The sequence below is a fragment of the Streptomyces sp. 351MFTsu5.1 genome, from assembly GCF_000383655.1.
Lineage (GTDB): Bacteria > Actinomycetota > Actinomycetes > Streptomycetales > Streptomycetaceae > Streptomyces > Streptomyces griseorubiginosus.
In genome coordinates this window covers 57,672-172,152 of record NZ_KB911788.1, presented here as the reverse complement: position 1 = coordinate 172,152, position 114,481 = coordinate 57,672, and the positions used below count along the sequence as shown (strand labels likewise).

The window sequence follows — 114,481 nt, the reverse complement described above, 5'->3', positions numbered from 1 at the left end:
GTAGGGGCCTCCGTGTTCTTCTGCACCAGCTGGATGAGCACGTTCTGCAACGGCATCATCGACTGGTCACTGAGATAGATCGACGCGTTGAACCACGCGCTCCAGTACCCCACCGCGTAGAACAGCGAGATGACGGCCAGCACGGCCCGGGACAGCGGCATGATGATGGTCAGCAGGATCCGCAGGTCCCCGGCGCCGTCGATGCGCGCGGACTCGGTGAGTTCGGGCGAGATGCCCATGAAGAAGGCCCGCAGGACCAGGATGTTGAAGACGCTGACCGCACTCGGCAGGATCAGCGACAGATAGGTGTCCGTCAGGCCCAGCGACTGCACCAGCAGATACGTCGGGATGAGGCCGGCGCCGAAGAACATCGTCGCCATCATGGTCACCAGGAAGAACCGGTGCCCCACGCTCCCCGGCCGCGACAGACCGTAGGCGGCGAGCACCGACACCGTCATCGAGAACAGGGTGCCGAAGAGCGTGACGCCGACCGACACCATGATCGCCCGGCTGACCTGGCCGCCGCTGAGCAGCTCGGTGTAGTTGACGAAGGTGATGCCCTGGGGGATCACCACGAGCCCGCCGACCCGGTCGATCACCGGTTTCGGGGAGAGGCTGGTGACGATCACGATCCACAGCGGACCGAGCACGCCCAGGCAGCACAGGAGGAGGAACCCGCTCTTGGCGGTGAGTCCGGCCTTGCTGGGCTCCTCCTCCCACACCGGCCGGGGCGGCGCCTTGAGGCTGCGGACGAGCTGTGTGTTGAGGCTCATTTCTGGTACACCCCCTGCTCGCCCAGCAGGTGCGCGAACTTGTTCGCGGACAGGACGAGACACAGTCCGATGAGTCCCTTGACGAGGCCGACCGCGGCCGCGTAGCTGAAGTCGCCGTTCTGGATACCCATGTTCCACACGTAGGTGTCGAGGACCTCGCTGGCGCCGGCCCCGACCGCGTACCGCTGGAGCAGGAACTGCTCGAAGCCGACGCTGAGCGCGTCACCGACCCTGAGGACCAGCAGGAGCGCGATCACCGGGCGCAGCGCGGGCAGCGTCACGTGCCACATGCGGCGCCAGCGCCCGGCGCCGTCCATGGCGGCGGCCTCGTACAGGTCGGTGCTGACGGCGGCCAGCGCGGCGAGGAAGACGATGATCCCCCAGCCGGCGTCCTTCCAGACCGCCTGCGCGGTGACCAGGTACTTGAACAGGCTCGCGTTGGTCATGAGGTCGAAGCCGCTCCAGCCGTGGTCCTCCAGCGTCTGGGCGATGATGCCCGCGCCGCCGAAGATCTGCTGGAAGACGGTGACCACGAGGACCCACGAGAAGAAGTGCGGCAGATACATGATCGCCTGGGCCACGGCCCGCACCCGGGGCCTGATCACGCTGTTGATGAGCAGCGCGAGGGCGATCGGGATCGGGAAGAACAGCACCAGCTGGAGGACGAACAGCACGATGGTGTTCTTCGTGGCGCCCCAGAACAGCGGGTCGTCGATCATCCGTGAGAACTGTTCGACCCCCACCCAGGGGCTGTGGAAGATCGCGGTGATGCCGTTGCTGGAGACGTACGGGTCGTAGTCCTGGAAGGCGACGACGTTGCCGAGCAGCGGGACGTAGTTGAAGATCAGGAGGAGGAGCATGACCGGCAGGGTCATGAGGATGAGCGTGCGGTCGCGGCGCAGCCTGACCTTGAGGGGAACCTTCTCTGCCCCGCGGCGCGCCTTGCCCGCCCGGCCCGCCCTGCGCGGCGCCCGCGCTCTGGTCACCGCGGCGGTGACCGCGGCCGTCGGTTCCTCCACGGCCGCGGGCGGACGCGTCCCGTCCGGCCTGCTCCCGGCGGTGAGGGACATCAGTTGCCGCTGCCGTTCTTGTCGATGAGCTCCTTGTACCAGTCGCGCAGCTTGTCGCCGCCGGAGGACTTCCAGGTGGAGATGGCCTGTTGTACGTCGGACAGCTTCTTGTTGCCGCGTACATAGTCGAGCTCCAGCTGCTCGAACTGGCTGGAGAGGTTCGCCCAGCGGGTCGGCTCGACGATGTTCATGCCGTACGTGGACGTCTTCTTCATGAAGGCGCCCATCCGCTGCTGCCACTCGACCTGCTTGCGGGCGACCTCGGGGAAGTCGGGGTGGGCGAAGTAGGCAGCCGGAGCGGCCAGCATCACCCAGGCGTTGAGCACCTCGGAGTTGCCGAGGTCGTTCTTGACCGGGACGCCGTCCTTGACGGTGTAGTGGGTGCCTTCGACTCCGTAGTCGACGAGCATCCGTTCCTTGGTGCCGTAGGGCGCGGCCGAGAAGTTCGCGGCCGCCAGCGCGTTCTCGATCGTGGTCCTGGAGGCGCCCTTGCGGATCATCGACCAGATCGTGGCGGGCTGGGAGGCCCACAGCGTCGGGTCGCCGCCGTCCGCGCCGTACAGGTCGATGGCGTCGATCTGGAGGTCCGGGTTGGACTGGGCCTGCTCGGAGACCTTTCCGTACCAGTCGGCGATGTTCGTGTTGTAGACCAGGATCTGCCCGGCGGTGAACCGCTGGCCCTGATCGCCTGTGCGCGCCTTGTCGTCGGGGTGGACCACGCCCGCGTCGAACAGCTTGCGGACCCACTCCAGGGCCTCGAGGTACTCGGGCGCCTCATGGCGGTAGGTCAGCTTGCCGTCGTCCCCGATGTTCCAGCCGAGCGTCCCGGCGGGGCGGACGCCGAAGTTGCTCCACGCGGACCAGGTCATGTCTCCGCAGGCCCACACCTTGGCCTTGGCGCTGGTGGCCTCCTTGGCCCAGCTCAGGAACTCGTCGGGCGACTTGGGTACCGAGTACCCCTTCTTGTCGAAGACGTCCTTGCGGTACAGGGGAGCGATCCCGGGCGCGGTGGCGGCCGGCATCGGGATGCCCCGCAGCGCACCGCCGAAGATGCCCATGCGCCAGGCGTCGGAGGGGATCGCGGCCAGGTTCGGGTACTTCTTGACCTTGTCGCCCGCCAGGTAGGGGCTGAGGTCCATGAACTTGGCGCTGACCGCGTTGGCGATCTTGCCGACGAGTTCCCAGCCCGGCACGACCACCATGTCGGGTATGGAGCTGGAGGCGAGGACCGCGCCGAGCTTCTCGCCGTAGGTGTTGCCGTCCTGGTTCTGCCAGGTGATCTTGGTGCCCGCGGCGGCGTCGAGCGCGGTGTAGTAGGCGCAGCCGGCCTTCGGCGGGGAGCCCCAGAACGGGGACATGATCTTGAAGGGGGCGCCGGTGCCGAGCTTCGTCGGGACCGAGGTCGTCAGGCCCGCGAGATCGACCTTGCCGGTGTAGCCGGCGGCCGAGCCGTTCTTCGACGGGAGGTCCGGCGTGGCGACGGTGCTGGCGACGTAGGCCGGGAGCATCTTGTCCGCGGCCTTGCCCGACGTGGTCCCCTCCTTCGAGCCGCTGTCCGAACCACCGCAGGCGGCGAGCAGCGGCATCCCCCCGGCCACCGCGGCGGTGGCGACCGCGGTCGAGGCGAGGAAGCTTCTCCGGCTGGGCCCCGAGGAGGCGGCGGAGGAGGAAGCGGCATTCGGCGTCATTGCGTCAACCCTTCATGGCGCACCAGGACACCCGGCGGAAAGCCGTCGGCTGCGGTGTCTCGAGGAGAACTGGCTGAGCTGAAGCGCTGCGTCGATCGCTGCGAAATCCGTAGTCGAAGCGCTTCGATGTTGCTGTGAGGTTAAGTGAACCCCCCGGGGTGCACAAGGGTCGTTCCCAAGATTCCTCCGTGGTACGGGAGGTGACCTTTTCTCATGCACCGCTTGAAGTGACGGTGTCGATCCCTTGACACCCGCCCAGGTGTCGAACCAGCATCGAAGCGCTTCGAAAGCATCGAACCGATCCATCGCAAGGGGATCCCCACGTGACCGCACACCCGCCGCCCACCTCGCCCTTTCGCGACCCCCAGCTGCCGTTCGCGAAGCGCATCGACGACCTGACGGCACGGCTGACCCTCGCCGAGAAGATCGGCTTCCTGCACCAGTTCGCCCCGGCCGTGGAACGGCTCGGCATCGGCGCGTTCCGCACCGGCCAGGAGGCGCTGCACGGCGTCGCGTGGATGGGCCCGGCGACGGTCTTCCCCCAGGCGGTGGGCCTCGGCGCGACCTGGAACACCGACCTCGTACGGCGGGTCGGCGAGGCGGTGTCGAAGGAGGTCCGCGCCATGCGGGCCCGCGACGACCGCGTCGGCCTCAACGTGTGGGCCCCGACGGTGAACCTGCTCCGCCATCCGCTGTGGGGCCGTAACGAGGAGGGCTACTCGGAGGACCCGAAGCTCACCTCGGCCATCGCCACCGCCTACACCCGGGGCCTGCGCGGCGACCACCCCACGTACTGGCGGACGGCCCCGGTGCTCAAGCACTGGCTGGCGCACAACAACGAGACCGACCGGTCCACCACCTCCAGCTCGGTGCGCCCGCGGGTGCTGCACGAGTACGACCTGCGGGCCTTCCGCGAGGCCGTCGAGGCGGGCGCGGTGGCCGGGGTGATGCCGGCGTACAACCTGGTCAACGGCCGCCCGAACCACGTCGGCCCGTATCTGCGCGAGCAACTGCGCACCTGGACGGACGAGGACCTGCTGGTCTGCTCGGACGCGGGGGCGCCCTCCAACCTGGTCGACTCCGAGCACTACTTCGACACCCACGAGGAAGCCACGGCCGCCTCCCTGAAGGCGGGCGTCGACAGCTTCACCGATCACGGCACGGACAGCTCGCAGATGGTCGGCCGGATCGAGCGGGCTTATGAGCAGGGCCTGTTGACCGAGGCCGACATCGACACCGCGGTCCGCCGCCAGCTGTCGGTGCGCTTCCGGCTCGGCGAGTTCGACCCGCAGGACGACCCGTACGCCGACACCGAGGAGTTCGACACCCCGGCACACCGCGCGCTCGCCCAGGAGGCCGCCGAGCAGGCGATCGTCCTGCTCAGGAACGACGGCGTGCTCCCGCTCGCCCCCGGCTCCCGGATCGCGGTGGTCGGGCTGCTCGCCGACGAGTGCAAGCTCGACTGGTACAGCGGCACGCTCCTGCACCGCTCCACTCCGCTGGAGGGGCTGTACGAGCGGTTCGGCGCCGAGCAAGTGGCGTTCGCGGAGGGCGTGGACCGGGTGCGCCTGAAGACCTCCGCCGGGACGTTTCTGCATGTCCCGGCCTCCGACACCGCCGGGGACGAGGTGCGCGGTGCCGGGGGCGCCCTGGACCCGGCGCTGCTCACGGGCCGTACGGATCTGCCGCCGCTGACCACCGACGCGACCGGCACCGAGTTCGCGCTGACCGACTGGGACGAGGGCGTGCTGACGCTGCGCGCCCCCGACGGCCGCTATCTCTCCGTCGCCGAGGACGGCTACCTGCGCGCCTCCGCCGACCAGCCCGGGGGCTGGGTCGTCCAGGAGACCTTCCGCCTGGAAGCGCACGCCGGCGGTCACCTCCTCAGGCATCTCGGCACGGGCCGCCATGTCACGGTCGCCGCGGACGGAGTGAAGGTTGCCGACGGGAACGACGAGAACGGCACGACCGCGGAGACCTTCGAGCTGATCATCGCCGAACGCGGCGAGGACGCAGTGACCCGCGTCACATCCGACGCGGACGTGGTCGTGGTCGTCGCGGGCAACGACCCGCACATCAACGGCCGCGAGACCGAGGACCGCGCCTCCCTCAGGCTCCCCCCGCACCAGGAGCGGCTGCTGCGGGCGGCCCGCGCCGCGAACCCCCGCACGGTGCTCGCCCTGGTCTCGTCCTACCCCTACGCGCTCGACACGTCCGGCCTGGCAGCGGCCCTGTGGACGGCCCATGGCGGCCAGGCGGCCGGCACCGCGCTGGCCCGCGTCCTGGCCGGTGACGTCTCCCCCGCGGGACGCCTCCCGCAGACCTGGTACGAGAGCGACGCCGACCTGCCCGACCTCCTCGACTACGACGTCATCGGCAGTCGCCAGACCTACCTCTACTTCGAGGGCTCCCCCCTGTTCCCGTTCGGCCACGGGCTCTCCTACGCGTCCTTCTCCTACGACGACCTGACGACCCGGATCAAGGACGGCACGGTCCATGTGTCGTTCGCTGTCACGAACACGGGTGAGGTCACCGCCGACGAGGTCGCCCAGCTCTACGCCCGCGCGGTGGATCCGGCCCTGCCCCGCCCACGCCGCGAACTCGTGGCGCACCGGCGGGTGACGCTCGCCCCCGGCACCCGGCAGGAGCTGGCCTTCGAAGTGCCGTTGCGTGCCTTCGAGTTCTGGGACGTGGCGCGGGGCGGATGGCGGCTGGAGCCGGGCCCCTACGAGCTGTTCGCCGGCGCCTCCAGCGAGGACGTCCGGCTGCGGACGACGGTCCTGCTCGACGGCGAGCCCGGCGCACCGCGAGCCGTCCTCCAACAGGGCCTGGAAGGCGCCGACTTCGACGAGCAGAGCGGTGTGGAGATCGTCGACCGGACGCGGTCCGCGGGTGACGCGGTGACGGCGGCCGGGGGCCGTACCGGCGAACTGGTCTACCGGGGCTGCGACTTCGGCACCGGCGCGACCGAGGTGACGGCCCTGCTCTCCGGCACGGGATCGGTCGAACTGTCACTGGACGGGGGCGCGGTGCTCGCCGTGCTGGAGACCGCGGAGTCCGGTTCAGGGCCGTACGACTACACGACCCTCGGCGCCGCGATCGCCGCCGAGGGCGTGCGCAACGTGCGAGTGAGGCTGCGCGGCCCGCTGCGGCTCGCGCGGGTCGACTTCTCCGGTTGAGGGTCCGGACGAGTCGGCACACAAGAAGGGGCCCGGCACCGGAAGGCATCGGTGCCGGGCCCCTTCGGGGCGGCGGGTCAGCGTCGCTGCCGCAACTCTACATGAAAATGGTTCCCATTTGCCAGAGGGGTCCTCGGAGCGCAGGGGGCCCTTGCAGCGCCAAGCGGGTCCTCAGAGCGCCAGGCCGGTCAGCACCAGCACCCGCTCGTAGGTGTAGTCGTCCATCGCGAACTTCACGCCCTCGCGGCCGACACCGGACTGCTTGGCACCGCCGTACGGCATCTGGTCGGCCCGGTAGGAGGGGACGTCGCCGATGACGACACCGCCGACCTCGAGCGCCCGGTGGGCGCGGAAGGCGGCCTGGACGTCATGGGTGAACACGCCCGCCTGGAGGCCGTACTTGGAGGCGTTGACGGCGGCGAAGGCCGCGTCCTCGCCGTCCGCCTTCTGCACCGTGAGGACGGGTCCGAAGACCTCCTCGCAGGAGATCGTGGTGTCGGCCGGGACATCGGTGAGGACGGTCGGCGCGTAGGAGGCGCCGTCGCGGTCGCCGCCGGTGAGCAGGGTGGCGCCGGCCTCGACGGCCTCCTTCACCCACGACTCGACGCGCCTCGCGGCGTCCTCGCTGACCAGCGGGCCGACGTCGGTCTTGTCGTCGGAGGGGTCACCGGTGACCTGGGCCTCGACGGCGGCGACGATCCGCGGGAGCAGCCGGTCGTACACCGAGGCGTCGGCGATGACCCGCTGCACCGAGATGCAGGACTGGCCGCCCTGGTAGTTGGAGAAGGTCGCGATACGGGTCGCGGCCCAGTCCAGGTCCGCGTCGGAGGCGTAGTCGCCGAGCACGACCGCGGCGCCGTTGCCGCCCAGCTCCAGCGTGCAGTGCTTGCGCGGCACCGAGTCCATGATCGCGTAACCGACCTTCTCGGACCCGGTGAAGGAGATCACCGGCAGCCGCTCGTCCTGGACGAGGGCGGGCATCCGGTCGTTCGGAACCGGCAGGACGCTCCAGGAACCGGCGGGCAGCTCGGTCTCGGCCAGCAGCTCGCCGATCAGGAGGCCGGAGAGCGGGGTGGCCGGGGCGGGCTTGAGGATGATCGGCACGCCGGCCGCTATCGCCGGGGCGATCTTGTGGGCGCAGAGGTTGAGCGGGAAGTTGAAGGGCGCGATGCCGAGCACGACGCCCTTCGGGAAGCGCCGGGTCAGCGCGAGCCGGCCCTGACCGCCGAGATCGGTGTCGAGACGCTGTGCCTCGCCGCCGTTGAACCGCCGGGCCTCCTCGGCCGCGAACCGGAACACCGACACCGCGCGGCCGACCTCGCCGCGGGCCCACTTGACCGGCTTGCCGTTCTCGGCGGAGATCAGCTGCGCGATCTCCTCGGTGCGCTCGACGAGCCGGCGGCTCACGTGGTCGAGGGCGGCGGCGCGGACGTGGGCGGGGGTGGCGGCGAACTCGTCCCGTACGGCGTACGCGGCGGCCACGGCTTCCTCGGTCTGCGCGTCGCTCGGCACACTCACCGTGCCGACCAGCCGGCCGTCCCACGGGGAGGTGACGTCGAAGGTGTCCTCGCCGGTGGCCTGACGGCCGGCGAGCCAGAAGGCGGTGGTGGAAGTCATGCCTCCACCGTAGGGCCGGGAGGCCGGAATCAGATTTGTCCGGGGTGGAGCAGTGACGGGGATCCGCACTCCAGCCCGGCCTACTCCGTCGTGGTCGCCACTCCGGCCCGGCCTACTCCGTCGTGGTCGCCTTCAGTGCCAGCCACAGCTCCATGCGGACGTCCGGATCGTCCAGGGAGCGGCCCAGGATCTCCTCGACCCGGCGCATCCGGTAGCGCAGGGTGTGCCGGTGGACGCCCAGGTCGGCGGCGGCCGCGTCCCACTGCCCGTGCCGGGAGAGCCAGGCCCGCAGGGAGGCGATCAGGTCGCCGCGGCCGGTCGCGTCGTGTTCGTACAGGGGCCGCAGCAGGCTGTCCGCGAACGCCCTGACCGCGTCGTCGGCGAGCAGCGGCAGCACGGACCCGGAGGCCAGCTGCTCGTGCTCGGCGTAGAGCCGGCCCCGCCGCCGGGCGACCGACAGCGCCTGTTCGGCCTGCTTGTATCCCGCGGCGGCGGCGATCGGCCCGACCGGCGCGGAGACCCCGATCACCAGCTCGTCCTCGTCGCGGACCGCGACGGGCCGGCCCTGGGCCCCGGCGCCGCCCTGCGCGGGCTGTTCGCGTGCCGCGCCGGCCCGCGAGGCCTCCAGCTCCGCCGCGTGGTCCGCGCAGGCGGCCACCGCGGCACCGCCGTCCGCGGCCAGCACGACCAGTCGCCGGCCTTCGCCGTCCGCCTCGGGCACGACCAGCACGGCCTCCCCCGCCCGCGCGGCGGCCGACTCCACGATCTCGGTGAGCGCCGCCAGCGGATCGCCGTTCGGGCCGCCGAGGGCCGCCGGGCCCGTCGCGGTGGCCTTGGCGTCCAGGTGCGCGTGCGAGTCGACGGACATCCGCACCGCCGCCGGTTCGGCGACGACCAGCCGGAAGGGTGCGTCCAGGAGCCCGCCGTAGAGGTCGCCCGCGACCGTGCGCGCGTGCTGCGGCTCCCCCGCGAGCAGCATCCGCAGGACGGCGGCGCCGATCCGCTGCTCGGCGGCGTGCAGGGAGCGGGAGCGCTCGGTGGTGAGGGTGAGCAGGGCGATCGCCGAGTGCACCGCGTACCGCTCGGCGGTGCCGGGGGCGGCGGCCGTGCCGACGGCCAGCGCGGCACGCGGCCGGCGCCCGGTGCCGAGGGTGTGCAGTTCCACCCGGTCCTCGTCCTCGGGGCCCGCGACCACGGAGGAGGCGGGTGCGGGCCGCTCCCGCAGCCGTTCCACGTCGGCGGTGATCCGCGCGGCCCGGCGGCCCGCCCACTCCGGGGCGGTGGCGACGACGGCGCCCGAGGCGTCGTAGAGCGCCGTCCAGCCGTTCACCTGGGAGGCGAGGGCGGCGAGCAGCCCCTCCGGCCCGTCGGTCAGGGCCTGCCGGGTGAGTTCGCGCTGGGCGGCGAAGCCCGCGGTGACGGAACGGTACTGGTCGGCCGCGATCGCCGCGGAGACCGCCTTGCTGATGGCGAGGAAGGGGGTGCGGCGCGGCACTTCGAGCAGCGGCAGCCCCTCGTCGCGGGCGGCGTCGACGAGGGCGGCGGGGATGTCCTCGTAGTTCACGCCGACGGCGAACCCCAGTCCGACGACCCCCGCCCCCGCCAGCCGCTTCACGTACCGCCGCATGGCCTCCGGGTCCTCCGCGTCCAGCTTCAGCGCGGTGATCAGCAGCAGCTCGCCGCCCTCCATGTAGGGCACGGGATCGGCGAGCTCGCTGACGTGCGCCCAGCGGACGGGGACGTCCAGCCGGTCCTCGCCCGCGCGCACGGTCAGCTTGAGCGCGGAGTGGTGGACGAGCGAGGCGAGGGTGGGAGGCATGCGGCCTGGGACCTTCGGAGAGGTGTGAGCTCGGGTGCTCGGGTATGAGAGGCGTGATCTTTTGGCCGCCGTGTATGAACGGCCTGTGAGAAGTCTGCCTCACTGTACGGTCCTCAGGTCACCTCATCCCCGCAGATCCACCAGCAGCGGCGGCGCGTGTTCCCCCTTCACGCTGGTCAGGGACAGCACCGCGTGCCCCGGCGGCACCCCGTGCGCGAGCTCGGACGCGGACCAGCGCTCCCGCTCGACCTGCCGTACGGTCACCGCCCGGGCGGTCGGAGCCTTGCCGGTGATCACCTGGCGCACCGCGTGCAGCACCTTGCCGGCCGGGGTCTCCGCGATGATCTGCCGGTCGGTGACGTCCCGGGCCTCGATCCACTCCTTGCCCCACACCTCGGCGAAGTCCTGCCCGTCCCACGGGGTGAGCCCCGACAGCGCCATCCGGCACCCGGTGGCTCCGAGGAGGGGGCCGCGCAGGGGCCGGGGCACGTCGTCGAGGGTCCGCAGGGTGAGGACGACGCCCGCGTTGCCGGACCGCAGCCGCTGGATGCCGCGCACGGCCTCCGGCGTCACGACCCCGGTGGCGTCGTCGAGGACGAGACAGGCGAACAGCGACCGGTCCTCGCGCACCGCGACACTCGCCGTGAACTGCGCGAGCACCAGCCGCGCCAGCATCCGTGAGGCGTCGGCGTGCCCGCGCTGGGGCAGGTCGATCCGCACCCGCACCGGATGGTCCAGGGCCTTCAGCGAGAACGGCCGCGACTGGCCCGACGTGTCGAAGAACGCGGCGAAGGCGGGCCGGTCGAGCAGCGCCACCCGGTCCGCGAGAATCCCGCCCACATCCCCCGGATGCCCCATCTGCCGCTCCCGCGCGTCCAGTTCACGCAGCAGCGACTCCTGCCCGGCGGCCTGGAGCCCCGTGCGCAGCGCGGCCAGCGGCGCGGGCGCGCCGTCGAGCAGCTGCCGCAGCTCCGGTACGGAGGGGAAGCGGCCGTGCACCGCGCGGAACGGTCCGAGCAGCTGGGCGAGGACGGTGGTGGAGCGCCGGGTGTCGCCGCCCTGGTGCGGCTCGGCGAGATCCCCCACGAGTGCTTCCGCGAGCACGGCGGCGGCCTCGTCGGGGTCGGTGGTGCCCCCGTAGAGGTCGAGGTCGTACACCGACTCCGGATTCCCGATCTGTACGACGACGTCGTAGGCGTCGGCCGGTCCGAGCCCCGCGCCCGCCGCACCGACCACCACGACGGCGGCCCGCCCGGCGAGGGCGTGCAGGCACAGCGACTCGACGAGCGGCCTGACGACGGTCCCGGTCTTCCCGGACCCGGCCGGTCCGACGGCGACCAGCGAGGTGCCGAGCAGTTCGGGGTCGAGGCCGAGCCCGGTGCCCCGGTAGGCGTACGGGTTGCGCGCGTCGTCCGCGGTGGTCCCGAGCCGCACCTGCCCGGTCAGCAGGTCGTGCCGGGCGATCCGGCCGGGCAGGTCGCGGGCGCCGGAGGGGTGCACGCAGGCGGCGGCGCCGTCCTTCAGAACGGTGCCGGTGAAGGTGGCGAGACTGAACCGCCCGGTGCGGACGCCCTGCCAGGCCCGCAGGATCCGGGCATGATCCACATCCCGCATCACCCCGGCCCGAGCCTCAGCAGCAAGCCGCTCCGCGGCATCGACGGCACCGGCGGCACGGAGCTGGGGCCACTCGACGGGGTCCTCGGCCGGAGCGGGGGCGGCCGGCTGCTGCGGCAGTGTGCGGCGCAGCCTCGGGGTGACGAAACGGCGCCATACCTCGCCCCAGCGGCCCAGCTTGCCCACCGCCACCATGATCACCAGGGCGATCAGCAGCTCGTATCCCTTGTAAAGGACGAAATTCCAGGTCTCGTTGCTGGTGTAGCGCCAGGAGTCGGGGACCAGCAGCTTGAACGGCAGCGCCCACCAGGCGCCCAGATAGCCGTTCTGGAGCAGCGACCAGACGAGCCAGCCGACCAGGAACGCGATCAGCGCTCCGGTCAGCAGCTGGCGGCCGGGTACCTCGTCGGGCTCCTCGGCCGGGCGGGGCCGGTACCCGAACCGCCACACCCCCGGCACCGCCTCCGGCCTGGGCGTCCGCAGCCAGGTCAGGAAGGCCGAGCCGTCCTGGGGCCGTGCCGAAGGCGCTTCCGTGGGCATCGGCGGCATCACGGAGCGTGCTCGTGGCACAGGATTCGCATGCGTACCCCGCGCGTCCTGCGTCCCGTCGCTGTCCATCGCCCCTGCTCCCTGACCAGCCGTTCCGTCCACCGTCAGCGGTCAATCTAACGCGGCCGCAAGGGGAGTTCACCGATTGCGCGGCCGAGGCGTCACACCGCCGCGGAAACCGGCTATGTCCACCACGGACAACAGACCGCTCGGACAACGCCCACATGGAGCATGCCCACCCCCCACCGCCCGCCCTAGCCTGCGAGAAGAGAAGGTAAGCGTCGGCAACACCCCAGGAGCCCCTCATGACCGCACTTCCGCAGGAGCGCCGCCTCGTCACCCCCATCCCCGGCCCCAAGTCGCAGGAGCTCCAGGCCCGCCGCCTCGCCGCGGTCGCACAGGGCGTGGGGTCCGTGCTGCCCGTGTTCACGGCGCGCGCGGGCGGCGGGATCATCGAGGACGTCGACGGGAACCGGCTCATCGACTTCGGTTCCGGCATCGCCGTGACCAGCGTCGGCGCCTCCGCCGAGGCCGTCGTCCGCAGGGCGGCCGCCCAGCTCGCCGACTTCACCCACACCTGTTTCATGGTCACCCCCTACGAGGGCTACGTGGAGGTCGCCGAGGCCCTCGCCGAGCTCACCCCGGGTGACCACGAGAAGAAGAGCGCCCTGTTCAACTCCGGCGCCGAGGCCGTCGAGAACGCCGTCAAGATCGCGCGGGCGTACACCAAGCGCCAGGCCGTCGTCGTCTTCGACCACGGCTACCACGGCCGCACCAACCTCACCATGGCGCTGACCGCGAAGAACATGCCGTACAAGCACGGCTTCGGACCCTTCGCGCCCGAGGTGTACCGCGTCCCCGTCGCCTACGGCTACCGCTGGCCGACCGGCCCCGACAACGCCGGTCCCGAGGCCGCCGCGCAGGCCGTCGACCAGATCACCAAGCAGGTCGGCCCGGAGAACGTCGCCGCGATCATCATCGAGCCGGTCCTCGGCGAGGGCGGCTTCATCGAGCCCGCCAAGGGCTTCCTGCCGGCGATCAGCGAGTTCGCCAAGGCCAACGGCATCGTCTTCGTCGCCGACGAGATCCAGTCCGGCTTCTGCCGCACCGGCCAGTGGTTCGCCTGCGAGGACGAGGGCATCGTCCCGGACCTGATCACCACCGCCAAGGGCATCGCCGGCGGTCTTCCGCTGGCCGCCGTCACCGGCCGCGCGGAGATCATGGACGCGGCGCACGCGGGCGGCCTCGGCGGCACCTACGGCGGCAACCCGGTGGCCTGCGCCGGTGCGCTCGGCGCCATCGAGACCATGAAGGAACTCGACCTCAACGCGCGGGCGAAGGCGATCGAGGCCACCATGAAGGCCCGTCTGACCGCCATGGCCGAGAAGTTCGACGTCATCGGCGACATCCGCGGCCGCGGCGCCATGATCGCCATCGAGCTGGTCAAGGACCGTACGACCAAGGAGCCGAACCCGGAGACGACGGCCGCGCTCGCCAAGGCCTGCCACCAGGAGGGCCTGCTGGTCCTGACCTGCGGCACCTACGGCAACGTGCTGCGCTTCCTGCCCCCGCTGGTCATCGGCGAGGACCTGCTGAACGAGGGCCTCGACATCATCGAACAGGCCTTCACCCGGGTCTGACGGCACAGCCGGGACCCAGCGGGATTCCGGGGCTGAGGTGGCGAGGGTCAGAGGGTGTGAAGAAGTGGTGCGAGGTGACGGTGAGGGCGGGATTCGGCCTGTCGTACGCCGTCGCCCTGCCGTAGGTTCTACCCAGATGAGAGATACACCCCGCCCACAGGGGACTGTGGGCGACGCCAGGCCGGGGCCTCCCCAGCTTCGACCTGGTCGTGCCCTCGCGCACACTGCTGGAGCCTCTGGCTCCGGATCTCCTCACCGATCGGACAGTCGCCCGCCCCAAACCCCCCGGGGCGGCCGACGACCCGATCTGATCGGCCGCCCCGGAACCACCCCCCCTGTTCCGGGGCGGCCGGCCTTCCTCATCCTCCTTCTCGGCATTCCGGCCCTCCTCTTCGCCCTGGTCACCTGGCAGGTCGTCGAGGACGGGCCGCTTCTGCGTGTCGACGAACGGGTCAGCCGCGCACTGATCCACCCGGACCGCGCCTCGGCGCTCCTGGCCGACCTCGGCAACATCGGCGTCGCGGTGCCGGTCCTGGTGGCCGCGATCCTCTTCTCGGCCTGGCGTGGCCGCCGTGCCGCCACGGACCGCTGGTGGTTCCCGCCCGTCGCTGCGGCCGTCCTCATGGCCCTGGTCCCGGCCCTGATCGTGCCGCTCAAGGAACTCACGGACCGCCCGGGCACCCCGGTCGTGCCGCCCGCGACCGGCTACTTCCCCTCCGGGCACACCGCCACCGCGGCCATCGCCTACGGCGCCGCGACCCTCATGGTCCTCCCGTGGCTCCGCACGCCCCGCTCCCGCCGAGCCCTGGTCCTCGGCTGCACCCTCCTCGTCCTCGCCGTCTCCTTCGGCCTGGTCCGCCACGGCTTCCACTGGCCCCTGGACGTGGTGGCCAGCTGGTGTCTGTCGGCGGTGCTGCTTCAGCTACTGGCGATGGCTCTCAGGCGCTACGGTCAGGGTCCGACACAGGACGAGAGCGCATAGCCGGTCGCGAGACGGGGCCGGGACCGGGGGAAAGCACCATGCCCGACGAGCAGCACCAGGTGACGGTCACCTTCGAGAACCACGACTTCGCACTGACCCCGTCACCGGGCGAGGTCGTCCTCCCCCTGTACGGCCGCAAGATCCACCACGATCCCCGGTGCGGCCATCTCACCGACGGCGACAGGCTGCCCCGCTTCCCGGACCCCGACCGACTGCTGTGGCGGCGGCTCATCGACTCGGCACCGTCGCACGACACGGGGGGCCGCACCGCGTTCGCCCGATCTGTCGGCCTTCTCGGCGGCTCCGGGCAACCCCTCACCAGCGCATGCAGCTGCGTACTGCGCCCCATCTCGCCTCACCAGGCCGCGACGATGCGGCCGTGGCCCCTGGACGAAGCGGTTCGCGCCTTCGCCGGCGACCGCTTCGCGGAGGAACTGCGCGCGATGAAGGGGGCGGCCGAGGACGTACGCCGTGCCTTCCCCTGGGAGGACTGGCCGACCCTGCCGCTGGAGCGGTACGCCCTCGGGCAGGGGGACAGCGCCAACACTCGGCCGTACTGCTATCAGCTGGAGTTCGGCAGCAAGGCACTCGGCAGCATCGCCGGTGGCTCCTCGACCAAGCACCTCATCTACCAGCGCAGCCAGGACGGTTCCTGGTGGCACGACTCGCGCTACGCCGACGAGCAGGAGGCCTGGCAGGCCGTACGGTCCGGGATCGTCGCGGCCGTGACCGCCGCCCGCGAGGGCCGGATCGCCGACATCGACACCATCGACGCGGTGCGTTCGGGCCCCGCCCTGGTCGCCAAGACGCTGCGGATCTACGCGCCGGAGACCTCCCTCGCGGTCTACGGCCACGACGTCGTACGGCACTTCGTCCACCATCTCACCGGCGAGCCCGTGCCCAAACTGGACCGTTTCGCCCTCCACGCCCGGCTAAAGGAGGTCATCGACGCCGAGGAACGGTTCGTGGGCTGGCCGTACGACCTGGTGGTGCTGTTCCTGTACTGGTGGACCAACCCGGTCCGGACGCAGCAGATTGTGAAGATCGCGCCCGGCGCGAACGGCTCGCTGTGGGACGAGTGCCGGGACGGTGGCTACATTGCGGTCGGCTGGGACGAGGTGGCGGACCTGCGCTCGTTCGCCGACAAGGACGAGTTCCTGGCGGCGTTCATAACCGCCTACACGGACGAGTACAACGGCTACCAGTCGAAGATCTCCGCGAAGGCCAACGAGGTCTGGAAACTCCAGAGTCTGAGGCCCGGCGACTTTGTCGTCGCCAACAAGGGGACGAGCGAGATCCTCGGTGTGGGCCGGGTGGCGGGTGACGGCTACACGTGGCGGGAGGACCGGGCGCAGTACCGGCACACGGTCGAGGTCGAATGGGACGACAGCTTCGCGGGACGGCTGGAGGAACCCGAGCGGTCATGGGCGACCGTCACCGTCAAGGACGTCTCGGCCCAGGTGTGGAGCAGGATCCGGCGGGCCAAGTCGGCGGCACCCTCCGTCGAGGACGATCCGGTCTCCGATCCCGTCGAGGCCGCGCGCCCTCTGGACGCCGGGCTGGCCCCGCTCGCCGAGGCGCTCGACCGGCGGGGCCAGGCGGTGTTGTACGGGCCGCCGGGCACGGGCAAGACCTACACCGCCCTGCGTTTCGCGGTCCGTTGGCTCGGTGAGCTCTGCAGCGACCTGCCGGAGGTGGACCCGTACGCGGAGCCCGGCGCCCGGGCCTTCCGGCGCACGCTGGACGCGTTGACCGCGGCGGGCCGGCTGACCACGGTCACCTTCCACCCCGGCTACGGCTACGAGGACTTCGTGGAGGGCTTCCGTCCGGTGAAGGGCGGGCCCGGCGGTCTGATGCTGGACCGGGTCGACGGGGTGTTCAAGCGGGTGTGCCAGGCAGCCGCCACCGACCCTGGCCACCCTTACCTGGTCGTCGTCGACGAACTGAACCGCGGCAACCTGCCGAAGATCTTCGGCGAGTTGATCACCCTGCTGGAGAAGGACAAGCGGGGCTGCCAGGTACTGCTGCCGCTCAGCCAGGAGCAGTTCACCGTGCCGGACAACGTGTACCTGGTCGGCACCATGAACACGGCCGACCGCTCCATCCGGATGCTGGACGCTGCCGTCCGCCGTCGCTTCGCCTTCCTGGAGCAGCTCCCCGACTCGGCGCCCCTCCAAGGGTGCCATGTGGAACAGTTGCACCTCGCCGACCTGCTCGATGCGCTGAACCAGCGCATACGGACCCATCTCGACCGCGAGAAGCAGATCGGGCAGGCCTTCTTCCTGCCGAACGGAGCCCCGGTCGACACCGTGTCCGGGCTGGCCGCGATCGTCCGTGACGAGATCCTGCCCCTCCTCCAGGAGTACGCCTACGACGACTACTCCCTGCTCGCCGTCTTCCTCGGCGAAACGCTGGTCGATCTGGAGGCGCACACCGTGCGGGATCTCAGCGACGAGGGGCTGGTCACCGCCCTCTACACCGAACTCCAGGTCAAAGCGGGGGCGGTGGAGTAGCTCCGTGGCGACACTGCGGGGAAGCGGACCGCGCCGGATCGATCTGCGGGAGTACGAGACCAGGGTCGTCGAGGGGATCCGGCTCGGCCCGGCCGACCATGCCCTGTGCGCGAGCGAGCAGCTCGCATCGCGCCTCGCCGTCCGGGAACTCGCGGGCGGGAGGCTGGAGGTGACCGCGGGCCCCTCTGTCGGGGTGATCCGGTTCGACGCCTGCGAGATCCGGATCCTGCCCAAGTACCTCGGCGGCGAACTCGACGTGCTGCGCATGCTGGAGTACGCGGCGGGCCGTGGGATCCCGCCGCTCGACGCCACGCGGACGGTGCGCGAGGGCGCCCCGCATCTGCGGGACCTGGTCGCCCTTCTGCTCACCGAGGAGTGCGAACGTCTGCTGTCCCGCGGAGTGCGCCAGGACTACGTCACCACCGAGGACGACCTTCCGGCCGTACGCGGCCGAATCCTGCCGGACCGTCAACTCATGCGGCACTACGGTCGGCTGGACCGGCTCGCCTGCCGTTTCGACGAACACGACACCGACATCCTCGACAACCGTCTCTGCGCCGCCGCGGTCGATCTCGCGGCACGCACGGCCGGAAGTCCTGCCGTACGTGCAAGGGCCCGCCGCGCGGCGACCAGCTTCGCGCGAGTCGCACCCACCCGGCTGGGTGACCTCCGGTCCGCGCTGGCCGGACTCGACTACCACCGGCACAACACCCACTACCGCAGCGCCCACCGCTGGGCGGCCCTGCTGCTGTCCGGCGGCGGTGTCGCCGACCTCCTGGCGCCGGGTCCGCTCGCCTCGCGGGCCTTCCTCGTGGACATGAACGTCCTGTTCGAGGCGTTCCTCACGCGTCTGCTGCGCGAGGCGGCCACCGGCACCGGACTCACCGTGCGCGACCAGGCCCGGCACCGGGGAGTGCTGTACGACGAGCGAACGGAACGTCCCTACGGGGAGGTCCGCCCGGACGTGCTCGTCACCGGGACCGTCGACGGCGAGCCGCTCTGCCGTCCGGTCGACGTGAAGTACAAGCTCTACGACAGCAGGAAGCTGAGCCCCTCCGACCTCTACCAGGCGTTCCTGTACGCGCACGCGCTGGCCCGGCAGCCCTCCGGCGGCCCGCCGACGTGCGTGCTCATCCACCCCGGGAGCGTCTCGGCGACACGGGGGAACATCGCCGTACGCCGCTGGGACGGCACCACGTCCGCCCGGGTGCGCTCCGTGTCCCTGCATCTTCCTTCGGTGCTCGGCGCCCTGGAGGACGCCGAGCGGGCCTCGACGCTCGCGACGGTGTGGTCGGCGGTTCTGGAGTGACTGTCACCATGTCGGTCATGGCGGTGTGAAAGTCGGCACCGCGTGGTGGGAGCCCGGACAGGGTGCGCGTGTCAGCCTGGACGGTCACGTCTGGGCACACTGGGCGTGGTCGCTGCCGGCGGGGGACGCCCGCAGCGCCGCACTCCCACTGCGCACAGGACCGTACGGTCCGCGTCGGCCGCACGGGCGGCCGACGACAGCGCGGTGGTGCGTCGGATCAGCCGTCGTTCTCCGTCGCCAGGCCCGCCGCCGCCTCGTGCATCGCCAGTTCGAGCAGTGCCGGGTCGGTGAGGGTTCCCGAGCCGTCCGGCGGGACCAGCCAGCGCACGCCGGCGCCGGCCACCCGGCCCGGATACGGCACCACGATCCAGGTACCGGCGCCCGCCGTGCGGATGCCGGTGCCCAGCCAGCGGGCCGCGGTCCCCGGCGGCACGAAGAAGCCCATGCGCGCGTCGCCGAAGTCGACGAGCACCGGGCCGAGCTGGTCGAGGATGCGGGTGAGGACGTCGAGCGTGGGATAGCCGAGCTCGCCCGGCAGGATCAGGACGTCCCAGGCCTTGCCTGCTGGCAGCAGGGCCACCCCGAGGGGGTTGCGCTCCCACTCCCAGCGGCAGGCCTCGGGATCCGGTGCGACGGATGCCAGCCACTCGACCGCCGTCTTCGCCCCAGTCATGAGAAGACCTCCCTGTCTCTCGTCGACGCTGTTCGCGTCACGAGGGAGAGGAAGGTCCCCTGGCAGGCATTACGCGGGTTCTGACCACCCGTTGGAGTGAATCAGATCACATACGATCGTTCAGCTGTCGAATCCCAGGCCGAGCTTGTCCATCGTCCTGAGCCACAGATTGCGCCGGCCCCCGTGCGAGTCGGCGCGGGCCAGCGACCACTTGGTCAGCGCGATGCCGGTCCAGGCGAAGGGCTCCGGCGGGAAGGGCAGCGGCTTCTTGCGGACCATCGCCAGCGAGGTCCGCTCGGTGCGCTCCCCGGCCAGCAGATCCAGCATCACGTCGGCGCCGAACCGGGTCGCGCCGACACCGAGGCCCGTGTAGCCGGCCGCGTAGGCGACCCTGCCCTGGTGGGCGGTGCCGTAGAACGCGGAGAACCGCGAGCAGGTGTCGATCGCGCCGCCCCACGCGTGGGTGAAGCGCACTCCCTCCAGCTGCGGGAAGCAGGTGAAGAAGTGCCCGGCGAGCTTGGCGTACGTCTCGGGCCGGTCGTCGTACTCGGCGCGCACCCGGCCGCCGTAGGAGTAGACGGCGTCGTAACCGCCCCACAGGATCCGGTTGTCGGCGGAGAGCCGGAAGTAGTGGAACTGGTTCGCCGAGTCCCCGAGCCCCTGCCGGTTCTTCCAGCCGACCGCCGCGAGCTGCTCCTCGCTCAGCGGCTCGGTCATCAGCGCGTAGTCGTAGACCGGCACGGTGTACGCCCGTACCCGCTTGACCAGGTTCGGGAAGATGTTGGTGCCGAGGGCCACCTTGCGCGCCCTGACGGTCCCGTACGGAGTGCGTACGGCCATGCCGGCGCCGTACGACTTCAGATCCAGGGCCGGCGTGTTCTCGTAGACCCGGACGCCGAGTCCCAGACACGCCCGCTTCAGGCCCCAGACCAGCTTGGCCGGGTTGAGCATGGCCACGCCCCGGCGGTCCCACAGCCCCGCCTCGAAGGTGGGCGAGGCGACCTGTTCGCGCGCGGCGTCCGCGTCCAGGAAGTCGATGCCGTCGGCGAGGCCCTTCTCCCGGAGCTCCTCGTACCAGTCGCGCAGCTCCCACGCCTGGTACGTCTCCGTCGCCACGTCGATCTCGCCGGTGCGCTCGAACTCGCAGTCCAGGTCGTGCCGGGCGACTGCCTTCTCGATCTCGTCGAGGTTGCGGGCGCCCAGCTCCTGGAGCTTCACGATCTCGTCCGGCCAGCGGGTCAGCCCGTTGGGCAGACCGTGCGTGAGGGAGGCCGCACAGAAGCCGCCGTTGCGACCGGAGGCGGCCCAGCCCACCTCACGGCCTTCCAGCAGGACGACGTCCCGCTGCGGATCGCGTTCCTTCGCGTTGAGCGCGGTCCACAGCCCGCTGTACCCACCGCCGACGACCAGCAGGTCGCAGGTCTCGGCGCCGGTGAGGGCGGGCTCGGGGTGCGGCCTGCCGGGGTCGTCCAGCCAGTACGGGACCGGCTGGGCTTCGGAGAGTGCCTTCGTCCAACGGCTCATGGCGCTCGGGGCCATGATGTCAACTCCCTACAGGGGGCTCGTGAAAAGGGCTTACGCCTTTTGCTTGTTACGGCGGTTGCTGATGACCATCGAGGTGAGCACCAGGAGTACGGCGACCAGGAACATGGCCGTACCGATCACATTGATCTGCACCGGGGTTCCACGCTGCGCCGAACCCCAGACGAACATGGGGAAGGTGACGGTCGAGCCCGCGTTGAAGTTGGTGATGATGAAATCGTCGAAGGAGAGCGCGAAGGACAGCAACGCGCCCGCGGCGATTCCGGGGGCCGCGATGGGCAGGGTCACCCGGAGGAAGGTCTGGACGGGACTCGCGTACAGATCCCGGGCTGCCTCCTCCAGGCGCGGGTCCATCGACATCACGCGCGCTTTGACAGCGACGACGACAAAGCTGAGGCAGAACATGATGTGGGCGATCAGGATCGTCCAGAAACCCAGCTGTGCGCCCAGGTTGAGGAAGAGGGTGAGCAGCGAGGCCGCCATGACGACCTCGGGCATCGCCATCGGCAGGAAGATCAGCGAGTTCACGGTGCCCCGCGCGCGGAACCGGTACCGGACCAGCGCGAAGGCGATCATGCTGCCGAGGACGGTCGCGCCGACCGTCGCCCAGAAGGCGATCTGGAGGCTGATCGACAGCGAGCCGCACATGCCGGCGACGCCGCAGGGGTCCTTCCAGGCGTCCGTGGAGAACTGCTGCCACTGGTAGTTGAAGCGGCCCTTCGGTTTGTTGAAGGAGAACACCGTGACGACGATGTTCGGCAACAGGAGATATCCGAGGGTCAGCAGTCCCGCGATGACGACGAAATGGCGCTTGAGCCAGTTGACGAGGGCCATTTAAACCAGATCCTCCGTCCCGGACTTGCGGATGTAGAAGGTGACCATGAGGAGAATCGCGGCCATGAGGATGAAGGAGAGGGCTGCGGCCGTCGGATAGTCCAGAATCCGCAGGAACTGGGTCTGGATGACGTTTCCGATCATGCGTGTGTCGGTCGAGCCGAGGAGTTCGGCGTTCACGTAGTCACCGGCCGCCGGGATGAAGGTCAGCAGCGTCCCGGACACCACGCCCGGCATCGACAGCGGGAAGGTCACCCTGCGGAAGGTGGTGACCGGCTTGGCGTACAGGTCGCCGGCCGCCTCGTGGAGCCGTCCGTCGATGCGCTCCAGGGAGGTGTAGAGCGGCAGGATCATGAACGGCAGGAAGTTGTACGTCAGACCGCACACCACCGCGAGCGGCGTGGCAAGGACACGGTCGCCGGCGGTCCAGCCGAGCCAGTCGGTGACGTCCAGGACGTGCAGCGTGTTGAGGACGCCGACGACCGGGCCGCCGTCCGCGAGGATCGTCTTCCAGGCGAGGGTGCGGATCAGGAAGCTGGTGAAGAACGGCGCGATCACCAGGATCATGATCAGGTTCCGCCAGCGGCCCGCGCGGAACGCGATCAGGTACGCCAGCGGGTATCCCAGCACCAGACAGAGGATCGTCGCTGCACCGGCGTACAGGATCGACCGCAGGAACTGCGGCCAGTACTCGGACAGCGCGTCCCAGTAGGTGGCGAAGTGCCAGGTGACCTTGTAGCCCTCCTCCAGGGAGCCCGTCTGCACGGACGTGGAGGCCTGGTAGATCATCGGCAGCGCGAAGAAGACCAGCAGCCAGAGGATGCCGGGCAGCAGCAGCCAGTACGGCGTGAAGCGGCCCCTTCTGCGGGGCGGCTTCTTCTCCGGCGCGGTCGGCGAGAGAGGCGGGGGCGCCTCGGTGAGCGTCGCCATCAGACCGTCGCCTCTTCCTGGATGCCGGCGTCGATGTCCTGGGCCGCGTCCAGACCGAAGGTGTGGGCCGGGTTCCAGTGCAGGACGACCTCGGCGCCGGGCACCAGGCGGGCGTCGCGGTCGATGTTCTGGGCGTAGACCTCGAACTCGGGACAGACGGGGCTGTCGATGACGTACAGCGTGGAGACGCCGATGAAGGAGGAGTCGGCGATCGTCCCGGTGATGCGGTTGCGGCCCTCGGGGATCTCCCCGGCCTGGTCCGCGTGGGTGAGGGAGATCTTCTCGGGCCGGACACCGACGAGCACCTTGCCGCCGGTCGCCGCGGGCCCGGAGTAGCGCGCCTCGGGCAGGACCAGCTTGCCGCCGCCGGCCTTCAGGACGATCTCGCCGCCGCTCTTCGAGTCGACCTCGGCCTCGATGAGGTTGGAGGTGCCGAGGAAGTTGGCGACGAAGGTGGTCTGCGGGTTCTCGTACAGGTCGGTCGGCGAGCCGAGCTGCTCGACGCGGCCCGCGTTCATCACGGCGACCGTGTCGGCCATGGTCATGGCCTCCTCCTGGTCGTGCGTGACGTGCACGAAGGTGATGCCGACCTCGGTCTGGATGCGCTTGAGCTCCAGCTGCATCTGACGGCGCAGTTTGAGGTCGAGGGCGCCGAGCGGTTCGTCGAGGAGAAGCACCTTGGGCGTGTTGATCAGCGCCCGCGCCACCGCGACCCGCTGTTGCTGGCCACCCGACAGCTGGTGCGGCTTCTTGCGGGCCTGCTCACCCAGCTGCACGAGCTCCAGCATGTCCTCGACCTGCTTCTTCACCGACTTGATGCCGCGCCGGCGCAGACCGAAGGCGACGTTCTCGAAGATGTCGAGGTGCGGGAAGAGGGCGTACGACTGGAAGACGGTGTTCACCGGCCGCTTGTAGGGAGGCAGCCGGGTGACCTCCTGGTCGCCGAGGTGCACGGTGCCCGTGGTGGGCTCCTCCAGACCGGCGATCATGCGCAGGGTGGTCGTCTTGCCGCAGCCGGAGGCGCCGAGCAGGGCGAAGAAGGAGCCCTGGGGCACGGTCAGGTCCAGCGGGTGCACGGCGGTGAAGCCGTTGTCGTACGTCTTGCTGATACCGGAGAGGCGGACGTCGCCGCTGGTGTCCTTGGTCATCTTCGTCACGCCCCTGTGAGCTTCGCGAACTTCTGCTGGTAGGCCGTCTCTTCCTTCGAGCTCAGTGCGCGGAAGGCGTGGGACTTTGCCTGCATGGCCTTGTCGGGGACGATCAGCGGGTTGCTCGCCGCCGTCTTGTCGATCCTGGACAGATAGGGCACCACTCCCGCGACCGGGCTGACGTAGTTGACGTAGGCGGCGAGTTCGGCGGCCGGTTCGGGCTCGTAGTAGTAGTCGATGAGCCGCTCTGCGTTCGTCTTGTGCCGGGCCTTGTTGGGGATCAGCATGTTGTCGGTCGACGTCATGTAGCCGCTGTCGGGGATGACGTAGCCGACGTCCGGGTTGTCCGCCTGCAGCTGGACGATGTCGCCACCCCAGGCCACGCATGCGGCGAAGTCGCCCTTGGTGAGGTCGGACGTGTAGTCGTTGCCGGTGAAGCGACGGATCTGTCCCTTGTCGACGGCCTTCTGGAGCCGGGCGATGACGGCGTCGTAGTCGTCGTCGGTGAACTTCGCCGGGTCCTTGCCCATGTCCAGCATGGTCATGCCGACGGTGTCACGCATCTCGGTCAGGAAGCCGACACGGCCCTTGAGCTTGGGATTGTCGAGGAGGTCGGAGATCGACTTCACCTCGACGCCGTCGAGGGCCTTCTTGTTGTAGGCGACGACGGTCGAGATGCCCTGCCACACGTACGAGTAGGCGCGGCCCGGGTCCCAGTCGGGGCTGCGGAACTGGTCCGAGAGGTTGGCGAAGGCGTGCGGCAGGTTCGACGCGTCCAGCTTCTGGACGTAGCCGAGCCGGATCATGCGGGCGGCCAGCCAGTCGGTGAGGACGATCAGGTCGCGGCCGGTGTCCTGGCCCGCGGCGAGCTGCGGCTGGATCTTGCCGAAGAACTCGTCGTTGTCGTTGATGTCCTCGGTGTACTTGACCGTGATGCCGGTCCGCTTGCGGAACGCGTCCAGCGTGGGGTGGTGCTTCTCGCTGTCGTCCACGTCGATGTACTCGGGCCAGTTGGAGAAGTTGACCTCCTTCTCCTTGGCCGAGTGGTCGTCGGCGGACTGGCCGCCCTGTGTCTTGCCGGCCGCGGGGATGCCGCAGGCGCTCAGTGCGCCGAGGCCACCGACGGTGAGCGCGCCGCCCGCGGAGGCGCGCAACAGGGACCGGCGGGTCATCGCCGCCCGGCCGTTGCGAAGGCTGCGCCGCATCGCGGCCGCCACGGCCGGCGACAGGCGGTCGGGCTCGTACTGCTCCATGCGCTGGTGCCCTTTCGGGAAGGTGGGCGGCCGCTGGTCGGGCGGCCTGAACGATGGCTATCGGTCCCCGAAGATCGTGCGGTGCCAGTCCTTCGCGGCCACCGCGGTGTTGTCGAACATGACGTGCTTGATCTGCGTGTACTCCTCGAACGAGTACGAGGACATGTCCTTGCCGAAGCCGGACGCCTTGTACCCGCCGTGCGGCATCTCGCTGATGATCGGGATGTGGTCGTTGACCCACACGCACCCGGCCTTGATCTCCCGCGTGGCGCGGTTCGCCCGGTAGACGTCCCGGCTCCAGGCGGAGGCGGCGAGCCCGTACGGCGTGTCGTTGGCGAGCCTGATGCCCTCGTCATCAGTATCGAACGGCAGCACCACGAGCACCGGCCCGAAGATCTCGGACTGGACGATCTCGCTGTCCTGGGCGGCGTCGGCGACGAGGGTGGGCTTGTAGTAGGCACCCTTGGCGAGCTCTCCCCCGGGCACCTCCCCGCCGGTCACCACGCGCGCGTAGCCACGCGCACGGTCGACGAACCCGGCGACCCGGTCCCGCTGGACGTGTGAGATCAGCGGCCCGAGATCGGTACCGGCGGCGAACGGGTCGCCGAGCCGGACGGTTTCCATGAGGGCGGCGGTCCGCTCCACGAACGCCTCGTACAGCGGTCGCTGCACGTACGCGCGCGTGGCGGCCGTGCAGTCCTGCCCGGTGTTGATGAGCGCGCCGGCGACGGCCCCGTGGACGGCGGCCTCCGGATCGGCGTCGTCGAACACGACGAAGGGAGCCTTGCCGCCCAGCTCCAGATGCAGCCGCTTGACGGTGGCGGTGGCGATCTCGGCGACCCGCTTGCCGACCGCGGTCGACCCGGTGAAGGAGGTCATGGCCACGTCGGGATGGCCGACGAGACGCTCCCCGGCCTCCTTCCCGGTCCCGGTGACGATGTTGACGACCCCGGCGGGGATCCCGGCGTCGACGGCGGCCTGCGCGAAGAGCAGGGACGTGAGCGGAGTGATCTCGGCGGGCTTCAGGACGATCGTGTTGCCCGCCGCGATGGCCGGAAGGATCTTCCAGGCGGCCATCTGGAGCGGATAGTTCCAGGGCGCGATGGACCCGACGACCCCGATGGCCTCACGCCGCACGTACGACGTGTGGTCCCCGGAGTACTCCCCCGCGGACTGCCCCTGAAGATGCCGTGCGGCACCGGCGAAGAAGGAGGTGTTGTCGATGGTCCCCGGGACGTCGAACTCCCGGGTCAGCTTCAGCGGCTTCCCGCACTGGAGGGACTCCGCGCGGGCGAAGTCCTCGGCCCGGTCGGCGAGCACGGCGGCGAACCGGTGCAGGGCGTCGGACCGCTCACCGGGAGTGGCGCCCGCCCAGCCCGGGAAGGCCGCCCGGGCCGCGGCGACGGCGGCATCCACATCCGCCGCGCCCGCCAGTTCATAGCTGAGGACCTCCTCCCCGCTCGCGGGGTCGACGACCGCGTGCGTCCGCCCGGAGGTCCCCCTGGTGAGACGCCCGCCGATGAACTGCGCGCCCTCGGCGAAGCGCTCCTGGGCCGCGAACCGGTCCGGGGTGGCACTGCCCGGCTTGTGCATGTCGCTCTCCTCCGCCGTGACCCCTCGGCTCCCGAGGGTGGGTGGCGTAGCTCCAGCTCGATTTGAGTGCCGATCCTGACAGAGCAATGACACTCCTACAAGTGATTCCGTTGTTGCCTTTCGGTTACGCGACGGAATCTGTCGACCAGGTGTCGAGTCGCCCCCGAAAAGGCAGGACGGAGTGTCAGTGGTGCCTGTCAGACTCGCGTGCATGGGGAAGATCACGGGGAAGATCGACACGCAGGACGCCCTGGTCAAGCAGGTCCGAGCAGGCGCACACATCAAGTATCTGCACTTCTGGGGACACCGCCCGCGTCCGGACGGCCGCGTCGGCGCGAGCTGCCTGAGCCAGTGGTGGCCGTCACCGTTCGTGGTGGCCGGAGTGACCTATGCGACCGCCGAGCACTGGATGATGGCGGGCAAGGCGCGGCTTTTCGAGGACCGGGAAGCGGAAACGCGGGTGCTGTCCGCCGGGCACCCGGCCGAGGCCAAGAAGGCGGGCCGTCTGGTGCGCGGCTTCGACGAGCAGGTCTGGCAGCGGGAGCGCTTCGGGATCGTCGTCGAGGGCAGCGTCCACAAGTTCGCGGCCCACGACGACCTGCGCGCGTTCCTCCTGGGCACCGGCGACCGGGTGCTGGTGGAGGCCAGCCCGGTCGACCGCGTCTGGGGCATCGGCCTCGCCGCGGACGACGAGGCGGCCGGCGACCCCGAGCGCTGGCGCGGCCCGAACCTGCTGGGCTTCGCGCTGATGGAGGCGCGGGAGCGCCTCAGAGACGCCTGATCGGACGTCAGTGCTGCTGGGCCGCCGCGGCGGCGGGCAGGGAGCCGTCGTAGTAGTCGGGCTCGTCGTCGGAGTTGACGGCGGCCACGATGACGAAGGCCATGAAGACGAGCACGATCAGACCGAGGATCGTCCCGATGATCCCGGTGATGAAACCGGCCTGCGCCTGTCCCCGGTTGGTGGCCTCACCACGCTCGGCCCGCTTGCGTCCCTTGATGCCGAAGACGATGGCGAGGACACCGAGCGCGAGCGAGAGGATGCCGTAGAAGCAGAACAGGGCGCAGGACAGGATGCCCAGCACCATCGCGGCGACACCCATCCCGTTCTGCGGGGGCACGGGCGGGGCCCAGCCGTAGCCCTGCGGGGCTTGCGGGGCCTGCGGATAGCCGGGGTATCCGTATCCGGCCCCGGCACCGGGACCGCCGGGCGCGATGGGAGGCGGCGGCACGAAACCGGGCCCACCGGGTCCCTGCTCGGGGGCGGGGTAGCCGTAACCGGGGGTGGGGGCCGCGGGGGCGGGGGGCGGAAAGCCGTACCCGTCACTGGGCACCGACGTCACGGTGTTCTGATCGTGCACGGAGGGCGGCGGCGGGCTCTTCTCCAACGAGGGCCCACTCTCGGGCGCGGCCCACGGGTCCCGCCCACCCTCCCCACCCGACTGCATTCCGTCCGTCATGCCCATGTCCCCCTAGGTCGTTCGTACGCCCATGCTACCCGGCAGGCCGGCCGGGGTGGGCTTGAGCAGGGGGGATGCGGGGTTCGGTTGTCCGGCGGGTGCGGGTCCGTCGTGGCTGGTCGCGCAGTTCCCCGCGCCCCCGCTGCGCTGGGCTTGGGCCGGGCGCCTAGGGGGGTGCCGGGTTCACTTGTCGGGCGGGTGCGGGTGCGTCGTGGCTTGTCGCGCAGTTCCCCGCGCCCCTGAGGAGTTGCAGTCCACGTGCGCTACGACGGCACCGTTCGCCGCGTACGGCGTGAAGGGGACGGGGTGGGGGGTGTCCGCCCGCAGCGGCCGGCGTCCGGAACCGGGCCCCTGATCGAGAGACCGAGCCGCCGGACCGAGGACGGACACCCCCCACCCCGGCACCGACCCACAACGCACCCGCACGCGCTACACAAGCCCCCACCGAACCGCAACGGGCCGCCGCAGGCATCCAGGGGCGCGGGGAACTGCGCAAAACGCCCGCCCCCACCCACCCCGCAGACAACCAACCACCCACAACCCCCACCCCACCCCCCGTCCTACGATGACCCCACAGATCAGCCGATCAGGGAAGGCCCGCATGCCGACGACACCCGACACCAACCCCCACCCCCTCTCCGCCTTCATCGCCGAACTGCCGAAGGCCGAACTACACGTCCACCACGTCGGCTCCGCCTCCCCCCGCATCGTCTCCGAACTCGCCGCCCGCCACCCCGACTCCAAGGTCCCCACCGACCCCGAAGCCCTCGTCGACTACTTCACCTTCACGGACTTCGCCCACTTCATCGACGTCTACCTCAGCGTCGTCGACCTGATCCGCACCCCCGAGGACGTCCGGCTCCTGACCTTCGAGGTCGCCAGGGATCTCGCCCGCCAGCAGGTCCGCTACGCGGAGCTCACCGTCACCCCGTTCTCCTCCACCCGCCGCGGCATCGACGAGCGCGCGTTCATGGAGGCGATCGAGGACGCCCGCAAGGCGGCGGAGTCCGAGTTCGGCACGGTCCTGCGCTGGTGCTTCGACATCCCCGGCGAGGCCGGCCTGGAGGCCGCCGAGGAGACGACCCGGCTCGCCACCGACGACCGCCTCCGCCCGGAGGGCCTCGTGAGCTTCGGGCTCGGCGGCCCCGAGATCGGCGTCCCCCGCCCCCAGTTCAAGCCGTACTTCGACCGGGCCATCGCCGCCGGCCTGCACTCCGTCCCGCACGCCGGCGAGACGACCGGCCCGGAGACGGTGTGGGACGCCCTCACCCACCTCCGCGCCGAGCGCATCGGCCACGGCACCAGCTCCGCCCAGGACCCGAAGCTCCTCGCGCACCTGGCCGAGCACCGCATCCCGCTGGAGGTGTGCCCCACCTCCAACATCGCCACCCGGGCCGTCCGCACCCTCGACGAGCACCCGATCAAGGAGTTCGTGCGGGCCGGGGTCGTCGTCACGATCAACTCCGACGACCCGCCGATGTTCGGGACCGACCTCAACAGCGAGTACGCCGTGGCGGCGAGGCTCCTGGACCTCGACGAACGCGGCCTGGCGGAACTCGCGAAGAACGCCGTCGACGCGTCCTTCCTGGACGAACCCGGCAAGGCGAGGATCAAGGACGAGATCGACAGCCGCACCGCCTCCTGGCTCGCCCCCTGAGCCCACCGCAGCGAACCAACCGCAACGAACCAACCGCAGCGAACCCACCACAATGGGCCCATGCAGAAGCTGACGGCCGTGGCACACCGCGGCGCCCCCTACCGCGTCCGTGAGAACACGATCGACTCCCTGCGTACCGCGCTCGACCTGGGCGCGGACGCGGTGGAGGTCGACGTACGGCTCACCAGGGACGGCGTGCCGGTCCTCCTCCACGACCACACGCTGAAACGGCTGTGGGAGCACGACCGTCCGCTGCTGTCCCTGTCCGCGGACGAGGTGCGCGGGCTGACCGACGGCCGGGTGCCGACGCTCGCGGAGGCGCTGCGGGCCACCGAGGGCGACCGCCTGATGCTGGACCTGCCCGGCACCCGCGAGGTGCGGGTCGCCCGCCGCATCGTCGACGTGGTCCGGGAGGAGGGCGCCCAGGACCGCGTCTACTACTGTGCCGACGCCGGCGCCATGCTCGCCGTCCGCGAGGCCGACCCGTCCGCGGAGATCGCGCTCACCTGGACGAGCCTCGCACCCCCGCGCCCCGCCCTGCTGAACGCGGTCAAGCCCCGCTGGCTCAACTACCGCTTCGGCCTCATGGACCGGGACCTCGCCGAACGCATCCACACGGACGGGTATCTGATCTCCGTGTGGACGCCGGACACCCGCCGCTCGATGCGCCGGCTCGCCGAGATGGGCGTCGACTCGATCACGACCAACCGCGTGGACCTGCTCTGCGCCCTGCGGGCGGCCGACACCGCGGGGTAGCACCCCTGAGCCCGGCAGTGAAGGCGCCCCGGCCTCCGCCTCCGCGACAGCAGTTCTTCTCCCCTAGGGGGTTTCTCCGGGCAACTCCCTTGCAGGAAGCGCGAGTTGCTCAGGGTTCCACCAGGGTCGAGGCCCTCCTCCGTGAGGATCCCGCTCTCTCGACGGCCCCGCAGGATGATCACACAGCCATCCACACCCCCAGGAGCCGACCCGTGCCCGACTTCCGTCGCAGAAGCCTCCTCTCCGGCGCCCTCGCCGCACCCCTGGCCGTCGCCCTGCCCGCCTCCCCGGCGGCCGCTCGCACCGCCTCCGGGCCGGACGCCGAGGCGTTACGCGCCGCGATCGCCGGGCTTCCGGACGCGGACGCCACCGCCGCCCTGGTGCGGGTCGGCGGCCGGGACGGCAGATGGCGGGGCAGTGCGGGCGTGCACGACCTGGAGAGCGGGCGGCCCGCCGACCCCGACGCCCGCTTCCGGGCCGGGTCGACGACGAAGGTGGTGACGGCGGCGACGGTACTGCGGCTGGCCGCCGAGGGGCGGATCGACCTGGAGGGGCCGGTCCAGGACTGTCTGCCCGGTCTCCTGGGCAGCCGGTTCCGGCCGGTCACCGTCCGGCAGTTGCTGAACCACACCAGCGGCATCCCGGCGGGCGACGGTCTCGGCACCACCTTCGAGGAGGTGTACGCCCGCCGCTTCGAGACGCTCGACCCGCAGCGGGTGGCCGCGTCCGCGGGCGCCAAGGAGCCGGAGTTCTGCCCGGGTAGGCGGCAGCACTACCTCAACATCAACTACACGTTCCTCGGTCTGCTGATCGAGCGGGTGACGGGGCGGTCGTACGCCTCGGAGGCCGCCCGGCTGGTGCTGGCGCCGGCCGGGATGCGGGACACGTACTTCCCGGGCACCGACCCGCGCATCCTCGGTCCGCACAACCGGGGCTACCAGGCGGTGCGGAGGGCAGACGGAACCACGGAACTCCTGGACGTCACGGAATGGAACCAGGCGGACCGGTTCGCGGCCGGGGACATGATCTCCACGACCGCGGACCTGGAGCGCCTGCTCACCGGTCTCTTCCGGGGCCGGATCGTCCCGCGGCCGTTGATGAAGGAGCTGTTCGCGGTCCCGGCGGACATCACGGGGGCGAGTTACAGCGCGGGCGGCCTCCAGCGCTTCGAGTCCGGCGGGACCGTGTACTGGGTCAAGACCGGTGGCCGGTACGGCTACAACTCGGCGATCGCCGGCACCTGCGACCTGCGCCGCACGACCGTCTACTCGGTCAACTCCACCGACGCGAAGAGCGAGGACGCGAACCCGGTCGTCGGCCGGATCGTCGCGGCCGCGCTCAGGTAGCGGGCACGGCCCGGACGCCGGGCGGGGTGAGCGCCTCCAACTGCTTGATCTTCCTCCGTACGACATACAGCGGGACCACTCCGAGCACCCCGAACGCCATGTCGAGCACGCTCCACCAGAACGGGATGCCCCGGATCGGTCCGCAGATCAGGGCGAGCGGGATGATCCCCGCGCAGGCGATCATCCCGAACTCGACGACCCAGATGTTGCGGACCGGGTCGCGGTAGGGGCCGTAGAAGGCGACCGCGATGACCAGGTGGGCGAAGGCCAGCCAGTCCGTGCCGTAGAGGAGGAAGGGATAGTCGGCGTCGGCGGTGTCGAGTCCGTGCCGGACCCGGGTGATCCAGTCCGTCAGGGCGTCCGGCGCGGGCAGGTGCCGCAGCACGTCCTCGGTCCACCGCAGTTCGTGGACCAGCGGGAACGCGGTGACCCCGCTGAGCACCAGGCAGACGACGAAGACCACCAGCCATGCGCGGATGCCCCTGAGTTGGGCGGCTCTGTCACTCATGGCAGCAGCGTACGCCTGGAATTGAACATGTTCAAAACATTGAGTGTCGCTACCTGGGCGCTCTCACAACCCCACGATCGCGTTCCACCGCTTGGCGAACCCGACCCGCTCCTTCGACGTGATGTCCCGCGCGATCACCAGCCGTTCGCGCATCTCCGCGTCGGGGAAGATCAGGGGGTTCTCGGCGAGCGCGGCCGTGTCCTCGTCCTTCGACGCGGCCAGGACCTCCCGCGCGGCCGGGACGGGGCAGACGTAGTTGACCCAGGCGGCGAGTTCGGCGGCGACCTCGGGCTCGTAGTAGTAGTCGATCAGCCGCTCGGCGTTGGTCTTGTGAAGGGCCCGGTCCGGGATCATCAGGGAGTCCGACCACAGCTCCGCGCCCTCCTCGGGGACGACGAAGCGGATGTCGGGGTTGTCCGCCCGGAGCTGGATCACGTCCCCGGAGTAGGCCTGGCAGGCCAGGACGTCGCCGGTGACGAGGTCCTTGGTGTAGTCGTTGCCGGTGAAGCGGCGGATCCGGCCGCCCCTGACGTACGTCTCGACCTGGTCGCAGACCTCGTGGAAGTCGTCCGCCGTCCACCGGGTGATGTCGACGCCGTTGCCCTGCATGAGCAGCGCGAAGGCCTCGTCGAGACCGGAGAGCAGGGTCACCCGGCCCTTGAGGTCGCTCGCCCAGAGGTCCTTCACGTGCCGGATCTCGCGGCCCAGCTTCCTGCGGTTGTACGCGATGCCGGTGATCCCCGACTGCCAGGGCACGGTGTACCTGCGGCCCGGGTCGAAGGCGGGTGAACGCAGCAGCGGGTCAAGGTACTTCGCGACGTTCGGCTGCCGCGCCCGGTCCATCTCCTGCACCCAGCCCAGCCGGACGAACCGCGCGCACATCCAGTCGCTGACGACGACGAGGTCGCGCCCGGTCTGCTGGTGGTTCATCAGGGCGGGGCTGATCTTGCCGAAGAACTCGTCGTTGTCGTTGATCTCCTCGACGTAGTCGACGGCGATCCCGGTGCGTTTGCCGAAGGCGTCCAGCGTCGGCCGCTTCGTCGAGTCGGAGTCGTCCGTGTCGATGTAGAGCGGCCAGTTCGCCCAGGTCAGCCGCTTGTCGGCGGCGGAGCGATCGGGGACGGCCCGATCGCCCGCCGACACGTACGCAGCGGGCACACCGCAGCCGGCGAGCCCGCCCAGCACGGCCCCGCCACCGAGGGCGCGCAGCAGGGTCCGACGGGAGAGCGGAGACGTCCGCGGTGCGAGGGGCATTGCGGCAGCATGCCGCCCCGCACCGCGCACCGACAATCGACGCAGCGTCAAGCGGAGCGGTGCGCGACGGACACCTTGTCAAACCTCAAGGCACCGGATCAGCTGCCCCACCCAGGGGCGCGGGGAACCGCGCGACCGACCCCCACGCACCCGCAGCCGAACAAGCACCCGCCCGCCCCGAAGACCTACGCGTCCAACGACGTCATCACATGCTTGATCCGCGTGTAGTCCTCGAACCCGTACCCCGACAGGTCCTTGCCGTAGCCCGACTTCTTGAACCCGCCGTGCGGCATCTCCGCGACCAGCGGGATGTGCGTGTTGATCCACACGCACCCGAAGTCCAGCCTCTTCGACATCCGCATCGCACGGCCGTGGTCCTTGGTCCACACCGAGGACGCGAGCGCGTACTCGACCCCGTTGGCCCAGGACACGGCCTGCTCCTCGTCGGAGAAGGACTGCACGGTGATGACCGGCCCGAACACCTCGTTCTGGATGATCTCGTCGTCCTGCTTCAGCCCCGACACCACGGTCGGCGCGTAGAAGTACCCCTTGTCACCGACCTGGTGACCGCCCGCCTCGACCTTCGCGTGCGCGGGCAGCCGGTCGATGAAGCCGGAAACCTGCTTGAGCTGGTTCGGGTTGTTGAGGGGACCGAACAGCACGTCCTCGTCGTCCGGCTGCCCCGTCTTCGTCTCGGACGCGGCCTTCGCCAGCGCGGCCACGAACTCGTCGTGGATCGAGGACTGCACCAGCACGCGCGTGGCCGCCGTACAGTCCTGACCGGCGTTGAAGAAGCCCGCGACGGAGATGTCCTCGACGGCCTTGGCGATGTCGGTGTCCTCGAAGACGACGACCGGCGCCTTGCCGCCCAGCTCCAGGTGCACCCGCTTCAGGTCCCTGGACGCGGACTCGGCGACCGACATGCCGGCCCGCACGGACCCGGTGATGGAGGCCATCGCCGGGGTCGGGTGCTCGACCATCAGCCGGCCGGTGTCCCGGTCACCGGTGATGACGTTGAAGACGCCCTTGGGCAGGATCGAGCCGATGATCTCGGCGATGAGGACGGTCGACGCCGGCGTCGTGTCCGACGGCTTCAGCACGACCGTGTTGCCCGCGGCGATCGCCGGCGCGAACTTCCACACGGCCATCATCATCGGGTAGTTCCAGGGCGCGACCTGCGCGCAGACGCCCACCGGCTCGCGGCGCACGATCGAGGTCAGGCCCTCCATGTACTCACCGGCGGACCGGCCCTCCAGCATCCGCGCCGCACCGGCGAAGAAGCGGATCTGGTCGACCATCGGCGGGATCTCCTCGGACCGCGTGAGCCCGATCGGCTTGCCGGTGTTCTCCACCTCGGCCGCGATGAGCTCCTCGGCCCGCTCCTCGAACGCGTCGGCGATCTTCAGCAGGGCCTTCTGCCGCTCGGCGGGCGTCTTGTCCCGCCAGCCCGGGAAGGCGGCAGCCGCGGCGGCCATCGCCGCGTCCACGTCCGCCTGCCCGGACAGCGGCGCGGTCGCGTACGCCTCACCGGTCGCGGGGTTGACCACGTCCGTGGTCCGTCCGTCGGCGGCGTCCCGGAACTCACCGTCGATGTAGTTGCGCAGACGACGCAGCTCGGTGCTCACTGCCGGCCTCCTGAGGGGGTTTGGAACTGTCCACTGGCTGAGACACCCACCCTAATCGGGCGGCCCACGTTTTCAACACCCCCGATCGCGCCAAGGCTGCGAAATCCGCAGGTCTCGGTAGCGTAAACAACGGATTTCATCGCCTCGGCCTTGCGGAAGTGTCGAGACGTCGTGCACAGTGACGTCGTGGCCAGTCGAAGCACAGACCCCAGGGACTCACGGGTCGTCCGCGAGTCCAGGAACGGCACCCCGCATCTGGATGCCGTCTCCCTCGCCATCATCGAACAGCTCCAGGAGGACGGCCGCCGTCCGTACGCCGCGATCGGCAAGGCCGTGGGCCTCTCCGAGGCGGCCGTGCGCCAGCGCGTCCAGAAGCTGCTCGACCAGGGCGTGATGCAGATCGTCGCCGTCACGGACCCGCTCACCGTGGGCTTCCGGCGCCAGGCGATGGTCGGCATCCACGTGGAGGGCGACGTGGAGTCCGCGGCCGAGGCCCTGACGGCCATGCCGGAATGCGAGTACGTGGTGATGACCGCCGGCTCGTTCGACCTCATGGTGGAGATCGTCTGCGAGGACGACGACCACCTCCTGGAGGTCATCAACCGCCGTATCCGGGCCATCCCCGGAGTGCGCTCCACCGAGAGCTTCGTCTATCTGAAGCTCAAGAAGCAGACCTACATGTGGGGAACCCGATAACCGTGAGGACCCGATAACCGTGAGCTCCAAGGACCTCAGCCGCACCGCGTACGACCACCTGTGGATGCACTTCACCCGCATGTCGTCGTACGAGAACTCCCCGGTCCCGACCATCGTCCGGGGCGAGGGCACCTACATCTACGACGACAAGGGCAAGCGCTACCTCGACGGCCTCGCGGGCCTGTTCGTGGTGCAGGCCGGTCACGGCCGCACGGAACTCGCCGAGGCCGCCTTCAAGCAGGGGCAGGACCTGGCGTTCTTCCCGGTGTGGTCCTATGCCCACCCGAAGGCCGTCGAACTCGCGGAGCGCCTCGCGCAGCACGCGCCCGGCGACCTCAACAAGGTCTTCTTCACCACCGGCGGCGGCGAGGCGGTCGAGACCGCCTGGAAGCTCGCCAAGCAGTACTTCAAGCTCACCGGCAAGCCGACCAAGCACAAGGTCATCTCCCGCGCGGTCGCCTACCACGGCACCCCGCAGGGCGCCCTGTCCATCACCGGCCTGCCGGCCCTCAAGGCCCCCTTCGAGCCGCTGGTCCCGGGCGCCCACAAGGTCCCGAACACCAACATCTACCGCGCCCCGCTGTTCGGCGACGACCCGGAGGCCTTCGGCCGCTGGGCCGCCGACCAGATCGAGCAGCAGATCCTCTTCGAGGGCCCGGACACGGTCGCCGCGGTCTTCCTGGAGCCCGTGCAGAACGCGGGCGGCTGCTTCCCGCCCCCGCCCGGCTACTTCCAGCGGGTGCGCGAGATCTGCGACCAGTACGACGTCCTGCTGGTCTCCGACGAGGTCATCTGCGCCTTCGGCCGCCTGGGCACGATGTTCGCCTGCGACAAGTTCGACTACGTCCCGGACATGATCACCTGCGCCAAGGGCATGACCTCGGGCTACTCCCCGATCGGCGCCTGCATCATCTCCGACCGCCTGGCCGAGCCGTTCTACAAGGGCGACAACACCTTCCTGCACGGCTACACCTTCGGCGGCCACCCCGTGTCTGCCGCGGTGGGCCTCGCCAACCTCGACCTGTTCGAGCGCGAGAACCTCAACCAGCACGTCCTGGACAACGAGGGCGCCTTCCGCTCGACGCTGGAGAAGCTGCACGACCTGCCGATCGTCGGCGACGTCCGCGGCAACGGCTTCTTCTACGGCATCGAGCTCGTCAAGGACAAGACGACCAAGGAGTCCTTCAACGACGAGGAGACCGAGCGCGTCCTGTACGGCTTCCTCTCCAAGGCCCTGTACGACAACGGCCTGTACTGCCGTGCCGACGACCGCGGCGACCCGGTCGTCCAGCTCGCCCCGCCGCTGATCTCCGACCAGGGGACCTTCGACGAGATCGAGCAGATCCTGCGCGCGACCCTCACCGAGGCCTGGACGAAGCTCTAGCCGTCGGCGGTCCGACCGCATATCCGGCTTATACGGCCCGGGGTGCGCCCGTCCGAGTGACAGGCGCCCACCCCGGGCCGTGTGCTGTACGGCGTCCCGCCCCCGTCTCCTTAGCGTGCCTGGTAACCGATCGGCCCTGTCTTCGTTCCCCCGCACGGGGGATCAGCACGGCACTACGGATCTGATACGAGGTGTACGCCCATGGAGGCCCCGCCCGACAACGACGTGCTCTGGGCACGCTCCCTGCACTTCACCCACCGCGACGGCTCGCCGGCGCTCCAGGGCGTCTCCCTCGGAGTGCGCGAGGGCGAGATCCTCGCCGTGAGCGGCCCGCGCGGCAGCGGCAAGACCGCGCTGCTGAGATGCCTGTCGGGGCTCACCCCGGCCCAGCGCGGCGAGGTCTGGTTCAACAGCGCGCCCGTGCACACCATGGGCCCGATGACCCGGGAGCGGCTGCGCCGGGACCGCTTCGGCTGGATCGACCCGGCCCCGGTGCTCGTCCCGGAGCTCAACGCCTGGGAGAACGCGGCCCTGCCCCTCATGCTGCGCGGCACCGGCCGCCGGCGGGCCCGGACGGCCGCGCTGGAGTGGCTGGAGCGCCTCGACATCGGCGACCGCACCCGCAGGCGCCCGCACGAGCTGACCCAGTCCGAGCGCCAGCGCGTGTGCATCGCCCGCGCCCTGGCCCCGGCCCCGTCGGTGCTGTTCGCGGACGAGCCGACGGCCCCGTTGCACCGAGCGGACCGCGGCCACGTCCTGCGCACGCTCACCACTGCGGCCCGCTCGCACGGCATCACCGTGGTCCTGGCGACGCACGACACCGACACCGCTGCGCTGGCGGACCGTACCGTCACCCTCCTGGACGGCCGCCGGGTCAACACCGTGCACCTGCCCCCGATGGCCGACCCGGAAGGCCGTACCGCGTGCTCGCTCTCCGTCTGACCCGGGGCGCCCGTCCCGCCGTACAGCTGCGCCGCCTGCTGGTGGCCCTGGCGTCGGCGGGCACGGGCTTCCTCCTCCTGTGCACCCTCGGCCACGCGATGAGCCACCCCGCGGACCCGTCCGGTTCCCTGCTGCGGCTGGCCTGGTGCCTGACCCCGCTGGCCGCCACGGTCCATCTCGCCCTGGCGGTGGCCCGCACCGATCCGGGCACCCGTCCCCGCCCCGGCCTCGCGGCGATCGGCCTGGGCCCGGCCCGTCTGATGGCCGTGTCGGCGGCGACCACGGCCCTGTCCAGCCTGCTCGGCTCGATGCTGGCCCTGCTGTTCTTCCTCCACCTGCGCGGCGACCTGACGGGCATGCCCTTCGACGGAGCGGCGGCGGACTTCCTGGCCGCGGGCTCCCCGCTGCCCCTGCCGGCCGCCCTGACCCTGCTGGCCCTGGTCCCGGCGATCGCGTCGGTGACGGTGGCGCTCGTCCTGCGCCCCCGGGACGACCGGCCGGCGTCGGCGAGGAGGGAAGCACGGTCGTACGGCCGCTTCGGGGCGTACGGCCGGACCACGGCGAGGGAGCCGTTCGGAGCGTACGGCCGTTTCCGCGCGCGTCTGGGCGCGGGAGAACCCGGAGACGGGGCCAAGGCCACTGCCGCCGCCGTGGCGGAGGAGCGGCGCCCGGCTCTCGACGACGGCACCGCCCTCCCCCTGGCGCACGGCCACGGCGATCTTGCGCCCGGCCACGGCGGTGCCCTGGACGGCACCCTCCCAGCGGCCCCCGAGGAAGCTCCCAAGGGCCTGCCCTGGGGGATCGCCGTGCTCGCCGCCGGCCTGGCGGTGGAGGCCTACGCCCACCGCACCGCCGGCTCCGCCCACACCCCGCTCCCCGCCGGCCTCACCGGAGCCCCCTCCGTCCTGGTCGGCTGGCTGCTCACCGCCGTGGGTCTCGCGGTGGCCGGCCCCGGCCTCACCCACCTGTGCGGTCGCCTCCTCCAGTCGACCCGGCCCGGTGCCCTGCGCCTCCTCGCGGGCCGCGTCCTGATGGCGGAGGCCACCCGCATCGGCCGCCCCCTCGGTGTCGTGTGCGCGGTGGCCTCCGGGACCTACGCGATGGCCCTGCTGTACGACCCCACCGGACCCGAGGTCGGCCCCCTCACCACCGTCGGGGTGCTCCTGGTGACCGGCTGCACGCTCGCCACGCTCCTCACGGCCGCCGTCGAGGCGAAGCAGGCGAGGTCGGACACGACCGCCGCCCTCCTGCGGCTCGGCGCGCCCGCCACGATGCTCCGCAGCGCGGCGGCCCTGCGCGCCGGTGCCCTGCTGGCCCTGTTCGGCCCGCTCACCCTGGTCGTGGCCGAGCTGGCGGCGCTCCCGCTGACGCCATAGCCGAAGGCCACCGAACGCCGCCGAGAAAATCTCTCCCCCACCGATGAGTTCCGCCGCACCCGCCCGTCTACCCCCCGTATCGCACGTACCCGATGGGAGAGATTCCGATGACCGCTCCGGCCTACCAGCAGATGATCTTCGTCAACCTGCCCGTGAACGACCTCGACGCATCGAAGAAGTTCTACACGGAGCTCGGTTACACGCTCAACGAACAGTTCAGCGATGACAAGGCGGCCTCTGTCGTGATCAGCGAGACCATCGTCGCGATGCTGCTCACCAAGCCGTTCTACGCGACCTTCACCAAGAAGGAGATCGCGGACCCGACGAAGTCCAGTCAGGTGCTGCTCTGTCTGAGCGCCGAGAGCCGCGCCAAGGTGGACGAGCTGGTCGAGAAGGCGGTCGCCGCGGGCGGCACGGCCAACGACGACGTCCAGGACCAGGGCTTCATGTACGGCCGTTCCTTCGACGACCTCGACGGCCACGGCTGGGAGGTCGTGTGGATGGACCCGGCGGCGATCCAGGGCTGAACCCGGGGCCGGAACCCGGCGTGCGAGCATGGGCGGGTGCAGACGAGCCCCGCCCACGCGGCACACCACGACGACCGTGAGATCGAGACGCTGGAGGAGTTCGACGCGGTCGTCTCGGCCCGCGGCGCGCTGACCGGATTCCGCGTCCAGGCGGTCGATCTGACCGACCGGACAAGGGAGTTGCTGGCCACCGACACCGCGGGCACCGTCTTCCTCGGCTGCCCCATGCGGGAGAACGCGGCGGCGAAGATCCGCCACGACGGGGCCCTGGTCTTCCCGCCCGTGCCGGGCCTCCCCTTCGATCCCTACCGCGGCCTCCTCTACTCCCCCGACGAACTCTTCGACGGGCTGGACAAGGGCTACGAACAGACCCCGGACGCCCTCGCCTACGCCTGGTTCCAGCGCACCAAGGCCGACCGCGACATATACGCGTCGACCCTGCGCGCGGTCCACGACGACGCCGTCTCCGACGCCCTCGACGAACTGCTGCCCGGCGCGCGGGTCGTGGGGGTGATGGGCGGCCACGCGATGGCGCGCGGGACCGAGGAGTACGTCGGCGCCGCCCGCCTCGGGCGTGAACTGGCCCGCGCGGGGCTCACCGTGGCCACCGGCGGCGGACCGGGCGCGATGGAGGCGGCCAACCTCGGCGCCTACGCGGCCCCCTTCGAGGACGCCATGCTGGAGGAGGCCTGCGAACTCCTCGGCGCGGCACCCTCGTTCACGCCCTCGATCACCGACTGGGCGCGCGCCGCGTTCGAGGTCCGCGCCCGCTGGCCCCGCGGCGGCGGTTCGGTCGGCATCCCCACCTGGTTCTACGGCCACGAGCCGCCCAACGCCTTCGCGTCGCACATCGCCAAGTACTTCGCCAACGCCACCCGCGAGGACGGCCTGCTGGCCCGCTGCAACGCCGGGGTGGTCTTCCTGCCGGGCGCCGCCGGGACCGTGCAGGAGATCTTCGACAACGCGACACCCAACTACTACGAGTCGCGCGGCGAACCTACCCCGATGGTCCTCGTGAACCGAGCGCACTGGACGGAGCGGCTGCCGACCTGGCCATTGCTCCAGGCGCTCGCGCGGGAGCGCTCAATGGAGGCCCGAATCGCCCTGGTTGACCGGATCGAGGAGGTGCCGGGAGCGCTGAAACGTCTCGCTGTGTAATAAGAAGGTAAAGCCAACGGGTATAGGGTGCCTACACGTTGACACTACTTATGCAGCGCTTATAGACCTGTGAGACTCGTGGGGACGGTGATGACACATCACCATCCCGTCCACCCCCCGCATTTGCGCACCCCGTGAAGGACGAACGTGGCATTCACGCCCATATCCCGCCGTACCTCCCGCGCCGCGCGCTTCCTCGGCGTCGCCGCCGCCTCGACCGCGATCGTGCTCGGCGCCTCCAGCAACGCCCTTGCCTGCAACATCAAGGAGTTCTCCGCCGAGGCCAAGTGTGACGGCACGCAGGGCGTCATCAGCGTCACGGACGTGGACCGGACCGGCGTCGAGGCGACCGTCTCCGTGTACCTTCAGAGCAACGGCGGCGACGCCAAGAAGGTCGGCGAGAAGACGGTGAAGGGCTCCAAGAAGGGCACCACCATCACCTTCGAGGAGGACTGGGCGCCCAACGCCGAGTACCGCATCCACGTCGAGGCCCTGCCCTACATCCAGGGCGAGAACATCACGCCCAACCTGATCACCCCGGCGACCGCCTGCAAGACCGAGGACACGCCGACCCCGACGCCCACGCCCACGCCCACCCCGTCGGACTCCGCCAGCACTCCGGCCGAGGACACCCCGACCCCGTCCGCGACCCCCTCGGCCTCGGAGGGCACCACCGCTCCGGCCACTGTCGAGAGCAACGCCCCGTCGGCCGCGGTCGGCGACTCCAACCTCGCCGAGACCGGCGCCAACTCCAACACCGGCCTGATCGCCGGCATCGCGATCGCGCTCGTGGCGATCGGCGGCGGCGCGGTCTTCTTCGGCCTGCGCCGTCGTGGAGCGAGCAGCTCCCGCTGACGCGCACACAGCAGTACGGCGGCCCGCTCCCTCAACGGGGGCGGGCCGCCGCCTTGTTCGTCGGAACCCTTTTCACCGGAGACCCTGCTCACCGGGTGGTCCGCCAGGCTCCGGTTCACCCGAAACTCGCCCGCTCCAGCCAGAACTCCAGCAGCTTCCGCTCGCCGAGCACCTCCAACCGGGGGCTGTCCAGCGGCAGTCGGCGGTAGAAGGCGAGCATGACGGAGGTCAGCGGCCCGCGCAGGGCGACGGTCGCCTTCTCGTGCCCGCGTCGCCAGTCGATGACGTCCTCGGTTAACCGGATCAGCCACTCCGCGTCCAGTTCCGCGCCCGTGTCGGTGGCGTGCAGATGGATGCTGCGCCCCGGGCCCCGCAGCTCCCGTGACTCGTCGTCCGGCATGGTCCGCTGCGCGAACTCCACGATCTCGAGCCACTCGTCGATGGCGTCGGCGGCAATCTCCGGGGCGACCTCATAGGGCTGGCCGGCGGCGAGCGTGGCATCGGCACGGTGGACGGTCAGCTCGTGGACCATCCGCCGGGCCCAGAACCCGGAGGTCGGAACCCCGGCCCAGGACCACACCCCGGTGTCCGGTCCGGCCTCCCGCAGCGTGGCGACGAGTGCGTCACCGGTCTCGGCGAGCCACGCGTCGAGCTCACCCGCGTCCTCGGGCCCCTCCCCCAACCGCACCTGGTCCTCGGGCACTTCCTCCTGGACCCGGGTCCGCACCATCAGCTCCACCCAGCGCAGGGCGCCCCCGGTGTGCCGCACCAGTTGCTCCAACGACCAGTCCGGACAGGTCGGCACGGTCACCGACAGATCGGCCCCGGAGGTCACCACGGCCCTCAACAGACCCACCTGGTGGGCGATCTCGTCGCAGTAGCGGTCGTGCGTGAGCAGCGTCATGCCGGGCACTGTAGGTCGCCCTCGTCAGCCGAGCACCACAATTTCGGCGGCATCGAACCCCACCCCCACCGCGTCCCCGACCTCCGGCGCCTCGCGCAGGGCGCACGCGGCTTCCAGGCGGGGTCCGTCGTCCGCGGGTTGCAGGTGCACGGCGACATGGGTGCCCTTGAAGGTGCGTGCGGCGACCGTGCAGGGCAGCCCCTCGTCGGCCGGCACCAGTCGCACGCCCGCGGGGCGCACCAGCACGCTCCGGACTCCCTGCGCGGCCCCTGGCGGCACCGGGACCTTGCCCCACACCGTGTCCGCGGCCTCGCCGGTGACGGTCCCCTCCACCACGTTCTCGAAGCCGAGGAAACGGGCCACGAACTCGTCCACCGGCCGCTGCCACACCTCCAGCGGCGTACCGGACTGGGCGATCCGTCCGTCCCGCATCACCACGACCCGGTCGGCGAGCGCGAAGGCCTCGCTCTGGTCGTGGGTGACCGCGAGCACCGTGGTGCCCAACCGCCCGAACAGCTCCCGCAGTTCGACGACGAGCCGCTCCCGCAGCGAACGGTCCAGCTGCCCGAGCGGCTCGTCGAGCATCAGCAGCCGGGGCCGGGGAGCCAGCGCCCGGGCCAGCGCGACCCGCTGCTGCTCACCGCCGGAGAGCGAGGCGACGGCCCGGCGGGCGGCGCCCGGCAGCCCGACGAGGTCGAGCAACTCCCGCACCCGCTCAGCCTGCTGCGCCTTGGGGACGTCACGCATCCGGAGTCCGAAGGCCACGTTGGCGCCCACGTCCCGCTGCGGGAACAGCTGGTGGTCCTGGAACATCAGGCCCACCCCGCGCCGGTGCGCGGGCACCCCGGACTGGTCCCGCCCGTCGAGCGACACCCGCCCTCCGTCGAGCGGTTGCAGGCCGGCCACCGCCCGCAGCAGCGTCGACTTGCCGCTGCCGCTCGGTCCCAGCACGCACACGACCTCGTGCTCGGCGACATCGAGCCCGACCCCGTCGAGCACGGCCCGCCCGCCGAACCGTACCGTCGCCTCCGCTAGGCTCAGCAGCATCAGAACTCCCCGGTCCGGTCGGTCCGCAGCCGTTCGAGGACCAGCAGCGCCACCGCGCACACGATCATCAGGATGGTCGAGAGGGCCATCGCCTGGCCGTAGTTGAGGTCACCGGCACGGCCCAGCAGCCGGGCCACGGCGACCGGCAGGGTCGGGTTGTCGGGCCGTGCGATGAAGACGGTCGCCCCGAACTCGCCCAGCGACACGGCGAACGCGAACCCCGCCGCGATCAGCAGCGCCCGCCGCACCATGGGCAGGTCGACCTCCCGCCACACCCGCCAGGGCGCGGCCCCGAGCACGGCCGCGGCCTCCCGCAGCCGGTGGTCCACCGCCCGCAGCACGGGCAGCATGGTCCGTACGACGAACGGCACCCCGACCAGCGCCTGCGCGAGCGGCACCAGGATCCAGGACTGTCGGAGGTCCAGCGGCGGCTCGTCGAGGGAGATCAGGAACCCGAAGCCGACGGTCACCGCGGACACCCCGAGCGGCAGCATCAGCAGCGCGTCGAAGCCCCGTACCCATCGCCCCGCGTCCCGTCGCGTCAGCGCGGCCGCCGCGAGCCCTCCGACCACCACCGCGATGACGGTCGCGGCGAGGGCGTACTCCAGCGAGTTCCCGATCGCCTCGATCGGCGCGACGAGGAAGACCCCGCCGTCGCTGTGGGTGAGCGCCCGGTAGTAGCCGAAGTCGGGGGCGCCGAGGGAGCGTTGCACCAGCACGGCGAGCGGCAGCACCAGGAGGACGGCGACGACCGCGAGGACCCCGGCCAGCAGCGCCCACTCCCCCGCGCCGCGCGGCCGCCGGGCGGTGACGGACGCGTCCACGAGCCGGAGCGCGCTCTCCCTGCGCCGTACGGTCCACGCGTGCAGGGCGAGGACCGCGCCCACGGCCACGAACTGGATGATCGTCAGCACGGCGGCCGTGGAGAGGTCGAAGATCTCGGAGGTCTGGCGGTAGATCTCCACCTCGAGGGTGGAGAACGTGGGGCCGCCGAGGATCTGGACCACACCGAAGGAGGTGAAGGTGAACAGGAAGACCATCAGCGCGGCGGCGGCCACGGCGGGCCCGAGCGCGGGGAGGGTGACCTTGCGCCAGGCGGTGAGCGGGGACGCGCCCAGCATCCGCGCGGCCTCCTCCTGCCGGGGGTCCAGCTGCGCCCACAGTCCGCCGACGGTCCGTACGACGACCGCGTAGTTGAAGAAGACGTGCGCGAGCAGGATCGCCCACACGGTGGTGTCCAGCCGTACGCCCCACCACTCGTCCAGCAACCCGCCCCGGCCGACCAGGGCCAGGAAGGCCGTACCGACCACGACGGTCGGCAGCACGAAGGGCACGGTGACCACGGCCCGCAGGATCTGCTTGCCGGGGAAGTCGAAGCGCGCGAAGACGTACGCGCCGGGGAGCGCGACCAGCAGCGTGAGCGCGGTGGAGACGAGCGCCTGCCAGGTGGTGAACCACAGGACGTGCCGGATGTCCGGCTGACCGAGAACGTCGGTGATCCGGCCGAACTGCCAGCTCCCGTCCGTGTCGAGGCCACGCCTGACGATCGCGGCGACGGGCAAGGCGAAGAAGACGGCGAAGAACGCGACGGGCACGGCCATCAGGCCGAGCCGTGCCGCCGCGCCCCTCCGGCTCACCTGAGGACGAGCGAGGTCCACGACTTGACCCAGTCGTCACGGTGTTCGGCGATCCTGGCCGGGTCCATGGTCTCGGGATCCTTGGCCTGCGGACCGTACTTCGTGAACTCGGCCGGCACCTGGGCGCCCTGCACGACCGGGTAGACGAACATGTTGAGCGGCATGTCCTGCTGGAACTCCTTGGTGAGCAGGAAGTCCAGGAACGCCTTGCCACCCTTGGTGTTCTTGGCGTTGCTGAGCAGCCCCGCGTACTCGATCTGCCGGAAGCAGGTGCCGTCGGCGACTCCGGTGGGCGCGGTGGCCGGCTTCGGGTCGGCGTAGATCACCTCGGCGGGCGGCGAGGAGGCGTAGGAGACGACGAGCGGCCGGTCGGCCTTGGCCTTCTTGCCGCCGGCCGACCCGGAGAACTCCTCGTTGTAGGCCTGCTCCCAGCCGTCGACGACCTTGACGCCGTTGGCCTTGAGCTTCTTCCAGTAGCCCTGCCAGCCCTCGTCCCCGTACTTCGCGGCGGACCCGAGGAGGAAGCCGAGGCCCGGGGAGGAGGTGGAGGCGTTCTCGGTGACGAGGAGGTTCTTGTAGGCGGGCTTGACCAGGTCGTCGTACGACGTCGGCGGCTGGAGCTTGTGCTCGCTGAACCACGCCTTGTCGTAGTTGACGCAGATGTCGCCGGTGTCGATGGGCGTGACCTTGTCCCCGTCGACGCGGTACCCCGCCTTGATGGTGCCGGCGCCCTTCGCCTCGTACGGCTGGAAGAGGCCGTTGTCGAGCGCCCGGGAGAGCAGGGTGTTGTCGACGCCGAAGAAGACGTCTCCCTGCGGGTTGTCCTTGGTGAGGATGGCCTTGTTGACGGCCTGCCCGGCGTCGCCGTCCTCCAGGACCTTCACCTTGTAGCCGGACTTCTTCTCGAAGTCGGCGAGGACGCCCTTGGAGACGGCCCAGGAGTCGTGGCTGACGAGGGTGACGGTCTTGGAGCCGGTGCTGCCGGAGCCGGAGGAGGAGTCGGAGGAGGACGAGGACCCGCACGCGGACAGCGTGACGAGACCGAGGCCCACGACGGCAGCGAAAAGCTTCTTGTTGTTCACGGTGATGACCGAACTTCCTACCCAGAATGACCTGGGCGAGGTTCAGAGGGTCTGCGGCCCGGTTGCCGCACTCTCAGCGCTGTTGCGCTCCCCTGTCGGATATGAAGGTGTACGTACAGTCGCCAGACTACCGCTCGGTGGCCGCGAGCTGGCCACAGGCCCCGTCGATCTCCTGGCCGCGGGTGTCCCGGACGGTCACCGGCACGCCGTGCGCGGCGATCGCCTCGACGAAGGCCTTCTCGTCCTCGGGCCGCGAGGCGGTCCACTTGGAGCCCGGGGTCGGGTTCAGCGGAATCAGGTTCACGTGCACGGGCTTGCCCCGGAGCAGCCGGCCGAGCCGGTCACCGCGCCAGGCCTGGTCGTTGATGTCCCGGATCAGCGCGTACTCGATGGAGAGCCGCCGCCCGCTCTTCTCGACGTACTCGAACCCGGCGTCGAGGACCTCGCGCACCTTCCACCGCGTGTTCACGGGGACGAGGGTGTCGCGCAGCTCGTCGTCAGGAGCGTGCAGGGAGATCGCGAGCCGGCACTTGAACCCTTCGTCGGCGAACCGGTGAATGGCGGGCACGAGCCCCACGGTGGACACGGTGATACCGCGCTGCGAGAGCCCGAGCCCGTCGGGGGCGGGGTCGGTGAGCGCGCGGATGGACTGCGTCACGCGCTTGTAGTTGGCGAGCGGCTCGCCCATGCCCATGAAGACGATGTTGGAGAGCCGCGCGGGCCCGCCCGGCACTTCCCCGTCCCGGAGCGCCCGCATGCCGTCGACGATCTGGTGCACGATCTCGGCGGTGGACAGGTTCCGGTCAAGACCGGCCTGCCCGGTGGCGCAGAACGGGCAGTTCATCCCGCAGCCGGCCTGCGAGCTGATGCACATGGTCACCCGGTCCGGGTACCGCATCAGCACGGACTCCACGAGCGTCCCGTCGAACAGCCGCCACAGCGTCTTGCGCGTGGTCCCCTGGTCGGTCGACAGATGCCGTACGACGGTCATCAGCTCGGGAAGCAGCGCCTCCCGGAGCTTCTCGCGCGAGCCGGCGGGGATGTCGGTCCACTCCGCGGGGTCGTGCGCGTACCGCGCGAAGTAGTGCTGCGAGAGCTGCTTGGCCCGAAAAGGCTTCTCCCCGATCCCGGCCACCACCTCCTTGCGCTCGACAGGAGTGAGGTCAGCGAGATGCCGCGGCGGCTTCTTGGCTCCGCGGGGGGCGACGAAAGTGAGTTCTCCGGGTGCAGGCATAACCCTTCCAGTGTGGCAGATCATCGCCGGGGGCCCAGGCCGGAGCGGGGTGGGGGTGGTCACCTGCGGGGGCCGACTGTTGGCGTCGGTCGGCTTCGGACGGCCCAGGGACGGCTCAGGGCGCTTGCTCTACGAGTGGAACAATTGCTCCGGGGGTGCGAATGGACACGCTATTCCGGAAAGGTGTTCAACCCATCGACAGCGATCGCTGAAGCAGCAGCGTGAACAAAAGCCAAGTACTCCGTGTGAAATTTCTGGCTCAACTCATTCAGCGAAGCTATTGCCTCCGGGGTACCACCGCCGTCGCGTCGGAACTGGACGAGGCACTCATGGACTTTAGCTTTGAATTCCAAGAACGCTACCCGGCAGTCCGCAGCTGCCTGCGTTACCTTTGGCGGTCCTTCGACAGCAACCTGTGCATAGCGATGGCCGTGAGAGTGGTCGTCCAAACGCGTGGAATCGTAGGCTTCCCGAGCAGCCCTCATCCTGTCTTCGAAGGCCGTGGGATATCTGTTTCCAGCAACGACCTGGAGGCTACTAGTGGCCGTGACTAGTTTGTTGTAATCCTTGATCACTTCCTCCGCGAGTGCGAGGTAGGCGACTTTCCTTGGCTCTCTGAGAATTCGCGCGTGTTCGGCCTGAAGCTGAGAGCGCGCTTGTGAGCGGGCCAGAAGTGCAGCCCCGATGCCTGCACCTCCAGTGCCTATAGCCCCTACGGCAGCACCCAGTACAGCTGCGAGCCCTGCATCCATTTCTGACATCCCATCTGACCCGCCATAAGGCTTGCCGGCGCCGGCCGTTCATCGGTTCCCTTCCTACGTTCGGGACCCATACCCACGACGGCGCCATCACATCTCGACCGGCCCACCACCACTGTCCCCAGCTCGCATCCCGTCTGTGTACGAACGACCTGGACGTTCAGAAGATCCACACGCCGAAGGCGGCGACCGCCAGGCCGGCGATCACGAAGCAGCCGCCGGTGAGGGTGACCGGCAGGATCTGGCCGCGTCGGCGGGAGGGATCCAGGCTCCGGTAGGTGCTGATCGCCGCGTACCCGCCGATCAGGGCGGCGGCCGTACCGGCCAGCAACAGCAGGTACCCGAAGAAGTCGGCCCACGTGAGGGGATGGTGCTGGCTGGGAGTGAACACGGCCGCGAGGAGGATCATCGACCCTCCCCTCGCTGTCCCGTCCTAGACCAGCGCGACACCGGCGTACCCGATCGCGAGCCCGACCGCGAGGATGAACGGTCCGATCACGAACGACCCCCATTTCCTCTCACCGGGGCCGCGCAGCAGCGTCACGGTCGCGTAGGCGCCGGTGACCGCGATCGCGCCCCCGAACACGAGCAGGAGGAACCCGAGGAACATGGCCCAGGTGTAGGGATGGTGCGGGGTCGGGGTCCACACCGCGGCAAGCGTCACGTAGCTCAGAGCCCTCACTGGTCCTTCTCGTCCTTCGCCAGTTGTTGAAGATCCGCCTCGATGCCGGAGCCGGCGGCGTACACGGTGGTGTTCAGGGTGGTGCCGACCGTGGTCGTGAACGCGTCGTCGGCGAGCCTGCCCCGGTCACTGAGGTGCTCGCCGCCCAGGCTGCCGTGTTGCTCCAGAGCATGGTTGACGCCGTGGTTCTGGGCGTTCCCGAAGGCCCCCGTGGCCGCGTTGGTCAGGGCGTCCTGGGCGGTCGCCGCGCCACTCGCACCGCCGACGGCGTCGGCCGTGTAACCGCCCGCCACGTTGCCGGCCGCACCGTTGAGCGTGGTGCCGAGGAGCCCCTCCCCCCGCAGAATGTCGCCTGCCGTTCCCGTGAGACGCGCTCCGACGGCGCCGGCGACCCCGCCGAACGCGGCTGTGCCGGCCGCGGCCCGGCTGCCGTAGGTGAGGTCGTCCCCGACGGTCACCGGCTGCCCGTGGGCCGCCTGGTTCAGCATCATGCTTCCCGAGTCGGCGACGAAGTTGGTGGCGAAGGTCCCCGTGAACCTGGCGGTGAAGCGCCCGAGCCCGGAGAGCAGTTTCACCAGGTTCGCCGCCTTTTCCGCGCTCAGCGCGTCGCAGCGCTCCAACAGCCCGGCCACGCGCTCCGCGGCCGAGGTGAACAGCCCGACCAGGTCCACGATCCTGGCGACCCGCGCCGCCACCGCCGTGTTCGCGACGAGGTCGGAGATGAAACCCGTGAAGAACGACAGCGCGACCCCGGCGATCTCCATCTCGGCGATCTCGACGCAGATGTCGATGATCTCCTTGTTGATCCCGTCGATCTCGTCGGCGTACGAGCGCAGCCCGTCGGCGACACGATGGAGGTTGGCGGCGACGTCCTGGACAACCTTCTTCTGCTCGCTCCAGTGCCGCTCGAAGGCATCCCGGGCGGCCCCGTGCCACCCCTGCCGGTCGACCCCGGCGATCGCGGAGTCCACGGCCCGTACGACATCCGTCAGCTCGGTGCCCATGGCGTCCCACGAGCGGGCGATCGCCCGGAGCGTGTCGCCGTCGCCGCCCGGTAGTTCCACACCGGCCGCCTGGAGGATCTCCAGGACCTTGCCGTCGATCCAGTCGTTGACGCTCACGGACGGCCGCCCGAGGCCGCGGAGTGCAGATACCCGAGGGCCGTCCGGTCGGAGTCCGCGTAGTGGGTGGCGTTCAGCCGCAGCCGGTCGCCGTCGCTCCTGAGCACGTCCGGAAGGTGTCCGAGCGCCTTGACGGTGTTCTCCAACAGCTGCCGGTACTTCTCCGACGCCCCGTCACAGATCCCCAGCAGCCCGAACGCCTGCCCTGTCTCCGCCGCGCTCCCCGAGAAAGACCCGAGGGGCCCTGCGAGCCCCGTCGCCTCCCGGTCGAACCTGCCCGCCAGATCCGTCAACGTCTCGGGGTCCACCCCGAACTGCTCGCTCATCCCGCTCCCCCGTTCGAAAACCGACGCGGCGGTCAGCATCCCGGACGAACTCGCGCGGAAACGGCCCTTTTTACGTATGCGAAGCAAGCCCTGACACACAATTTGCGCCACTCTGGCCTGCGCCTTGCCGGGCTTGGCGAAATGCAAAGAACCTACGACGCGGCCCCCGTCCTGAACAGGACGGGGGCCGGGAACGCCGTACGGGTGAAGTCAGCTCGACCCCACGAACAGCACCATCAGCAGCCACACCACCGGTGCCGTGGGCAGCAGCGAGTCCAGGCGGTCCATGATGCCGCCGTGGCCCGGCAGCAGGGTGCCCATGTCCTTGATGCCGAGGTCCCGCTTGATCATCGACTCGCCGAGGTCACCCAGCGTCGCGCTGGCCGCGACCGCGAGGCCGAGGAGCAGGCCCTGCCACCACGAGCCGTCGTCGATCAGGAACTGCATGCACAGCGCGCCCGCCGCCATCGCGAACGTCACTGCTCCGACCAGGCCCTCCCGGGTCTTGCCGGGGCTGATGCGCGGGGCGAGCTTGTGGGTGCCGAAGCGCCAGCCGACCGCGTACGCGCCGGTGTCGCTGACGACGGTCAGGAGCAGGAAGGTCAGAACCCGCAGCGCCCCGTCCTCGGCCGCCAGCATCATCGCGACGAAGGTGGCCAGGAACGGGACGTAGAACGCCGCGAAGACACCCGCCGTGACGTCCTTCAGGTAGCCCTCCGGCGGTTCCGTCATCCGCCAGACCAGGACCGCCAGCGCCGTGAGCGCCATGGCCACCCAAGCGCCCTCCGCGCCCCGGACGTACCCGGCGACGACCATCGCGGCCCCGCCGAGCGCCAGCGGCACCAGCGGCGCCTTGATGCCCTTGCGCTCCTGGAGCCTGCTGGTCAGCTCCCACAGACCCACCACGACGGCGACCGCTATCACGCCGACGAAGACTGCCTTGACGAAGAACAGGGAGGCGATGATCACCACACCGAGCCCGACGCCGACCCCTATGGCCGCGCCCAGATCCCGGCCCGCGCTCTTCTTCTGCGGCGCGGGCGCCGGCTGCGAGGCGTCGGGCATGGGCTCCGGATCCTGCTTCTGCGGCGCCGCGAAGGGCTGCGCCGGCGTGGTCTCGTCGCGGACGGTGGTGTCCCGGAACGTCTCGTCCCGGAACAAGGGACCGCTCAGCCGAGCGGCCCCCCTGTCGTCATCCTGGTCTCCGCCGTACGCGGGTCCGTCGGGCACGATGGGCATGGGGCGAGTGTGCTGCGCGTCATGCGCATCGTACGCGGGACCCGCCGGGGCAGCCCCCTGGACAGGCCCCTGGTCGGACGGCCCCCAGTACCCGGCGTGGGGCGGAGTCGCCCAGGAAGAGTCGTTCATCAGACCTCGAGCAGCTCCGCTTCCTTGTGCTTCAGGAGCTCGTCCACCTGGGCGACGTACTTGTGCGTCGCGTCGTCGAGCTCCTTCTCCGCACGGCGGCCCTCGTCCTCGCCGATCTCGCCGTCCTTGACGAGCTTGTCGATCGAGTCCTTGGCCTTGCGGCGGACCGAGCGGATGGACACCCGGGAGTCCTCGGCCTTGCCCTTGGCGACCTTGATGTAGTCGCGGCGGCGCTCCTCGGTGAGCTCGGGGAACACCACTCGGATGATGTTGCCGTCGTTGCTCGGGTTGACGCCCAGGTCGGAGTCGCGGATCGCCTGCTCGATGTTGCGCAGTGCGGTCTTGTCGAACGGGGTCACGACCGCCATGCGCGGTTCCGGCACGGAGAACGAGGCCAGCTGGTTGATCGGCGTCGGCGCGCCGTAGTAGTCGGCCACGATCTTGTTGAACATCGCCGGGTGCGCACGACCGGTACGGATCGCGGCGAAGTCCTCCTTGGCGACCACGACGGCCTTCTCCATCTTCTCCTCGGCCTCGAGGAGGGTCTCTTCGATCACCACTTGCTCCTGCGTGTCTTGAGTAGGCCCGGCTGCTGTTCCGAATGCGTGGGGGCGGCGGCCGGCTGCGTCGCGTCTTCTTCCTGCACGGTTCCCGACCGGCAGGACATTGTCCATCCCCCGGTCAGGGACCGGGTGTCTCTCGGTTCAGTCCCGGCTGTCCTGGTCGCCCACCAGCGTGCCGATCTTCTCACCCTTGACCGCGCGGGCGATATTGCCCTCCGCCAGGAGCTCGAACACCAGGATCGGGAGCTTGTTGTCGCGGCACAGTGTGACGGCGGTGGCGTCGGCGACCTTGAGGTCGCGGGTGATGACCTCGCCGTAGCCGAGGGCGTCGAACTTGACCGCGTCGGGGTTGGTCTTCGGGTCGGAGTCGTAGACCCCGTCCACGCCGTTCTTGCCCATGAGCAGCGCCTCGGCGTCGATCTCCAGGGCGCGCTGGGCGGCGGTGGTGTCGGTGGAGAAGTACGGCATGCCCATACCGGCGCCGAAGATGACCACGCGGCCCTTCTCCAGGTGGCGCACGGCGCGCAGCGGGATGTACGGCTCGGCGACCTGGCCCATGGTGATGGCGGTCTGCACCCGGCTGTCGATGCCCTCCTTCTCCAGGAAGTCCTGGAGGGCCAGGCAGTTCATCACGGTGCCGAGCATGCCCATGTAGTCGGAGCGGGCCCGGTCCATGCCGCGCTGCTGGAGCTCGGCGCCGCGGAAGAAGTTGCCGCCGCCGATGACGACGGCGATCTCGGCGCCGTCCCGGACGACGGCGGCGATCTCGCGGGCGATCTTGTGCACCACGTCGGGGTCCACACCCAGGCCGCCGCCACCGGCGAACGCCTCTCCGGACAGCTTCAGCAGAAACCGGCCGCGTACTTTGCCGTCGTCGCTCTTCTGGGCCTTGGTGGTCATGGGGATCCCGCCTCTTTCACCTGTTGCACATACGAAGAAGGCCATTGCCGGTTGGGAACTGGTTCGCATCCCATGCGCGGCAATGGCCTCCTCGTCAGATCTGCTGTCGTCCGCCACGCGCGTGCGTGGCGGCGTACCGCACGACTGCTGACGACCCTATCGGGCCCGCGCGTCGCTCGCGGTACGGACTCAGATGCCGACCTTGATGCGCGTGAAGCGCTTCAGGGTGACACCGGCCTCGTCCAGGACCTTCTGGACCGACTTCTTGTTGTCCAGCGCGTAGGGCTGGCCGAGCAGCGTGGCGTCCTTGAAGAAGCCGTTGAGGCGACCCTCGACGATCTTCGGCAGGGCGGCCTCGGGCTTGCCCTCGGCGCGGGTGGTCTCCTCGGCGACGCGGCGCTCGGACTCGACGACCTCGGCCGGCACGTCCTCCTTGGAGAGGTACTTCGGCGCGAAGGCGGCGATGTGCTGGGCGACACCGCGGGCGACCTCGGCGTTCGGCTTGTCCAGCTCGACGAGGACACCGATCTGCGGGGGCAGGTCGGGCATCGTGCGGTGCATGTACGCGGTCACGAAGCCGTCGGCGAACTGCGCGAAGCGGTCCAGGACGATCTTCTCACCGAGGTTGGCGTTGGCCTCGTCCACGAACGCCTGGACGGTCTTGCCGGCCTCGATCTCGGAGGCGAGCAGGGCCTCCAGGTCGGCCGGGGAGGTCGCGGCGACGTGCTCGGCGATCTGGTTGGCGACGGCCTGGAACTTCTCGCCCTTGGCGACGAAGTCCGTCTCGCACTTCAGCTCGACCAGGACACCGGAGGAGTTGTCGTCGGCGATGATCGAGACCACGGCGCCGTTCTCGGCGGAGCGGCCCTCGCGCTTGGCGACGCCCTTCTGGCCCTTGATCCGGAGCGCCTCGACGGCCTTCTCGACGTCGCCCTCGGCCTCGTCCAGCGCCTTCTTGCAGTCCATCATGCCGGCGCCGGTGAGCTCACGGAGCTTCTTGACGTCGGCGGCGGTGTAGTTCGCCATGAGTCTGTGAATCTTTCTCGAAGTCGGGAGATCTGCCCGGTCCACGATCCACACGCGGATGAGGATCGCGAACCTATGGGTGAACGGCGGGAGCGAACCGGATGTCGGCCGCTCCCGCCGTCAACGCTGACTGATCAGGCCTGCTCGGCCTCGGCGGCGGGAGCCTCGGTGGCCGGAGCCTCAGCAGCCGGGGCCTCAGCAGCGGCCTCGGCCGGAGCCTCGGCGGCAGGGGCCTCTGCGGCCTCAGCGGCGGGAGCCTCGGCAGCCGGGGTCTCCTCGGCCTTCTTCTCGCCACCCTCGAGCAGGTCGCGCTCCCACTCGGCGAGCGGCTCGCCCGCGGCCTTCTCGCCCTTGTCACCGGTGGCGACGCGCGAGCGGCTGATGAGGCCCTCGGCGACGGCGTCGGCGATCACACGGGTGAGCAGGGTGACGGAGCGGATCGCGTCGTCGTTGCCCGGGATCTTGTAGTCGACCTCGTCGGGGTCGCAGTTGGTGTCGAGGATCGCGACGACCGGGATGTTGAGCTTCCGGGCCTCGCCGACCGCGATGTGCTCCTTCTTGGTGTCCACGATCCAGACGGCGCTGGGCACCTTCTGCATCTCGCGGATACCGCCGAGGGTCTTCTCGAGCTTGGCCTTCTCACGCGAGAGGACCAGGAGCTCCTTCTTGGTCAGACCCGACGCGGCGACGTCCTCGAAGTCGATCTGCTCGAGCTCCTTGAGGCGCTGCAGACGCTTGTAGACGGTCGAGAAGTTGGTGAGCATGCCGCCCAGCCAGCGCTGGTTGACGTAGGGCATGCCGACGCGGGTGGCCTGCTCGGCGATGGCCTCCTGCGCCTGCTTCTTCGTGCCGACGAACATGACCGTGCCGCCGTGGGCGACGGTCTCCTTGACGAACTCGTAGGCGCGGTCGATGTACGACAGCGACTGGAGCAGGTCGATGATGTAGATGCCGTTGCGCTCGGTGAAGATGAAGCGCTTCATCTTCGGGTTCCAGCGACGGGTCTGGTGACCGAAGTGGACGCCGCTCTCCAGCAGCTCCCGCATCGTGACGACGGCCATGGCCGTTCTCCTTGGTGATCTCGGTTGTACCGCGGGTGCCGGAGGGCACTCGCGCCTGACGCCCGCGACGCGCCGTGCCACAGAGGACCGAGAGGCGCTGACACCGACCGCTTGACGGCCTGATGTCGGGGCGTGCGAAGTCGACCCGGTCACCCGGATCGCCAGAAGAAGTGTACGGGACCCGCGGGGTACCGGGTGACGCCGTTGTCCACAACCGGGGAGCAGTCCACAGGTCCCGGCCATGACCGGTGCGGGTACGGGACGGTTTCCGCATGCGAGTGAAGCGATGCGGACGATGTATTGCGTGGCTGGTGCTGGGCTTTCTGCTGTTCCTGACGGCACCGGCCCCCACGTCCTGGCCACCTCTTCTCACCCCGACGGCCACGGACACCTCGGTGCCGGCGATCGGCCGCGCCTGGCCCGTGGGCATCCGCCCGGCGGTCCTGCGCGGCTGGGAACCTCCGGCGACGGTGTACGGCCGCGGCCACCGCGGCGTTGATCTGGCGGCGCCCGCGGGAACCCCGGTCAGGGCCGTCGCCGCGGGCCGGGTGTCCTTCGCGGGCCGGGTGGCGGGCAAGGGGGTGGTGTCGGTGGACCTGACGGGCACGGACCTCCGGACGACCTACGAACCGGTCACGGCGTCGGTCGCGAAGGGCGACGAGGTGGCGGCCGGCGAGGTGGTGGGAACGGTGAACGCCACGGGCTCCCACTGCACGACCACCTGCGTGCACTGGGGCCTGCGGAGAGGCGAGACCTACCTGGACCCGCTGTCCCTGCTCCCGCCGTGGCTGTTGCACAGGGGGCCGTCGAGGCTGTTGCCCGTCCTGGGAGTGCCGCTACCGACGTAGGCGCCGGCCTGCTGCACGCACCCAAGGGGAGTGGCAGCCGCTCTCAGCCCCGCACGCCCCGCAGAGCCATGGCCACGGCAGCCTCGGTCACCACATCAGGTTCCTCGGCGGCACCCAGCTCGATCCTCCGGACAGCCGCGTCCACCACTCCCTGCACGAGCATCGCCGCCAGCCGGGGCTGCTCGTGTCCCATCTCCCCCAGCGCCTCGACGATCAGCGCGACCAGACCCCCGTGCGCCGCCCGGATCTTCTCCCGGGCCCCTGCCTCCAGCTCGCTCGCGGAGATGGCGACGACGGCCCGGTGCCTCCGGTCCCCCACCAGCGTGAGCTGCTGCCGCACATACGCCTCGACCTTGCCCTCGGGCGAGGACTCCCGCTCCATCGCCGCCGCGACCTCCGCGGCCCAGACGGGGAAGTCGACCTCGCACAGCTCCTCGACCACGGCGGCCCGCGACCGGAAGTACTCGTACACCGACGACCGCGCGAGGCCCGTCCGCTCGGCGAGGGCCGGGAAGGTCAGCGCTTCCGTCCCGCCCTCGGACAGCAGGGACCGAGCCGCGTCCAGCAGGGCGGCTCGCTGCATCGACCGGTGCTCGGCCACGGAGGCCGCTCGAATCCTTGGCACGTCAACCACTGTACGGACGCGGCCCCGCGGACGGGAGTCACTCCGGTCGACCTGCCGTCGCCGTAAAGCCGTACCGCCAGGTCAGCGGCCGAAGGCAGCCAGCTTCGCCCGCAGCTGGAGCACCGACTTGGTGTGGATCTGGCTGACCCGGCTCTCGGTCACGCCCAGCACATTGCCGATCTCCGCGAGCGTGAGGCCCTCGTAGTAGTACAGGGTCACCACGGTCTTCTCCCGCTCGGGCAGGGTGTTGATCGCCCGGGCGAGAAACCGCCGGAGCTCCCGGTCCTCGGCGACCTCCACGGGGTTGTCCGCGGCGGTGTCCTCCAGGGTGTCCATGAGGCTGAGCCGGTCGCCGCCCTCGCCCCCGACATGCAGCAGCTCCTCCAGCGCCACCACGTTGGCCAGCGACAACTGGCTGAAAACCGCGTGCAGATCGTCCACCGCGATGCCCAGCTCGCCGGCGACCTCGCCCTCCGTCGGCGTCCGCCGCAGCCGCGCCTCCAGCGTGGCGTACGCCCGCTCGACGTTGCGTGCCTTCTGCCGCACGGACCGCGGGATCCAGTCCAGCGCCCGCAGTTCGTCGATCATCGCGCCCCGGATCCGGGTGATCGCGTAGGTCTCGAACTTGATCTCGCGGTCGATGTCGAACTTCTCGATCGCGTCGATCAGCCCGAAGACCCCGGAGGACACGAAGTCCGCCTGTTCGACATTGGGCGGCAGGCCGACGCTCACGCGTCCGGCGACGTACTTCACGAGCGGTGAGTAGTGCAGGATCAGCTGCTCGCGCAGCCGCTCGTCTCCCGACGCCTTGTACGACCGCCACAGCTCGTCGAGTGTCGAGGGAGCGGGCGGCCGCACGCTGCCACCGTCACGGGCGGCTGGGGGGATCGCCGCCCGGTCGGATCCGGAAGTGTGCTGGGGCATTCGTCGCCTTGTGCCGTTCTGCTGTGAAGTACGCGTTGTACGTGATGTACGTGGAGTGCGTCGGAATCCCCGTGAGCGTAGCGTGACTGAAGTGTCGCAGTGCGCAAACAGCGTGGCGGAGTGCGTGCCCGGACGCGTCCCTTCGGTGACTCACTGCAGCCATAACCGTCGCCCTGTGTGATCACCGGAACACCCCAACTGCTGTAATTCCCAAGGTTGTCGGGGGTTCCCCCGGACGGCCGAACACGCTCGGTCAGCGTGGGCTGCGGCCACCCCGGACCGAGATCACCGCTTGGCGTGTCAACTTCCAGCCGTCGCCGTGTCGTTCGACGTAACCAAGTGCACGGAGTTCGTACAGTCTCGCGATCGCGTCGTCCCCGGTCGTCTGCGCACCCCGGGCGATCTCGGCCACGCCGGCCTCCCGGTGCCCGGGCAGCGCGGACAGCACTCTCCGCGCCGCCGGGGCCAGGAGGTCCCGCGGCAGCACGGGTCCGCGCCGGTCCGGGGCCAGCTCCCCCATGTCGCCGACGAGCTCCACGACTTCCGCGGCGTCCGTGACCAGCGTGGCGTCCTCGCGCAGCAGCTCGTGCACCCCGGCGGACAGGCTGCTGGTGGCGGGCCCGGGCACCCCCATCGTGTGACGGCCCAACCGCCGAGCCGCCCGCGCGGTGACCAGGGAGCCGCTGCGGTGGGCTGCCTCGACGACCACGGTGCCGCGGGTGAGGGCGGCGATCACCCGGTTCCGCAGCACGAATCTGCTGGGCGTCGGATGCTCGCCGGGCGGCAACTCCCCGACCACCAGACCCTGTTCGGCGATCCTGTTGATCAACTGGGTGTGCCCGCGCGGGTAGGGCCGGTCGACCCCGCAGGCCAGCACGGCGACGGTGGCCCCGCCGGCGCCGAGAGCACCGCGGTGGGCGGCGCCGTCGACTCCGTAGGCACCGCCGGAGACGACCACCCAGCCGCGCTCGGCGAGCCCGGTGCCGAGGGTGGCCGCCATGTGGGCCCCGTACTCCGTACAGGCACGGGCCCCGACGACCGCGACGGACCTGAGCGCCCACATTCTGAGGCCGGCCCTCCCTCGCACCCAGAGCCCGATGGGCCGCGCGTCCCCGAGGTCGTCCAGCTGGCCGGGCCACTCCGTGTCCCCGGGCACGACGAACCGGGCACCGGCCTCGTACGCCTGACCGAGGTCCCGCTCCGCGTCGGCCACCCTGGCCCGGGCCAGCAGCCCGCCCCACCGCTTCTCACCCACCCCGGGCAGCGCCTCACCGCCACCCCGCAACCGCGAGGCCACGGCACCCGCTCCCCACTCCCGAATCCACCGCCCCCCGACCTCGTCCCCGGGCTCCATGACCCGGGCGAGGAAGACCCGGTCGATCAGCTCACCGTCGTTCACGTCAGCGCCCCGATGGCCATGGGCACCCCGCGCGGTACGCCGGTGCGCAGTTGCAGTGCCAGGGCGACGTCGGTCGCGTCCGGGCGGTCGTGTCCGACGAGATCCGCGACTGTCCAGGCGACCCGCAGGACACGGTCGAGCCCCCGCGCGGTCAGGACGCCGCGCTCCAGGTTGCGCTCGGCCTCGTCCATCGCCCCCGACACGGCGTGCCAGCGACTGCGCAGCTCACGCCCGGGCACCTCGCTGTTGGTCCGCCAGGGGGTGCCGGCGAAACGCGTCGCGGCCCTGTCCCTGGCAGCGCGCACCCGGTCGGCGACCACCTGGGTCGACTCTCCCCGGGCACCCCGCTGGGTGAGCTGGTCGCGCGTGACCCGGTCCACCTGGACCCGCAGGTCGACCCGGTCGAGCAGCGGACCGGAGAGCCGTGCCTGGTAGCGCCGGATCGCCGAGGGCGGGCACTCGCAGAAGTCGTCGGTCTGCGAGAAGCGTCCGCAGGGGCACGGGTTGGCCGCGAGCACCATCAGGAACTTCGCCGGGAACCTCACGACGCCCGCGCTGCGCGCGATGACCACGTGCCCCGCCTCCAAGGGCTGGCGCAGCGCGTCCAGCGCCTGGGTGTTGAACTCGGGCGTCTCGTCCAGAAAGAGCACCCCGCGATGAGAGAGCGAGACGGCGCCCGGCCGGGCGATGCCGGGACCGCCGCCGACCAGGGCCTGCATGGTGGCGGAATGGTGCGGGGCACAGTAGGGGGCGACGTCGATCAGGGGCTTGCCCGGCGGCAGCAGCCCTGCGACCGAGTGGACCGCCGTCACTTCGAGGGACTCCTCCCTGGCCAGCCGGGGCAGGACGGCCGGCAGCCGCTCCGCGAGCATGGTCTTGCCTGCGCCGGGCGGCCCCTCCAGGAACAGGTGATGGCTCCCCGCCGCCGCGACCTCCACCGCTGTCCGCGCCGAGATCTGACCGACCACGTCGGCCAGGTCGTGCCCATGGTCCTGCTGGGCAGCTCCCGCGCTGTGCATCCCGGTGGCGGCCCCCGTACCCGGCACGCGGAGACCGGCCAGCAGCGGGTCGGGGCGGCCCGGCTCGTCCGGCGCCTCCTCGGGCACCGGCTCGTCGGCGAGCACGGCGATCAGCTGCCGCAGGCTGCGCACCCCGAGAACGGAGACGCCGGGCACCAGTGAGGCCTCCGCGGCGGCGCACTCCGGCACCACGACCTGCTCGTAACCGGCGCCCGCCGCCGCCAGCACCGCCGGCAGGATGCCCCGGACGGGACGCACCCGGCCGTCCAGGCCCAGTTCTCCGATCATCACGATGTCGGCGAGCACCCGCGGGTCGATCCGCTCGGAGGCGCCCAGCACCGCGCAGGCAACGGCGAGGTCGAACCCCGAACCCGCTTTCGGCACCGATGCGGGGCTGAGCCCCACCGTCAGCTTCTTCTGCGGCCATTCACCGCCGGAGTTCACGACGGCAGCCCGCACCCGGTCCCGGCTCTCCGTCAAGCTCTTGTCCGGCAGCCCCACCAGCGTGAACGCCGCCACCCCCGGCTCCAGGTCCGCCTGGACCTCGACCACGACCCCCTCGACGCCCACCAGCGCCACCGAGCACGTACGAGCGAAACCCATCTCAGGCCACCCCCCGCGCATGCTCGACCACGGGCGCGCCGCGCCGGGGCAGGACCACGCCCACCAGGTCGATACGGACACCTCCCGGCGGTGCCCCTCCATGGGCGTGGATCCAGCACGCGGCGAGGCCCCGCAGCCGCTCCGCCTTCTCGGGGGTCACCGCGGCCATGGGGTGCTCGAAGGCCCCCGTGCGCCGTGTCTTGACCTCGCAGACGACCAGGACCTCCCCGTCCCGCGCCACGATGTCGATCTCACCGGTCCTGCCACAGCGCCAGTTGCGCTCCAGGACGGTCATCCCGGCCTCGGTCAGCCGCCTCGCGGCCAGACTCTCGCCGTACTTGCCGAGTGCACTGCGTGCGTTCATGTCGGCACCACCTCCGGCACCGACGATCACGCAATCCCGCCCACCGTGTTGATCTTGGTGGACTACTCAGCGGTTGTGGAAAACCCCGTCACCCACACGGGTGAAAAACACCCTGCCCGGGTCACCCGCCCGGCAGCTCCAGGTCACTCTTGTTCAGCTCCTCGATGTTCACGTCCTTGAACGTCAACACCCGGACCTGCTTCACGAAGCGAGCCGGCCGATACATGTCCCACACCCACGCATCCGCCATGGACACCTCGAAGAACACCTCACCCTGGACCGAGTGGACCTGCATCTCGTAGTCGTTGGTCAGGTAGAAGCGTCGCTCGGTCTCGATCACGTATTTGAACAGACCGACGACATCGCGGTACTCCCGGTAGAGCTTCAGCTCCATCTCGGTCTCGTACTTCTCGAGGTCCTCGGCGCTCATGGCATGTTCCCCTTCAGCCGTGCGATCCCACTATTGTGCGCCAGCCCCGTCAGCCCCTAGACGATTTCGGTGTCGAGGGTCACGGGTCCGGCCGGGGGGCCTTCGTCGAGCAGCCTTCGCAGCAGCTCGGCGAGTCTGGTCGGATACACCGTCTCATGTGCCCGGGTCAGTTCCTGACACGTCCACCAGCGCGCTCCGGCGACGCTGCGCCGCTCCAGCTCGGTGAGGCCTCTCGCCTCGGTGGCCGTCTGCGTCGTACGGGCCAGGTAGTACCACTCGTCCTGGTCCCAGCGGCGGCCCGCGAACGGGAAGGAGCACGTCCGCCGCCAGAGCACCGGCCCGAGCTCCACCTCGGTGATGCCGGTCTCCTCGGCGAGTTCCCTCAGCGCGGCCTCTTCACGGGTCTCGTCGCCCTCGAGTCCTCCGCCCGGCGTGAACCACCAGTCGTCGGAGGGGTCGTCCGGTTCGTGCCCGTGCAGCAGCAGGATCCGGTCCTCGGGATCGAGCAGCACCACCCGGGCCACCTTGCGCAACCCGCCCTCGTGCGCCTCCGCGGCCCCACCCGGAGCTTCAGCCGAGGCTCCTCCGGCCGAGAACGCGTCCGATTCCCCCTTCGAGGCCTGGCCCGAGCCCGCAGACCCGGCCGCGGCGGAAGCGGGGCCCGACGACCCACCGGCCGCCCCGGCGGAAGCCGCCGAGCCCAAAGACCCGCCCCCCACCTCAGCGGGCACCGACGGGCTCCGTCCGTACCCGCTGCCGCCTGGCGAGAAGGCTCGCGACCGGACCGTACGCACCGCCGCCCAGGACCAGCACGGCGCCCACGACGATCAGCAGCAGGATCGTGTTCAGCGGGCCCGGCGTGGAGAGGGCACCGAGTTTGCCGAAGCCGGTCGGACGCTCCAGCATGCCCTTCCAGGGCCAGACGACGGCGTCCACCCGGGCCTCCACGGCGCTGCGCGCCACCGTGCCCTGCGCCGCGTCGGTGAGGTGCGCGGAGGAGTCCAGTGAGCCCTGCCGCTCGTCACCGAGGAGGAAGAGCCGGCCCTGAGGCACCTTCACGGTCGGGATGGCCTTGTCCTCGACCAGGCCGCCCTTGAGGTACGGCTCGTCGATCTCCTTGCCGTTCACGGTCAGCTTGCCGTTCGTGCAGCAGGCGACCGTGTCCCCGCCGACCGCGACGACGCGCTTGACCACGAGGGCGCCGGTCACCCACGCCTTGTCGTTGAAGACGACGACGTCGCCCCGGCGGATCTCGTCCGCGTCGACGCGCTGTCCGAGCACCCGGTCACCGGCGGCGATGGTGGGAGACATGGAGCTGGTCGGCACGGTGAACGGCCGGTAGGCCAGCGCCCCCCAGGCGAACCCGCCCAGGAACAGCACGATGCCCAGCGCGACGGCCAGACCGGACAGTCGCTGTCCGGTCCGGCTGCCCGCCGGGCGTGTGCTGGTGCCACCGCTGCGCGGGGCCGTACGTATTGCGCTCTCGCCACCCATGGGTCCGCACCCTACCCGGCGGTACCTGACGGGGTCAGCCCTTCCCGGCCGCCCGAGGTCGCAAGCTCCGCAAAGCTTTCACCAGGGAGGTCCTGCGCCCGAGGGAACGCTCAACCGACACCTTCGCGGCAACGCTCTCAGCGAGACCGCTCCACCGAAGCCTTCCGGCGCCGCCACAGCACCACCGGCACCGCGCCCACGAGCGCGACCCCCTGCGGCGCGAACGTCAGGGCGGCGGACGCCGACGCCTGGTCGTTGATCCCGGCCTGGCTGAAGGTGTCCGGCTTCGGCAGGGTGCCCCAGCGGTTGACCGGCCAGGCCTTGACGATGGCGCGGCCCACGACGTCGTCGACCGGGACCATGCCGTGGTGCGAGTCCGACTGGTTGTAGCGGGAGTCCCGGGAGTTCTGCCGGTGGTCGCCCATCACCCAGATGTAGCCCTTGGGCACCTTCACGGTGAACTGGCCGCCCTGGTCGTCCTGGCTGCACGGAGTGTTGCCGGCGTAGACGTACGACGACTCCTCCAGCGCCTTGCCGTTGACCTTCAGCGGGCCGGTGCCCGAACAGGAGACCGTGTCACCGCCGACGCCGATGACACGCTTGATGAGGTCCTTCTCCTCGGCGGACGGCATGAGGCCGATCCAGGAGAGGAACGTCTGTACGGCGTTCGGGTCCGCGGTCGGTTCGCCGGCCAGCCAGTTGTCGGGGTCGTGGAAGACGACGACCTCGCCGCGCTCGGGCTTGGAGCCGAACCACGGGGTGAGCTTGTCGACCAGGACGCGGTCGCCCTGCTGGAGGGTGTTCTGCATCGAGTCGGAAGGGATCGAGAAGGCCTGCACCAGGAACGTCTTGATCAGCAGCGCGAGCACCAGCGCGATGACGATCAGGATGGGCAGCTCCTTCCAGAAGGAGCGCGGCTTCTTCGCCTTGGGCGCCGAGTCGCCCGTCCCGCCGCCACCGGTCCTGGGGGGCTCGTCGACCGGCGGGCCGTCCCCGCCCGCGGCCGGGTCATTCCCGAAGGTTACGGCGCCCTCCGCGGCCGGGTCGGCTGCGTCCACGGGGCGTCCGCGGTGCTCCTCGCCGTCGTGCCCGGACCGTGCGCCAACCGCCACATCCCCCACGCCAACTCCTCACTCTGTGCCGCCGCCTGCCCCATGTACGGCGCAGGCCCACCACTCCCATAACGAGCGGGAGTTCCGCAGGGCTCGGGAGTTGGATCGCTTGGTTCGGATCCTCGGGAGCAACCCTAAGCGACGCCCGGGAGGCTGTGGTCGCCCCGGACGCCGAGTCGGCAACGGAAGAGTAAGTTTTCGGTTCGTCCAGCATGGTCCAGTGCCCGAAAGGCCATGCGATGACCCTGGCCCGTCCCACCACCGAGTCCAGGGACACGGTGCCGCCGTAGTCGGTGTCCTGGTGCGCGCGGGAGTCCGCGGAGTTGGCGCGGTGGTCGCCCATCACCCACAGCCGCCCCTGGGGGACGGTGATGTCGAACGGCTGGGTGGACGGGGCGTTGCCGGGATACAGGTAGTCGGTCTCGCTCAGGGGGACGCCGTTGACGGTCACCCGCCCCTGGGTGTCACAGCACTTGACGCGGTCCCCGCCGACGCCGACGACCCGCTTGATGAGGTCCTTCTCGTTGTCCGACGGCAACAGGCCGATGAAGGTGAGGCCTTCCTTGACCTGCTTGACGACGACGGGGTCGGCTTTCCTCGTGGTGGTCTGCTCGTCCTGGAGCCAGCCGCCGGGGTCCTTGAAGACGACGACGTCCCCGCGCTTCGGCTCGGAGCCGAACCACGGGGTGAACTTGTCGACCAGGACGCGGTCGCCGATCCGGATCGTCTGCTCCATGGATCCGGACGGGATCACGAACGCCTGGACGAGGAACGTCTTCAGGACGAGCGCTATCAGGACGGCCACGCCCACGAGGAGCGGTATCTCCTTGACCGCGCCGCGCCGTCTGCGCCGCTTGACCTTGCGCTGGAGTTTGCGGCGCTCCGCGCGCGAGCGGCCGCCGCCGGGGCTGGTGGAACGCCGGACGCCGGTGGGCAGGAGGTTCTCGGCGGGCGTGGTCGACACACCGCGCGGTTTGCCGCGGTTACCCATCCGCACCCTCCGCGTCGGCGCGAACAGGCACGCGTGCGTACGCCGCCGCGCGACGCAGCCGGGTGGCGTGGTCGGCCGGCCAGATGATCCAGTCGGCCCGGCCGAGGACGTCACCGACGGGGATCATGCCGCCGCCCGGAGAGCCGAGATGGTCGCGGGAGTCGCTGGAGACGCTGCGATGGTCGCCGAGGACGAACAGCGTGCCTTCGGGCACCTCGACGTCGAAGGGCACCGAGGACGGAGCGTCACCCGGGTACAGGAAGCCCGACTCGTCGACCGACCGGCCGTTCACCTCGACCCTCCCCTTCTTGTCGCAGCAGACCACATGGTCTCCCCCCACACCCACCACGCGCTTGATGTAGTCCCCGTCCCCGAAATACCCCGATCCGTCGAACACCACCACATCACCGCGCTGCGGCTCGGCACCGAAACGGTACGCCAACCTATTTACGAGAACGCGGTCCCCGACCCTCAATCCGTTTTCCATGGATCCGCTAGGAATCTGGAAAGGTCTGACCACGAACGTACTGATCAGCAAAAGAAAGACCAGGCAGAGCAGCAGGGACAGGGAGATCCGGCCGCCGGGCACCCACTCCGTGATCCTCGACACCAACGCGAAACGCGACCGTCCCTCCGCGGTCCCTGGTGCGGGACGGGAGGAGCGGTCGCGCTCCGTCTGCTGTGCTTCGGTGTCCATCGGGGCCAGATGCTATCCGGCCCCGCTGTGACCTCCGAAAAGCGCTCAGTTGTCGCGCTTCTCCTTGATCTTCGCGGCCTTGCCGCGCAGCTCACGGAGGTAGTACAGCTTGGCGCGACGCACGTCACCGCGGGTGACGAGCTCGATCTTCTCGACGATCGGGGTGTGCACCGGGAAGGTGCGCTCGACGCCGACGGAGAACGAGACCTTGCGGACCGTGAAGGTCTCGCGGACACCGGCACCCTGGCGACGGATGACAACGCCCTTGAACTGCTGCACACGGGAGCGGTTGCCCTCGATGACGCGCACGTGGACGTTGACGGTGTCACCCGGGCGGAAGGCCGGGATGTCGCTGCGCAGCGACGCGGCGTCGACGGAGTCGAGCAGGTGAGACATTTCGTCTGCTTTCTTCGCCCATGCCACAGGTCATCGGCGGTAGTCGTGTTTCGTGAGGATGCTGTCCGTGTCGGGGCGGGCGTCGTGTCCCCCTGTGGCAGGGGCGCACGCCGGACGACGCACAACAGCGACCTATTGTTCCATGCCTTCTGGCCTGCGCCAAAATCGCCCGTAGGGCTCGCCCTCCGGGTCGGGCGCCCAGCCCAGGATGGAGAGCATCTCGCGGTCCTTCTTGTCGAAGGCCTTGGGGTCGCAGCGCTCGATGAGGTCGGGCCGGTGGGCCGTCGTACGCCTCAGGGCCTCGTCGCGCCGCCAGCGGGCGATCTTGCCGTGGTGCCCGCTGAGCAGCACGTCCGGGATGCCGCGGCCGCGCCACTCGGGCGGCTTGGTGTAGACCGGCCCCTCCAGGAGGTTGGCCATCGCGCCGGGCGCGAAGGAGTCGTCCTGGTGCGACTCGGCGTTGCCGAGGACCCCGGGCAGCAGCCGCGCGACGGCCTCTGTGACGACCAGTACGGCCGCTTCGCCGCCGGCGAGGACGTAGTCGCCGATGGACACCTCGTAGACCGGCATCCTGGTCGCGTACTCGTCGATCACCCGGCGGTCGATGCCCTCGTAGCGCGCGGGCGTGAAGATCAGCCAGGGGCGCGCGGAGAGCTCGACGGCGAGTTCCTGGGTGAAGGGCCGGCCGCTCGGGGTGGGGACGATGAGGGCGGGCGCGTGGGAGCCCGTCTCGTATCCGTCCGCCAGCGCGGAGTCCAGCGCGTCCCCCCAGGGCCCGGTCTTCATGACCATGCCCGGTCCGCCGCCGTACGGGGTGTCGTCGACGGTGTTGTGACGGTCGTAGGTCCAGGCACGCAGGTCGTGCACATGGACCTGGAGCTGCCCACGCGCGCGTGCCTTGCCGACGAGGGAGACGTTCAGGGGTTCGAGGTACTCGGGGAAGATCGTGACGACGTCGAGCCGCATCTCTTACGACTCTTCCCGCGAGGAGACGATCTCTGCCTGGTCGTCGATCAGCCCGGGCGGCGGGGTGATGACCGCCTTCTGCTCCTCCAGGTCGATCTCGGCGACGATCTCCTCGACGAAGGGGATCATCACCTCGCTGCCGTCGGGCCGCTCGACGATGAAGAGGTCCTGGGACGGCAGGTGCGAGATCTCGGTGATACGGCCGACCTCGACGCCGTCCGCGGTGACCACATCGAGGTCCATGAGCTGGTGGTCGTAGTACTCGTCCTCCTCCTCCGGCAGCTCGTCGGGGTCGACGTCGGCGATCAGGAGGGTGTTGCGCAGGGCCTCGGCGGCGGTGCGGTCCTTCACGCCCTCGAAGCGCAGGAGGAGCCGGCCGCTGTGGACGCGGCCGGTCTCGATCGTGAGGGGCCCCGTGGCGGCGGGATCGGTGGCGAGTACGGCACCGGGGGCGAGCCTGAGTTCCGGCTCGTCTGTACGTACCTCGACGGTGACCTCGCCCTTGATGCCGTGGGCGCGGCCGATCCGTGCGACTACCAGCTGCACTGTGCTTGCTCTCCTGTCCTGCGACTACGGACCCTCATACGACTACGGGCCGGGGACGGCCCGATGGCCCTCCCCGGCCCGAGCCGGTGCTGCGTTGCGTCAGCGGACGTGGTCCACGTCGACGAGGTCGACGCGGACACCGCGGCCGCCGATGGCGCCCACGACGGTGCGCAGGGCGCGTGCGGTGCGGCCGTTGCGGCCGATCACCTTGCCGAGGTCGTCGGGGTGGACCCGGACCTCCAGTACGCGCCCGCGGCGCAGGTTGCGCGAGGCGACCTGCACATCGTCAGGGTTGTCGACGATGCCCTTCACGAGGTGCTCGAGAGCCTCCTCGAGCATGCTCAGGCCTCGGTCGACTCGGACTCGGCGGCAGCCTCGTCCTTCTTCTCAGCCTTCTTCTTCTGGGTGATGGCCTCACCCTTGCCCTCGTCGTCGCCACCGAGGGCGTCGAAGACCGGGCGAGCGGCCTTCGGCTCGGCGACGAGCAGCGGAGCCGGAGCCGGCAGGCCCTTGAACTTCTGCCAGTCGCCGGTCAGCTTGAGGATGGCGAGAACCGGCTCGGTCGGCTGCGCGCCGACACCCAGCCAGTACTGCGCACGCTCGGTGTCGACCTCGATGCGCGAGGGGTTCTGCACCGGGTGGTACAGGCCGATCTCCTCGATCGCACGACCGTCACGACGGGTACGGGAGTCGGCGACGACGATGCGGTAGTGAGGCGAACGGATCTTGCCCAGACGCTTCAGCTTGATCTTGACTGCCACGGGAGTGGGTTCTCCTGGTTTTGACGTGGTTGGGCACGGCGAGATTGCCGCGTGGGGTTGCGGTACCCGAGTGCCCGATGGACGCGTCAGCCGGAGGCGAGAGGGTTCCTGTGCGGCTGTCGAGTACAGCTAGCCATTGTGCCACACCCCGCGACTCGCTTCGGACCGAGGTCACGCGCGAGCATGCCTGAGGGGCACCCGGCACTCCGGGTGCCCCGTGGCCGACCGCGGCTGCCACGAGCAGCCGCGATCTCAGCTTGCCGCCGCGCCCACGATCTCGGGGATCCGGAACGGCTTGCCGCACCCCCCGCAGACGATCGGCGCCTGGGCCAGCACGGAGGGGACGACCCGGACGTTGCGGCCGCAGTCGCAGACCGCCTTGACCCGGACCCCGCCCCCGGAGGAACCGTGCCGGGCAGCCGGACCGCGGAAGGAGCGTGCGGTGTCGGCGGAGGTCGCCGCGGTGTGGGCCTTGAGGGCGCGCTGGAGCCGCTCGATGGTCGGGCGGTACCGGCGCTTCGCCTCGGGGGTGAGCGTGACCAGCGAGAAGCCGCTGCTGGGATGCGGCTCCTCGGGGTGGTCCAGGCCCATCTCCTCGGCGATCGCGAGGAATCTGCGGTTGTGGTAGCGGCCGGCGCGGGAGGTGTCGCGAATGCCTCGCGCGGCGGCGATGCCGTGGACTGCCTCGTGAAGCAGTCGCTCGAAGGAGAGCTCGTGACCGCAGGCGGACGACGACTCCCCGATCAGTGACTCTGGCGCGGCAAGGTCGGGCAGCTCGGGGTGGTACCGCTGAATGTCGGCCCACGCCTCTGCCAGCTCTGCGGCGAGAACAGGTGGTGTCTGTGTCGTGCTCACGTAATGACAACGAGCCAGAGTGCTGCTGTGTTCCTATTCCGGGGCATCCCAAATAATTTGCACGTACCCGTCAGTTGCCGCTGATGCGTGGAGACGAGGGCGGGTGCGCTGATCTGCGGAGAAGCCTCGCAGCTCATACCAAGCCGGTACGTAGCGTGAGGTACGCACCGGCGCGTAGATCGTGTCCACGCGCCGGTGCGGTGGTGATCCGTGGACGTGCAAGAGGCGTTTCGGTCGCTCTCGCACCGAAGTGCGCTGCCTCAGTAAGCGCGTGCGACGACCGCGACGTTACCGGGCGCGTCGTCGGCGCCCGGCACCGACCCGTCCTCCGCGACCAGACACCGTACGGTCACCGCGTGCTCGGCCAGCCTGGCCTCGCCCTCTTCGCCGAGGACGGCCCACGGGATCCGCGCCCAGCCGCCGGCGACAGCGGCCTCGACGGCCTCCTCGAACGTCGACACGTCGGCCGTACGGGACATGCGGCGCTCCCGGGACTGGGCCAGCAGCAGCGCCTGGTCCTCCTCGAGGGCGGCCGGGACGAGCCGTACGAGATCGTCGAAGGCGATCGCCTCCTTGCCGCCCGGAATGCGCCGGGCCACCATCGCGGTGCCGTTCTCCAGGTCACGGGGTCCGACCTCGACGCGGACCGGCACGCCCTTGAGCTCCCAGTCGACCGCGCGGCGGCCGAAGGGGGTGTCGGTGCGGTCGTCGACGTGGACGCGCAGGCCCGCCGCCCTCAACCGGTCGCCGAGTTCGCGGACCTTGGCCAGAACCGGCTCGTCCCCCTTGATGGCGAGCACGACGACCTGGGTCTGCGCGAGCCGGGGCGGGACGCGCAGGCCGTTGTCGTCGCCGTGCATCATCACCAGGGCGCCGATCATGCGGGTGGTGGAGCCCCAGGAGGTCTGCCAGACGAGTTCCTGGGCGCCGTCCTTCGACAGGTAGGTGGTGTTGAAGGCCTTGGCGAAGTTCTGGCCCAACTCGTGGCTGGTGGCCATCTGGAGGGCCTTGCCGTCGCCCATCATCCCTTCGAGGGTGAGGGTGTTGATGGCCCCGGCGAACCGCTCCTTGACGGTCTTGCGGCCGGGGACGACGTCCATGGCGAGGACGTTCGTCATGAAGTCCTCGTAGACCTGCCGGTGGATGTGCGAGGCGAAGTCGCGCGCGTCCTCCTGGGTGGCGTGCGCGGTGTGGCCCTCCTGCCACAGGAACTCGGTCGTCCGCAGGAACAGCCGGGGCCGCAGCTCCCAACGCACCACGTTCGCCCACTGGTTGATCAGCAGGGGCAGGTCGCGGTAGCTCTGCACCCACTTCGAGAAGTACTCGTTGATGATCATCTCGGAGGTGGGGCGGACGACGGCGGGCTCTTCGAGCTCCTTGCCGCCGCCGTGGGTGACGACCGCGAGTTCGGGCGCGAAGCCCTCGACGTGGTCGGCCTCGCGGGTGAGGTAGGACTGGGGGATCAGCAGCGGGAAGTACGCGTTCTGGGTGCCCGTGGCCTTGATGCGGGCGTCCATCTCGGCCTGCATCCGCTCCCACAGCCCGTAGCCGTACGGTCGGATGACCATGGTGCCGCGCACCGGACCGTTGTCGGCCAGTTCGGCCTTGGTGACGAGATCCTGGTACCAGCGCGGGAAGTCGTCCGCCCGGGGTGTGAGAACAGGTGCCTTTGCCATGGCGCGATGTTACGGGCCCACGTTGCCGCCATGTGAATTCTTTTCGCCTGCACCGCCCCCCGGGCAAACGGGGCCCTTCACCCTCTGGACGAGCGGACGAGTGGGGAGTTACCTGGCATACGGGGGAAGTGCGAGACCACGTCACGGGGGCTACGGAACCGAGCACAGAGTCAACCGACGGCGGAATGGGGCGCTTATCCATGACACCTACGCTCGTGCGGCAGCACCGGACCTCGGCGGGAGACACCTCCCGCGCGGACCTCGGCGCACGCGCGCGTGACTGGTCCGAGATCCAGGAGCGGATGCTGGTTCCGCTGTACGAGGCCGTCTACGAGCGACTGGAAGTGGGCCCGGCGACGCGGCTGTTGGGCCTCGGCTGCGGCAGCGGACTGGCCCTGCTGATGGCGGCCTCCAGAGGCGCCGCGGTCGCCGGTGTCGAGGCCGGCTCCCCGGAGCGCCTGGCCCTCGCGCGGGAGCGGTTACAGCCGGAGACGGGGGCTTCGCGCGCGCGAAATCGCCCCCGCCTCGCCACGGGGACACCCGAGGACGTCACCGACGCCGGGGCGCCGCCGTACACCGTGGTGACCGCTTTCGAGCCGATCGGCTGTCTCGCGGGTGACTCGGAGGGGCTCGGGGACCTGCTCGCCTCGGCGACGCCGCTCGCCGCGCAGGGGGCGGCCGTGGTGCTCGTGGGGTGGGGGCCGCCGGAGCGGTGTGCCACGTCGTCCGTGCTGCGGGTGGCCACCAAGCTGGCGGATCCGCTGCGGGGCACGGCCCGTTGGCGCCCGGCACTGCGCGACGACCTGGAGGAGGTCGCCGAGGGGGCCGGGCTCAGGCCCGACGGCTCGGGCCGGGTGGCCTGTCCCTTCGGGTACGCCGACCTCGACAGCGCGCTCAAGGGGCTGCTGTCGACCGGGCTGTTCGACGCGGCGATCGCGGCGACCGACCAGGCTCAGGTGGACGAGGAGGTGACGGAGGCGCTCCATCCGCATCAGCGCCCGGACGGCACGGTGTGGATGCCGAACGTGTTCCGCTACCTGATCGCGCGCACGCCGTAACCGTCGCCCTCCGTGCACGGCGCGGGGGCGCCCCTCCGAAGAGGAGCGCCCCCGGCGATACGGCCGACGACTCAGCCCATGAACTTCTTGAACTCGTCCGGCAGCTCGAAGTCCTGCGGAGCCTGCTGGCCGGGGACCCCGAAGGCGCTGCCGCCCTGGGCGGCCTTGCGGGCGGCCTCCTCGGCCTCCTGCTGCTTGCGCTTCATCGGGTTCCCGGAGCGCTGCTTGCCCTTGGCCTTCTTCGGCTGCTTCTTGGCGCGGCCGGGGCCGCCGCCCATGCCCGGGATCCCCGGCATGCCCGGCATCCCGCCGCCCTGGGCCATGCGGGACATCATCTTGCGGGCCTCGAAGAACCGCTCGACCAGGTTCTTGACCGCGCTGACCTCGACACCGGAGCCCTTGGCGATACGGGCGCGGCGCGAGCCGTTGATGATGGTCGGCTCCTGGCGCTCGGCCGGGGTCATCGACTTGATGATCGCTGCCGTACGGTCGACGTCCCGCTCGTCCAGGTTGTTGATCTGGTCCTTGATCTGGCCCATGCCCGGGAGCATGCCGAGCAGCTTGGAGATGCTGCCCATCTTGCGGACCTGCTCCATCTGGGCCAGGAAGTCGTCCAGGGTGAAGTCCTGGCCCTTCTTGGACGCCAGCTTGGAGGCCATCTTCTCGGCCTCTTCCTGACTGAACGTCTTCTCCGCCTGCTCGATCAGGGTGAGCAGGTCACCCATGTCGAGGATGCGGGAGGCCATCCGGTCGGGGTGGAAGGCGTCGAAGTCCTCCAGTTTCTCGCCGTTGGAGGCGAACATGATCGGCTTGCCGGTGATCTGCCGGATCGACAGGGCCGCGCCACCGCGGGCGTCACCGTCGAGCTTGGAGAGCACCACGCCGTCGAAGCCGACGCCGTCGCGGAAGGCCTCGGCGGTGTTGACCGCGTCCTGGCCGATCATCGCGTCGACGACGAAGAGGATCTCGTCGGGGCTGACGGCGTCGCGGATGTCCGCGGCCTGCTGCATCAGCTCGGCGTCGATACCGAGCCGGCCGGCGGTGTCCACGATCACGATGTCGTGGACCTTCGCCTTGGCGTGCTCGACGGAGTCCTTGGCGACCTTGACCGGGTCGCCGACGCCGTTGCCCGGCTCCGGGGCGTAGACCGCGACCCCGGCGCGCTCGGCGACGACGCTGAGCTGGTTGACGGCGTTGGGGCGCTGGAGGTCGGCGGCGACGAGCAGCGGCGAGTGGCCCTGCTCCTTCAGCCAGTGGCCGAGCTTGCCCGCGAGGGTGGTCTTACCGGCACCCTGGAGACCCGCCAGCATGATCACGGTGGGCGGGTTCTTGGCGAACCTGAGGCGCCGGGTCTCGCCGCCGAGGATCGTGACGAGTTCCTCGTTGACGATCTTCAGGACCTGCTGGGCGGGGTTCAGCGCACGGGAGACGTCGGCGCCGAGGGCCCGCTCCTTGACGTTCTTGATGAACGTGCGGACGACGGGCAGGGCCACGTCCGCCTCGAGGAGCGCGATACGGATCTCGCGCGCGGTGGCGTCGATGTCCGCCTCGGAGAGCCGTCCCTTGCCGCGCAGGTTCTTGAAAGTCGCTGAGAGGCGATCGGAAAGAGTATCGAACACGGCGCTCGCGGTCCTCGGGGTCGGTGGCAGCTGGGAATCGCCCTCCAGGGTATCCCGGCGACATGGCTCGCCGGGATCCCCCGGTCAGCCCCGCAGGGTCTCCTCCAGCTTCCGGGCCACGGAAGCCGCCTCCGCGCTCGCCAGCGGGGCCCCCTTGCCGTCGGTCACGTAGAACGCGTCGACCGCGTTGGCGCCCAGGGTCGACACATGCGCGCTGCGCATCCGCACCCCGGCGTCCTCCAGCGCCTGCCCGATGCGGAACAGCAGTCCGGGGGCGTCCTGGGCGCGCACCTCGATGACGGTGGCGTGCCGGGAGGCCGCCGCGGCGACCGCCACGCGCGCGGGGGGCGCGACGACACCCCGGCGCCTCGGGTAGGCGGCGTCCCGCTCGGCCAGCCGCCCGGCGATGTCCAGGGAGCCGTCCAGGGCCCGAACGAGATCGGCGCGCAGCCGGGCCGCCTGGGGCAGCGAGCCGTACTGGGCGGCGACCCGCCAGTTCAGCAGCAGCACCGAGCCCTCGACGCCGTCGGGCAGCTCCAGGGCGCACAGTTCCGCGGTGCGCACGGTGAGCCGGTGCACCGCCAGCACTCCGGCCACCGCGGGCAGCACACCCGGCTGGTCCGGTACGGCGATCACGAGCTCCACGCCGAGCGGCTCGGGGTCCCCGGCCGGCTGGTCCTCGGCGGTCACGGGCGGTTCGGTCTGGGCCCGCAGCGACAGCACCGGTCCGCCGGTCGCGACCGCCTCGATGGCGAGCCGCTCCTGCTCGGCGGTGGGCGCCGCGGCCTCGGGCTCCTCGGGGGCGTCCCCGGCGAGCACCGCGGCCACCCGCTTGACCAGGTCGGCGACGAGCGAGCCCCGCCAGGACGACCAGGCGGCCGGACCGGTGGCCAGCGCGTCGGCCTCGGTCAGCGCGTGCAGCAGCTCCAGCGTGCCCTGCGACCCGACCGCCTCGGCGACCGAGCGCACGGTGGCCGGGTCGTCCAGGTCCCGCCGGGTGGCGGTGTCGACGAGCAGCAGGTGGTGGCGTACCAGAGCGGCGAGTACGGCGACGTCGTCCCGGTCGAAGCCGATCCGGCCCGCCACGTCACGGGCGATGATCTCGCCGGCCACCGAGTGGTCGCCGGGCCAGCCCTTGCCGATGTCGTGCAGCAGTGCGGCGACCAGCAGCAGGTCGGGGCGGTGGACGCGGCGGGTGAACTCGGAGGCGCGTACGGCCGTCTCGATGAGGTGCCGGTCGACGGTCCAGATGTGCACGGCGTTGCGCTGGGGGCGGCAGCGCACCCGCTCCCAGTCGGGCAGCAGCTGGGTGATCAGGCCCTCCGCCTCCAGGGCCTCCCAGACGTCGACGGTCGAGGGGCCGGAGCCGAGCAGAGTGACGAGCTGTTCGCGGGCCTCGGCGGGCCAGGGCGTGGGCAGCGGGCGGACGTTGGCCGCCATGCGCCGCACGGCGTGCAGGGAGAGCGGGAGTCCGGCCTGGGCGGCGGCGGCCGCGGCGCGCAGCGGGAGCACGGGGTCGCGGTCGGGGCGGGCGGCCCGGGCGAGGACGACCTCGCCGTCCTGCTCCACCACGCCTTCCGCGAGCGGGGAGCGTTCGGGGACCGGCTTGCCGCCGCCGAGCATGGCGCGCAGGCGCGGCCGCACGGAGCGCGACCTGAGCACGCGCCCCACCTCGCGCCAGGTGACGTCACTGGCGTAGGAGATGACCCGGGCGGCCTCGTAGACCTGGCGCAGCAGGGTGTCGGCGTCCAGGAGGCCGAGTTCGGCGGCGACCTGGTCCTGCTCCTGGAGCGCGAGCCGGTCGGTGGCGCGGCCGGTGGCCAGGTGCAGGGCGTCCCGGACGTCGAGCAGCCGGCGCCGGGCGTCGTCGAGGCCCTCACGGGGCGCGTCGGCCAGCCAGGAGGCGGCGACGGCGCGCAGGGCGGTCGCGTCCCGGAGTCCGCCGCGGGCCTCCTTGAGGTCGGGCTCCAGCAGGTACTGGAGTTCGCCCTGGCGCTCGGCACGCTCGGCGCACAGTTCCTGGAGTTCGGGGAGGCGCTTGGGCGCCTGGTTGCGCCAGTCGGCGAGGACGGCCGTGCGCAGCCCGGCGGTCAGGCCCAGGTCGCCCGCGAGGTGACGGGCGTCCAGGAGACCGAGTTGGACTTTCAGATCCTCTCCGGCCGTCTTGCGCGCCTCGCCGGGCGTGCGCACCGAGTGGTCGAGGGCGAGGCCCAGGTCCCACACCGGGTACCAGATGCGGTCGGCCAGGGCGGCGACCGCGGTCGGGTCGCTGCCGTCGTGCAGCAGGACCAGGTCCAGGTCGCTGCGCGGCGACAGCTCGCCGCGGCCGTAGCCGCCGACGGCGATCAGGGAGACCCCGCGCGGCTGCTCGGAGCCCGCGGAGAACAGGCCCGCGAGCCAGTCGTCCGTCAGCTCGGAGAGGGCGGAACGGCGCGGCGGCCCGGACCGCGCCCCCTCCTGGAGGAGGCGCAGCCGGGCCGCCGCGTAGCCGCTGGGTCCCGAGTCCTCTACGTCCTTGTGCACGTCCGTGCTCGTCACCCAGCCGCTCCTGTTCTGTTCTTCGGTCAGAGCGCGTCCGGGCCGCGCTCGCCCGTCCGGACCCGTACGGCCGTCTCGACCGGCAGGGACCAGACCTTGCCGTCACCGATCTTGCCGGTGCGGGCCGCCTTGACGATGACGTCGATCAGCTGCTCGGCGTCGTCGTCCTCGGCGAGGACCTCGATGCGGATCTTCGGGACCAGGTCGACGGTGTACTCGGCACCGCGGTAGACCTCGGTGTGGCCCCGCTGACGACCGTAACCGCTCGCCTCGGTGACCGTCAGGCCGTGGACCCCGAAGGCCTGGAGGGCTTCCTTGATCTCGTCGAGCCGGTGCGGCTTGACGACGGCGGTGATGAGCTTCATGCGTCCACCTTCTTGGACTCGGCAGCGGCCGCGACGGCGACCTTGGCGGAACCGCCGCCGGCACCGCTGAAGTCGTATGCGGTCTCGGCGTGCTCGGCCTGGTCGATACCGGAGACCTCTTCGTCCTCACTGACCCGCATACCGATGGTCTTGTCGAGGAGGAAGGCGAGGATCGCGGAGGCGATCAGCGAGTAGGCGAGCACCGCGAAGACACCGGCGCACTGCTTCCAGAACTGGTCCATGCCGCCGCCGTAGAAGAGGCCCTTGACGTCGGACTGGCCCTTGCCGCTGGCGAAGAAGCCGATCAGCAGGGAGCCGAGGACACCGCCGACCATGTGGACACCGACGACGTCCAGGGAGTCGTCGTAGTTGAACCGGTACTTCAGGCCGACGGCCGCGGCGCAGCCGACACCGGCGATGGCGCCGATGGCGATCGCGCCGATCGGGGTGATCGCACCGCCGGAGGGGGTGATGGCGACCAGACCGGCGACCGCACCGGAGGCGGCACCGAGCGTGGTGAACGCGCCGTGGCGGATCTTCTCGTAGGCGAGCCAGGCGAGCATGGCGGCCGCGGTGGCGATCTGGGTGTTGACGAACATCAGCGAGCCGACGCCGTCGTCGTTGCCCAGCCAGGAGCCGGCGTTGAAGCCGAACCAGCCGAACCAGAGCAGACCGGCACCGAGCATGACCAGCGGGAGGCTGTGCGGGCGCATCGGGTCACGCTTGAAGCCGACGCGCTTGCCGATGACCAGGATCACGCCGAGCGCCGCGGCACCCGCGTTGATGTGGACCGCGGTACCACCGGCGAAGTCGATCACTCCGAGCTCGAAGGCCCAGCCGCCGGTGCCCCAGACCCAGTGCGCGACCGGGAAGTACACGACCGTCGCCCACAGCAGGACGAACAGCGACCAGGCGGAGAACTTCACCCGGTCGGCGAGGGCGCCGCTTATCAGGGCGGGCGTGATGATCGCGAACATCATCTGGAAGACGGCGAAGGCGAAGACGGGGATCGTGTACCCCGACCAGATGTCGGCCTTGTCGATGCCGGTCCAGCCGAAGAAGTCGTTCTCCCAGCCGATGAGCGAGCCGTGGTCCGTGCCGAACGCCATGGAGAAGCCGTAGACCACCCACAGGATGGTGACGATACCCATGCTGATGAAGCTCATCATCAGCATGTTGAGGGTGCTCTTGACCCGGACCATGCCTCCGTAGAAGAAGGCCAGGCCCGGGGTCATGATCAGCACCAGGGCGGAACAGATCAACATGAAACCTGTGTTGGCCACGGACAGCTTGTCCGCGGCGAGCGTGATGGCTGGTGCCATCGGCGTCTCCTCGTCGTTGGTACGGCCCCGTGCGGGCAGAGCCTGAGCGGTCTTTGAGGGGGTGGACCGGTTATGCGCCATGAGATTGGCGCAGCGCGGTTTCGGTGGAAGCCCCTCGTTGTTTCGCCGCCATGACGAAGGTGCCTGGTGTGTTACGCGTCGATGAACTGGCAGATTCGGGCCGCGTCGATCGTTATCGTGGCGCAACCTTCGTAGAAGGAAAGAAACCGGCCGCGGTCGGCCTTCCGATGACCTGGCATGGGGGAGCCGAGTCGGGCAGTTCGGGAGGGCCGGCCGCGGCCGGGGTTACGGGGATCCGCGGGGTCTCAGACGGCTTCCGCGGTCTCGGGCAGTTCGACGGCGAGCTTCTCGGTCAGGTCCACGACCTCGGCGAGATCACCGAAATCGCGTACGGCGGTGTCGACCGTCTTTCGAATACGAGTGTTGACGCGCTCGGAGCGGACTTTCTTGGCGATGCCCATGGCCTGTTCCACCAGCCCCGCGCTCTGTTCGGGCTCGCGCCGCAGCAGGTGCACGGTGGCCATGCCGACGAGATTGAGTGCGTACGACCGCTGGTGCTCGGTGTCGTCGGAGAAGAGTTCCACGGCCCGCTGCATGAGGGGTTCCGCGAGCGAGGCGTAGGTGGGGCTGCGACCGGCGACGTAGGCGAGGTCGCGGTAGGAGTGGGAGTTCTCGCCGTACAGCTCGGCCTCGGAGAAGAAGCGGATCCAGTCGGGATCCGGCTCGTCCCAGTCGTCGGCGTCGGCGAAGGTGTCCTCGGCCATCCGGACCGCACGCTTGCACTTGCCCGGCTGGCCCATGTTCGCGTAGGCGCGGGCCTCCATCGCATACAGCATGGACTGGGTGCGCGGGCTCGCGCAGTCCCGGCTGCCGTACTGCGCGAGGTGGATCAGCTCCAGGGCGTCCTCGGGCCGCCCCAGGTGGATCATCTGGCGGCTCATGCTGGACAGGACATAGGAGCCGAGCGGCTTGTCGCCGGCCTCCTTGGCCGCGTGCAGGGCGAGGACGAAGTACTTCTGGGCGGTGGGCTGGAGGCCGACGTCGTACGACATCCAGCCCGCGAGCTCGGCCAGTTCGGCGGCGACCTTGAACAGCTTGCGGGTGGTCGTCTCGGGCTGGGGCTCCTGGAGCAGGTCGGTCACCTCGTGCAGCTGGCCGACGACGGCCTTGCGGCGCAGCCCCCCGCCGCACTGGGCGTCCCACTGCCGGAACATCACGGTGGTGGACTCGAGGAGGTCGAGCTCGGGCCGGGAGAGCCGGCCGGCACGGCGGGCGGCGGCCGGGTCGGGCTCGCGGTGCGGGGTGGCACCGGGGCCGGGGACCAGCCAGCGCTGCATGGGCTCGACGAGGGACGGACCCGCGGACAGGGCCAGCGAGGTTCCGAGGAAGCCGCGCCGCGCCAGCATGAGGTCGCTGCGCGAGAACTCGCTGAGCAGGGCCACGGTCTGCGGGCCCGTCCAGGGCAGGTCGACCCCGGTCGTGGACGGCGACTGGCGGGCGGCGCGCAGTCCGAGGTCCTCGACGGAGACGACGCATCCGAACCGCTCGGAGAACAGCTCGGACAGGATCCTGGGGATGGGTTCGCGGGGGTTCTCGCCGTCCAGCCAGCGGCGCACCCGCGAGGTGTCGGTGGAGATGTGATTGGCGCCCAACTGGCGCGCTCTGCGGTTGACCTGGCGGGCGAGCTCGCCCTTCGACCAGCCGCTGCGCACGAACCAGGAGGTGAGCAGCTCGTTGGGTCGCTTGTCGGGCTGCGCGGTGCTCCCGGTGCCCGTCCCGCTTCCGCTGTTGCCGCCCACTGGAACGCCCCCATTCCCTGAGACCACTTGTCGCCGAGTGCGCCAAGCCTTATCAGAATGCCGGTAAATACAGCCGTTCGTCCGGCAGTTGTCAGCCTTCGAACGGGGAACCTACTTGCCTCCGGCATACCCACAAGTGCATGTGCCCCCAGGACTTGTGCACTCAAAGTAATCCTACGATCACGCGTCCAGCCATGGCGATCCTGGAAACGCCACCATTCGCCACCCCTTCGAATGAACTCACGGTCGCCTCCACACGATTCACTTGACATAGACCGAGCGGGGGTGGGCGGAGCGGTGCACGCAGGGGCGCGCAGCACCCGGCACACCACCCGGGGCACTTCCGGGCGCCGCCATCGCCCGGAAGAGGAAACGGAGAGTGACTGGCCGCGTCCGTCTCGTAACCACCGGCGCGGTGAACCCGTTGGAGGGGGCATGGGCTTCACGATCGGCGGTATTCGGGAGATTCGTACCGGTACGCGCAGGCGCGGCCGCTCCTCGGAGTGCACCGCCGTCGCCGAGTTCACCGGACTCTGGGGCTGGGACGTCGTCCCGGGCGCGCGGGCCGCTGCGGGCGCCTGCTCCTGCGGACGCCCGGACTGCCGTCTCCCGGGCGCCCACCCACTGGACTTCGCGCCCCAGGTCCCGGCCGGCGCCACCCTCGACGACGTGTCCAAGGCGTGGTCGGAGTTCCCCGGCGCCTCCGTGATGCTGCCGGTCGGGCGGGCCTTCGACGTCATCGAGGTCGCCGAGCCGGCCGGGCGCCGCGCCCTGGTCCGCCTGGAGCGCATGGGCCTGCCCCTGGGCCCGGTCACGGCCACCCCCGAGGGCCGCGCCCAGTTCTTCGTCGCCCCCGGCGCCGCGGCCGACCTCACCGAACTCCTCTACCGCATGGGCTGGGACGACGCGACCTCCCTGGACCTGCACGGCCTCGGCCCCGGCGCGTACATCACCGCTCCCCCGTCGGACCGCGGCGGTCTGGGCCCCGTGCAGTGGCTGCGCCCCCCGTCGCTGGACACGGCGACGAAACCCCCGGCGGCGAGGCTGCTGCTGGGCACCCTGGCGTACGTGGCACACCGGTCGCGGGCGTAGCCGAACGCCGGCACGTACAGCCGTACAGCCGTACGCAGCGAAGCGCCCGCTCCCCACTGCACCTTGGGGCGGGCGCTTCTTCGCGTACGGGGGTACCGGGACTTCTTACTCGCCGATAAGCGCATCCACGAACGCCTCCGGCTCGAACGGCGCCAGGTCGTCCGCGCCCTCGCCCAGCCCGATCAGCTTGACCGGCACGCCCAGTTCGCGCTGGACCGCGACCACGATGCCGCCCTTGGCGGTGCCGTCCAGCTTGGTCAGGACGATGCCGGTGATGTCGACGACCTCGGCGAAGACACGGGCCTGTACCAGGCCGTTCTGCCCGGTGGTGGCGTCGAGGACCAGCAGCACCTCGTCGAGCGGCGCGTGCTTCTCCACGACCCGCTTGACCTTGCCGAGCTCGTCCATGAGGCCGGTCTTGGTGTGGAGGCGCCCCGCGGTGTCGATGAGGACCACGTCGACCCCCATCTCCTTGCCCTCCTTCACCGCGTCGAAGGCGACGGAGGCGGGGTCGCCGGCCTCGGGCCCGCGCACGGTGTGGGCGCCCACCCGCTCGCCCCAGGTCTGGAGCTGGTCGGCGGCGGCGGCTCGGAAGGTGTCGGCGGCGCCGAGGACGACGGTCCGCCCGTCGGCCACGAGCACACGCGCGAGCTTGCCGGTGGTGGTGGTCTTGCCGGTGCCGTTCACGCCGACGACCATCACGATGCCCGGCTTGCGGTCGTCCGGCTCGGTCCGCACCGTGCGGTCGACCTCGGTGCCGACCAGCTTGAGCAGCTCCTCACGGAGCAGTCCGCGCAGTTCGTCCGGGGTGCGGGTGCCGAGCACCTTGACCCGCTCGCGCAGGCCGTCGACCAGCTCCTGGGTGGGGGCCACGCCGACGTCGGCGGTGAGGAGGATGTCCTCGATCTCCTCCCAGGTGTCGTCGTCGAGGTGCTCACGCGACAGGAGCGTGAGCAGCCCCTTGCCGAGCGCGTTCTGCGAGCGGGAGAGCCGGGCCCGCAGCCGGACCAGACGTCCGGCGGTGGGTTCCGGGATCTCGATCCCGGCCGCCGCCGGGAGCTCTTCGGTGACGGGCGGCGCGGAGCCGTCCGGGAGATCCACCTCCTCAATGGTCCGGCGCGCTTCGTCGCGCGGCGTCTCGGCCTCGTCGCCGACGTGCGGCTCGGCCGGAGGGGCGGTGATGTCGGGCGCGGCGGGGGGCGGCGGGGGCAGCGACTTCTTGCGCCGGCTGCCGACGACGAGCCCGCCGAGCACACCGAGCACGACCACGGCGATGACTACAGCAAGGATGACGGTTTCCATAACCCGTCCAGTATCCATCCCTGCCTCCCGGGGGAGGGTCAGCGGCCACGCCCGGGACACGGACCGGTCACGGCCGCCCGGGCCTCCGATCACGGCCGCCCCGACCGTGACCACGGCCACCGGCGCACCCGCGACCATGGCCATCTGACGTGCCGTCAGCTACCGTCCCCCGCACCAACCGCCCGGTGAAGGAGGCCCCCATGCCCGTCACGGTCGTCCGGTTCAACCTCGTCGAGCCCGGCGCCACGCCCGCCTCCCTCAGCGCCCGCTACCGGGCCGCGGTGGACATGGCCGCGTACGCCGACGAGCACGGCGTCACCACCGTGCAGACCGAGGAGCACCACGGCGTCGACAACAACTGGCTGCCCTCGCCGTTCGCCTTCGCCGGCGCGGTGTTCGGGGCGACCCGGCGGATCGCGGTCACGGTCTCCGCGATCATCGGCCCGCTCCACGACCCGCTGCGCCTGGCCGAGGAGATCGCCGTACTGGACCTGCTGAGCGGCGGCCGCCTGGTGACGGTGGCAGGGATCGGGTACCGCCCCGAGGAGTACGCACTGTTCGACGTGGAGTGGCGGCGCCGGGGCCGGATCCAGGACGAGCTTCTGGAGACCCTGCTCAAGGCCTGGACCGGCGAGGAGTTCGAGTACCGCGGTCGTACCGTACGGGTCACCCCACGCCCTCTGACCGACCCGCACCCGCTCCTGCTGGTCGGCGGTTCCTCGAAGGCCGCGGCCCGGCGAGCCGCCCGCCTGGGTCTGCCCTTCTTCCCCAGCGCGCATCTGCCGGAGCTGGAGGCGTACTACAAGGAGCGGCTCGTCGAGTACGGCACGGAGGGCTGGACCATGATGCCGACCGCCGAGACACCGCTGCTGCACATCGCCGAGGACCCGGACGAGGTGTGGGACCGGCACGGCGAGCACTTCCTGCACGAGGCCCGCACGTACGCCTCCTGGCAGTCCGGTGACATCCGCTCGGCGGTGCGGTCGGCGGCCTCGTCGGTGGACGAGCTGCGCGCGGAGGGCGTGTACCGCATCCTCACGCCGGACCAGTGCGTGGAACTGGAGCTGGACAACCTCGTCCTGCATCCCCTGGCGGGCGGGATGCCGGTGGCGGAGGGCTGGCGAAGCCTGCGGCTGTTCGCGGAACGGGTGATCCCGGCGCTGGGCCGTTGAGCGGCTCGGTGTCACGGGGCGCATGCCTCTGCTGACCGCACCGACGACTCCGCCGCCCCCGGGCCGGACGGTTGTCCGGTCGGGGGCGGCGGGAGGTTCGGGAAGAGGGGCAGCGGGGTGGTGGCCCCTCCCCCCGGGCTCGTGGTGGGCCGTCAGCCCATCTCCTCCAGCTTCTTGCCCTTCGTCTCCTTGACGTACTTGAGGACGAACGGGATGGAGAGCGCGGCGAAGACCGTGTAGATCACGTAGGTCGCGGAGAGGTTCCAGTCGGCCAGCGACGGGAAGCTCGCGGTGATGGCCCAGTTGGCGATCCACTGCGCGGACGCGGCGACGCCCAGGGCCGCGGCGCGGATCCGGTTCGGGAACATCTCGCCGAGGAAGACCCAGACGACGACACCCCAGGACAGGGCGAAGAAGAGGACGAACACATGGGCGGCGATCAGCGCGGTCCAGCCCTGCGCGGCCGGCAGCTTGCCGTCGACGAGGTCGAAGGAGAACGCCCAGGCCTCGAGCGCCAGACCGATCACCATGCCGACGGAGCCGATCAGGGCGAGCGGCCGGCGGCCGACGCGGTCCACGAAGATCATGGCGATCACGGTGCCGACGATGTTGATGATCGACGTCGTGAAGGAGTAGAAGAACGAGTCCGTCGGATCGACACCGACCGACTGCCACAGCGTCGAGGAGTAGTAGAACGCGACGTTGATGCCGACGAACTGCTGGAAGACCGACAGGCCGATACCGACCCAGACGATCGGCTTGAAGAAGAAGGAGCCGCCGAGCAGGTCCTTGAAGCTCGACTTGTGCTCGCTCTTCATCGCGTGCTCGATCTCGGAGACCCGGGCGTCCAGGTCGACGTTGTCGCCCTCGACCTCGGTGAGGATCTCCCGGGCACGCTCGTGCTTGCCGACGGAGATCAGGAACCGCGGGGACTCCGGGATCGCGAAGGAGAGCAGACCGTAGAGGACGGCCGGGATCACCATGACGCCGAGCATGACCTGCCAGGCCTCGAGACCCATCAGCTTGCCGCGCTGGTCGCCACCGGCGGCGTTGAGCAGACCCCAGTTGACCAGCTGCGAGATGGCGATGCCGACGACGATCGCGGCCTGCTGAAAGGAACCGAGACGGCCGCGGTAGGCCGGCGGGGCGACCTCGGCGATGTAGGCGGGGCCGATGACCGAGGCCATGCCGATGGCGAAACCGCCGACGATCCGCCAGAACGCCAGGTCGTACAGCGCGAAGGGCAGTGCCGAGCCGACGGCGCTGACCGTGAACAGCGCGGCGGAGATCTGCATGCAGCGGATACGGCCGATGCGGTCCGCGATGCGTCCGGCGGTCGCCGCGCCGATCGCACAGCCGATCAGGGCGATGGCGATGACCTGCGCCAGGGCCGCGGAACCGATGTCGTAGCGGTCCCGGATGGCCTCGACCGCGCCGTTGATCACGGAGCTGTCGTAGCCGAAGAGGAAACCGCCCATCGCGGCCGCCGCCGCGATGAAGATGACGTGCCCGAGATGATCGGGATGAGCCGCTCCGGCTCCTGACTTCTGCGCCTGCGCTGTGCTGGTCACGTTCAACTCCTAAGGCCATCGGCAACGCTGCCTGACAGCAAGAACAACGACGACGACCCTATGTCTTCAAGTTCCGAAAACAACAGCTGGAGACGTGTGAGAAAACAGGCACTGGTGAGGATGTTGAGTTCAAGGAATGAACGAATGGAAACGGGGTACCCGAGGGGGCTAGCGCAGTCGCTGGCTGATCACCTTCGACACCCCGTCGCCCTGCATGGAGACGCCGTACAGCGCGTCGGCGACCTCCATCGTCCGCTTCTGGTGCGTGATCACGATGAGCTGCGAGGCCTCCTGGAGCTCCTGCATGATCCGGATCAGGCGCTGGAGATTGGTGTCGTCGAGCGCGGCCTCGACCTCGTCCATGACGTAGAACGGGCTCGGCCGCGCCTTGAAGATCGACACCAGCAACGCTACGGCGGTGAGGGACCGTTCGCCACCGGACAGCAGGCTGAGCCGTTTGACCTTCTTGCCCGGCGGCCGCGCCTCGACGTCCACGCCGGTGGTGAGCATGTTGTCGGGATCGGTCAGGATCAGCCGCCCCTCGCCGCCCGGGAAGAGCCGGCTGAAGACGCCCTCGAACTCCCGGGCGGTGTCCCGGTAGGCCTCGGTGAAGACCTGCTCGACGCGCTCGTCGACCTCCTTGACCACCTGAAGGAGGTCGGCACGGGTCTTCCTCAGGTCCTCCAGCTGCTCGCTGAGGAACTGGTGCCGCTCCTCCAGGGCCGCGAACTCCTCCAGCGCGAGCGGATTGACCTTGCCGAGCTGCTGGTAGGCCCGCTCGGCCGCCTTGAGCCGCTTCTCCTGCTCGGCCCGGTGGAACTGCCTCGGCCGGTTGCGCGGGTGCTCGGGGTCCTCCGGCAGCTCCTCGCCCTCGGCGGGCAGGGAGGGCGGCACCAGCTGGTGCGGGCCGTACTCCTCGACAAGGCCCGCAGGCTCGACGCCCAGCTCCTCCAGCGCCTTGGTCTCCAGCTGCTCGATCCGCATCCGCTTCTCGGCACCGAGCACCTCGCCCCGGTGCACCGAGTCGGTGAGCTTGTCGAGCTCGGCCTTCAGGTCCCGGCCCGCGGTGCGGGCGGCGGTCAACTCCTGCTCCCTGAGCGCCTTGGCGGCGTCGGCGGCGGTCCGCTCCTCGCCCGCGCGCGCGAGGGACACCTCGACATGCGCGAGCAGCTGCCGGGCGCCGGAGGCGACGGCTTCGGCGACGGCGGCCTCGTGCCGCAGCCGGGCCCTGCGCTGTTCGGCACGCGCGCGTGCGTCGCGCTCCGCGCGGGCGGCACGGTCCAGGGAGTCGGCCCGCCCCGCGAGTCCCTTGACGCGTTCCTCGTGGGTACGGACCTGGAGGCGGGCCTCCATCTCGGTCTGGCGGGCGTTGGCGCCGTCGGCGGCGAGACGGTCCCGCACCGAGGTGTCGGGCTCCTCCTCGACCGGCATCTCCTCGGCGACGGCGAGCCTCTCGGCGAGTTCCTCGACCTCTTCGAGGGCCCTCTCCAGGGACTCCTGCGCACGGGCGGCCGCTGCGGTGGACCGCTCGGCCTCACCCGCGGCGCCCTTCGCCTGGCCGGCGAGCCGGCCGAGCTGCTGGGCCACGGCCGACTTCTCCCGGTCCGCGGCCCGGCGCCGCTCCCCCAGCTCCTCCACACGGGCGGCGCATGCCCTTCGGTTCTCCACGGCCGTGTGCTGGGCCTCGGTGAGCTCCTCGCAGCGGATCGCCAGCTCTTCGAGTTCCGCCGCGGCTTCGTCGACGGAGGCCTGTACTTCGAGGAGGCTGGGGGCGCCGGCTGAGCCGCCGTGGGCGAAGTGGGCGCCGAGGAGGTCGCCTTCGGCGGTGACGGCGGTGAGGTGGGGGTTGGCGTAGACGAGGTCTTCGGCGTCTTCGAGGGTGCCGACGACGACGATGCCGTGCAGGAGGCGCCTTACGGCGGGCAGGAGATCGGAGGGGGCGCGGACCAGATCCGCCGCGTGCTGATGGGTGGCGTCCGCGGGTCCGTCGTGGCTGGTCGCGCCCCGCGGCGGAGCCGCAGATTGATGCAGCCCCGCGCCCCTGAAAGCGCTCTCCGGAGCGCCCGCCAAGAGAAGCGACGCCCGTCCCGCGTCCTGTTTCCGCAGCAGGCGGATCGCTTCTGCCGCCGCCGACGGGGAGGTCACCGCGAGGGCGTCTGCGGCTGCCCCGAACGCGGCGGCCAACGCCACCTCGTGGCCCGGCGTCACCGTCAGAAGTTCGGCGGCCGGACCCAGCAGGCCGGTGAGACGGTCCTTCGCTCCGAGCAGTGCGCCCGTGCCGTCCTTCCTCCGCAGCCCCATCGCCAGCGCCTCATGGCGGGCCTGCGTCGCCGCGCGTCTGCGTTCCGCCGCCGTGGCCGCCTCGCGGGCGGCCGTCAGGGCGGACTCGGCCTCGGCGAGCCGGCGCTTGGCCTCGTCATGCTGTTCCGCCAGCTCCGCGTCGCCCGCGTCGAGGCCGTCCACCTCCGCCTTGAGCGCCTCGTACTCCTCCTGCGCGGCGAACGCCCGCTCCTGGGCCTCGTCCCTCGCCGCGGCCAGGCGGTCGATCTCGGCCTGGGCGGAGGCGGCGCGCGAACGGGCCGCGTTGACCTGGCCGTTGAGACGGGCGAGGCCCTCACGGCGGTCGGCGATGGCCCGGGCCACGTCCTTGAGCCGCCGCTCCTCCTGCACGAGCTCGCGCTCCAGTTCGGAGCGGTGCGCGACCGTGTCCTCCAGCGCGTGCTCGGCCGCTTCCAGGGCCGCCTCCAGCTCGGCCTCCTGTTCCCGGATCCGCGCGGCCTCGCGCTCCATGTCCTCGGGGTCCCGCCCCCGGCGCTCCTCGGGAGGCGCCGAGGTCGCGCTCTTCACGCGCGCGTCGGCCAGCGAGATCGTGCCGCGGACCCGCTCGGCGAGCTGGGAGAGCTCGTACCAGGTCTGCTGGGCCCGCTGGAGCCGGGGCGTGAGCTGGCGGACCTCGTCCTCCAGGAGTGCCTCGCGCTGGAGGGCCTTCTTCAGCTCCTGCTCGGCGGCCTCCTTGCGCTCCTTGAGCGCGGCCTCGTCCGCGACCTCGGTCCTGAGCGCCTGCCGCAGCCGTACGAGATCGTCGGCGAGCAGCCGCAGACGGGCGTCCCGGAGGTCCGCCTGGATGACGGCCGCCCGCCGGGCCACCGCCGCCTGCCGTCCCAGCGGCTTCAGCTGGCGGCGCAGCTCATCCGTGAGGTCCTGCACGCGCGCGAGGTTGGCCTGCATCGCGTCCAGCTTGCGGAGTGCCTTCTCCTTGCGCTTGCGGTGCTTGAGGACACCGGCGGCCTCCTCGATGAAGGCGCGGCGGCCGGTGGGGTCGGCGTGCAGGACGGAGTCGAGCTGGCCCTGGCCGACGATGACGTGCATCTCGCGGCCGATGCCGGAGTCGGAGAGGAGGTCCTGGATGTCGAGGAGACGGCAGGTGTCGCCGTTGATCTGGTACTCGCTGCCGCCGTTGCGGAACATGATCCGCGTGATGGTGACCTCGGCGTACTCGATGGGCAGCGCCCCGTCGGAGTTGTCGATGGTCAGGGACACCTCGGCGCGGCCGAGCGGCGGGCGCCCGGTGGTGCCGGCGAAGATGACGTCCTCCATCTTGCCGCCGCGCAGCGACTTGGCGCCCTGTTCGCCCATGACCCAGCTGAGGGCGTCGACGACATTGGACTTGCCCGAGCCGTTGGGCCCCACGACACAGGTGATCCCCGGCTCGAACCGGAGCGTGGTCGCCGAGGCGAACGACTTGAACCCCCGGAGGGTCAGGGCCTTGAGGTGCACGCCGCTGGACTCTACCTTCCGGGGGTGTCTCACTCCATGAACGCGCTCTCCCCCGCGGTTTCACCGTTGAACATGCAGGGCACACCAAACGTTAAGAGGGTGAAAGGATGCGCGGGGGAAAGAAAGAAGGGACGCCGAAGCGTCCCTTGCAAACTCTGACAACTTAGCGGTTGGTACGAGCCGCTCGACCACTGCGTGAGCTGTCGTGGAGCAATGCAGCGATCAGGTGAGCGCAGGCTCCGCCTGGTGTGCGTCGATGCTCTCCATGATCCTGTCGTGAGAAGCGGCAGCCGCGAGCGCGTCGTTCTCGGCCTGGATCCGTACGAGCTCGGATTCCAGGTCCTGGACGCGCTGCTGGAGCCGTCGCATCTCGGCGAGGAGTCGAGGGTCGGAGCCGCCGACGTAACCGAGAAGCGCCTTTGCCATGATGGATGGTCCTCCACACTGAGTGACCGACCGAAGCGGTGTGGGTCGTGAGGGATTCGCACCCGCGGTGCTTGACACTTTTGAGTTCATGCTGCCGTTCAACCATGCCAAACAGCTAAGGTGCGCGGGGTGCTTTCAGCGTCTCACCAAAAAGTTTGACGGTCAACACGATCACGCCCCGTATTGGCGGGCAACCCGGTCCGGCGCGGCCTGGAACGGCGGCGCGGCGGCACGCTCGGGACCCCCGGGGCGTGGCGATCAATCTTAGGTGCGGAGCCTGCCACGGCGGGCGCTTCTTGGCAACCACCAGCACCTTTCCGCTGCGGGCAGGTGCCAACGACACATCCCTGCGCCTCCACCGGGGCCGTTCCACAGAAACGGCTCATCGGATGGCGAAGCCGTCGTAACCCCCGCGAGGTGTGTCCCAGATCTCGGTGACGCCGTCCACGCGACCGGGCGTGTCGTCACCCAGGAGCCAGTCCAGGAGCCCTTGGCAGCCCGCGCGGGGCCCCTCCGCGACCACTTGGACGCGTCCGTCGTCCAAATTGAGAGCAAAACCACTCAGGCTGCCGATCTCGAGAGCCTTGGCCCGCGTGAACCAGCGGAAACCCACACCTTGGACGCGTCCGCGCACCCAGGCAACCAGTCGTACATCCTCGCTCATGGGTGCAACCTAACCGGCCAATGTCTCTCCGGACACACCCTCCCCTGGCGCCATGCGGTACTGTCCGCAGCCAATGAATCTCATACGAAACTCACTCGATCGTGTGGGTTTTGTGACTTGGTTGACCGGGGGGACGTGTCGACCTCAAGAACAGACGAGGAAGGCAAGGACATGGGACGCCACCGACGCTCCGCCGCCGGCCGCGCCGCCACGGGCCGCGCCACGGGGGTCACAGAGACGTACAGCTCCCACCGGAGCGGCTTCGACCCGCAGGACTCGTACAACTTCGCCTCGGCGAGCACGACCGCTTACTCGAGCCACAACGAGCCCGACCCCTACGCGCGCAGTGACGCCTACCTGTTCGCGTCCGAGGAGGAGTACGCGCTGTACCGGGGCGAGGACTACACGCCCGCCGACGGCTCCCGGCCCGGCCGCTCGCGCCGCCGGCGCAAGAAGAGCCTCGTGACGCCGGTCAAGACCGGTCTGCTCGGGGTCTCCGCGGCCGTCGCGATCGGCACCGTCGCCGTCGCCACCGGGGTCGTGCCCGGCCTGGACAACTACAAGATCGGCGGCAGCACCAAGACCGGCGGCGATGTGCAGGCGGCCGGCTCGCCGACGAACACGCCCGCCGAGCAGGGCGGCACCTCCGGCGGCGCCGCCGAGGGCCGCGAGGACGGCAGCTCCACGAGCCGTGACGCCCGGCGCTCCCCCTCCCCCGCGCCCGCCCCGTCCACCTCGACGGCCGCGCCGACCGAGAAGCCGACGGAGAAGCCGCAGGCCACGCCCAGCAAGAAGCCGAAGGAGACTCCCAGCCAGAAGGAGCGGGAGCCGGCCAAGAAGGAGACCACCGCGCCGGTGGAGGTCTCCACGGAGGCCGCTGCCGCCGCCGAGGTCCTCCAGCTCGTGAACGTCGAGCGGGCCAAGGTCGGGTGCAGCCCGGTCTCCGCCAACAGCGCGCTGGCCGGCCTGGCCGAGGACTTCAGCAAGGCCATGGCCGCCCAGGGCTTCTTCGACCACACCGACCCGAGCGGCGCCTCGCCGTGGGACCGGGCCTCGCTGGCCGGGATCACCAACCTCGGCGGCGAGAACATAGCCCGGGGCCAGTCCGACCCGGCGGGGGTCATGGAAGCCTGGATGAACAGCCCGGGCCACCGGGCCAACATCCTGAACTGCGACTTCAAGACGCTCGGCGTCGGCGTCCAGTTCGGGGCCGGCGGCCCCTGGTGGACCCAGGACTTCGGCTACTGACGGAATCCCGCTCCCAGGTGGCACTAACTATTGGTTAGTGCCACCCGTGGGTTAGCGCTGTACGCTGGCGACATGGACACCACGCAGCAGCCCGTGGAGCCGCAGCTCCCGTACGACGTGTTCGCCAAGGCCTGTCCCTCGCGCGGCACCCTGGAGCATGTGACGGGCCGCTGGGGCGCGCTCACGCTCGGCGCCCTGTACGAGGGCTCGCTGCGCTTCAACGAGCTGCGCCGCCGGGTCGACGGCGTGAGCGAGAAGATGCTCTCCCAGACCCTCCAGTCCCTGGAGCGCGACGGCCTGGTGCACCGCGAGGCCCAGCCGACCAACCCGCCCCGGGTCGACTACGAACTGACCCCGCTCGGCCACGAGGTCGCCGAGCGCCTCCTGGGCCTCATCCACTTCGTGGAGGGCCGCATGGACGACGTCCTGGCCGCCCGGGAGCGCTACGACGTGACGCGCGGCGCCCGCTGACAGCTCGGGCAGAAGTAGCTGGACCGGTTCATCCAGGGCCGTCGGCGCATCGGCGTACCGCACCGCTTGCAGGGCAGCCCCTCACGGCCGTACGCGTCGAGGGACCGGTCGAAGTACCCGGACTCCCCGTTCACGTTGACGTACAGGCTGTCGAAGCTGGTGCCGCCGACGTCCAGGGCCGCGGTCATCACCTCCCGCACATGGCCGAGGAGTTCGGCCGTGCGCGGGCGCGTGAAACCGGCGGTCGGGCGCTCGTAGTGGATGCGGGAGCGCCAAAGCGCCTCGTCCGCATAGATGTTGCCGACCCCGCTGATCAACGACTGGTCCAGCAGGGCGCGTTTGATGGTGGAGCGCTTGCGGCGCAGGGCCTGGTGGAAGGCCTCGTCGTCGAAGAGCGGGTCGAGGGGGTCGCGGGCGATGTGCGCGATGACGTCGGGCAGCCCGTCGGGGGTGTTGTCGTGCAACGACAGCCCGCCGAAGGTGCGTTGGTCCACGAAGCGCAGTTCGGTGTCGACCTCGTCGGCGAACCTGACGCGGATCCTGAGGTGCTTCTCGTCGGGCGCGGCATGCGGCTGCACCAGCAGCTGACCGCTCATGCCGAGGTGCGCCAGGACCGACTGGTCGGTGTCCTCCAGCGGCAGCCACAGGTACTTGCCGCGACGACTCGGGGTGCCCACACGGTGCCCCTTGAGGCGGTGCGCGAAGTCGTCCGCGCCGGCCAGGTGACGCCGTACCGCACGCGGGTGCAGCACCTCGGCCTCGGCGACCGTGCGGTGGGCGACCCACCGCTCGAGACCGCGCCGTACGACCTCGACCTCGGGCAACTCGGGCATGGGGCTCCCCCGTCACGGACCGGTGTATGAGCCGAGCGCCCGCCCCGGTGTACCGGGACAGGCGCTCGACTGCGCTGTACTTCCGGACGCGCTGTTTCCAGGCGTCAGGCGGAGACGGACGACGGACCCTCGTCGTCCTCGGAGGCTTCTGCCGCTTCGATGACTTCGACAGCCTTCGCTGCCGCCGCCTTGGCGCGCTCGTCCGCGGCGGCCCGGATGGACCTCCAGGCGGACTCCGCGGCCTGCTGCTCCGCCTCCTTCTTGCTGCGGCCGGTGCCGGTGCCGTACGAGACGCCTCCGACGCGGGCGGCAGCAGTGAAGGTCTTCTCGTGGTCGGGGCCGGTCTCCGTGACCAGGTACTCGGGCACACCGAGTCCTTCGGTCGCGGTGAGCTCCTGGAGACTGGTCTTCCAGTCCAGGCCGGCACCGAGGTTGGAGGACTTCTCGATCAACGGGTCGAAAAGCCGGTGGACGAGCTCGCTCGCCGCATCGAGACCCTGGTCGAGATAGACAGCGCCGATCACCGCTTCCAGGGTGTCGGCGAGGATGGACGCCTTGTCCCGGCCGCCCGTGCCTTCTTCACCACGGCCGAGCCGGATGAAGGAACCCAGGTCGAGCCCACGGCCGACCTCGGCCAGCGCACGCGAGTTGACCACCGCGGCCCGCAACTTGGCCAGCTGGCCTTCGGGCAGGTCGGGGTGGGTGGTGTACAGCGTGTCCGTGACCACGAGCCCCAGCACGGAGTCCCCGAGGAACTCCAGACGCTCGTTGGTCGGCAGACCGCCGTTCTCGTACGCGTAGGACCTGTGGGTCAGCGCACGCACCAGAAGGGCGGACTCGAGCTTGTACCCGAGCCGCCCTTCCAACAGCGTGTGGGACGAGGCCTGGTTGTCGCCCGAGTTCTTCTTCGGAGTGGACACAGTGCCTCTCACCAGCCGCTCAGACCTCGAGGACCTGGCGCTTGTTGTAGGTGCCACAAGCGGGGCACGCGATGTGCTGCAGCTTGGGCTCGTGGCAGCGCTCGCACGCAACCAGGGTGGGGACCGCAGCCTTCCACTGCGACCGGCGGTGGCGCGTGTTGCTGCGCGACATCTTCCGCTTCGGAACAGCCACGGCTACTTCTCCTGCTTCTCGTCGACGCCCGCTTCCGCGTCAGCGCCGCTCATCTCGTCCTTCTCGCCGTCTTCGAGTGAACCGGCGAGTCCCTGCAATGCCGCCCAACGGATGTCGACGGCGTCATGGTGGTGGTCCGGGTCGTCCGTGAGCCGTGCTCCGCACTCGGAGCACAGACCCAGACAGTCGTCCTGGCACACCGGCTGCATCGGCAGTGCGAGCACCACCGCATCACGCAGCACGGGTTCGAGGTCGAACAGGCCGTCCTCGATGAAGAGCCTGTCCTCGTCTTCCTCGGCGTCGTCGGCCGGTTCCGCCTTTACGCGGCCACGGTCGTCGGCGTCAGGGTACGAGAACATCTCCTGGAAGTCCGCTTCGAGCGCAAGCTCCAGCGGCTCCAGACACCTTACGCACTCCCCCTTGGCCTGTGCACGGGCGGTGCCTGTGACAAGCACCCCTTCCATGACCGACTCCAGGCGGAGTTCGAGCTCGACCGGGGCGCCTTCCGGCACTCCGATCACTCCCTGGATCCCGAGATCCTTGGGGGCGTCGATCTCACGGGTCAGGCGCTGGAGCGCGCCAGGACGCCGCCCCAGCTCGTGTGTGTCGAACACGAGAGGGTTGCGGTGGTCGAGGCGCGCGTTGGGAGCCATTCCTGCTTTCGATCTTCGAGCTCAGAGGGACGCCGCCCTTCGGTGTTCCCGGGCAGCGTTGATCGCGGACGTACACGCGACCGAAGAGCCAGGATACTGGACCTTTCGCTCACGGCCCAATCCGGTGCTCTCCTACCGGTCCGTCACTGGCCGCGACCCTGCTCGTAGGCCCTCAGCTGCTCCGGCGTGATCATGCCGGTGTCGAAGAGGCTGGTCTCGTCCAGGGCGTAGGACTGGTGGGCCTGCTGAGCCTGGTGGGCCTGCTGGACCTGGTTCGGGTCGTAGGCCTGCTGCTGGTCGTACCCCTGGTAGCCGGCGGCGTACGGGTCGGCCTGCTGGTAGCCGTACGGGTCCTGCTGGGCGTACGGGTCGGGCTGCTGCTGGTAGCCCGCGTAGGCGTCGGTCTGCTGCTGGTAGCCGTACGCCGCCTGCTGGGCGTACTCCTGCTGCTCGGCGGCGGCGCCTGCCGCCTGGGCCGCCGCCTGGCTGTCCCGCTCGGCGAGGGCGGCGAGGTCGGCCAGGTAGTCGGCGTCGCTGGAGTGCTGGACCGTGGACAGGTCGTCGGCGAGGGCGCCGAGGTCGTCCGTGGCGATACGGCCGTGCAGTTTCTGCCGGCCCCGGCCGACCGCCTCCAGGGTCTTGGCCAGGACCGCCTCGAAGGCCCCGAGCTTGGCGTCGACGTAGGTGTCGGCGTCCTTGCGCAGGGTCTCGGGGTCGTGGCTGCGCTCGGGGGCGTCCTCGTCCTCGTAGCCGTTCTCGTCGAGGCCGGGACCCGTGCCGAGGAGCTTCTCGCGGCCGCGGCCCACCGAGCCGAGGGTCTTGGTGAGGACGACCTCGAAGTTGGCGAGCTTGGAGTCGACGTAGTCGTCGGCCTCGGCGCGGACCTCCTCGGCCTCCCGGCGGGCCTCGTCCAGGATCCGGTCGGCCTCGGCCTGCGAGCGGCGGGCCACCTCGGTGTCGGAGATCAGCGAGCCGCGCTCCTGATGTGCCTGCCCGATGATCCGCTCGGCCTCCTGGCGGGCCTGCTCGACCAGCTGCTCGCGGTCGCCGATCAGCTCCTGGGCCTGCGCGAGGGAACCCGGCAGGGCCTGGCGCAGCTCCTCCAGCAGCGCGAGCAGTTCGGCGCGGTTGACCATCACCGAGGCCGACATGGGCATCGACCGGGCGCCGGAGACCGTGGTCACGATCTCGTCGAGCTTCTTCTGCACGTCCACCTGGGCTCGCCACTCTCTACAGCTGTGTTGGAGACGGACGGGACGACTGTAGCCCCATCAGCCTTTGCGGAGGCGCTCGTTCAGCGCTTCCAGGACCCTCGGGGGTACCAGGTGGGAGACGTCTCCGCCCCAGGTCGCGACCTCCTTGACGAGCGAGGAGGACAGGAAGCTGTAGGTGGGGTTGGTCGGCACGAAGAGGGTCTCGACACCGCTGAGGCCGTTGTTCATCTGGGCCATCTGGAGTTCGTAGTCGAAGTCGCTGACCGCGCGCAGGCCCTTGACGATGGCCGGGATGTCGCGCTCCTTGCAGTAGTCGACGAGGAGGCCGTGGAACGCCTCGACGATCACGTTGCCGTACTCGGCGGTGACCTCGCGGATCAGGTCGATCCGCTCGTCGATCTCGAAGAGGCCCTTCTTGGACTTGTTGATCATCACCGCGACATAGACCTCGTCGTACAGCCTGGAGGCGCGGGAGATGATGTCGAGATGTCCGTTGGTGATCGGGTCGAACGACCCGGGACAGACGGCGCGGCGCACTTGAGATCCCTCGCTCTCCGGTCCGGTCATCGTGCGTCTTCGCACGTAGAGGCGTTGTCGCCCATGGCGGCGCGACCGTACCAAAACGTTCCCTCGCCGTAGCGACGGGCCTTGACCGCCTCGAAACCGGGCGGCCAGGCGAATTCGCCTCCTCTGGTACTGCGCTCCACGGTGACCAGGGCCTGAGGCGCTAGCCAGTGTTCCGCCCGGAGTGTGAGGAGAATCTCCCGAAGATCGTGATCCGTGACGCGGTAGGGCGGATCGAGGAAGACGATGTCGTACGGCTGCGCCGGCGCCGGTTGCTGGATGATCTGTTCCGCTTTGCCCGCGCGCACCTCGGCACCGGGCAGACCGAGGCTTTTGACGTTCTCCCGGATCGTGCGGGCGGCGCGCGCGTCGGCCTCGACCAGGAGGGTGTGGCTCGCGCCGCGGGAGAGGGCCTCCAGACCCACCGCGCCCGAGCCCGCGTACAGGTCGAGGACCCGCTCGCCGTCCAGGGGGCCGCCCAGGAGGGACTGCCAGGTGGAGAGGAGCCCTTCTCTGGCGCGGTCGGAGGTGGGGCGGGTGCCGTTGCCCGGCGGGACTGCGAGTCGGCGTCCGCCGGCCCGGCCGGCGATCACGCGGGTCATCTTCGGTCCTTGTTCGGGGAGTGGTTACGGGGTCAGTTTCTCAGCCCTTCTCCAGGTACTGCTCCCTCTCCTCGTCCAACAGCGCGTCCAGGGCCGTGCGCAGGCCGGGCAGGCCCTTCAGCTCCGGGTCGGCCTCCACGACCGCCGTCGCCTCCTCCCTCGCCTCCGCGATGATCTCCTCGTCCTCGATCACGGCGAGGACGCGCAGGGAGGTCCGGGCGCCGGACTGGGCCTGGCCCAGGACGTCGCCCTCCCTGCGCTGTTCCAGGTCGATGCGGGAGAGTTCGAAGCCGTCCAGGGTGGACGCGACCGCGTTCAGGCGCTGGCGGGCGGGGCTCGCCTCCGGCATCTCCGTGACCAGCAGGCACAGGCCCGCCGCGGAGCCGCGGCCGACCCGGCCGCGCAGCTGGTGGAGCTGGGAGACGCCGAAGCGGTCGGCGTCCATGATGACCATGGCGGTGGCGTTCGGGACGTTGACGCCGACCTCGATGACCGTGGTGGCGACCAGGACGTGGGTCTCCCCGGCGGCGAAGCGGCGCATGACCGCGTCCTTGTCGTCGGGGTGCATCCGGCCGTGCAGGACCTCGACCCTGAGCCCGCTGAGCGGGCCCTTGGTCAGCTGGTCCGCCACCTCCAGGACCGCGAGCGGCGGGCGCTTCTCCGCCTCGTCCTCGGGGGACTTCTTCCGGCCGGACTTCTTCGGGTCGTCCTCCTCGTCGCCGATGCGGGGGCAGACGACGTAGGCCTGGTGGCCGTTCTCCACCTCCTCGCGGACCCGCTCCCAGGCGCGGCTGAGGAAATGGGGCTTGTCGGCGGCGGGGACGACATGGCTGGCGATCGGGGAACGGCCGGCCGGGAGCTGGTCCAGGACGGAGGTCTCCAGGTCGCCGAAGACCGTCATCGCGACGGTGCGCGGAATGGGGGTGGCCGTCATGACGAGGAGATGGGGCGGTTGCTTGCCCTTGCCGCGCAGGGCGTCCCGCTGTTCGACCCCGAAGCGGTGCTGCTCGTCGACCACGACCAGGCCCAGGTCCTCGAACTGCACCTTGTCCTCGATCAGCGCGTGCGTGCCGATCACGATGCCCGCCTCGCCGGTGACCAGGTCCAGCATCGCCTGCCGGCGCGCGGCCGTCCCCATCGAACCGGTGAGCAGCACGACCTTGGTGGCATGCTCGGCCCCGCCCAGCATGCCGCCCTCGGCCAGTTCCCCCATCATCTCGACGATCGAACGGTGATGCTGCTGGGCGAGCACCTCGGTGGGCGCGAGCATGGCGGCCTGCCCACCCGCGTCGACGACGGCGAGCATGGCGCGGAGGGCCACCATTGTCTTTCCGGATCCGACCTCGCCCTGGAGCAGGCGGTGCATCGGATGGTCAGTTGCCAGGTCGTCGAAGATCTCCTTGGAGACCTTCTGCTGGCCTTCGGTGAGGGTGAAGGGGAGGCGGTCGTCGAAGGCGGCGAGGAGGCCGTCGGGGGCCGGTTTCCGCGGGACCGCGGGGAGTTGGGCGTCCGCGTGGCGGCGGCGGGCCAGGGCCACCTGGAGGACGAAGGCCTCGTCCCACTTGAGGCGGGCCTGGGCGTCGGCGATGTCGGCCTTGGTGTGCGGGCGGTGGATCTTGAGGAGGGCTTCGGGCAGGGTGACCAGGCCCCGGCCCTCGCGCAGGGACGCCGGGAGGGGGTCGAGCGCCTCCTGCGCACTCGGCAGGACCGTCTGGATCGCCTTGCCGATCTTCCAGGACTCCAGCTTGGCGGTGGCGGGGTAGATGGGGATCAGGGCGCCCGCCCAGGTCTCCACCGACTCCGCCGCCTCGTCGTCGGCGCCGCGCAGCAACTCGTAGGCGGGATGCGCCAGTTGGAGGCGGCGGTTGAAGAGGGAGACCTTGCCGGCGAACATCGCGCGGGTGCCCGGCAGGAGTTCCTTGTGGGGCTTGTGGACACCGCTGCCGAAGAAGACCAGTTGGAGGCGGCCGCTGCCGTCCGTGATGGTGACCTCGAGACGCTGGCCCTTGCCGCGCGGTGCCTTGGCGGAGGCGAAGCTGTGCAGCCGGGCGTCGGCGACCTGGGCGACCACGGTGACGTGCTCGTCGAGGGGGAGGTCGGCGAGGTGGGTCAGCTGCCCCCGCTCCTCGTACCGGCGCGGGTAGTGGTGCAGGAGGTCGCCCACGGAGTGCAGGCCGAGATGCTCGGCCATCACCTTCGCGGTGGCGGGGCCGAGCACCTTCTTCAACGGTTCTTCCAGTGCGGGCACGAGATCCATTGCACACCACGCCACTGACATTCCCGTATACGTCCTGGGAAACCCCTGGTCAGACGGCTGGTTGGGGATTTAGGATGACGCGCTCCGGCCATCCCCCGCGGTCACCGCCCCACCCGGGACCGCCCGACCCCGCGCCGCGCGAACGTTCCCCCCACCGGCGCTGCGACGATGGATTCCCAGACCTCACAGTCATCACAGACACCCCAGGTACCTCAGCAACCTCATACGTTCCAGGTCGACCTGCGCGGTCTGGTGGACCTCCTCTCCCATCACCTGTACTCCAGCCCCAAGGTCTACCTGCGCGAGCTGCTCCAGAACGCGGTGGACGCCATCACGGCCCGGCGGGCCGAGGAGCCGGACGCCCCGGCCAGAGTGCGGCTGTACGCCGAGGAGGGCGCCCTGCGGGTCGAGGACTCCGGGGTCGGGCTCACCGAGGCGGACGTGCACAACCTGCTGGCCACCATCGGGCGCAGTTCCAAGCGGGCCGAGGGGCTCCAGGAGGCGCGCTCCGACTTCCTCGGGCAGTTCGGCATCGGGTTGCTGGCCTGTTTCGTGGTCGCCGAGCGGATCCGGGTGGTCAGCCGCAGCGCCCGGACGCCGGACGCCCCGCCCGTGGAGTGGACGGCGAGCGACGACGGTTCGTACCGGGTGCGGACGCTGCCCGCCGAGGCCCGTCCGGAGCCGGGGACGACCGTGTACCTGGTCGCGCGCGCGGGCACCGGTGAGTGGCTCGCTCCCGACCGCGTGCTCCAGCTGGCGCGGGACTTCGGCTCCCTGCTGCCGTACGACGTCCGGGTCGGCCAGGAGGCGGTCACCGATCTGCCCGCCCCCTGGGACCGTCCCTACCCCTCCCCGGCCAACCGCAGGGTGGCCCTGGCCCGGCACTGCCACGACCTGTTCGGCTTCACCCCGCTGGACTCGATCGAGCTGAACGTGCCGCTGGCGGGGGTCAGGGGCGTCGCGTACGTCCTGCCGTCCGCCGTCAGCCCCGCCCAGCGGGCGACCCATCGCGTGCACCTCAAGGGCATGCTGCTGACCGAGCGGGCCGAACAGCTGCTGCCCGACTGGGCGTTCTTCGTGCGCTGCGTCCTGGACACCGACAGCCTGCGGCCCACGGCCTCGCGCGAGTCGCTGTACGAGGACGAGACGCTGGCCGCCGTACGGGAGGCGCTCGGGGAGCGGATCCGGTCCTGGCTGACGGGGCTGGCCGCCGGGGACCCGGAACGGCTCGCGGCCTTCCTGTCCGTGCACCACCTGGGCGTGAAGTCGCTCGCGCGGCACGACCGGGAGATGCTGCGCACCATGCTGCCCTGGCTGCCGTTCGAGACGACCGACGGGCGGCTGTCCCTGGAGGAGTTCGCCCAGCGGCACCCGGTGGTGCACTTCACACGGACCGTCGAGGAGTACCGGCAGGTCGCGCCGATCGCCTCCGCCCAGGGCATCGGGGTCGTCAACGGCGGTTACACGTACGACAGCGACCTGGTCGAGGCGTTGCCCTCGGTGCGGCCCGGGACGGTCGTCACCGAGCTGGACGCGGACACCGTCACGGCCCACATGGACCTGGTCGATCCGGCGGAGGAGCTGGCACTGTCCGGGTTCCTGGCGGCCGCGCGGGCCAAGCTCGATCCGCTGGGCTGTGACGTGGTCCTGCGCGCCTTCCGGCCGCTGTCCGTGCCCGCGCTGCACCTGGACGACCGGGACGCCCGGCACGAGCAGGCGCGGGCGGACGCCGAGGAGCAGGCCGACGACCTGTGGGCGGGCATCCTCGGCTCACTGCGCGGGAGCGCCCCCCGCGCGCGTCTCGTGCTGAACCATCTGAGCCCTCTGGTACGGCGGATCGGTGCGCTCGGCGATCCGGAACTGATCGGCACCGCCACCGAGTCCCTGTACGGGCAGGCGCTGCTGATGGCCCAGCGCCCGCTCAGGCCCGCGGACTCGGCGTTGCTGAACCGGGCCTTCATCGGCCTCCTGGAGTGGGCCACGAACGGCGAGGAGGGCCGCTGATGAGCGGTTTGGACGGGGAGACGGCGTTCGATGCACTGCGCCGCGCGATGGCGGAGAACTCCGAGGAACCGGAGGGTCCCGCCCGCAACGCGCGCGCGGAGCAGCTGCTCGCCGAGGCGGAGAAGCTGAACATCCCGCTCGCGGTGATCGAGGCGCTCGGACACCAGCTGAAGGTCTACAACTACAGCTCCGAGAAGGCCAAGATGTTCGTCCCCTTCGCGCGGCTGCTGCGCATGTGGGACGAGCGCCCCGAGGACTTCGACGAGTACGAGACGCACACGCTGCACTGGGTCTTCAAGTGGATGACGGCCGGGATGCTCGACCAGCCGCACATCCCGCTGGCCGCGATGGAGAAGTGGCTCGGCGAGATGGAGCACCGCTACCGGCTGGCGGGACATTCCGAACGGGCCGTGCGCAGCGCCGAGTACAGCGTGGCCGCGCATGTCGGGGACCGGGCGCGGGCCGAGCGCGCGTACGCCGCGTGGCTGGCCGCGGACCGGGACGCCATGGCCGACTGCCACGCCTGCGAGCTGCACGAGCAGGGCTGGTGGCAGGTGCGGCAGGGCCGGGACGCGGAGGCGCTCGACCTGTGGGCGCCGGTCCTGGAGGGCGAGTTCACGTGCGCCCACGAGCCGCACGCGGCCCTCGCCTCCTCGCTGGCGCCGCTGCTGCGGCTGGGGCGTCTGGAGGAGGCGCGCGCCAACCATCTGCGGGGCTTCCGGCTCGTGCGGTCCATGGAGAGCATGCGCGGCGCCTACGCGGACCATGTCGAGTTCTGCGCGCTCAGCGGCAACGAGGCGCGGGGCCTGGAGCTGCTCGCGGAGCGTCCCGCGTACTTCACGGACGACGGTCATCCGCGCAGCAGGCTGGACTTCATGGCCGTGGTGACACTGCTCATGGACCGTCTCGTCGAGCTCGGTCCGGCCGACCGGCCGGTGCCGGGGCCTTCGGGCCGGTCCTGGACCGCGGCCGAACTCGCCGCCCACGCGCGCGAGGAGGCCCTCGCGCTGGCCGCCCGCTTCGACGAACGCAACGGCACGGCCCATGTCAGCGAGCGGGCACGCACGCGGATGGCGCAGCGGCCGCTGGTGGACCGGCTGCCGCTCGGGGTGCGGGCGGCCCGGACGGTCGCCGCTCCCCCGCCGGCTCCCCCGGCCCCCGTGCTCGCGCAGGAGCCCGATCTGCCCGCGCTGATCGCCGAGGCCCGACGGTTGTCGGACGCCCTCCAACCGAACGCCGTGGAGGCGTGGGCGGCGGTCGCACGGGCCGCGCAGGACGTCGAACTGGACCCGCGCGACCGTGCCGAGACAGTCGATCACGAGGCCATGGACCGCGGCCCCGAGGGCGCCGCACTCTTCGAGCAGGCCGCCGAGCTGTACGCGCAGGCGGGCGACCCCGGCGAGGCACTGGCCGCACACGCGCGTGCGGCGTACGTCCGGGCCCTGGCCGGAGAGGTCGACGAGGCGCTCACGGCGGTCGCCGAGCCGTACGACGATGTCCTCGCGCTCTACGCGGCGGACGGCACCGGCGTACGGCAGACCGCGTCGGTGGTGATGTCCCGGGCCCGGATCCTGATGCGGCGGGTGCAGGAGGCCGGGGAGGGCGCCGAGGAGACGGAGGGCGCGGAGGGCGACGTCCTCTCCGAGGCGGAGCGGGCCGTGCGGGAGGTGCTTGCCCTCGTGGAGGGGCGCACCGAGGACGACGTACGGCTCGCCGCGCGGGTCGCCGAGGCCCGGGCGATGCTGGCGGAGCTGGCCGCGCGGACCGGGGACGTGGAGTCGGCGGCGGACCTGTTCGCACGGGCCGCGGCGGGCTTCGTGGAGGCGGGGCTGCCGTGGTTCGCGGTGGAGTACGAGGCCCGTCTGGCCGGACTCCTGCACCACCTGGGCGACCTGGCCGGGACCGAGCGGACGCTGCGGGCGGCCCTGGAGCACGGCGGGCCGCATCTGGAGCCGGTCGGACGGGCCCAGCTGCGTCTCCAGCTCGCCGAGGTCGTCGGGGGCCGGGGACTCGCCGAGGAGGCCGCCGAGCACGCCCTGGAGGCGGCGCACTGGGCCGACGAGGCCGGTGAGGGCCGGACGCTCGGTGCCTGGGCCCGGCACCAGCTGGGTGGCTACCTGGTGCGGCTGGGGCGGTGGGCCGAGGCCGCTGAGGTCCTGGAGTCGGCGCTGTCCGACCTGCGCCCCGAGACGCACGGCGACGGGGTGGTCGTCCAGACGCAGTGGTGGCTCGGTGACTGTCTCAGCGAGCTGGGCGAGCACCGGGAGGCGGCCGAACGGCGTCTTCAGGCGGCGGAGACCGCCCGGCACTGGCCGGAGCAGCACGACCACGCGACGCTCGCCCACCTCGCCGCGGAGTCCCTCGGGGCCGCGGGGCTGCCGGCCGAGGCGGATCGGGCGTACGCCCGCGCGGGTGGCCTGTGGCGTGAGATCGGCAATGTGCACGGTCTGATCCGCTCTCTGCGGGCCCGGGCGTGGCTTGCGCTGCGGGCCGAGGACGGGGCGGACGCGGCGCGGGAGTTGATGGCGCAGGCGGTCCGGGAGTGCGAGGCCGCGCTGGGCGACGCGGGGACCGACGAGGAGGTCCGGGCCCGGCTCATCGGCGAACTCGGGCACACCCACCGGCAGTTCGGAGACCTGCTGGCCCGTTCGGTGTCCGAGGACGCCGAGGACGACTCGATCCGGGCGGTGCTGGAGGAAGCGCTGACTCAGGTGGCCGAGTCCATCGTGCTGTTCGCCTCGCTCGGCGAGGACGCCCTGGACGCCCGGACCGGCGCCGAGCTCGCGGCCGGCTGGCTGGCGGCCGACCTGAGCCGCCCGGCGGAGGCGGCGGCACGCGCGCGTGCGGTGCTGGCCGCTTATGGCTCAGATGGCTCCGACAGCTCCGATGGCTCCATCTCCGGCGACGAGACGACGGAACGGGATCGTCGCGACGTCAACGACGAAACGGCACAGGCCCGTCGCGCCGAGGCCGCCCAGATGCTCGCGCTCATGGAGGAGCAGATGGAGGAGCAGCAGGACTGACCCGGGCGCCCCCGGATCCCCGGCGCCCGGTCTACTCGACCCCGATGAGCAGTACGGCCCCCTGCCGCCCTCCGCGGTACACCACCGTGTCCACGGCGAGGTACGCCTCCCGCACCCGCGTCTCCAGGTGGTCGGCGACGGTCTCGGGGGCCTCGTCGCCGAGGACGAGGGTGACCAGTTCGCCGCCGGCCGAGAGCATGCGGTCGAGGACGCTCTCGGCGGTGGCGGTGACGTCCGAGCCGATCACGGCCACGTCCCCGTCGATGAGACCGAGGACGTCACCGGCCTGGCAGATGCCGGCCATGGTCCAGGACTGGCGTTCCGCGACGACGACCTCGGCGTGACGGGTCGCGCCGGCCGCCGAGGTCATCTGGACGACGTCCTCGTCGAACCGCCGCTCCGGCTCGTGCACGGCGAGCGCCGCGATGCCCTGGACCGCGGAGCGGGTCGGGATCAGCGCGACCCTGATGCCCTCCGCGCGGGCCTGCTCGGCCGCCGCGGCGGCGGTGTGGCGCAGGTCGGCGTCGTTGGGCAGCAGTACGACCTCGCGCGCGTGGGCGCGTCGTACGGCCTGGACGAGCTCGCCGCTCGCGGGCGGCTCCCCGGGCCGGGCGAGCACCGTGGTAGCGCCGGCCTCGGCGTAGAGCCCGGCCAGGCCCTCGCCGGGCACGACGGCCACGACGGCCCGCTGGGCGCGCTCGCGGGGCGGCCGTTCGGCACCGGTGGTGTGGACGTCGCCGACGCCGAAGTGGGTGATCCGTATCCGGTACGGCCGGCCGGCCTCGACGCCCGCCTCCACGGCGGCGCCCGCGTCGTCGACGTGCACATGGACGTTCCACAGTCCGTCGCCGCCGACCACCACGAGGGACTCGCCGAGTCCGTCGAGCCGCTCCCGCAGCCGTGCCACGGCGGTGTCGTCGGCCTCCAGGAGGTAGATCACCTCGAAGGCGGGACCTCCGGTGTCCGGGCCGTCGGCGCACTCGTCCAGGGGGGTCGCGGGGGCGTCGGACACCTCCGCGACGATCTCAGGGGACGTGACGGCCGTACCGCCCGCCCCGCGCGCGTGCTCCGGATGGGCCGTCACCGGGACGGCTCTCGGCGTCTCCCCGGTGAACGTCTCCACCAGGGCCGCCAGTACCGCCACCAGCCCGCGCCCCCCGGCGTCCACCACTCCCGCCCGCTCCAGGACGGCCAGCCGGCCGGGGGTCTCGGCGAGGGCGGCGCGGGCCCCGTCGTAGGCGGCCCGTGCGACCGTCCCGCAGTCGCCGTCCGTCGCCTCGGCCGCGTCGGCGGCGGCCGAGGCGACGGTGAGGACCGTGCCCTCGACGGGGTGGGCGACGGCCTGGCGGGCGGAGTCGGCGGCCTGCCGCAGGGCGAGCCGCAGTCCCTCGCCGTCCGTGTGAGGCGTCTCACTGTCGGCGGCCAGCACCTGGGCCATGCCGCGCAGCAACTGGGCGAGGATCGTGCCGGAGTTGCCGCGGGCGCCTATGAGGGCGCCGTGCGCCATCGCGCGCGCGGCGTCGGCGAGTGCGGGTTTCCCCAGGTCATGGGCGTTGTGGGCCTCGAAGACGGCCTCCACGGCCGCGGCCGCGGACTCCGCCGTGAGATACAGGTTGGTGCCGGTGTCCCCGTCGGCGACGGGATAGACGTTGATCGCGTCGATCTCCTCGCGCGCCCGACCCAGCGCCCGCAGCGCGAGACCGCACCAGGTGCGCACCGCGAGAGCATCGAAGAATGTCTGCGGCACCTGCGCCACCTGCGCCTCCTCGGGCTGCTGGACTGGACGCAGCGTAGACCCCGGGCGGGCGTCCGCCGGAAGAGGGCCGGGAGCGAGTGCCTGATCAGCCATGGTAGTTTCGTTCTACTGGCGCAGTCGTTGTATGCTGCTCCGGTTGCCCGATCCCGATCGGGCCATTCCCCTGGCAGCGCCACTCAGATCTTTGATCCTGCGATCTCGATCCCGGCCCGCCCGGGATCCCACCGTAAGTGCATCTGAAGTCTTTGGAGTGACCCGTGGCTGCCAACTGCGACGTCTGTGGCAAGGGGCCGGGCTTCGGCAACAGCGTGTCCTTCTCGCACCGCCGTACGTCCCGTCGCTGGAACCCGAACATCCAGCACGTCCGTACCGTGATCGGCGGGACGCCTAAGCGCCTGAACGTCTGCACCTCGTGCATCAAGGCCGGCAAGGTCTCGCGCTGACGCACCGCTGAAGCGCGCGGCCACTGCTGGTTCGCTGCAGAGCCGGTCCACCGGAAGGTGGGCCGGCTTTTTGCTGTGTTCATGTACTACGCGTCGGCGTCCTGACGGAACCGCCATCCATGATCCACCGGTCCGATCCCGCCGCCCAGCGCGAAGCCGGACGCGATCGCGCCGGTGACGTAGTCCTTCGCGTCCGCCACCGCCTCCGGCACGGACCGGCCCTTGGCGAGCTGGGAGGCGATCGCGGAGGCGAGCGTGCACCCCGTGCCGTGCGTATGGCGGTTGTCGTGGCGGGGCGCGCGCAGCCAGTGCTCCTCGGAGCCGTCGGTGAGCAGGTCGACGGCGTCCCCGCTCAGATGGCCGCCCTTGATGAGCACCCAGGCCGGCCCGAACGACAGGACGGCGTCGGCGGCCTCTCTCATGCTGGCCTCCGACTCGACGCGGACGCCGGTGAGTTGGGCCACCTCGTCAAGGTTCGGAGTGGCGACCGTGGCCACCGGGAGCAGCTTGCGCCGCATGGACTCCAGGGCCGTGGAAGCCAGCAGGGAGTCCCCGTGCTTGGAGACGCCGACCGGGTCGACCACACTCGGGACACCCGTCGAGCCGAGCAACTCGGCGACGGTCTCGACGAGTTCGGCCGAGGCGAGCATCCCGGTCTTGACGGCCTGGACGCCGATGTCGTCCACGACACTGCGGTACTGCGCCCGCACCGCCTCCACCGGCAGCTGCCAAGCGCCCTGCACGCCAAGGGAGTTCTGCGCGGTGACCGCGGTGATCACGCTCATGCCGTGCACGCCCAGCGCGAGCATCGTCTTCAGGTCGGCCTGGATGCCGGCCCCGCCGCCGGAGTCGGAGCCCGCCACCGTGAGCACGAGCGGCGGCCTCACGACTCGATGTCCTCGCCGAAGTGGTCCCAGCCGCCCTTGCTCGTCCAGGGCGCCCCGTCCACCGTCACCTGGGGCAGCGCCGAGGGGTTGAGGACCTCTCCGATCACCTTCCAGCGGGCCGGCAGCTTCACGTCCGGGTGGAAGGTCGCCACGATCGCGTGGTCCTCTCCCCCGGTCAGCACCCACTGGATGGGGTCGACCCCCACGGCCTGCCCGATGTCGTTCATCTGCGAGGGGATGTCGATCGCGCCGGAGCGCACGTCGATGCGGACCTTGCTGGCCTCGGCGATGTGTCCGAGGTCGGCGATCAGTCCGTCGCTCACGTCGCACATCGCGGTCGCACCGAGCGCCGCGGCGGCCGGACCCGCGTGGTACGGCGGCTCGGGGCGCCGGTGCGCCTCCACGAACGCGCGGGGCGAGCGGAAGCCCCGGGCGAGCACCGCGTACCCGGCCGCGGACCAGCCCAGCCAGCCGGTCACCGCGACGAGGTCGCCGGGCTGGGCGCCGGCCCGGGTGACGGGCTCCTGGCCCCGCAGATCGCCGAGGGCGGTGATGGAGACCATGATCGTGTCCCCTCGTACGACGTCCCCGCCGACCACCGAGGCGCCGGCGACCTGGCACTCGTCGCGCAGGCCGTCCATGAGCTCGGAGGGCCAGGTCACGGGGAGTTCGGCGGGCACGACCAGGCCGAGCAGCAGGGCGGTCGGCACCGCGCCCATGGCGGCGATGTCCGCGAGGTTCTGCGCGGCGGCCTTGCGGCCCACGTCGTAGGCCGTGGACCAGTCACGGCGGAAGTGCCGGCCCTCCAGAAGGATGTCGGTGCTCGCGACGACCCTGCGGTCGGGTGCGGCGACCACCGCGGCGTCGTCGCCGGGGCCCACCCGGACCGCCGGGGTGGTGGTGAGACGGGAGGTGAGCTCCCTGATGAGCCCGAACTCCCCGAGCTCACCAACAGTGCCCTTCATGGCCCTTACGCCCCTTCTGTGCCGTGCCGTGCCCGGTCGCGCGTCATCAGTGTCCTCGATACGGTCGAGGGGACCGTGAACTTCTGTCGTGTCCGCACCCCGGCGCGGGCGTCCACGCCCCCGCGGGTCTCCCCGTGGTGAGCGACGACGCGATACCGTGGCGTTCCTTTTCCCCACATGATCCTCGTGGCCGCCCTGGAGGTTCCGTGGTACAGGCGTACATCCTGATCCAGACGGAGGTCGGCAAGGCGTCGACCGTCGCCGAGACGATCAGCAAGATTCCTGGAATCATCCAGGCCGAGGACGTGACAGGACCGTATGACGTGATCGTCCGCGCGCAAGCCGACACCGTAGACGACCTGGGCCGGATGGTGGTCGCCAAGGTCCAGCAGGTGGACGGCATCACTCGCACCCTGACCTGCCCGGTGGTCCATCTGTAGCCCCCGTCTACCCTTGGCCGGTGATTTATTTCCGTCGCCGGCTCATCGGCCTGCCCGCGCTCCTCACCCTGATCACCCTTGCGGGCTGCTCCTCAGCAGACGACGGCGCCCGGGCCGCGGTTCCCAGCCCGGGCACGGAAGTCACCGGGCTGTGCGAGAACCTCGACAAGGCGCTGCCGTCCAAGGTCGACGGTCAGGATCGCCGGGACCCCGAGCCGGCATCCGCGCTGACCGCGGGCTGGGGTGACCCGGCGATCATACTGCGGTGCGGTGTACAGCGGCCCTCGAAGATGGACGATCCGGAGGCCGACGGGGTGGAGGTCAACGGGGTGGGGTGGCTGCTGGAGAAGCAGGACGACGGTTCCTTCCGCTTCACCACGACCCTGCGGAAGGCGTACGTCGAGGTGACGATCCCCGCGAAGCGCACCGGGAACGGCATGGCACCGCTGGTGGATCTGGCACCGGCCGTGAAGAAGGCGATCCCCGCGGGGATCGCCGACTAGGCCGGGCTGACGCGGGGTCCGGACCGGCCGGCACAGAACCAGATTCAGATCCTGACCCGGCCCCGGACCCGGCCCCGGAGCAGCCGACCGTGCCCCGCTACCGCAGCCCCGTAGACCTCCGCAGCGCCGCCTCGATCAGCCTGCTCACCAGCTCCGGGTAGCTGATCCCGCTCTTCTCCCACATCTGCGGGTACATCGAGATCGGTGTGAAGCCGGGCAGGGTGTTGATCTCGTTGATGACGAACTCGCCGTCCTCGGTGAGGAAGAAGTCCGCGCGGACCAGCCCCTCGCAGGAGGCCGCGTCGAAGGCGTCGACCGCGAGCCGCTGGACCTCGGCGGTCTCCTCGGGCGTGAGCGGCGCCGGCACGATCCCCGGGGTCGAGTCGATGTACTTCGCCTCGAAGTCGTAGTACGCGTGCTCCTGCGGCGGCGGGATCTCGGCCGGGACGGACGCGCGCGGGCCGTCCTCGAACTCCAGGACACCGCACTCGATCTCGCGCCCCCGCAGCGCCGCCTCGACGAGAATCTTCGGGTCGTGGCTCTGCGCCTCGGCGATCGCCTCGTCCAGGCCGGAGAGGTCGTCGACCTTGGTGATGCCGATCGATGAACCCGCGCGCGCGGGCTTCACGAACAGCGGCCAGCCGTGCTCGCCCGCGAAGTCGACGATCTTCTTGCGGGCGGCGGACTCGTCCCGCTCCCACTCCCGCGGCCGGATCACCACGTACGGGCCGACCTTGAGCCCGAAGGAGGTGAACACCCGCTTCATGTACTCCTTGTCCTGGCCGACGGCCGAGGCGAGCACGCCCGAGCCGACGTACGGGACTCCGGACAGCTCCAGAAGGCCCTGGAGGGTGCCGTCCTCGCCGTAGGGGCCGTGCAGGACGGGGAAGACGACGTCGACCTCACCGAGCGCCTTGGGCACCGATCCGGGCTCGCTGTAGACGACTTCGCGGTTCGCGGGGTCCACGGGGAGCACCACACCGCCCTCGTGCGACTCGGCGAGTTCCGCGACGTTCGGCGTACGGCGTTCGGTGATCGCCATGCGTTCCGGTTCGTCGGCGGTGAGCGCCCAGCGGCCGTCCTGGGTGATGCCGATCGGCAGGACGTCGTACTTCGTCCGGTCGATGGCCTTGAGGACGGCGCCGGCGGTGACCACGGAGATCCCGTGTTCGGAGCTGCGCCCGCCGAACACGACGGCCACGCGCGGCTTGCGAGGCGGCTGCTCAGGGCTCTGGGGGAGGTTCTCGGTGCTCATATCGCGTTGAGAGTACCCGTTGGTAGTGCCCCGATACAGCGTCCGCCCCGGTGGTGGACGAGGCGAACGGCGAGGCCGTAGCTCAGTGTCGCTCGGGCTTCGCGCTGCGCGACATCAGCTCCTTGACGGCGACCACCGGGGACTTGCCCTCGTGCACGATGCCGACGACGGTCTCGGTGATGGGCATGTCGACGCCGTGCCTGCGGGCCAGATCCAGCACGGACTCACAGGACTTGACGCCCTCGGCGGTCTGCCGGGTGACCGCGATGGTCTCCTGGAGGGTCATGCCCTTGCCGAGGTTGGTGCCGAAGGTGTGGTTGCGCGACAGCGGCGAGGAGCAGGTCGCCACCAGGTCGCCGAGACCGGCGAGTCCGGAGAAGGTGAGGGGGTCGGCGCCCATCGCCAGGCCCAGACGGGTCGTCTCCGCGAGACCGCGCGTGATGAGCGAGCCCTTGGCGTTGTCGCCGAGCCCCATGCCGTCCGCGATGCCGACGGCGAGCCCGATGACGTTCTTCACGGCACCGCCCAGCTCGCAGCCCACCACGTCCGTGTTGGTGTACGGGCGGAAGTACGGCGTGTGGCAGGAGGCCTGGAGACGGGTGGCGACCGCCCCGTCGGTGCAGGCGACCACGGCGGCGGCCGGCATCCGGGCGGCGATCTCCCGGGCGAGGTTGGGCCCGGTGACCACGGCGATGCGGTCCTGGCCCACCTTGGCGACGTCCTCGACGACCTCGCTCATCCGCATGGCGGAACCGAGTTCGACGCCCTTCATGAGCGAGACGAGGACGGTGTCGGGGGCGAGCAGCGGGGTCCACTCGGCGAGGTTGGCGCGCAGGGTCTGCGAGGGGATCGCGAGGACGGTCAACTCGGCGTCGCTCGCGGCCTCGGCGGCGTCCGCGGTCGCCCGGAGGTTCTCCGGGAGTTCGACGCCGGGGAGGTAGTCCGGGTTCGTACGCGTGGAGTTGACCGCTTCCGCGAGTTCGGGACGCCGCGCCCACAGGGTGACCTCGCACCCCGCGTCGGCGAGCACCATGCCGAAGGCGGTACCCCATGAACCGGTGCCGAAGACGGCCGCCTTGACGGGCTTGCTCACTTGCTCTTCTCCCCCTCATGACCGCTCTGGGCCTGGGTCCGGCGCCGCTGCTCGATCCGCTCGCGGCGTGGGTCGTACGCCGTCCCGGGCGCCTTCTCGCCGCGGATGATCTCCAGCTGGGCGGTGATGGCGGCCATGATGACCTCGGTGGCCTCCTTCAGGAGGTCCTGGGTCATGTCCTTGCCGTAGAAGCGCGTGAGGTCCACGGGCGGGCCGGCGAGGACGTGGTGCGTCTTGCGCGGGAAGAGGTGGAGCTTCTTGGCGTAGGGCGGCAGCACCTCGTTGGCGCCCCACTGGGCGACCGGGACGACCGGGCACTTGGTCTGGAGGGCCACGCGCGCGGCGCCGGTCTTGCCGATCATGGGCCACTGGTCGGGATCGCGGGTGATGGTGCCCTCGGGGTAGAAGGCGACGCATTCACCGCGCTCCACGGCCTCGATCGCGGCCCGGAAAGCGCTGAGCGCGTCGGTGCTCTCGCGGTAGACGGGGATCTGGCCGGTGCCGCGCATGACGGCGCCGACGAATCCCTTCTTGAAAAGACCGCTCTTCGCGAGGAATCGAGGAACGCGCCCGGTGTTGTACTGAAAGTGCGCGTACGCGAAGGGATCGATGTGCGAATTGTGGTTGACCGCGGTGATAAATCCGCCGTCGGCCGGAATGTTCTCCAATCCGCGCCAGTCCCGCTTGATCAGAACCACGAGCGGCGGTTTGGCGATCACCGCTGCCAGGCGGTACCAGAAGCCGATTCTGCGGCGGGGCACGCGGACACCTTCCTCTTGGGCCGGGGGGCCGGACAAGTGTCGCCCCGGGCCGTCTGTCTGTCGAGAACACCGTACGCCCCGCCGCCGACACCGCCAGATGGGCCGCGTGACGACTGAGTGACAATGACCGTGAGAAGAGAAGGACGGAACGCTCGTGCTGTGGACGTTGGTCATCCCGCTGAAACCCCTGGCGCGGGCCAAGAGCAGGCTCTCGGACACGGCCGGGGACGGGGTGCGTCCGGGCCTGGCCCTCGCCTTCGCCCAGGACACCGTGGCGGCCGCGCTGACCTGCCCGGCGGTCCGCGATGTGGCGGTCGTCACGGACGACGCCCTGGCCGGCCGTGAACTGGCGGCCCTGGGCGCCCGCATCGTCCCCGACGAGCCCCGGGGCGGCCTGAACGCGGCTCTGCGGCACGGAGCGTCCGCGGTGCGGTCCGCGCGCCCCGAAAGCGCTTTGGCGGCCCTGAACGCCGATCTGCCGGCGCTGCGCCCCCTGGAATTGGCCCGGGTCCTCGACGCGGCCGCGGAATTCCCGCGCGCTTTTCTCCCGGATGCGGCGGCCCTCGGCACGACCTTGTTGGCCGCGGCGGCGGGCGAGGAATTGCGCCCGGCCTTCGGCCCGGATTCCCGACGCCGTCACCACACCTCGGGGGCCGCGGAACTCCGTCTCGACGACGTCGATTCCGTACGGCAGGACGTGGACACCGGCGAGGACCTGCGGGCGGCGCTGGCACTGGGGGTCGGCCCCCGGACGGCCGCCGCGGCGGCGCGGTTGCTGATACCCGGGCAGTAGGCTGCGGCCATGCAGGCGACCGCTTACACGTACGACCCCGAAAGCCGCAGCGGGCAGGTGCTGCTCGACGACGGCACCCCGGTGCCCTTCGACGCGCCGGCGTTCGACGCGGGCGGCCTCAGACTGCTGCGTCCCGGTCAGCGGGTGCGGATCGAGATGGCCGGTGACAAGATCACCCTGGTGACCCTCCAGACGTTCTGAACAGGCCTTGCCCCTCTGAACAGGCCTTGTGACCCTCTGAACAGGCCTTCCGAACGCCTTTGCACACGCCGCGGGCCGGACTCCGTCACGGAGTCCGGCCCGGCGCGTGAGTGCCCCTGTGCCCTTACCTCTTGCGGGCCGTGGCCTTCTTGGCGGTGGTGGTGCGGGCGGCCGACTTCTTGGCGGGCGCCTTCTTGGCGGTCGCCTTCTTCGCCGGGGCCTTCTTGGCCGTCGTCTTCTTGGCGGCGGTCTTGCTCGCGGCCGTGGTCTTGGCGGCGGTGCCGGTCGCCTTCTTGGCGGGGGCCTTCTTCGCCGTCGTCTTCTTGGCGGTGGCCGTGGTCTTCTTGGCCGTCGTCTTCTTCGCGGTGGTCTTCTTCGCCGCGGCGGTCTTGGCGGTGGTCGCCTTCTTCGCGGCGGCCTTCTTGACCGTGGCCGAAGCCCCGCCGGTCAGGCTGCCCTTGGGCGCCTTCTTGACCGCGACGTCGTTCTTCGGGAGCTTCTTCGTGCCGCTGACCAGGTCCTTGAAGCCCTGGCCAGCGCGGAAGCGCGGAACGGAGGTCTTCTTGACCCGAACCCGCTCGCCCGTCTGGGGGTTGCGGGCGTAACGCGCCGGGCGGTCGACCTTCTCGAACGAACCGAAGCCGGTGACCGAGACACGGTCGCCAGCGACCGTCGCGCGGACGATGGCGTCCAGGACCGCGTCGACCGCGTCGGCGGCCTGCTGGCGGCCGCCCACCTTGTCGGCAATCGCTTCTACGAGCTGCGCCTTGTTCACGTCTTCCCCTTCGGAGACATTGCCCGAACGAAAGTGTTCAAGCGTTTTCGCACGTTAGGCAGATATATACCGCAAATCAAACACGAAACGGGCTTATCACCCTTGTGCCGCAACGAACTCGGCCGCTCTGGACTTGTTCAGCGTTCCTCTTCCGGGATTCGACCCGCGTCGAGGTCAGCGGTGAACCGCTCCAGACGCCTTGTCGCTTCGACGACGTCG

Annotated in this window: 104 protein-coding genes, 1 pseudogene and 1 riboswitch (2 of these 106 only partly in view); of the genes and pseudogenes, 29 read left to right on the top strand and 76 right to left on the bottom strand. The window is 70.6% G+C overall.

Going from position 1 to position 114,481, the window contains the following annotated elements:
* The 3 genes in view from H295_RS0128760 to H295_RS0128750 are tightly spaced (each overlapping or abutting the next) and all read right to left on the bottom strand, a layout consistent with a single transcriptional unit that may run on beyond the window.
* Positions 1–773 carry the 5' portion of a carbohydrate ABC transporter permease gene (locus tag H295_RS0128760; protein ID WP_020138813.1) on the bottom strand. 154 nt of this gene lie to the left of the window's left edge, so 773 of the gene's 927 nt are visible here — the first part of the coding sequence; the start codon lies at positions 771–773; its stop codon lies beyond the left edge, outside the window.
* Positions 770–1,843, bottom strand: a complete 1,074-nt coding sequence (locus H295_RS0128755; protein ID WP_020138812.1) for an ABC transporter permease — start codon at positions 1,841–1,843, stop codon at positions 770–772. The genes H295_RS0128760 and H295_RS0128755 overlap by 4 nt, the downstream gene beginning before the upstream one ends.
* Positions 1,843–3,531, bottom strand: a complete 1,689-nt coding sequence (locus tag H295_RS0128750) for an extracellular solute-binding protein (RefSeq protein ID WP_020138811.1) — start codon at positions 3,529–3,531, stop codon at positions 1,843–1,845. The genes H295_RS0128755 and H295_RS0128750 overlap by 1 nt, the downstream gene beginning before the upstream one ends.
* A gap of 323 nt (positions 3,532–3,854) precedes the next feature.
* Between H295_RS0128750 and H295_RS0128745 the strand changes: the two genes are divergently transcribed.
* Positions 3,855–6,710 (top strand): glycoside hydrolase family 3 C-terminal domain-containing protein, encoded by a 2,856-nt coding sequence (locus tag H295_RS0128745; RefSeq protein WP_020138810.1) that lies wholly within the window; start codon positions 3,855–3,857, stop codon positions 6,708–6,710.
* 171 nt (positions 6,711–6,881) lie between these two features.
* Here the strand turns inward: H295_RS0128745 and H295_RS0128740 are convergent, their stop codons facing one another.
* The 3 genes from H295_RS0128740 to H295_RS0128730 form a co-directional block, all read right to left on the bottom strand.
* Positions 6,882–8,327 (bottom strand): aldehyde dehydrogenase family protein, encoded by a 1,446-nt coding sequence (locus H295_RS0128740; protein ID WP_020138809.1) that lies wholly within the window; start codon positions 8,325–8,327, stop codon positions 6,882–6,884.
* A gap of 112 nt (positions 8,328–8,439) precedes the next feature.
* Positions 8,440–10,146, bottom strand: a complete 1,707-nt coding sequence (locus tag H295_RS0128735; protein WP_020138808.1) for a PucR family transcriptional regulator — start codon at positions 10,144–10,146, stop codon at positions 8,440–8,442.
* A gap of 123 nt (positions 10,147–10,269) precedes the next feature.
* Positions 10,270–12,378: a hypothetical protein gene (locus H295_RS0128730; RefSeq protein WP_028809839.1), complete on the bottom strand. Its 2,109-nt coding sequence runs from the start codon at positions 12,376–12,378 to the stop codon at positions 10,270–10,272.
* Between the two features lie 236 nt (positions 12,379–12,614).
* On the opposite strand from H295_RS0128730, the gene gabT reads away from it, so the two are divergent.
* The 4 genes from gabT (at position 12,615) to H295_RS0128710 (ending at position 18,753) form a co-directional block, all read left to right on the top strand.
* On the top strand, positions 12,615–13,949 hold the full coding sequence (gene gabT / locus H295_RS0128725; protein ID WP_020138806.1) for a 4-aminobutyrate--2-oxoglutarate transaminase: 1,335 nt from the start codon (positions 12,615–12,617) through the stop codon (positions 13,947–13,949).
* Between the two features lie 166 nt (positions 13,950–14,115).
* Positions 14,116–14,931, top strand: coding sequence for a phosphatase PAP2 family protein (locus H295_RS0128720; RefSeq protein ID WP_020138805.1), 816 nt, complete (start codon positions 14,116–14,118; stop codon positions 14,929–14,931).
* A 38-nt stretch (positions 14,932–14,969) separates the two neighbouring features.
* Complete coding sequence (locus H295_RS0128715; RefSeq protein WP_020138804.1) at positions 14,970–17,444, top strand: McrB family protein; 2,475 nt, start codon at positions 14,970–14,972, stop codon at positions 17,442–17,444.
* Between the two features lie 4 nt (positions 17,445–17,448).
* Positions 17,449–18,753: an McrC family protein gene (locus tag H295_RS0128710; RefSeq protein WP_020138803.1), complete on the top strand. Its 1,305-nt coding sequence runs from the start codon at positions 17,449–17,451 to the stop codon at positions 18,751–18,753.
* Between the two features lie 217 nt (positions 18,754–18,970).
* Here the strand turns inward: H295_RS0128710 and H295_RS0128705 are convergent, their stop codons facing one another.
* The 7 genes from H295_RS0128705 to H295_RS0128675 form a co-directional block, all read right to left on the bottom strand.
* Complete coding sequence (locus H295_RS0128705) at positions 18,971–19,426, bottom strand: hypothetical protein (RefSeq protein ID WP_020138802.1); 456 nt, start codon at positions 19,424–19,426, stop codon at positions 18,971–18,973.
* Between the two features lie 120 nt (positions 19,427–19,546).
* Positions 19,547–20,965: an NAD(P)/FAD-dependent oxidoreductase gene (locus H295_RS0128700; RefSeq protein WP_020138801.1), complete on the bottom strand. Its 1,419-nt coding sequence runs from the start codon at positions 20,963–20,965 to the stop codon at positions 19,547–19,549.
* Between the two features lie 36 nt (positions 20,966–21,001).
* The gene (locus H295_RS0128695; RefSeq protein WP_020138800.1) at positions 21,002–21,802 is read right to left on the bottom strand and encodes an ABC transporter permease; all 801 of its coding nucleotides are present in this window, start codon (positions 21,800–21,802) and stop codon (positions 21,002–21,004) included.
* Positions 21,803–22,732, bottom strand: coding sequence for an ABC transporter permease (locus H295_RS0128690; RefSeq protein ID WP_020138799.1), 930 nt, complete (start codon positions 22,730–22,732; stop codon positions 21,803–21,805).
* Entirely contained in the window at positions 22,732–23,880 is a 1,149-nt protein-coding gene (locus tag H295_RS0128685; RefSeq protein WP_043218112.1) for an ABC transporter ATP-binding protein, read from the bottom strand. The genes H295_RS0128690 and H295_RS0128685 overlap by 1 nt, the downstream gene beginning before the upstream one ends.
* 5 nt (positions 23,881–23,885) lie before the next feature.
* Entirely contained in the window at positions 23,886–25,133 is a 1,248-nt protein-coding gene (locus tag H295_RS0128680; RefSeq protein ID WP_020138797.1) for an ABC transporter substrate-binding protein, read from the bottom strand.
* Positions 25,134–25,190: 57 nt separating this feature from the next.
* Complete coding sequence (locus tag H295_RS0128675; RefSeq protein WP_020138796.1) at positions 25,191–26,726, bottom strand: gamma-aminobutyraldehyde dehydrogenase; 1,536 nt, start codon at positions 26,724–26,726, stop codon at positions 25,191–25,193.
* A gap of 211 nt (positions 26,727–26,937) precedes the next feature.
* Between H295_RS0128675 and H295_RS0128670 the strand changes: the two genes are divergently transcribed.
* The gene (locus tag H295_RS0128670; RefSeq protein ID WP_020138795.1) at positions 26,938–27,507 is read left to right on the top strand and encodes an NADAR family protein; all 570 of its coding nucleotides are present in this window, start codon (positions 26,938–26,940) and stop codon (positions 27,505–27,507) included.
* Positions 27,508–27,514: 7 nt separating this feature from the next.
* Here H295_RS0128670 and H295_RS0128665 read toward each other — a convergent pair whose 3' ends face one another.
* Positions 27,515–28,183 (bottom strand): DUF4190 domain-containing protein, encoded by a 669-nt coding sequence (locus H295_RS0128665; RefSeq protein WP_028809837.1) that lies wholly within the window; start codon positions 28,181–28,183, stop codon positions 27,515–27,517.
* 585 nt (positions 28,184–28,768) lie between these two features.
* On the opposite strand from H295_RS0128665, the pseudogene H295_RS0128660 reads away from it, so the two are divergent.
* From H295_RS0128660 to H295_RS0128650, 3 genes and pseudogenes are all read left to right on the top strand, one after another.
* Positions 28,769–29,840, top strand: a pseudogene (locus H295_RS0128660) (adenosine deaminase).
* A 60-nt stretch (positions 29,841–29,900) separates the two neighbouring features.
* Positions 29,901–30,596, top strand: a complete 696-nt coding sequence (locus H295_RS0128655) for a glycerophosphodiester phosphodiesterase (RefSeq protein WP_020138792.1) — start codon at positions 29,901–29,903, stop codon at positions 30,594–30,596.
* Between the two features lie 212 nt (positions 30,597–30,808).
* On the top strand, positions 30,809–31,942 hold the full coding sequence (locus H295_RS0128650) for a serine hydrolase domain-containing protein (protein ID WP_020138791.1): 1,134 nt from the start codon (positions 30,809–30,811) through the stop codon (positions 31,940–31,942).
* Here the strand turns inward: H295_RS0128650 and H295_RS0128645 are convergent.
* From H295_RS0128645 to H295_RS0128635, 3 genes are all read right to left on the bottom strand, one after another.
* The gene (locus tag H295_RS0128645; RefSeq protein WP_020138790.1) at positions 31,935–32,450 is read right to left on the bottom strand and encodes a hypothetical protein; all 516 of its coding nucleotides are present in this window, start codon (positions 32,448–32,450) and stop codon (positions 31,935–31,937) included. The two genes, H295_RS0128650 and H295_RS0128645, sit on opposite strands and share 8 nt — an antisense overlap.
* A gap of 63 nt (positions 32,451–32,513) precedes the next feature.
* A complete protein-coding gene (locus tag H295_RS0128640; protein WP_020138789.1) occupies positions 32,514–33,704 on the bottom strand; it encodes a polyamine ABC transporter substrate-binding protein in 1,191 nt (396 codons plus the stop codon).
* A 185-nt stretch (positions 33,705–33,889) separates the two neighbouring features.
* Positions 33,890–35,329 carry a gamma-aminobutyraldehyde dehydrogenase gene (locus H295_RS0128635; RefSeq protein WP_020138788.1) on the bottom strand — a complete coding sequence of 480 codons (1,440 nt, stop codon included), beginning with the start codon at positions 35,327–35,329 and terminating at the stop codon, positions 33,890–33,892.
* A gap of 171 nt (positions 35,330–35,500) precedes the next feature.
* Between H295_RS0128635 and H295_RS0128630 the strand changes: the two genes are divergently transcribed.
* The 7 genes from H295_RS0128630 (at position 35,501) to H295_RS0128600 (ending at position 42,267) form a co-directional block, all read left to right on the top strand.
* On the top strand, positions 35,501–36,025 hold the full coding sequence (locus H295_RS0128630) for an Lrp/AsnC family transcriptional regulator (protein ID WP_020138787.1): 525 nt from the start codon (positions 35,501–35,503) through the stop codon (positions 36,023–36,025).
* Between the two features lie 19 nt (positions 36,026–36,044).
* Entirely contained in the window at positions 36,045–37,409 is a 1,365-nt protein-coding gene (locus tag H295_RS0128625; RefSeq protein ID WP_020138786.1) for an aspartate aminotransferase family protein, read from the top strand.
* A 201-nt stretch (positions 37,410–37,610) separates the two neighbouring features.
* A complete protein-coding gene (locus H295_RS0128620; RefSeq protein WP_020138785.1) occupies positions 37,611–38,351 on the top strand; it encodes an ABC transporter ATP-binding protein in 741 nt (246 codons plus the stop codon).
* Positions 38,333–39,727: a hypothetical protein gene (locus tag H295_RS0128615; protein WP_020138784.1), complete on the top strand. Its 1,395-nt coding sequence runs from the start codon at positions 38,333–38,335 to the stop codon at positions 39,725–39,727. The genes H295_RS0128620 and H295_RS0128615 overlap by 19 nt, the downstream gene beginning before the upstream one ends.
* 107 nt (positions 39,728–39,834) lie before the next feature.
* Entirely contained in the window at positions 39,835–40,254 is a 420-nt protein-coding gene (locus tag H295_RS0128610; protein ID WP_020138783.1) for a VOC family protein, read from the top strand.
* Between the two features lie 36 nt (positions 40,255–40,290).
* A complete protein-coding gene (locus H295_RS0128605) occupies positions 40,291–41,412 on the top strand; it encodes an LOG family protein (RefSeq protein ID WP_020138782.1) in 1,122 nt (373 codons plus the stop codon).
* A 147-nt stretch (positions 41,413–41,559) separates the two neighbouring features.
* Complete coding sequence (locus H295_RS0128600) at positions 41,560–42,267, top strand: LAETG motif-containing sortase-dependent surface protein (protein WP_020138781.1); 708 nt, start codon at positions 41,560–41,562, stop codon at positions 42,265–42,267.
* A gap of 115 nt (positions 42,268–42,382) precedes the next feature.
* Here H295_RS0128600 and H295_RS0128595 read toward each other — a convergent pair whose 3' ends face one another.
* The 15 genes from H295_RS0128595 to rpsB form a co-directional block, all read right to left on the bottom strand.
* Complete coding sequence (locus H295_RS0128595) at positions 42,383–43,171, bottom strand: maleylpyruvate isomerase family mycothiol-dependent enzyme (protein WP_020138780.1); 789 nt, start codon at positions 43,169–43,171, stop codon at positions 42,383–42,385.
* A 24-nt stretch (positions 43,172–43,195) separates the two neighbouring features.
* A complete protein-coding gene (locus tag H295_RS0128590) occupies positions 43,196–44,218 on the bottom strand; it encodes an ABC transporter ATP-binding protein (RefSeq protein WP_020138779.1) in 1,023 nt (340 codons plus the stop codon).
* Positions 44,218–45,819: an ABC transporter permease gene (locus H295_RS0128585; protein ID WP_020138778.1), complete on the bottom strand. Its 1,602-nt coding sequence runs from the start codon at positions 45,817–45,819 to the stop codon at positions 44,218–44,220. The genes H295_RS0128590 and H295_RS0128585 overlap by 1 nt, the downstream gene beginning before the upstream one ends.
* A gap of 32 nt (positions 45,820–45,851) precedes the next feature.
* The gene (locus tag H295_RS0128580) at positions 45,852–46,937 is read right to left on the bottom strand and encodes a thiamine ABC transporter substrate-binding protein (protein WP_020138777.1); all 1,086 of its coding nucleotides are present in this window, start codon (positions 46,935–46,937) and stop codon (positions 45,852–45,854) included.
* Positions 46,934–47,041: riboswitch (TPP riboswitch) on the bottom strand. It overlaps the preceding gene by 4 nt.
* 23 nt (positions 47,042–47,064) lie before the next feature.
* On the bottom strand, positions 47,065–48,171 hold the full coding sequence (rlmN, locus tag H295_RS0128575) for a 23S rRNA (adenine(2503)-C(2))-methyltransferase RlmN (protein WP_020138776.1): 1,107 nt from the start codon (positions 48,169–48,171) through the stop codon (positions 47,065–47,067).
* A 170-nt stretch (positions 48,172–48,341) separates the two neighbouring features.
* The gene (locus H295_RS47260) at positions 48,342–48,923 is read right to left on the bottom strand and encodes a hypothetical protein (RefSeq protein ID WP_158691067.1); all 582 of its coding nucleotides are present in this window, start codon (positions 48,921–48,923) and stop codon (positions 48,342–48,344) included.
* Between the two features lie 166 nt (positions 48,924–49,089).
* Complete coding sequence (locus H295_RS0128570; RefSeq protein ID WP_020138775.1) at positions 49,090–49,338, bottom strand: hypothetical protein; 249 nt, start codon at positions 49,336–49,338, stop codon at positions 49,090–49,092.
* Positions 49,339–49,362: 24 nt separating this feature from the next.
* Positions 49,363–49,611: a hypothetical protein gene (locus H295_RS0128565; RefSeq protein WP_020138774.1), complete on the bottom strand. Its 249-nt coding sequence runs from the start codon at positions 49,609–49,611 to the stop codon at positions 49,363–49,365.
* Complete coding sequence (locus tag H295_RS0128560) at positions 49,608–50,732, bottom strand: WXG100 family type VII secretion target (protein WP_028809836.1); 1,125 nt, start codon at positions 50,730–50,732, stop codon at positions 49,608–49,610. The genes H295_RS0128565 and H295_RS0128560 overlap by 4 nt, the downstream gene beginning before the upstream one ends.
* Positions 50,729–51,058, bottom strand: a complete 330-nt coding sequence (locus tag H295_RS0128555) for a WXG100 family type VII secretion target (RefSeq protein ID WP_234021699.1) — start codon at positions 51,056–51,058, stop codon at positions 50,729–50,731. The genes H295_RS0128560 and H295_RS0128555 overlap by 4 nt, the downstream gene beginning before the upstream one ends.
* A 210-nt stretch (positions 51,059–51,268) precedes the next feature.
* Positions 51,269–52,426 carry a phosphatidate cytidylyltransferase gene (locus H295_RS0128550; protein WP_043218098.1) on the bottom strand — a complete coding sequence of 386 codons (1,158 nt, stop codon included), beginning with the start codon at positions 52,424–52,426 and terminating at the stop codon, positions 51,269–51,271.
* Complete coding sequence (gene frr, locus H295_RS0128545; RefSeq protein ID WP_020138771.1) at positions 52,426–52,983, bottom strand: ribosome recycling factor; 558 nt, start codon at positions 52,981–52,983, stop codon at positions 52,426–52,428. The genes H295_RS0128550 and frr overlap by 1 nt, the downstream gene beginning before the upstream one ends.
* Before the next feature lie 147 nt (positions 52,984–53,130).
* Positions 53,131–53,889 (bottom strand): UMP kinase, encoded by a 759-nt coding sequence (pyrH, locus tag H295_RS0128540; protein WP_020138770.1) that lies wholly within the window; start codon positions 53,887–53,889, stop codon positions 53,131–53,133.
* Between the two features lie 189 nt (positions 53,890–54,078).
* Complete coding sequence (tsf, locus tag H295_RS0128535) at positions 54,079–54,915, bottom strand: translation elongation factor Ts (protein ID WP_020138769.1); 837 nt, start codon at positions 54,913–54,915, stop codon at positions 54,079–54,081.
* Between the two features lie 134 nt (positions 54,916–55,049).
* Positions 55,050–55,976, bottom strand: a complete 927-nt coding sequence (gene rpsB, locus H295_RS0128530; RefSeq protein ID WP_020138768.1) for a 30S ribosomal protein S2 — start codon at positions 55,974–55,976, stop codon at positions 55,050–55,052.
* 272 nt (positions 55,977–56,248) lie between these two features.
* On the opposite strand from rpsB, the gene H295_RS0128525 reads away from it, so the two are divergent.
* Positions 56,249–56,824 (top strand): M23 family metallopeptidase, encoded by a 576-nt coding sequence (locus H295_RS0128525; protein WP_051135624.1) that lies wholly within the window; start codon positions 56,249–56,251, stop codon positions 56,822–56,824.
* 43 nt (positions 56,825–56,867) lie between these two features.
* On the opposite strand, the gene H295_RS0128520 is transcribed toward H295_RS0128525, so the two are convergent.
* The 18 genes from H295_RS0128520 to proS form a co-directional block, all read right to left on the bottom strand.
* A complete protein-coding gene (locus H295_RS0128520; protein ID WP_020138766.1) occupies positions 56,868–57,425 on the bottom strand; it encodes a TetR/AcrR family transcriptional regulator in 558 nt (185 codons plus the stop codon).
* A gap of 105 nt (positions 57,426–57,530) precedes the next feature.
* Positions 57,531–58,373 (bottom strand): RNA polymerase sigma factor WhiG, encoded by an 843-nt coding sequence (whiG, locus tag H295_RS0128515; RefSeq protein WP_028809835.1) that lies wholly within the window; start codon positions 58,371–58,373, stop codon positions 57,531–57,533.
* A 253-nt stretch (positions 58,374–58,626) separates the two neighbouring features.
* Positions 58,627–59,727: a DNA-processing protein DprA gene (gene dprA, locus H295_RS0128510; protein WP_051135623.1), complete on the bottom strand. Its 1,101-nt coding sequence runs from the start codon at positions 59,725–59,727 to the stop codon at positions 58,627–58,629.
* A 41-nt stretch (positions 59,728–59,768) separates the two neighbouring features.
* On the bottom strand, positions 59,769–61,394 hold the full coding sequence (locus tag H295_RS0128505) for a YifB family Mg chelatase-like AAA ATPase (RefSeq protein ID WP_028809834.1): 1,626 nt from the start codon (positions 61,392–61,394) through the stop codon (positions 59,769–59,771).
* 1 nt (position 61,395) lies between these two features.
* A complete protein-coding gene (locus H295_RS0128500; protein WP_020138762.1) occupies positions 61,396–61,758 on the bottom strand; it encodes a YraN family protein in 363 nt (120 codons plus the stop codon).
* Between the two features lie 121 nt (positions 61,759–61,879).
* Positions 61,880–62,188 (bottom strand): DUF2469 domain-containing protein, encoded by a 309-nt coding sequence (locus H295_RS0128495; protein ID WP_003965949.1) that lies wholly within the window; start codon positions 62,186–62,188, stop codon positions 61,880–61,882.
* Positions 62,189–62,244: 56 nt separating this feature from the next.
* Positions 62,245–62,721, bottom strand: coding sequence for an NUDIX hydrolase (locus H295_RS0128490; protein ID WP_020138761.1), 477 nt, complete (start codon positions 62,719–62,721; stop codon positions 62,245–62,247).
* A gap of 187 nt (positions 62,722–62,908) precedes the next feature.
* Positions 62,909–63,682 carry a signal peptidase I gene (gene lepB, locus H295_RS0128485; protein WP_020138760.1) on the bottom strand — a complete coding sequence of 258 codons (774 nt, stop codon included), beginning with the start codon at positions 63,680–63,682 and terminating at the stop codon, positions 62,909–62,911.
* A 137-nt stretch (positions 63,683–63,819) separates the two neighbouring features.
* Positions 63,820–64,803 carry a signal peptidase I gene (lepB, locus tag H295_RS0128480; RefSeq protein WP_078616767.1) on the bottom strand — a complete coding sequence of 328 codons (984 nt, stop codon included), beginning with the start codon at positions 64,801–64,803 and terminating at the stop codon, positions 63,820–63,822.
* Positions 64,691–65,785, bottom strand: coding sequence for a signal peptidase I (gene lepB, locus H295_RS0128475; RefSeq protein ID WP_020138758.1), 1,095 nt, complete (start codon positions 65,783–65,785; stop codon positions 64,691–64,693). Before lepB (H295_RS0128475) ends, lepB (H295_RS0128480) begins: the two co-directional genes overlap by 113 nt.
* A complete protein-coding gene (lepB, locus tag H295_RS0128470; RefSeq protein WP_020138757.1) occupies positions 65,778–66,482 on the bottom strand; it encodes a signal peptidase I in 705 nt (234 codons plus the stop codon). Before lepB (H295_RS0128470) ends, lepB (H295_RS0128475) begins: the two co-directional genes overlap by 8 nt.
* A gap of 45 nt (positions 66,483–66,527) precedes the next feature.
* Positions 66,528–66,878: a 50S ribosomal protein L19 gene (rplS, locus tag H295_RS0128465; RefSeq protein WP_020138756.1), complete on the bottom strand. Its 351-nt coding sequence runs from the start codon at positions 66,876–66,878 to the stop codon at positions 66,528–66,530.
* Positions 66,879–67,010: 132 nt separating this feature from the next.
* Complete coding sequence (gene trmD / locus H295_RS0128460) at positions 67,011–67,844, bottom strand: tRNA (guanosine(37)-N1)-methyltransferase TrmD (RefSeq protein ID WP_020138755.1); 834 nt, start codon at positions 67,842–67,844, stop codon at positions 67,011–67,013.
* A gap of 3 nt (positions 67,845–67,847) precedes the next feature.
* On the bottom strand, positions 67,848–68,390 hold the full coding sequence (rimM, locus tag H295_RS0128455) for a ribosome maturation factor RimM (protein WP_020138754.1): 543 nt from the start codon (positions 68,388–68,390) through the stop codon (positions 67,848–67,850).
* A gap of 99 nt (positions 68,391–68,489) precedes the next feature.
* Positions 68,490–68,729: an RNA-binding protein gene (locus H295_RS0128450; protein ID WP_003973401.1), complete on the bottom strand. Its 240-nt coding sequence runs from the start codon at positions 68,727–68,729 to the stop codon at positions 68,490–68,492.
* 2 nt (positions 68,730–68,731) lie between these two features.
* A complete protein-coding gene (rpsP, locus tag H295_RS0128445; protein ID WP_020138753.1) occupies positions 68,732–69,151 on the bottom strand; it encodes a 30S ribosomal protein S16 in 420 nt (139 codons plus the stop codon).
* A gap of 252 nt (positions 69,152–69,403) precedes the next feature.
* Positions 69,404–70,006, bottom strand: a complete 603-nt coding sequence (locus H295_RS0128440; RefSeq protein WP_020138752.1) for a hypothetical protein — start codon at positions 70,004–70,006, stop codon at positions 69,404–69,406.
* 260 nt (positions 70,007–70,266) lie between these two features.
* Positions 70,267–71,682 (bottom strand): proline--tRNA ligase, encoded by a 1,416-nt coding sequence (gene proS / locus H295_RS0128435; protein WP_020138751.1) that lies wholly within the window; start codon positions 71,680–71,682, stop codon positions 70,267–70,269.
* A 200-nt stretch (positions 71,683–71,882) separates the two neighbouring features.
* On the opposite strand from proS, the gene H295_RS0128430 reads away from it, so the two are divergent.
* A complete protein-coding gene (locus H295_RS0128430; RefSeq protein ID WP_028809832.1) occupies positions 71,883–72,740 on the top strand; it encodes a methyltransferase type 11 in 858 nt (285 codons plus the stop codon).
* Positions 72,741–72,811: 71 nt separating this feature from the next.
* On the opposite strand, the gene ffh is transcribed toward H295_RS0128430, so the two are convergent.
* The 5 genes from ffh to H295_RS0128405 form a co-directional block, all read right to left on the bottom strand.
* Positions 72,812–74,359, bottom strand: coding sequence for a signal recognition particle protein (gene ffh, locus H295_RS0128425; protein ID WP_020138749.1), 1,548 nt, complete (start codon positions 74,357–74,359; stop codon positions 72,812–72,814).
* 84 nt (positions 74,360–74,443) lie between these two features.
* A complete protein-coding gene (locus H295_RS0128420) occupies positions 74,444–76,897 on the bottom strand; it encodes a [protein-PII] uridylyltransferase (protein WP_020138748.1) in 2,454 nt (817 codons plus the stop codon).
* A gap of 26 nt (positions 76,898–76,923) precedes the next feature.
* Positions 76,924–77,262, bottom strand: a complete 339-nt coding sequence (locus H295_RS0128415; RefSeq protein WP_003997576.1) for a P-II family nitrogen regulator — start codon at positions 77,260–77,262, stop codon at positions 76,924–76,926.
* Positions 77,259–78,584 carry an ammonium transporter gene (locus tag H295_RS0128410; protein ID WP_020138747.1) on the bottom strand — a complete coding sequence of 442 codons (1,326 nt, stop codon included), beginning with the start codon at positions 78,582–78,584 and terminating at the stop codon, positions 77,259–77,261. Before H295_RS0128410 ends, H295_RS0128415 begins: the two co-directional genes overlap by 4 nt.
* A gap of 326 nt (positions 78,585–78,910) precedes the next feature.
* Positions 78,911–80,404, bottom strand: a complete 1,494-nt coding sequence (locus H295_RS0128405) for a hypothetical protein (protein ID WP_020138746.1) — start codon at positions 80,402–80,404, stop codon at positions 78,911–78,913.
* 435 nt (positions 80,405–80,839) lie between these two features.
* Here H295_RS0128405 and H295_RS0128400 point away from each other — a divergent pair, with 435 nt between their 5' ends.
* Complete coding sequence (locus tag H295_RS0128400; RefSeq protein ID WP_020138745.1) at positions 80,840–81,496, top strand: bifunctional DNA primase/polymerase; 657 nt, start codon at positions 80,840–80,842, stop codon at positions 81,494–81,496.
* 105 nt (positions 81,497–81,601) lie between these two features.
* Here the strand turns inward: H295_RS0128400 and ftsY are convergent, their stop codons facing one another.
* Complete coding sequence (ftsY, locus tag H295_RS0128395) at positions 81,602–82,798, bottom strand: signal recognition particle-docking protein FtsY (protein WP_020665701.1); 1,197 nt, start codon at positions 82,796–82,798, stop codon at positions 81,602–81,604.
* A 200-nt stretch (positions 82,799–82,998) separates the two neighbouring features.
* Here ftsY and H295_RS0128390 point away from each other — a divergent pair, with 200 nt between their 5' ends.
* Complete coding sequence (locus H295_RS0128390; RefSeq protein ID WP_020138742.1) at positions 82,999–83,970, top strand: LLM class flavin-dependent oxidoreductase; 972 nt, start codon at positions 82,999–83,001, stop codon at positions 83,968–83,970.
* Positions 83,971–84,122: 152 nt separating this feature from the next.
* Here H295_RS0128390 and H295_RS0128385 read toward each other — a convergent pair whose 3' ends face one another.
* From H295_RS0128385 to H295_RS0128370, 4 genes are all read right to left on the bottom strand, one after another.
* Positions 84,123–85,541 carry a sugar porter family MFS transporter gene (locus H295_RS0128385; protein ID WP_020138741.1) on the bottom strand — a complete coding sequence of 473 codons (1,419 nt, stop codon included), beginning with the start codon at positions 85,539–85,541 and terminating at the stop codon, positions 84,123–84,125.
* A 168-nt stretch (positions 85,542–85,709) separates the two neighbouring features.
* Complete coding sequence (gene smc / locus H295_RS0128380) at positions 85,710–89,318, bottom strand: chromosome segregation protein SMC (RefSeq protein ID WP_020138740.1); 3,609 nt, start codon at positions 89,316–89,318, stop codon at positions 85,710–85,712.
* Positions 89,319–89,540: 222 nt separating this feature from the next.
* Positions 89,541–89,744 carry a hypothetical protein gene (locus H295_RS0128375; protein ID WP_016432419.1) on the bottom strand — a complete coding sequence of 68 codons (204 nt, stop codon included), beginning with the start codon at positions 89,742–89,744 and terminating at the stop codon, positions 89,541–89,543.
* A 382-nt stretch (positions 89,745–90,126) separates the two neighbouring features.
* Positions 90,127–90,408 carry an acylphosphatase gene (locus H295_RS0128370; RefSeq protein ID WP_028809831.1) on the bottom strand — a complete coding sequence of 94 codons (282 nt, stop codon included), beginning with the start codon at positions 90,406–90,408 and terminating at the stop codon, positions 90,127–90,129.
* A 171-nt stretch (positions 90,409–90,579) separates the two neighbouring features.
* Between H295_RS0128370 and H295_RS0128365 the strand changes: the two genes are divergently transcribed.
* Both H295_RS0128365 and H295_RS0128360 read left to right on the top strand, forming a co-directional pair.
* Complete coding sequence (locus H295_RS0128365) at positions 90,580–91,656, top strand: CAP domain-containing protein (protein WP_020138738.1); 1,077 nt, start codon at positions 90,580–90,582, stop codon at positions 91,654–91,656.
* A gap of 72 nt (positions 91,657–91,728) precedes the next feature.
* Positions 91,729–92,127, top strand: coding sequence for a winged helix-turn-helix transcriptional regulator (locus tag H295_RS0128360; RefSeq protein WP_020138737.1), 399 nt, complete (start codon positions 91,729–91,731; stop codon positions 92,125–92,127).
* Here the strand turns inward: H295_RS0128360 and mutM are convergent.
* The 8 genes from mutM to recG all read right to left on the bottom strand — a co-directional run bounded on the left by mutM (position 92,100) and on the right by recG (position 99,363).
* Positions 92,100–92,960 (bottom strand): bifunctional DNA-formamidopyrimidine glycosylase/DNA-(apurinic or apyrimidinic site) lyase, encoded by an 861-nt coding sequence (gene mutM / locus H295_RS0128355; RefSeq protein ID WP_020138736.1) that lies wholly within the window; start codon positions 92,958–92,960, stop codon positions 92,100–92,102. The genes H295_RS0128360 and mutM overlap by 28 nt on opposite strands.
* 104 nt (positions 92,961–93,064) lie before the next feature.
* Positions 93,065–93,880, bottom strand: a complete 816-nt coding sequence (gene rnc, locus H295_RS0128350; RefSeq protein ID WP_020138735.1) for a ribonuclease III — start codon at positions 93,878–93,880, stop codon at positions 93,065–93,067.
* A 19-nt stretch (positions 93,881–93,899) separates the two neighbouring features.
* Positions 93,900–94,073, bottom strand: coding sequence for a 50S ribosomal protein L32 (gene rpmF, locus H295_RS0128345; protein WP_006139588.1), 174 nt, complete (start codon positions 94,071–94,073; stop codon positions 93,900–93,902).
* 2 nt (positions 94,074–94,075) lie between these two features.
* Positions 94,076–94,726: a YceD family protein gene (locus H295_RS0128340; RefSeq protein ID WP_020138734.1), complete on the bottom strand. Its 651-nt coding sequence runs from the start codon at positions 94,724–94,726 to the stop codon at positions 94,076–94,078.
* Positions 94,727–94,869: 143 nt separating this feature from the next.
* Entirely contained in the window at positions 94,870–95,940 is a 1,071-nt protein-coding gene (locus H295_RS0128335; protein ID WP_020138733.1) for an ATP synthase F0 subunit B, read from the bottom strand.
* Between the two features lie 57 nt (positions 95,941–95,997).
* The gene (coaD, locus tag H295_RS0128330) at positions 95,998–96,477 is read right to left on the bottom strand and encodes a pantetheine-phosphate adenylyltransferase (RefSeq protein ID WP_020138732.1); all 480 of its coding nucleotides are present in this window, start codon (positions 96,475–96,477) and stop codon (positions 95,998–96,000) included.
* A gap of 26 nt (positions 96,478–96,503) precedes the next feature.
* Positions 96,504–97,106 (bottom strand): 16S rRNA (guanine(966)-N(2))-methyltransferase RsmD, encoded by a 603-nt coding sequence (rsmD, locus tag H295_RS0128325; protein ID WP_020138731.1) that lies wholly within the window; start codon positions 97,104–97,106, stop codon positions 96,504–96,506.
* Between the two features lie 40 nt (positions 97,107–97,146).
* Entirely contained in the window at positions 97,147–99,363 is a 2,217-nt protein-coding gene (recG, locus tag H295_RS0128320) for an ATP-dependent DNA helicase RecG (protein ID WP_020138730.1), read from the bottom strand.
* Positions 99,364–99,531: 168 nt separating this feature from the next.
* Between recG and H295_RS0128315 the strand changes: the two genes are divergently transcribed.
* Both H295_RS0128315 and H295_RS0128310 read left to right on the top strand, forming a co-directional pair.
* Positions 99,532–101,367: an HSP90 family protein gene (locus tag H295_RS0128315; protein ID WP_028809829.1), complete on the top strand. Its 1,836-nt coding sequence runs from the start codon at positions 99,532–99,534 to the stop codon at positions 101,365–101,367.
* Complete coding sequence (locus H295_RS0128310) at positions 101,367–104,390, top strand: hypothetical protein (RefSeq protein WP_020138728.1); 3,024 nt, start codon at positions 101,367–101,369, stop codon at positions 104,388–104,390. The genes H295_RS0128315 and H295_RS0128310 overlap by 1 nt, the downstream gene beginning before the upstream one ends.
* A gap of 31 nt (positions 104,391–104,421) precedes the next feature.
* Here the strand turns inward: H295_RS0128310 and H295_RS0128305 are convergent, their stop codons facing one another.
* Complete coding sequence (locus tag H295_RS0128305) at positions 104,422–106,146, bottom strand: DAK2 domain-containing protein (RefSeq protein WP_020138727.1); 1,725 nt, start codon at positions 106,144–106,146, stop codon at positions 104,422–104,424.
* 257 nt (positions 106,147–106,403) lie between these two features.
* Here H295_RS0128305 and rpmB point away from each other — a divergent pair, with 257 nt between their 5' ends.
* Complete coding sequence (gene rpmB / locus H295_RS0128300) at positions 106,404–106,589, top strand: 50S ribosomal protein L28 (RefSeq protein WP_020138726.1); 186 nt, start codon at positions 106,404–106,406, stop codon at positions 106,587–106,589.
* 86 nt (positions 106,590–106,675) lie between these two features.
* Here rpmB and thiD read toward each other — a convergent pair whose 3' ends face one another.
* Positions 106,676–107,476, bottom strand: coding sequence for a bifunctional hydroxymethylpyrimidine kinase/phosphomethylpyrimidine kinase (gene thiD, locus H295_RS0128295; RefSeq protein ID WP_020138725.1), 801 nt, complete (start codon positions 107,474–107,476; stop codon positions 106,676–106,678).
* On the bottom strand, positions 107,473–108,441 hold the full coding sequence (locus H295_RS0128290; RefSeq protein WP_020138724.1) for a thiamine-phosphate kinase: 969 nt from the start codon (positions 108,439–108,441) through the stop codon (positions 107,473–107,475). Before H295_RS0128290 ends, thiD begins: the two co-directional genes overlap by 4 nt.
* 206 nt (positions 108,442–108,647) lie before the next feature.
* Between H295_RS0128290 and H295_RS0128285 the strand changes: the two genes are divergently transcribed.
* Positions 108,648–108,881 (top strand): Lrp/AsnC family transcriptional regulator, encoded by a 234-nt coding sequence (locus H295_RS0128285; protein WP_020138723.1) that lies wholly within the window; start codon positions 108,648–108,650, stop codon positions 108,879–108,881.
* Between the two features lie 20 nt (positions 108,882–108,901).
* Entirely contained in the window at positions 108,902–109,384 is a 483-nt protein-coding gene (locus tag H295_RS0128280) for a DUF3515 domain-containing protein (protein ID WP_020138722.1), read from the top strand.
* A 97-nt stretch (positions 109,385–109,481) separates the two neighbouring features.
* On the opposite strand, the gene H295_RS0128275 is transcribed toward H295_RS0128280, so the two are convergent.
* From H295_RS0128275 to H295_RS0128265, 3 genes are all read right to left on the bottom strand, one after another.
* Positions 109,482–110,639, bottom strand: coding sequence for a D-alanine--D-alanine ligase family protein (locus tag H295_RS0128275; RefSeq protein ID WP_028809827.1), 1,158 nt, complete (start codon positions 110,637–110,639; stop codon positions 109,482–109,484).
* Between the two features lie 82 nt (positions 110,640–110,721).
* Positions 110,722–111,732 carry an NAD(P)H-dependent glycerol-3-phosphate dehydrogenase gene (locus H295_RS0128270; RefSeq protein WP_020138720.1) on the bottom strand — a complete coding sequence of 337 codons (1,011 nt, stop codon included), beginning with the start codon at positions 111,730–111,732 and terminating at the stop codon, positions 110,722–110,724.
* Complete coding sequence (locus tag H295_RS0128265) at positions 111,729–112,493, bottom strand: lysophospholipid acyltransferase family protein (protein ID WP_020138719.1); 765 nt, start codon at positions 112,491–112,493, stop codon at positions 111,729–111,731. The genes H295_RS0128270 and H295_RS0128265 overlap by 4 nt, the downstream gene beginning before the upstream one ends.
* Positions 112,494–112,647: 154 nt before the next feature.
* Between H295_RS0128265 and cofC the strand changes: the two genes are divergently transcribed.
* Together cofC and H295_RS0128255 are read left to right on the top strand one after the other, a co-directional pair.
* Positions 112,648–113,286: a 2-phospho-L-lactate guanylyltransferase gene (cofC, locus tag H295_RS0128260; RefSeq protein ID WP_020138718.1), complete on the top strand. Its 639-nt coding sequence runs from the start codon at positions 112,648–112,650 to the stop codon at positions 113,284–113,286.
* A gap of 9 nt (positions 113,287–113,295) precedes the next feature.
* On the top strand, positions 113,296–113,487 hold the full coding sequence (locus H295_RS0128255) for a hypothetical protein (RefSeq protein WP_020138717.1): 192 nt from the start codon (positions 113,296–113,298) through the stop codon (positions 113,485–113,487).
* 124 nt (positions 113,488–113,611) lie between these two features.
* On the opposite strand, the gene H295_RS0128250 is transcribed toward H295_RS0128255, so the two are convergent.
* The gene (locus H295_RS0128250) at positions 113,612–114,262 is read right to left on the bottom strand and encodes an HU family DNA-binding protein (protein ID WP_020138716.1); all 651 of its coding nucleotides are present in this window, start codon (positions 114,260–114,262) and stop codon (positions 113,612–113,614) included.
* Between the two features lie 137 nt (positions 114,263–114,399).
* On the bottom strand, positions 114,400–114,481 hold the 3' end of the coding sequence (locus H295_RS0128245) for a hypothetical protein (RefSeq protein WP_028809826.1). Its footprint extends 149 nt past the window's final position; the window shows 82 of its 231 coding nt (coding positions 150–231); the start codon falls outside the window, past its right edge; its stop codon occupies positions 114,400–114,402.

Bases quoted from the DNA above. Each gene is read 5' to 3' on its own strand.
- trmD (WP_020138755.1), bottom strand. From the start codon at position 67,844: ATGCGGCTCGACGTCGTCACGATCTTCCCCGAGTACCTCGAACCCCTG.
- rlmN (WP_020138776.1), bottom strand. From the start codon at position 48,171: ATGCCTGCACCCGGAGAACTCACTTTCGTCGCCCCCCGCGGAGCCAAG.
- H295_RS0128550 (WP_043218098.1), bottom strand. From the start codon at position 52,426: ATGAACGACTCTTCCTGGGCGACTCCGCCCCACGCCGGGTACTGGGGG.
- H295_RS0128400 (WP_020138745.1), top strand. From the start codon at position 80,840: ATGGGCTTCACGATCGGCGGTATTCGGGAGATTCGTACCGGTACGCGC.
- H295_RS0128705 (WP_020138802.1), bottom strand. From the start codon at position 19,426: ATGACTGGGGCGAAGACGGCGGTCGAGTGGCTGGCATCCGTCGCACCG.
- H295_RS0128695 (WP_020138800.1), bottom strand. From the start codon at position 21,802: ATGGCCCTCGTCAACTGGCTCAAGCGCCATTTCGTCGTCATCGCGGGA.
- H295_RS0128365 (WP_020138738.1), top strand. From the start codon at position 90,580: ATGGGACGCCACCGACGCTCCGCCGCCGGCCGCGCCGCCACGGGCCGC.
- H295_RS0128370 (WP_028809831.1), bottom strand. From the start codon at position 90,408: ATGAGCGAGGATGTACGACTGGTTGCCTGGGTGCGCGGACGCGTCCAA.
- rsmD (WP_020138731.1), bottom strand. From the start codon at position 97,106: ATGACCCGCGTGATCGCCGGCCGGGCCGGCGGACGCCGACTCGCAGTC.
- pyrH (WP_020138770.1), bottom strand. From the start codon at position 53,889: ATGACCACCAAGGCCCAGAAGAGCGACGACGGCAAAGTACGCGGCCGG.
- lepB (WP_020138760.1), bottom strand. From the start codon at position 63,682: ATGGGTGGCGAGAGCGCAATACGTACGGCCCCGCGCAGCGGTGGCACC.
- H295_RS0128290 (WP_020138724.1), bottom strand. From the start codon at position 108,441: ATGAAGGGCACTGTTGGTGAGCTCGGGGAGTTCGGGCTCATCAGGGAG.
- H295_RS0128655 (WP_020138792.1), top strand. From the start codon at position 29,901: ATGCAGAAGCTGACGGCCGTGGCACACCGCGGCGCCCCCTACCGCGTC.
- H295_RS0128310 (WP_020138728.1), top strand. From the start codon at position 101,367: ATGAGCGGTTTGGACGGGGAGACGGCGTTCGATGCACTGCGCCGCGCG.
- recG (WP_020138730.1), bottom strand. From the start codon at position 99,363: ATGGATCTCGTGCCCGCACTGGAAGAACCGTTGAAGAAGGTGCTCGGC.
- H295_RS0128275 (WP_028809827.1), bottom strand. From the start codon at position 110,639: ATGAGCACCGAGAACCTCCCCCAGAGCCCTGAGCAGCCGCCTCGCAAG.
- H295_RS0128740 (WP_020138809.1), bottom strand. From the start codon at position 8,327: ATGACTTCCACCACCGCCTTCTGGCTCGCCGGCCGTCAGGCCACCGGC.
- H295_RS0128255 (WP_020138717.1), top strand. From the start codon at position 113,296: ATGCAGGCGACCGCTTACACGTACGACCCCGAAAGCCGCAGCGGGCAG.
- H295_RS0128685 (WP_043218112.1), bottom strand. From the start codon at position 23,880: ATGACCAAGGACACCAGCGGCGACGTCCGCCTCTCCGGTATCAGCAAG.
- H295_RS0128620 (WP_020138785.1), top strand. From the start codon at position 37,611: ATGGAGGCCCCGCCCGACAACGACGTGCTCTGGGCACGCTCCCTGCAC.
- H295_RS0128315 (WP_028809829.1), top strand. From the start codon at position 99,532: ATGGATTCCCAGACCTCACAGTCATCACAGACACCCCAGGTACCTCAG.
- H295_RS0128675 (WP_020138796.1), bottom strand. From the start codon at position 26,726: ATGCACAAGCCGGGCAGTGCCACCCCGGACCGGTTCGCGGCCCAGGAG.
- H295_RS0128750 (WP_020138811.1), bottom strand. From the start codon at position 3,531: ATGACGCCGAATGCCGCTTCCTCCTCCGCCGCCTCCTCGGGGCCCAGC.
- H295_RS0128595 (WP_020138780.1), bottom strand. From the start codon at position 43,171: ATGACGCTGCTCACGCACGACCGCTACTGCGACGAGATCGCCCACCAG.
- whiG (WP_028809835.1), bottom strand. From the start codon at position 58,373: ATGCCCCAGCACACTTCCGGATCCGACCGGGCGGCGATCCCCCCAGCC.
- H295_RS0128640 (WP_020138789.1), bottom strand. From the start codon at position 33,704: ATGCCCCTCGCACCGCGGACGTCTCCGCTCTCCCGTCGGACCCTGCTG.
- proS (WP_020138751.1), bottom strand. From the start codon at position 71,682: ATGGCAAAGGCACCTGTTCTCACACCCCGGGCGGACGACTTCCCGCGC.
- H295_RS0128755 (WP_020138812.1), bottom strand. From the start codon at position 1,843: ATGTCCCTCACCGCCGGGAGCAGGCCGGACGGGACGCGTCCGCCCGCG.
- H295_RS47260 (WP_158691067.1), bottom strand. From the start codon at position 48,923: ATGGATGCAGGGCTCGCAGCTGTACTGGGTGCTGCCGTAGGGGCTATA.
- H295_RS0128735 (WP_020138808.1), bottom strand. From the start codon at position 10,146: ATGCCTCCCACCCTCGCCTCGCTCGTCCACCACTCCGCGCTCAAGCTG.
- H295_RS0128610 (WP_020138783.1), top strand. From the start codon at position 39,835: ATGACCGCTCCGGCCTACCAGCAGATGATCTTCGTCAACCTGCCCGTG.
- tsf (WP_020138769.1), bottom strand. From the start codon at position 54,915: ATGGCGAACTACACCGCCGCCGACGTCAAGAAGCTCCGTGAGCTCACC.
- gabT (WP_020138806.1), top strand. From the start codon at position 12,615: ATGACCGCACTTCCGCAGGAGCGCCGCCTCGTCACCCCCATCCCCGGC.
- H295_RS0128500 (WP_020138762.1), bottom strand. From the start codon at position 61,758: ATGAACGCACGCAGTGCACTCGGCAAGTACGGCGAGAGTCTGGCCGCG.
- H295_RS0128375 (WP_016432419.1), bottom strand. From the start codon at position 89,744: ATGGCAAAGGCGCTTCTCGGTTACGTCGGCGGCTCCGACCCTCGACTC.
- H295_RS0128430 (WP_028809832.1), top strand. From the start codon at position 71,883: ATGACACCTACGCTCGTGCGGCAGCACCGGACCTCGGCGGGAGACACC.
- H295_RS0128450 (WP_003973401.1), bottom strand. From the start codon at position 68,729: ATGCTCGAGGAGGCTCTCGAGCACCTCGTGAAGGGCATCGTCGACAAC.
- rpsB (WP_020138768.1), bottom strand. From the start codon at position 55,976: ATGGCCGTCGTCACGATGCGGGAGCTGCTGGAGAGCGGCGTCCACTTC.
- H295_RS0128495 (WP_003965949.1), bottom strand. From the start codon at position 62,188: ATGAGCGCCGAGGACCTCGAGAAGTACGAGACCGAGATGGAGCTGAAG.
- H295_RS0128415 (WP_003997576.1), bottom strand. From the start codon at position 77,262: ATGAAGCTCATCACCGCCGTCGTCAAGCCGCACCGGCTCGACGAGATC.
- H295_RS0128585 (WP_020138778.1), bottom strand. From the start codon at position 45,819: ATGGCCGTGCCCGTCGCGTTCTTCGCCGTCTTCTTCGCCTTGCCCGTC.
- H295_RS0128590 (WP_020138779.1), bottom strand. From the start codon at position 44,218: ATGCTGCTGAGCCTAGCGGAGGCGACGGTACGGTTCGGCGGGCGGGCC.
- mutM (WP_020138736.1), bottom strand. From the start codon at position 92,960: ATGCCCGAGTTGCCCGAGGTCGAGGTCGTACGGCGCGGTCTCGAGCGG.
- H295_RS0128670 (WP_020138795.1), top strand. From the start codon at position 26,938: ATGGGGAAGATCACGGGGAAGATCGACACGCAGGACGCCCTGGTCAAG.
- H295_RS0128680 (WP_020138797.1), bottom strand. From the start codon at position 25,133: ATGGAGCAGTACGAGCCCGACCGCCTGTCGCCGGCCGTGGCGGCCGCG.
- lepB (WP_020138757.1), bottom strand. From the start codon at position 66,482: ATGGACACCGAAGCACAGCAGACGGAGCGCGACCGCTCCTCCCGTCCC.
- H295_RS0128715 (WP_020138804.1), top strand. From the start codon at position 14,970: ATGCCCGACGAGCAGCACCAGGTGACGGTCACCTTCGAGAACCACGAC.
- ftsY (WP_020665701.1), bottom strand. From the start codon at position 82,798: ATGGAAACCGTCATCCTTGCTGTAGTCATCGCCGTGGTCGTGCTCGGT.
- H295_RS0128340 (WP_020138734.1), bottom strand. From the start codon at position 94,726: ATGGCTCCCAACGCGCGCCTCGACCACCGCAACCCTCTCGTGTTCGAC.
- H295_RS0128700 (WP_020138801.1), bottom strand. From the start codon at position 20,965: ATGGCCCCGAGCGCCATGAGCCGTTGGACGAAGGCACTCTCCGAAGCC.
- H295_RS0128665 (WP_028809837.1), bottom strand. From the start codon at position 28,183: ATGACGGACGGAATGCAGTCGGGTGGGGAGGGTGGGCGGGACCCGTGG.
- H295_RS0128410 (WP_020138747.1), bottom strand. From the start codon at position 78,584: ATGGCACCAGCCATCACGCTCGCCGCGGACAAGCTGTCCGTGGCCAAC.
- H295_RS0128645 (WP_020138790.1), bottom strand. From the start codon at position 32,450: ATGAGTGACAGAGCCGCCCAACTCAGGGGCATCCGCGCATGGCTGGTG.
- H295_RS0128570 (WP_020138775.1), bottom strand. From the start codon at position 49,338: ATGATCCTCCTCGCGGCCGTGTTCACTCCCAGCCAGCACCATCCCCTC.
- H295_RS0128390 (WP_020138742.1), top strand. From the start codon at position 82,999: ATGCCCGTCACGGTCGTCCGGTTCAACCTCGTCGAGCCCGGCGCCACG.
- H295_RS0128360 (WP_020138737.1), top strand. From the start codon at position 91,729: ATGGACACCACGCAGCAGCCCGTGGAGCCGCAGCTCCCGTACGACGTG.
- H295_RS0128730 (WP_028809839.1), bottom strand. From the start codon at position 12,378: ATGGACAGCGACGGGACGCAGGACGCGCGGGGTACGCATGCGAATCCT.
- H295_RS0128525 (WP_051135624.1), top strand. From the start codon at position 56,249: ATGCGAGTGAAGCGATGCGGACGATGTATTGCGTGGCTGGTGCTGGGC.
- H295_RS0128505 (WP_028809834.1), bottom strand. From the start codon at position 61,394: ATGGGTTTCGCTCGTACGTGCTCGGTGGCGCTGGTGGGCGTCGAGGGG.
- lepB (WP_020138758.1), bottom strand. From the start codon at position 65,785: ATGGGTAACCGCGGCAAACCGCGCGGTGTGTCGACCACGCCCGCCGAG.
- rplS (WP_020138756.1), bottom strand. From the start codon at position 66,878: ATGTCTCACCTGCTCGACTCCGTCGACGCCGCGTCGCTGCGCAGCGAC.
- H295_RS0128555 (WP_234021699.1), bottom strand. From the start codon at position 51,058: ATGAGCGAGCAGTTCGGGGTGGACCCCGAGACGTTGACGGATCTGGCG.
- dprA (WP_051135623.1), bottom strand. From the start codon at position 59,727: ATGGAGCCCGGGGACGAGGTCGGGGGGCGGTGGATTCGGGAGTGGGGA.
- H295_RS0128690 (WP_020138799.1), bottom strand. From the start codon at position 22,732: ATGGCGACGCTCACCGAGGCGCCCCCGCCTCTCTCGCCGACCGCGCCG.